At 70.7% G+C, this 114944-nt stretch carries 98 protein-coding genes (1 of these 98 running past the window's edge); 56 read left to right on the top strand and 42 right to left on the bottom strand.

Annotation, left to right across the window (positions count from 1 at the left end; translation table 11 throughout):
- A protein-coding gene (locus JR065_RS13455) for an outer membrane protein transport protein (protein ID WP_206234758.1) crosses the window boundary here: on the top strand, positions 1–1066 show its 3' portion. 275 nt of this gene lie to the left of the window's left edge; the window shows 1066 of its 1341 coding nt (coding positions 276–1341); its start codon lies off the left edge, out of view; the stop codon is at positions 1064–1066.
- A gap of 331 nt (positions 1067–1397) precedes the next feature.
- Here the strand turns inward: JR065_RS13455 and putA are convergent, their stop codons facing one another.
- Positions 1398–4583, bottom strand: a complete 3186-nt coding sequence (putA, locus tag JR065_RS13450; protein ID WP_429001869.1) for a bifunctional proline dehydrogenase/L-glutamate gamma-semialdehyde dehydrogenase PutA — start codon at positions 4581–4583, stop codon at positions 1398–1400.
- Positions 4584–4872: 289 nt separating this feature from the next.
- Between putA and JR065_RS13445 the strand changes: the two genes are divergently transcribed.
- The 6 genes from JR065_RS13445 to JR065_RS13425 are packed head-to-tail and all read left to right on the top strand — an operon-like array spanning position 4873 to position 9633.
- Positions 4873–5349 (top strand): DUF2244 domain-containing protein, encoded by a 477-nt coding sequence (locus JR065_RS13445; RefSeq protein WP_206234756.1) that lies wholly within the window; start codon positions 4873–4875, stop codon positions 5347–5349.
- Positions 5350–5408: 59 nt separating this feature from the next.
- Positions 5409–6377, top strand: a complete 969-nt coding sequence (coxB, locus tag JR065_RS13440; protein WP_241093611.1) for a cytochrome c oxidase subunit II — start codon at positions 5409–5411, stop codon at positions 6375–6377.
- Positions 6378–6408: 31 nt separating this feature from the next.
- Positions 6409–8019, top strand: a complete 1611-nt coding sequence (gene ctaD / locus JR065_RS13435; protein ID WP_206234754.1) for a cytochrome c oxidase subunit I — start codon at positions 6409–6411, stop codon at positions 8017–8019.
- Positions 8019–8150 carry a hypothetical protein gene (locus JR065_RS21745; RefSeq protein WP_277420149.1) on the top strand — a complete coding sequence of 44 codons (132 nt, stop codon included), beginning with the start codon at positions 8019–8021 and terminating at the stop codon, positions 8148–8150. The genes ctaD and JR065_RS21745 overlap by 1 nt, the downstream gene beginning before the upstream one ends.
- On the top strand, positions 8147–8737 hold the full coding sequence (locus tag JR065_RS13430; RefSeq protein ID WP_206234753.1) for a cytochrome c oxidase assembly protein: 591 nt from the start codon (positions 8147–8149) through the stop codon (positions 8735–8737). The genes JR065_RS21745 and JR065_RS13430 overlap by 4 nt, the downstream gene beginning before the upstream one ends.
- Positions 8738–8757: 20 nt before the next feature.
- Positions 8758–9633, top strand: a complete 876-nt coding sequence (locus JR065_RS13425) for a cytochrome c oxidase subunit 3 (protein ID WP_206234752.1) — start codon at positions 8758–8760, stop codon at positions 9631–9633.
- Positions 9634–9956: 323 nt separating this feature from the next.
- Here JR065_RS13425 and JR065_RS13420 read toward each other — a convergent pair whose 3' ends face one another.
- Complete coding sequence (locus tag JR065_RS13420; RefSeq protein ID WP_206234751.1) at positions 9957–10175, bottom strand: twin transmembrane helix small protein; 219 nt, start codon at positions 10173–10175, stop codon at positions 9957–9959.
- A gap of 30 nt (positions 10176–10205) precedes the next feature.
- On the opposite strand from JR065_RS13420, the gene JR065_RS13415 reads away from it, so the two are divergent.
- Genes JR065_RS13415 through JR065_RS13395 form a run of 5 tightly spaced genes read left to right on the top strand, consistent with a single transcriptional unit; the run spans position 10206 to position 14134 of the window.
- Positions 10206–10970, top strand: coding sequence for an SURF1 family protein (locus tag JR065_RS13415; RefSeq protein WP_206234750.1), 765 nt, complete (start codon positions 10206–10208; stop codon positions 10968–10970).
- A 27-nt stretch (positions 10971–10997) separates the two neighbouring features.
- A complete protein-coding gene (locus JR065_RS13410; protein WP_206234749.1) occupies positions 10998–11573 on the top strand; it encodes a hypothetical protein in 576 nt (191 codons plus the stop codon).
- A gap of 10 nt (positions 11574–11583) precedes the next feature.
- Positions 11584–12747, top strand: coding sequence for a COX15/CtaA family protein (locus tag JR065_RS13405; protein ID WP_206234748.1), 1164 nt, complete (start codon positions 11584–11586; stop codon positions 12745–12747).
- Between the two features lie 5 nt (positions 12748–12752).
- On the top strand, positions 12753–13670 hold the full coding sequence (gene cyoE, locus JR065_RS13400) for a heme o synthase (protein WP_241093610.1): 918 nt from the start codon (positions 12753–12755) through the stop codon (positions 13668–13670).
- The gene (locus JR065_RS13395; RefSeq protein WP_206234746.1) at positions 13667–14134 is read left to right on the top strand and encodes a hypothetical protein; all 468 of its coding nucleotides are present in this window, start codon (positions 13667–13669) and stop codon (positions 14132–14134) included. The genes cyoE and JR065_RS13395 overlap by 4 nt, the downstream gene beginning before the upstream one ends.
- 164 nt (positions 14135–14298) lie before the next feature.
- Here JR065_RS13395 and JR065_RS13390 read toward each other — a convergent pair whose 3' ends face one another.
- The 8 genes from JR065_RS13390 to JR065_RS13355 form a co-directional block, all read right to left on the bottom strand.
- Positions 14299–15888 carry a thioredoxin family protein gene (locus tag JR065_RS13390; protein ID WP_206234745.1) on the bottom strand — a complete coding sequence of 530 codons (1590 nt, stop codon included), beginning with the start codon at positions 15886–15888 and terminating at the stop codon, positions 14299–14301.
- A gap of 257 nt (positions 15889–16145) precedes the next feature.
- On the bottom strand, positions 16146–17129 hold the full coding sequence (locus JR065_RS13385) for a bile acid:sodium symporter family protein (protein WP_206234743.1): 984 nt from the start codon (positions 17127–17129) through the stop codon (positions 16146–16148).
- Between the two features lie 4 nt (positions 17130–17133).
- Positions 17134–19113 carry a S9 family peptidase gene (locus JR065_RS13380; protein ID WP_206234742.1) on the bottom strand — a complete coding sequence of 660 codons (1980 nt, stop codon included), beginning with the start codon at positions 19111–19113 and terminating at the stop codon, positions 17134–17136.
- A gap of 51 nt (positions 19114–19164) precedes the next feature.
- Positions 19165–20901 (bottom strand): DNA primase, encoded by a 1737-nt coding sequence (dnaG, locus tag JR065_RS13375; protein WP_206234741.1) that lies wholly within the window; start codon positions 20899–20901, stop codon positions 19165–19167.
- 66 nt (positions 20902–20967) lie between these two features.
- Positions 20968–21882: a YihY/virulence factor BrkB family protein gene (locus JR065_RS13370; RefSeq protein ID WP_206234740.1), complete on the bottom strand. Its 915-nt coding sequence runs from the start codon at positions 21880–21882 to the stop codon at positions 20968–20970.
- Between the two features lie 174 nt (positions 21883–22056).
- On the bottom strand, positions 22057–22503 hold the full coding sequence (locus JR065_RS13365; RefSeq protein ID WP_206234739.1) for a GatB/YqeY domain-containing protein: 447 nt from the start codon (positions 22501–22503) through the stop codon (positions 22057–22059).
- A gap of 357 nt (positions 22504–22860) precedes the next feature.
- Positions 22861–23076 carry a 30S ribosomal protein S21 gene (rpsU, locus tag JR065_RS13360; protein WP_003465342.1) on the bottom strand — a complete coding sequence of 72 codons (216 nt, stop codon included), beginning with the start codon at positions 23074–23076 and terminating at the stop codon, positions 22861–22863.
- 50 nt (positions 23077–23126) lie between these two features.
- The gene (locus JR065_RS13355; RefSeq protein WP_206234738.1) at positions 23127–23783 is read right to left on the bottom strand and encodes a hypothetical protein; all 657 of its coding nucleotides are present in this window, start codon (positions 23781–23783) and stop codon (positions 23127–23129) included.
- 111 nt (positions 23784–23894) lie between these two features.
- On the opposite strand from JR065_RS13355, the gene tsaD reads away from it, so the two are divergent.
- From tsaD to JR065_RS13330, 5 genes are all read left to right on the top strand, one after another.
- Positions 23895–25028: a tRNA (adenosine(37)-N6)-threonylcarbamoyltransferase complex transferase subunit TsaD gene (gene tsaD, locus JR065_RS13350; protein WP_206234737.1), complete on the top strand. Its 1134-nt coding sequence runs from the start codon at positions 23895–23897 to the stop codon at positions 25026–25028.
- Positions 25021–25380: a dihydroneopterin aldolase gene (gene folB, locus JR065_RS13345; protein ID WP_206234736.1), complete on the top strand. Its 360-nt coding sequence runs from the start codon at positions 25021–25023 to the stop codon at positions 25378–25380. Before tsaD ends, folB begins: the two co-directional genes overlap by 8 nt.
- Before the next feature lie 385 nt (positions 25381–25765).
- Complete coding sequence (locus JR065_RS13340; protein ID WP_206234735.1) at positions 25766–27214, top strand: circularly permuted type 2 ATP-grasp protein; 1449 nt, start codon at positions 25766–25768, stop codon at positions 27212–27214.
- The gene (locus JR065_RS13335; RefSeq protein ID WP_206234734.1) at positions 27214–28155 is read left to right on the top strand and encodes an alpha-E domain-containing protein; all 942 of its coding nucleotides are present in this window, start codon (positions 27214–27216) and stop codon (positions 28153–28155) included. Before JR065_RS13340 ends, JR065_RS13335 begins: the two co-directional genes overlap by 1 nt.
- A 350-nt stretch (positions 28156–28505) precedes the next feature.
- On the top strand, positions 28506–30683 hold the full coding sequence (locus JR065_RS13330; protein WP_206234733.1) for a glycoside hydrolase family 3 N-terminal domain-containing protein: 2178 nt from the start codon (positions 28506–28508) through the stop codon (positions 30681–30683).
- Positions 30684–31225: 542 nt separating this feature from the next.
- Here the strand turns inward: JR065_RS13330 and JR065_RS13325 are convergent.
- Positions 31226–32371 carry a PQQ-dependent sugar dehydrogenase gene (locus JR065_RS13325; protein WP_206234731.1) on the bottom strand — a complete coding sequence of 382 codons (1146 nt, stop codon included), beginning with the start codon at positions 32369–32371 and terminating at the stop codon, positions 31226–31228.
- 612 nt (positions 32372–32983) lie between these two features.
- Complete coding sequence (locus JR065_RS13320) at positions 32984–33289, bottom strand: hypothetical protein (protein ID WP_206234730.1); 306 nt, start codon at positions 33287–33289, stop codon at positions 32984–32986.
- 195 nt (positions 33290–33484) lie between these two features.
- On the opposite strand from JR065_RS13320, the gene JR065_RS13315 reads away from it, so the two are divergent.
- Complete coding sequence (locus tag JR065_RS13315) at positions 33485–33991, top strand: hypothetical protein (RefSeq protein WP_206234729.1); 507 nt, start codon at positions 33485–33487, stop codon at positions 33989–33991.
- 6 nt (positions 33992–33997) lie between these two features.
- Here the strand turns inward: JR065_RS13315 and JR065_RS13310 are convergent, their stop codons facing one another.
- The 6 genes from JR065_RS13310 to JR065_RS13285 all read right to left on the bottom strand — a co-directional run bounded on the left by JR065_RS13310 (position 33998) and on the right by JR065_RS13285 (position 40912).
- Positions 33998–34495, bottom strand: coding sequence for a hypothetical protein (locus tag JR065_RS13310; protein WP_206234728.1), 498 nt, complete (start codon positions 34493–34495; stop codon positions 33998–34000).
- A gap of 92 nt (positions 34496–34587) precedes the next feature.
- Positions 34588–35886: an APC family permease gene (locus JR065_RS13305; RefSeq protein WP_206234727.1), complete on the bottom strand. Its 1299-nt coding sequence runs from the start codon at positions 35884–35886 to the stop codon at positions 34588–34590.
- On the bottom strand, positions 35883–36686 hold the full coding sequence (locus tag JR065_RS13300) for a L,D-transpeptidase family protein (protein ID WP_206234775.1): 804 nt from the start codon (positions 36684–36686) through the stop codon (positions 35883–35885). Before JR065_RS13300 ends, JR065_RS13305 begins: the two co-directional genes overlap by 4 nt.
- Positions 36687–36714: 28 nt before the next feature.
- The gene (locus JR065_RS13295) at positions 36715–37569 is read right to left on the bottom strand and encodes a MurR/RpiR family transcriptional regulator (RefSeq protein WP_206234726.1); all 855 of its coding nucleotides are present in this window, start codon (positions 37567–37569) and stop codon (positions 36715–36717) included.
- An 803-nt stretch (positions 37570–38372) separates the two neighbouring features.
- A complete protein-coding gene (locus JR065_RS13290; RefSeq protein ID WP_206234725.1) occupies positions 38373–39476 on the bottom strand; it encodes a dipeptide epimerase in 1104 nt (367 codons plus the stop codon).
- Complete coding sequence (locus tag JR065_RS13285; RefSeq protein ID WP_206234724.1) at positions 39473–40912, bottom strand: SH3 domain-containing protein; 1440 nt, start codon at positions 40910–40912, stop codon at positions 39473–39475. Before JR065_RS13285 ends, JR065_RS13290 begins: the two co-directional genes overlap by 4 nt.
- A 128-nt stretch (positions 40913–41040) precedes the next feature.
- Here JR065_RS13285 and JR065_RS13280 point away from each other — a divergent pair, with 128 nt between their 5' ends.
- The 13 genes from JR065_RS13280 (at position 41041) to JR065_RS13220 (ending at position 55589) form a co-directional block, all read left to right on the top strand.
- Entirely contained in the window at positions 41041–42534 is a 1494-nt protein-coding gene (locus JR065_RS13280) for a transglutaminase domain-containing protein (protein ID WP_206234723.1), read from the top strand.
- Positions 42535–42586: 52 nt separating this feature from the next.
- A complete protein-coding gene (locus JR065_RS13275) occupies positions 42587–45580 on the top strand; it encodes a TonB-dependent receptor (protein ID WP_206234722.1) in 2994 nt (997 codons plus the stop codon).
- Positions 45581–45644: 64 nt separating this feature from the next.
- Entirely contained in the window at positions 45645–47288 is a 1644-nt protein-coding gene (locus JR065_RS13270; RefSeq protein WP_241093609.1) for a serine hydrolase domain-containing protein, read from the top strand.
- A gap of 106 nt (positions 47289–47394) precedes the next feature.
- A complete protein-coding gene (locus JR065_RS13265) occupies positions 47395–48165 on the top strand; it encodes an N-acetylmuramoyl-L-alanine amidase (protein WP_206234721.1) in 771 nt (256 codons plus the stop codon).
- A 193-nt stretch (positions 48166–48358) separates the two neighbouring features.
- Positions 48359–49129 (top strand): M15 family metallopeptidase, encoded by a 771-nt coding sequence (locus tag JR065_RS13260; protein ID WP_241093608.1) that lies wholly within the window; start codon positions 48359–48361, stop codon positions 49127–49129.
- 4 nt (positions 49130–49133) lie between these two features.
- A complete protein-coding gene (locus tag JR065_RS13255) occupies positions 49134–49331 on the top strand; it encodes a CPXCG motif-containing cysteine-rich protein (protein WP_206234719.1) in 198 nt (65 codons plus the stop codon).
- An 83-nt stretch (positions 49332–49414) separates the two neighbouring features.
- Positions 49415–49804, top strand: coding sequence for a hypothetical protein (locus tag JR065_RS13250; RefSeq protein WP_206234718.1), 390 nt, complete (start codon positions 49415–49417; stop codon positions 49802–49804).
- Positions 49805–50036: 232 nt separating this feature from the next.
- Positions 50037–50453 (top strand): EF-hand domain-containing protein, encoded by a 417-nt coding sequence (locus JR065_RS13245; protein WP_206234717.1) that lies wholly within the window; start codon positions 50037–50039, stop codon positions 50451–50453.
- Positions 50454–50909: 456 nt separating this feature from the next.
- Positions 50910–51317 carry an EF-hand domain-containing protein gene (locus JR065_RS13240; RefSeq protein WP_206234715.1) on the top strand — a complete coding sequence of 136 codons (408 nt, stop codon included), beginning with the start codon at positions 50910–50912 and terminating at the stop codon, positions 51315–51317.
- Positions 51318–51367: 50 nt separating this feature from the next.
- The gene (locus JR065_RS13235; RefSeq protein WP_206234714.1) at positions 51368–52135 is read left to right on the top strand and encodes an HAD family hydrolase; all 768 of its coding nucleotides are present in this window, start codon (positions 51368–51370) and stop codon (positions 52133–52135) included.
- An 8-nt stretch (positions 52136–52143) separates the two neighbouring features.
- Positions 52144–52686 (top strand): hypothetical protein, encoded by a 543-nt coding sequence (locus tag JR065_RS13230; RefSeq protein ID WP_206234713.1) that lies wholly within the window; start codon positions 52144–52146, stop codon positions 52684–52686.
- Between the two features lie 546 nt (positions 52687–53232).
- Positions 53233–54606 (top strand): 2-oxoadipate dioxygenase/decarboxylase HglS, encoded by a 1374-nt coding sequence (gene hglS, locus JR065_RS13225; protein ID WP_206234711.1) that lies wholly within the window; start codon positions 53233–53235, stop codon positions 54604–54606.
- A gap of 95 nt (positions 54607–54701) precedes the next feature.
- Positions 54702–55589: a LysR family transcriptional regulator gene (locus JR065_RS13220; protein WP_206234710.1), complete on the top strand. Its 888-nt coding sequence runs from the start codon at positions 54702–54704 to the stop codon at positions 55587–55589.
- Positions 55590–55849: 260 nt separating this feature from the next.
- On the opposite strand, the gene JR065_RS13215 is transcribed toward JR065_RS13220, so the two are convergent.
- The 7 genes from JR065_RS13215 to JR065_RS13185 form a co-directional block, all read right to left on the bottom strand.
- Positions 55850–57154, bottom strand: a complete 1305-nt coding sequence (locus tag JR065_RS13215; RefSeq protein ID WP_241093607.1) for an RNA polymerase sigma factor — start codon at positions 57152–57154, stop codon at positions 55850–55852.
- 89 nt (positions 57155–57243) lie between these two features.
- Positions 57244–57642 carry a VOC family protein gene (locus JR065_RS13210; protein ID WP_343237272.1) on the bottom strand — a complete coding sequence of 133 codons (399 nt, stop codon included), beginning with the start codon at positions 57640–57642 and terminating at the stop codon, positions 57244–57246.
- Between the two features lie 33 nt (positions 57643–57675).
- The gene (locus JR065_RS13205) at positions 57676–58092 is read right to left on the bottom strand and encodes a VOC family protein (protein WP_206234708.1); all 417 of its coding nucleotides are present in this window, start codon (positions 58090–58092) and stop codon (positions 57676–57678) included.
- Between the two features lie 78 nt (positions 58093–58170).
- Positions 58171–58596: a YciI family protein gene (locus JR065_RS13200; protein WP_206234707.1), complete on the bottom strand. Its 426-nt coding sequence runs from the start codon at positions 58594–58596 to the stop codon at positions 58171–58173.
- Between the two features lie 328 nt (positions 58597–58924).
- On the bottom strand, positions 58925–62032 hold the full coding sequence (locus JR065_RS13195) for an efflux RND transporter permease subunit (RefSeq protein ID WP_206234706.1): 3108 nt from the start codon (positions 62030–62032) through the stop codon (positions 58925–58927).
- A 148-nt stretch (positions 62033–62180) separates the two neighbouring features.
- Complete coding sequence (locus tag JR065_RS13190; RefSeq protein WP_206234705.1) at positions 62181–65405, bottom strand: efflux RND transporter permease subunit; 3225 nt, start codon at positions 65403–65405, stop codon at positions 62181–62183.
- Positions 65406–65510: 105 nt separating this feature from the next.
- Positions 65511–66749 carry an efflux RND transporter periplasmic adaptor subunit gene (locus JR065_RS13185; protein ID WP_206234704.1) on the bottom strand — a complete coding sequence of 413 codons (1239 nt, stop codon included), beginning with the start codon at positions 66747–66749 and terminating at the stop codon, positions 65511–65513.
- Between the two features lie 284 nt (positions 66750–67033).
- On the opposite strand from JR065_RS13185, the gene JR065_RS13180 reads away from it, so the two are divergent.
- The 6 genes from JR065_RS13180 (at position 67034) to JR065_RS13155 (ending at position 74078) form a co-directional block, all read left to right on the top strand.
- Positions 67034–68344 carry a M20 family metallopeptidase gene (locus tag JR065_RS13180; RefSeq protein ID WP_206234703.1) on the top strand — a complete coding sequence of 437 codons (1311 nt, stop codon included), beginning with the start codon at positions 67034–67036 and terminating at the stop codon, positions 68342–68344.
- Positions 68345–68540: 196 nt separating this feature from the next.
- On the top strand, positions 68541–69359 hold the full coding sequence (queF, locus tag JR065_RS13175; RefSeq protein ID WP_206234702.1) for an NADPH-dependent 7-cyano-7-deazaguanine reductase QueF: 819 nt from the start codon (positions 68541–68543) through the stop codon (positions 69357–69359).
- A 105-nt stretch (positions 69360–69464) separates the two neighbouring features.
- Positions 69465–69755, top strand: a complete 291-nt coding sequence (locus JR065_RS13170) for a LysM peptidoglycan-binding domain-containing protein (protein WP_206234701.1) — start codon at positions 69465–69467, stop codon at positions 69753–69755.
- Between the two features lie 73 nt (positions 69756–69828).
- Positions 69829–70332: a hypothetical protein gene (locus JR065_RS13165; RefSeq protein ID WP_429001867.1), complete on the top strand. Its 504-nt coding sequence runs from the start codon at positions 69829–69831 to the stop codon at positions 70330–70332.
- A 684-nt stretch (positions 70333–71016) separates the two neighbouring features.
- Positions 71017–73248, top strand: a complete 2232-nt coding sequence (locus JR065_RS13160) for an NADP-dependent isocitrate dehydrogenase (RefSeq protein WP_206234700.1) — start codon at positions 71017–71019, stop codon at positions 73246–73248.
- Between the two features lie 143 nt (positions 73249–73391).
- The gene (locus tag JR065_RS13155) at positions 73392–74078 is read left to right on the top strand and encodes a dihydrofolate reductase family protein (RefSeq protein WP_343237271.1); all 687 of its coding nucleotides are present in this window, start codon (positions 73392–73394) and stop codon (positions 74076–74078) included.
- 115 nt (positions 74079–74193) lie between these two features.
- On the opposite strand, the gene JR065_RS13150 is transcribed toward JR065_RS13155, so the two are convergent.
- Complete coding sequence (locus JR065_RS13150) at positions 74194–74427, bottom strand: hypothetical protein (protein WP_206234699.1); 234 nt, start codon at positions 74425–74427, stop codon at positions 74194–74196.
- A gap of 95 nt (positions 74428–74522) precedes the next feature.
- On the opposite strand from JR065_RS13150, the gene JR065_RS13145 reads away from it, so the two are divergent.
- The 4 genes from JR065_RS13145 to JR065_RS13130 all read left to right on the top strand — a co-directional run bounded on the left by JR065_RS13145 (position 74523) and on the right by JR065_RS13130 (position 78620).
- On the top strand, positions 74523–75461 hold the full coding sequence (locus JR065_RS13145) for a LysR substrate-binding domain-containing protein (protein WP_206234697.1): 939 nt from the start codon (positions 74523–74525) through the stop codon (positions 75459–75461).
- A gap of 39 nt (positions 75462–75500) precedes the next feature.
- Positions 75501–77240: a bifunctional isocitrate dehydrogenase kinase/phosphatase gene (aceK, locus tag JR065_RS13140; RefSeq protein ID WP_206234696.1), complete on the top strand. Its 1740-nt coding sequence runs from the start codon at positions 75501–75503 to the stop codon at positions 77238–77240.
- 65 nt (positions 77241–77305) lie between these two features.
- The gene (locus JR065_RS13135) at positions 77306–78196 is read left to right on the top strand and encodes an energy transducer TonB (RefSeq protein ID WP_241093606.1); all 891 of its coding nucleotides are present in this window, start codon (positions 77306–77308) and stop codon (positions 78194–78196) included.
- Positions 78197–78203: 7 nt separating this feature from the next.
- Positions 78204–78620, top strand: a complete 417-nt coding sequence (locus JR065_RS13130; protein WP_206234695.1) for a VOC family protein — start codon at positions 78204–78206, stop codon at positions 78618–78620.
- Positions 78621–78719: 99 nt separating this feature from the next.
- On the opposite strand, the gene rho is transcribed toward JR065_RS13130, so the two are convergent.
- Both rho and trxA read right to left on the bottom strand, forming a co-directional pair.
- Positions 78720–80573, bottom strand: coding sequence for a transcription termination factor Rho (gene rho / locus JR065_RS13125; protein WP_206234694.1), 1854 nt, complete (start codon positions 80571–80573; stop codon positions 78720–78722).
- Between the two features lie 248 nt (positions 80574–80821).
- Positions 80822–81163, bottom strand: coding sequence for a thioredoxin TrxA (trxA, locus tag JR065_RS13120; protein WP_206234693.1), 342 nt, complete (start codon positions 81161–81163; stop codon positions 80822–80824).
- Between the two features lie 199 nt (positions 81164–81362).
- Between trxA and rhlB the strand changes: the two genes are divergently transcribed.
- The 6 genes from rhlB to rpoH all read left to right on the top strand — a co-directional run bounded on the left by rhlB (position 81363) and on the right by rpoH (position 87566).
- Entirely contained in the window at positions 81363–83162 is a 1800-nt protein-coding gene (gene rhlB / locus JR065_RS13115; RefSeq protein ID WP_206234692.1) for an ATP-dependent RNA helicase RhlB, read from the top strand.
- Between the two features lie 70 nt (positions 83163–83232).
- Positions 83233–83919 carry a cell division ATP-binding protein FtsE gene (ftsE, locus tag JR065_RS13110; protein WP_206234691.1) on the top strand — a complete coding sequence of 229 codons (687 nt, stop codon included), beginning with the start codon at positions 83233–83235 and terminating at the stop codon, positions 83917–83919.
- Complete coding sequence (ftsX, locus tag JR065_RS13105; protein ID WP_206234690.1) at positions 83916–84863, top strand: permease-like cell division protein FtsX; 948 nt, start codon at positions 83916–83918, stop codon at positions 84861–84863. The genes ftsE and ftsX overlap by 4 nt, the downstream gene beginning before the upstream one ends.
- A gap of 7 nt (positions 84864–84870) precedes the next feature.
- On the top strand, positions 84871–85713 hold the full coding sequence (locus JR065_RS13100; protein ID WP_206234689.1) for a response regulator: 843 nt from the start codon (positions 84871–84873) through the stop codon (positions 85711–85713).
- Between the two features lie 21 nt (positions 85714–85734).
- Positions 85735–86466, top strand: coding sequence for a uracil-DNA glycosylase (gene ung, locus JR065_RS13095; RefSeq protein ID WP_206234688.1), 732 nt, complete (start codon positions 85735–85737; stop codon positions 86464–86466).
- A gap of 221 nt (positions 86467–86687) precedes the next feature.
- Positions 86688–87566 (top strand): RNA polymerase sigma factor RpoH, encoded by an 879-nt coding sequence (rpoH, locus tag JR065_RS13090; protein ID WP_206234687.1) that lies wholly within the window; start codon positions 86688–86690, stop codon positions 87564–87566.
- 124 nt (positions 87567–87690) lie between these two features.
- On the opposite strand, the gene JR065_RS13085 is transcribed toward rpoH, so the two are convergent.
- The 3 genes from JR065_RS13085 to JR065_RS13075 all read right to left on the bottom strand — a co-directional run bounded on the left by JR065_RS13085 (position 87691) and on the right by JR065_RS13075 (position 92551).
- Complete coding sequence (locus JR065_RS13085) at positions 87691–88308, bottom strand: trimeric intracellular cation channel family protein (protein ID WP_206234686.1); 618 nt, start codon at positions 88306–88308, stop codon at positions 87691–87693.
- A gap of 52 nt (positions 88309–88360) precedes the next feature.
- Positions 88361–89659: an NAD(P)/FAD-dependent oxidoreductase gene (locus JR065_RS13080; RefSeq protein ID WP_206234685.1), complete on the bottom strand. Its 1299-nt coding sequence runs from the start codon at positions 89657–89659 to the stop codon at positions 88361–88363.
- A 702-nt stretch (positions 89660–90361) separates the two neighbouring features.
- Positions 90362–92551, bottom strand: coding sequence for a primosomal protein N' (locus tag JR065_RS13075; RefSeq protein WP_206234684.1), 2190 nt, complete (start codon positions 92549–92551; stop codon positions 90362–90364).
- Positions 92552–93003: 452 nt separating this feature from the next.
- On the opposite strand from JR065_RS13075, the gene JR065_RS21545 reads away from it, so the two are divergent.
- Positions 93004–94425, top strand: a complete 1422-nt coding sequence (locus JR065_RS21545) for a hypothetical protein (protein WP_241093604.1) — start codon at positions 93004–93006, stop codon at positions 94423–94425.
- Positions 94426–94470: 45 nt separating this feature from the next.
- On the opposite strand, the gene JR065_RS13065 is transcribed toward JR065_RS21545, so the two are convergent.
- Positions 94471–94842 carry a DUF3667 domain-containing protein gene (locus JR065_RS13065; protein WP_206234683.1) on the bottom strand — a complete coding sequence of 124 codons (372 nt, stop codon included), beginning with the start codon at positions 94840–94842 and terminating at the stop codon, positions 94471–94473.
- A 266-nt stretch (positions 94843–95108) separates the two neighbouring features.
- Between JR065_RS13065 and JR065_RS13060 the strand changes: the two genes are divergently transcribed.
- Both JR065_RS13060 and sppA read left to right on the top strand, forming a co-directional pair.
- Complete coding sequence (locus tag JR065_RS13060; RefSeq protein WP_206234682.1) at positions 95109–96476, top strand: MATE family efflux transporter; 1368 nt, start codon at positions 95109–95111, stop codon at positions 96474–96476.
- Positions 96477–96551: 75 nt separating this feature from the next.
- Positions 96552–98450, top strand: a complete 1899-nt coding sequence (sppA, locus tag JR065_RS13055; protein ID WP_206234680.1) for a signal peptide peptidase SppA — start codon at positions 96552–96554, stop codon at positions 98448–98450.
- Between the two features lie 55 nt (positions 98451–98505).
- Here the strand turns inward: sppA and JR065_RS13050 are convergent, their stop codons facing one another.
- A complete protein-coding gene (locus JR065_RS13050; protein ID WP_206234679.1) occupies positions 98506–98727 on the bottom strand; it encodes a hypothetical protein in 222 nt (73 codons plus the stop codon).
- Between the two features lie 63 nt (positions 98728–98790).
- Here JR065_RS13050 and JR065_RS13045 point away from each other — a divergent pair, with 63 nt between their 5' ends.
- Entirely contained in the window at positions 98791–99564 is a 774-nt protein-coding gene (locus JR065_RS13045) for an SDR family oxidoreductase (RefSeq protein ID WP_206234678.1), read from the top strand.
- Here JR065_RS13045 and JR065_RS13040 read toward each other — a convergent pair.
- From JR065_RS13040 to JR065_RS13000, 9 genes are all read right to left on the bottom strand, one after another.
- On the bottom strand, positions 99552–100202 hold the full coding sequence (locus JR065_RS13040) for a DUF4124 domain-containing protein (protein ID WP_206234677.1): 651 nt from the start codon (positions 100200–100202) through the stop codon (positions 99552–99554). The two genes, JR065_RS13045 and JR065_RS13040, sit on opposite strands and share 13 nt — an antisense overlap.
- A gap of 2 nt (positions 100203–100204) precedes the next feature.
- Entirely contained in the window at positions 100205–100936 is a 732-nt protein-coding gene (locus JR065_RS13035; protein WP_206234675.1) for a DUF4124 domain-containing protein, read from the bottom strand.
- 56 nt (positions 100937–100992) lie between these two features.
- Positions 100993–101553 carry an L-threonylcarbamoyladenylate synthase gene (locus tag JR065_RS13030; protein ID WP_206234674.1) on the bottom strand — a complete coding sequence of 187 codons (561 nt, stop codon included), beginning with the start codon at positions 101551–101553 and terminating at the stop codon, positions 100993–100995.
- A 111-nt stretch (positions 101554–101664) separates the two neighbouring features.
- Positions 101665–104148 carry a DNA topoisomerase I gene (locus JR065_RS13025; RefSeq protein WP_206234673.1) on the bottom strand — a complete coding sequence of 828 codons (2484 nt, stop codon included), beginning with the start codon at positions 104146–104148 and terminating at the stop codon, positions 101665–101667.
- A gap of 260 nt (positions 104149–104408) precedes the next feature.
- Entirely contained in the window at positions 104409–105419 is a 1011-nt protein-coding gene (locus JR065_RS13020) for an RDD family protein (protein WP_206234672.1), read from the bottom strand.
- A 41-nt stretch (positions 105420–105460) separates the two neighbouring features.
- Positions 105461–106162, bottom strand: coding sequence for a pilin (locus JR065_RS13015; protein WP_206234670.1), 702 nt, complete (start codon positions 106160–106162; stop codon positions 105461–105463).
- A 35-nt stretch (positions 106163–106197) separates the two neighbouring features.
- On the bottom strand, positions 106198–106671 hold the full coding sequence (locus JR065_RS13010) for a DUF494 family protein (protein ID WP_206234669.1): 474 nt from the start codon (positions 106669–106671) through the stop codon (positions 106198–106200).
- A gap of 43 nt (positions 106672–106714) precedes the next feature.
- On the bottom strand, positions 106715–107857 hold the full coding sequence (gene dprA, locus JR065_RS13005; RefSeq protein WP_206234668.1) for a DNA-processing protein DprA: 1143 nt from the start codon (positions 107855–107857) through the stop codon (positions 106715–106717).
- Positions 107858–107938: 81 nt separating this feature from the next.
- Entirely contained in the window at positions 107939–109075 is a 1137-nt protein-coding gene (locus JR065_RS13000; RefSeq protein WP_206234667.1) for a LysM peptidoglycan-binding domain-containing protein, read from the bottom strand.
- A gap of 128 nt (positions 109076–109203) precedes the next feature.
- Between JR065_RS13000 and def the strand changes: the two genes are divergently transcribed.
- The 5 genes from def to JR065_RS12975 all read left to right on the top strand — a co-directional run bounded on the left by def (position 109204) and on the right by JR065_RS12975 (position 114924).
- On the top strand, positions 109204–109716 hold the full coding sequence (gene def / locus JR065_RS12995; RefSeq protein WP_206234666.1) for a peptide deformylase: 513 nt from the start codon (positions 109204–109206) through the stop codon (positions 109714–109716).
- A gap of 108 nt (positions 109717–109824) precedes the next feature.
- The gene (fmt, locus tag JR065_RS12990) at positions 109825–110748 is read left to right on the top strand and encodes a methionyl-tRNA formyltransferase (RefSeq protein WP_206234664.1); all 924 of its coding nucleotides are present in this window, start codon (positions 109825–109827) and stop codon (positions 110746–110748) included.
- A 19-nt stretch (positions 110749–110767) separates the two neighbouring features.
- A complete protein-coding gene (gene rsmB, locus JR065_RS12985) occupies positions 110768–112087 on the top strand; it encodes a 16S rRNA (cytosine(967)-C(5))-methyltransferase RsmB (RefSeq protein WP_241093612.1) in 1320 nt (439 codons plus the stop codon).
- A gap of 25 nt (positions 112088–112112) precedes the next feature.
- Positions 112113–113825, top strand: coding sequence for an ArnT family glycosyltransferase (locus JR065_RS12980; RefSeq protein ID WP_206234663.1), 1713 nt, complete (start codon positions 112113–112115; stop codon positions 113823–113825).
- Positions 113826–113892: 67 nt separating this feature from the next.
- Positions 113893–114924 carry a glycosyltransferase gene (locus JR065_RS12975; RefSeq protein WP_206234662.1) on the top strand — a complete coding sequence of 344 codons (1032 nt, stop codon included), beginning with the start codon at positions 113893–113895 and terminating at the stop codon, positions 114922–114924.
- The last annotated feature ends 20 nt before the right edge of the window (positions 114925–114944 follow it).

Genomic DNA, 114944 nt, shown 5'->3' with positions numbered 1-114944 from the left:
CTATGCCACCGGCGCGCCGATTTCCGGCGGCGACGGCGGCGACGCCGGCATGATCGCGCCGGTCCCGGCGGCGTATTTCCACCTGCCGTTCGGCGAGAACAACAACATGCACCTCGGCACCTCGCTGACCGTGCCGTTCGGCTTCAAGACCGAATACGACCGCGACTGGGTCGGCCGCTACAACGGCACCAAGACCGAGCTGCAGGCGATCGACTTCAACGTGGCGTTCTCCTACGACGTGAACCCGTACGTGTCCTTCGGCGCGTCGGTGTTCGCCGAGCGCCTGGACATCGAGCTGGCCAACGCGGTCGATTTCGGCACCGTGCTGGCCTCGCGCCGCGTCCCCGGCTTCGCGCCGGGCAGCGCCGACGGCTACTCGAACATCAAGGGCGACAGCACCGAGGTCGGCTTCACCCTGGGCGGCCTGTTCAGCATCGACGAGAACACCCACATCGGCCTGAGCTACCGCTCGCAGGTCGAGCACAAGATCACCGACGGCGATGCCAACTTCACCGTGCCGGGCAATGCGGCCACCGTGCTCGGCGTCGCCGCGCCGGGCACCTTCGTCGACACCAAGGGCCGCGCCACGGTCAAGCTGCCGGCCAGCGCGACGATGAGCTTCACCCACAACGTCAACGAGCGGTGGTCGGTGATGGCCGACGTCACCCGTACCGCCTGGAGCAAGTTCGACCAGGTCACGGTGGACTTCGCCTCCAACCAGCCCGACAGCGTGCTGGACTTCTCCTACCGCGACACCACCTTCGTCTCCATCGGTGCCGACTACCGCATGAGCGATGCGCTGACGCTGCGCGGCGGCCTGGCCTACGACCAGACCCCGACCACCGAAGCGCACCGCGACGTGCGCGTGCCCGACGCGAGCCGCAAGTGGGTCTCGCTGGGTCTGAGCTGGCGTCCGTCCGAGCAGGCCGAGTACAACTTCGGCTACACCCACCTGTTCACCAGCGACCCGAGCATCGCCACCACCAGCGCCACCGGCAACACGCTGGTCGGCGCCTACGATGTGCGCGGCGACGTGCTGGCGGCCTCGATCAACTACAAGTTCTGATCGGGCCGGTGCTGCAGTGAACCGCCGCGGCGCAGGCCGCGGCGGACAGAAAAAAGCCCCGCAGAAGCGGGGCTTTTTTTGTTTACGGCCCGGATCCGGCAGCGTGTGCGATTGATTGCTGGAGAGCCTAGTCAGGCACCTCGGCGACGCTAGCGGATGCCTGTGCCTGTGCCTATGCCTGTGCATCGGCATGGCTGACGTTGTCGCCAAGTCACCCTGTGGGAGCGACTTCAGTCGCGACGGGCTTTACCGGTGATGCCCGTCGCGACTGAAGTCGCTCCCACAAACCATCCAGCACTTCAAAATCCGAAGAAACGCCGGGCGCGGCCGCTCAGTCGCCCAGCGTCAGCAGCGAGGCGTTGCCGCCGGCCGCGGTGGTGTTGACCGTGACCACCTTTTCGGTGGCGAAGCGCAGCAGGTAGTGCGGGCCGCCGGCCTTGGGGCCGGTGCCGGACAGGCCCTGGCCGCCGAACGGCTGCACGCCGACCACCGCGCCGATCTGGTTGCGGTTGACGTAGACGTTGCCCACCTGGACGCGCGCGGCGATGCGGTCGATGGTCTCGTCGATGCGCGAATGCACGCCCAGGGTCAGGCCGTAGCCGGTGGCGTTGATCTGGTCGATCACCGCGTCGAGCTGGTCGGCCTTCCAGCGCAGCACGTGCAGCACCGGGCCGAAGATCTCGCGCTGCAGCTGCGCCAGCGACTGCAGCTCGTAGGCGCGCGGCGCGAAGAAGCTGCCGTGGGCGGTGCCGTCGTCGGTGGCGGCGACGGCGATCAGCCGCGCCTCGCGGTCCATGCGCGCGGCATGCTCGGTGAGGATCTGCAGCGCGTCGGCGTCGATCACCGGGCCGACGTCGGTGGACAGCAGGCCCGGGTCGCCGACCTTCAGTTCGGCCATCGCGCCGGCCAGCATGGTCATCACCTTGTCGGCGATGTCGTCCTGCACGAACAGCACGCGCGCGGCCGAGCAGCGCTGGCCGGCGGAGATGAAGGCGCTGGAGATCGCATCCTTGACCACCGCTTCCGGCAATGACGAGGAGTCTGCGATGAACGCGTTCTGGCCGCCGGTCTCGGCGATCAGCACGCCGATCGCCGCGTCGCGCGCGGCCATGGCGCGGTTGATCGCGCGCGCGGTGTCGGTGGAGCCGGTGAAGGCCACGCCGGCCACGCGCGGGTCGCGGGTCAGCGCGGCGCCGACGGTGGCGCCGTCGCCGGGCAGGAACTGCACCGCCGCTTCCGGCACGCCGGCTTCGTGCAGCAGCTTCACCGCGGCATGGCCGACCAGGTTGGTCTGCTCGGCCGGCTTGGCGATCACGCTGTTGCCGGCGGCCAGCGCCGCGGCGACCTGGCCGAGGAAGATCGCCAGCGGGAAGTTCCACGGGCTGATGCATACGAACACGCCGCGGCCATGCAGCTGCAGTTCGTTGGATTCGCCGGTCGGCCCGGGCAGGCGCTCGGGCGCGCCGAACTGGGCGCGCGCCTGGCCGGCGTAGTAGCGCAGGAAATCCACCGCCTCGCGCACTTCGGCCACGCCGTCGGGCAGGGTCTTGCCGGCCTCCCTGACGCACAGCGCGATGAACTCGGGCAGGCGCGCTTCCAGCAGGTCGGCGGCGTGCTCGAGGATGGTGGCGCGGCTGGCGGCCGGGGTGCGGTCCCAGGCCGGCTGCGCGGCGACCGCATTGGCCAGCGCCTTCTCCACGGCGGCGGCGTCGGCCGGCTGCCAGCGGCCCACCACCTGGCGGCGGTCGGCGGGGTTGGTCACCGGCAGCGGCTCGCTGGCGATCACCGCGCCGGGCACCAGCGGCGCGGCCTGCCAGGGCTTGATCGCGGCGTTGAGCTGGTCGGCCAGCGCGCGCAGGTCGTTGTCGTTGGCGAGGTTGGCGCCCATGGAATTCTTCCTGTTGTGGTTCTGGCTGCGCAGCAGGTCGGCCGGCAGCGGAATCTTCGGATGCGGGATGGAGGCGAACGAGGACACGGCCTCGACCGGATCGCGGATCAGGTCCTCGATGGCCACGTCCTCGTCGGTGATGCGGTTGACGAAGCTGGAATTGGCGCCGTTCTCGAGCAGGCGCCGCACCAGGTACGGCAGCAGGTCCTCGTGCGAGCCGACCGGCGCGTACACGCGGCACGGCACGCCCAGGCGGTCGGCGGGGATGACCTCGGCGTACAGGTCGTCGCCCATGCCGTGCAGCTTCTGGTGCTCGTAGTCCTTGCCGGCGGCGATGGCGCGCACCGCGGCGATGGTCTGCGCGTTGTGGGTGGCGAACATCGGGTACAGCGCGTCGCTGTGCGCGAACATGCGCCGCGCGCAGGCCAAGTAGGACACGTCGGTGTTCTGCTTGCGGGTGAACACCGGGTAGCCCGGATGGCCTTCGACCTGGGCGCGCTTGATCTCCGCGTCCCAATACGCGCCCTTGACCAGGCGCACCGGGATGCGGCGGCCGACGCGGCGCGCCAGGTCGGCGAGGAAGTCGATCGTGTACGGGGTGCGCTTCTGGTAGGCCTGCACTGCCAGGCCGTAGCCTTCCCAGCCGTCCAGCGACGGGTCGGAGTAGGTGGCCTCGATGATGTCCAGCGACAGCTCCAGGCGGTCGGCTTCCTCGGCGTCCACCGTGTAGCCGATGCCGTAGGACTTGGCCAGCTGCGCCAGTTCCAGCACGCCCGGCACCAGCTCGGCCATCACCCGCGCGCGCTTGGCGTGCTCGTAGCGCGGATACAGCGCCGACAGCTTGATCGAGATGCTGGGCGCGGCGAACACGTCGCTGCCCTGGTACGAGCCGTTCGGCCCGCTGCGGCCGATGGCGTGGATCGCCTGGCGGTACGCGTCGAGGTAGCGATGCGCGTCCTTCATGGTCAGCGCGCCTTCGCCGAGCATGTCGAACGAGTAGCGGTAGTGCGCGTTGTCGCCCTTCTTCGAGCGCGACAGCGCCTCGCCGATGGTGCGGCCCATCACGAACTGGTGGCCCATGATCTTCATCGCCTGGCGCACCGCCAGGCGGATCACCGGCTCGCCGACGCGGCCGATCAGGCGCTTGAACGCGCCGGCGACGTCGGCGCGGGTCAGGTCGTTGATCTGCACCAGCTTGCCGGTGAGCATCAGGCCCCAGGTGGAGGCGTTGACCAGCACCGAGTCGCTTTCGCCCATGTGCTTCTTCCAGTCGGCGTCGCCGAGCTTGTCGCGGATCAGCTTGTCGGCGGTGTCCTGGTCGGGGATGCGCAGCAGCGCCTCGGCCACGCACATCAGCAGCACGCCTTCCTCGCTGCCCAGGTCGTACTGGCGCATGAAGGCCTCGATCGCGCCCTGGTCCTGGGCGCGGGCGCGCACGCGGGTGACCAGGTCGGCGGCCAGCGCCTGCACCTTGGCCTGCTCGGCGGCGGGCAGGCGCGCCTGCTCGATCAGTTCGCGCACATGTTCGGTTTCGTCCTTGAGCCACGCGGCGGTGATCGCGGCGCGCAGGGCGTGGGGAGCGGGGGGGAGTTCGGGGCTGAGCAGCGGCGAGGGTGTCGCGGACGGCATCGCCGGTGAGGTGCCGGCGCCAGACAATGCGTTCATGCGGAAGAGGTCAGGAAAGACCGGCATATGGTATGCCAGCGCCTGCCCGCGCAGCGCGCCCCGGCTTTGCCCTGATGCCCGTCGCCACACGCGACAGGCGACGGCGGGGCGCGCGTCGGCGCCTGTCCGCACGCGTCAGGTTGCAATGCAGCATTTTTTATGATGAACCCGCGCTTGCCCGCGCGCAGGCCGGGGGCTACCATCGAAGCGTGCTCTCGGCTCGAAGCCAGGCGGCTCGGAAGCGCGGTTCGACATGATCGAAATGTTTCCGTTTTCTTCGGAGGGGTCGGGTACGCAGCTGCGGCTGCGACCGCCGCGGGCGCTCAACGCCCGGCAGTTCGTCCTGTTGTTCGCCGCGCTGGCCGGCGCGATGTGGGCGGGGGCAGGGTTGGGGTGGCTCGCCGGCAACGTGTTCGCGCCTGCGTTCGCCCTGCTTCATAGCGTCATGGTGGCGCTTGCGTTGCGCTGGGTATGGCGCAGCGGCGAGCGAGAAGAGGATATCCGGGTGGGTCCGGGCTGCGTGGAAGTGACCCGCACGAATGCAGTAACGCCGGCGTTCCGCGCCCATCCACACTGGGTGCGGCTGCGGATCGAAGGCGACGACAGGGTGGTGCTGGCGTCAAGCGGCAGGCAGGTCCGGGTAGGCGAATTTCTCGGGCCGGGCGAGCGCCGCGAGCTGGCGCAGACCCTGGAAGGCTTGCTGGCGGCCGCGACCGGCCGCAACCGATGACGCTCCAAGGGGTCTAGGCAATGAAGCAATGCGGCAGATGGAAGCAACAGGCGGTCAGGATGGGGATGGCATTGGCCGCGGCGACGGCCGCACCGGTGGCATGGGCGCAATCGGCCGACCCCAAGCCCTGGCAGCTGAACATGGGCAGGGGCGTCACCCAGAGCGCGCGCAATGCGTACGACGCGCACATGATCGCGTTGTGGGTGTGCGTGGTCATCGGCCTGCTGGTGTTCGGGGCGATGGCCTATGCGATGTTCAAGTTCCGCAAGTCCAAGGGCGCGGTCGCCGCGCAATTCAGCCATAACACCAAGGCCGAGATCGTCTGGACCGTGATCCCGGTGCTGATCCTGATCGTGATGGCTTGGCCGGCCACCGCCAAGCTGATCGCGATGTACGACACCCGCGACGCCGAGCTGACGGTCAAGGTCACCGGCTACCAGTGGCTGTGGCACTACGAGTACCTGGGCCAGAACGTGTCGTTCACCAGCCGCCTGGAGCGCGGTTCGGACCGCATGCGCCAGAGCGGCAAGGTGCCGACCCTGGAGAGCGATCCGCACTACCTGCTGGACGTGGACAACCGGCTGGTGCTGCCGGTGAACACCAAGGTGCGCTTCGTGATCACCGCCAACGACGTGATCCACGCATGGTGGGTGCCGGCGCTGGGTTGGAAGCAGGACGCGATTCCCGGCATCATCAACGAGGCCTGGACCAGCATCGAGACCCCGGGCGTGTACCGCGGGCAGTGCGCCGAGCTGTGCGGCAAGGACCATGCGTTCATGCCGATCGTGGTCGAGGCGGTGTCCAAGCAGGAATTCCAGAAGTGGCTGGCGGCACGCAAGCCGGCCGCCGCGCCGGCCGCGCCCGCGCCTGCCGCGGCGCCCGCGCCGGCGGCTCCGGCGCAGACCCCGGCTCCGGCTCCCGCTGCGCCGGACGCCGCGGCGCCCGAAACGGCCGCGCCCGCGGCGCCGCCGCAAGCCTCGTTGCTCCGCCTTCGTTTCGACTCGCACCTGACCGTGCGCGCCGCCTGACCTTCTGCATCCTTTTTCTGAGGTAGCCGCCATGGCCCATTCCGCAGTCGACCATCACGACGAGCACGGGCACCAGCAGAGCTTCGTCGAGCGTTGGTTCTTCTCCACCAACCACAAGGACATCGGCACGCTCTACCTGCTTTTCAGCTTCACGATGTTCATCATCGGCGCGGCGATGAGCGTGGTGATCCGTGCGGAGCTGGCGCAACCGGGCCTGCAGTTCGTCAAGCCCGAGTTCTTCAACCAGATGACCACCGTGCATGCGCTGGTGATGATCTTCGGCGGAGTGATGCCGGCCTTCGTCGGCCTGGCCAACTGGATGATCCCGCTGCAGATCGGCGCGCCGGACATGGCGCTGCCGCGCATGAACAACTGGTCGTTCTGGCTGCTGCCGGTGGCCTTCACCCTGCTGCTGATGACCCTGTTCATTCCCGGCGGCGCGCCCGCCGGCGGCTGGACGCTGTATCCGCCGCTGTCGCTGCAGGGCGGCTACAACGTGGCCTTCAGCGTGTTCGCGATCCACGTGGCCGGCATCAGCTCGATCATGGGCGCGATCAACATCATCGCCACCGTGCTGAACATGCGCGCGCCGGGCATCGACCTGCTGAAGATGCCGATCTTCTGCTGGGCCTGGCTGATCACCGCGTTCCTGCTGATCGCGGTGATGCCGGTGCTGGCCGGCGCGGTGACCATGCTGCTGACCGACAAGTTCTTCGGCACCAGCTTCTTCAACGCCGCCGGCGGCGGCGACCCGGTGATGTACCAGCACATCTTCTGGTTCTTCGGTCACCCCGAGGTCTACATCATGATCCTGCCGGCCTTCGGCGTGGTCAGCGAGATCATCCCCACCTTCAGCCGCAAGCCGCTGTTCGGCTATCAGGCGATGGTCTACGCGATCGCGGCGATCGCGTTCTTGAGCTTCATCGTCTGGGCCCACCACATGTTCACCGTGGGCATGCCGCTGGGCGGCGAGATCTACTTCATGTTCGCCACGATGCTGATCTCCATCCCCACCGGGGTGAAGGTGTTCAACTGGGTCAGCACGATGTGGAAGGGCTCGCTGACCTTCGAGGCGCCGATGCTGTGGGCGGTGTCGTTCGTCATCCTGTTCAGCATCGGTGGCTTCTCCGGGCTGATGCTGGCGATCGTGCCGGCCGACTTCCAGTACCACGACACCTACTTCGTGGTCGCGCACTTCCACTACGTGCTGGTCACCGGCGCGGTGTTCGCGCTGATCGCCGCGGTGTACTACTGGTGGCCGAAGTGGACCGGGCGCATGTACAGCGAGGCCTGGGCCAAGTTCCATTTCTGGTGGACGATGCTGTTCGTCAACCTGCTGTTCTTCCCGCAGCACTTCCTCGGACTGGCCGGCATGCCGCGGCGCATCCCCGACTACAACGTGGTGTTCGCCGACTGGAACATGGTCAGCTCGATCGGCGCGTTCGGCATGTTCGTCACCCCGTTCCTGATGGCCGGCATCCTGATCGCCTCGCTGCGCAGCGGCGCGCGCGCCGAGGCGCGGTCGTGGGAAGGCGCGCGCGGGCTGGAATGGACGGTGCCGTCGCCGGCGCCGGCGCATACCTTCACCCTGCCGCCGGTGCTCAAGCCCGGCGACCTGGCCCACGACGACATCAGCCACTGATGACGCCGCATCCGCCCCTCGACGACCTGGCCGTGCGCCGCAAGCGCGCGGTGCGCACCGCGCTGCTGGTGGGCGCGGTCGCGGTGCTGATCTATGCCGGCTTCATCCTGTCCGGAGTGCTTGGCCGATGAACGCGCCGGCCGGTCCCGTGCACAGCAACGCCGGCGTGTTCAAGCTGGTCGGCGTGGCACTGGCGGTGTTCGTGCTGACGTTCTCGCTGGTGCCGCTGTACCGCATCGCCTGCGAGAAGGTCTTCGGCGTGCGCCTGGAGCGCGGTCCCGGCGACGGTGCGCAGGCCGGCAAGGCGCTGGTCGGCAAGCGCACGGTGAAGGTGGAGTTCGATGGCGGCGTGAATTCCAAGCTGCCGTGGTCGTTCCATCCCGAGCAACTGACCATGGTCGTGGTGCCGGGCGAACTGAACGAAGCGCTGTACTACGCGCGCAACGACAGCGACCGCGCCATCGTCGGCAGCGCGGTGCCGTCGGTGGCGCCGGCGCGCGCGTCGGGCTATTTCACCAAGACCGAGTGCTTCTGCTTCACCGCGCAGACGCTGCAGGCCGGCGAGAAGCGCGACATGCCGGTGCGCTTCATCGTCGATCCGGACCTGCCGCCCGATGTCACCACCATCACCTTGTCGTATACGTTCTTCAAGAACGATGCGCTGAGCGCCGAACTGGGCTCGCCGAAGCTGTCCGGTTCCACGCACGCAGCCCCCTGACCCGATCCGGAAAACCCGCCATGGCCCAGCCCACCACCGACGCCACCGCCTATTACGTACCCAGCCACAGCCGCTGGCCGTTCATCGGTTCGATCGCGATGTTCGTGACCATGATCGGCGTGGCCAGCTGGCTCAACGACGCGTCGTGGGGCAAGTGGACGTTCTTCACCGGCATCGCGATGCTGGTGGCGACCTTGTTCATGTGGTTCGGCGACGTGATCCGCGAGTCGATCGCCGGGCACTACAACCGCCAGGTCGACGTGTCGTTCCGCATGGGCATGGTGTGGTTCATCTTTTCCGAGGTGATGTTCTTCGGCGCGTTCTTCGGCGCGCTGTTCTACACCCGCGCCTTCACCCTGCCGTGGCTGGGCGGCAGCGGCGACGGCGTGATGACCAATGCGTTGTTGTGGGACGGCTATTCGGCCGCGTGGCCGACCAATGGCCCGGGCGCGATCGGCGGCCAGTTCCAGACGATCCCGGCGTGGGGCCTGCCGCTGATCAACACGCTGATCCTGCTCAGCTCCGGCGTGACGCTGACCATCGCCCACCACGCGCTGAAGGCCGGTCGCCGCGGCCAGCTGATGGTGTGGCTGGGGCTGACCGTGCTGCTGGGCATCGTCTTCCTGTTCCTGCAGGCCGAGGAATACATCCATGCCTACAAGGAATTGAACCTGACCCTGGGCTCGGGCATCTACGGGTCCACGTTCTTCATGCTCACCGGCTTCCACGGCGCGCACGTGGCGCTGGGCACGATCATGCTGCTGGTGATGTGGCTGCGCTCTTCGCGCGGGCATTTCAGCCGCGACAACCATTTCGCGTTCGAAGCGGCCGCGTGGTACTGGCACTTCGTCGACGTGGTGTGGCTGGCGTTGTTCCTGTTCGTTTATGTGTTGTGAGGCCGGGACTCGGGACTCGGGACCGGGGACTCGGAGCATTGCGCGGGTGCGCTGCATTTGTGCTTTTCTGTAGGAGGGGCTTCAGCCCCGACGCTTTGCCGGTAAGGCGTCGGGGCTGAGCCCCTCCTACAGAAAAGCGGTTGCGCCGGAGCGCATAAGAAAGGCCGCTTTTTCTGAAAAAAAAGCGGCCTCTTTTTGCATCAAATCGCTTGACATCGATTTGCCCCGGGGCATCATCCTGCCGTCCCGAGTCCCGAGTCCCGAGTCCCGAGTCCCGAGTCCCGAGTCCCGAGTCCCGAGTCCCGAGTCCCGAGTCCCGAGTCCTATCCCGCGATCCCATGCGGCTTGATCACCCCGGTATAGATGCCCAGGATCACCAGCAGGATCAGTCCCACCGATAGCGCGATGCGGCGCGTCAGCGCGTTCACCGTGCGCTTGCTCTGGCCGCGGTCCACCAACAGGTAGTACAGGCCGGCGCCGAGATTCCAGACGATGACGATCAGGAACGCGACTATCAGCAACGTCTTCAACGAGTCGTTCATACGCATCTCGGCGAGCGGTGTGTGCGCATTATGACCCTGGCCGCCGCTCCGCGTATCGCTTCGCGCGCGCGCGGCCCGCTGCTGTTCGGCTGGGCCGCGGCGCTGGTCGTGGCGCTGCTGTTCTGCGCGCTGGGCGTCTGGCAGCTGCAGCGCATGCAGCACAAACAGGCGCTGCTCGACCAGGCCGCGCATGTGCGCCAGCGCACGGTGGCGCTGGCCGATGCGCTGCGCGCGGACGATCCGGCACGGCTGGCCTGGGTGCAGGGCGCCGGCCGCTTCCTGCCGGGACAGGTCCTGCTGGACAACCAGCTGCGCCAGGGCCGCGGCGGCGTAAAGCTGTACCAGCCGTTCCTGGCCGATGGCAGCGCGCGGCCGCTGCTGGTGGAACTGGGCTGGCTGCCGCTGCCGCCGGACCGCACCTTGCCTGCGCCGCCACCGCTGCAGGGCCGCTACGCGCTGCGCGGGCTGCTCGCCCCGCCGCCGTCGCACGGCTTGGCGCTGGGCCCGGCGCTGGTACCGGCGCCGGCGCCGCCCGCGCAGCGTTGGCTGGCGATGCGCATGGAGCCGCAGGCGATCGGCCAGGCGCTGGGCCGCCGCGACATTTTGTCGCAGGTGCTGCGCCTGGATCCGGCGTTGCCGATGGGCTACACCCGCGACCTGGAACTGCTGCCGAACACGCTGCCGCCCGAGCGCCACTTGGGTTACGCGGTGCAGTGGTTCGGGCTGGCGCTGGCGGTCCTGTTCACCGCCGCGGTGCTGACTTGGCGTTCGCGCAAGGATCGGCGCAGGCGCTGAGCGCGCGCGCATGAGAAAATCGCCGGCATGAATGCCTCTCCCCCGGTCCAACGCCAGGCGGTCCGTCGCGGCCGCTGGATGCTGATCGCGCTGTTCGCGCTGTTCTTCGGCTCGATGCTGGTGGCCGGCGCGCTGCGCTTCTCCGGCTGGCAGCCGGCCGGCAACCGCAACCATGGCGAACTGCTGTCGCCGCCCGCCGACCTGCGCGCGCTGCAACCGCGCCTGCACGACGGCAGCGCGTATCCCTGGGCGCCGTCGCAGCGCCTGTGGCGGATCGTGCTGGCGCCGCCGGCCGACTGCCGCGAGGCCTGCCTCGCGCTGGCGCGCGACCTGGACAAGGTCTGGCAACTGTTCGGGCACAACGCCGATCACGTGCAGATCCTGTGGATCGGCACGCCGCCGCCGGGCCTGCCGGCGATGCCCGAACTGCGCGCGCTGCGGCCGGATCCGGCGCTGCGCGCGGCGCTGCCGCGGGTGGACGATCCGGCCGGGGTGCCGGTCTACGTGATCGATCCGAACGGCTTCGTGGTGCTGCGCTATGCGCCGGGGTTCGACCCGGCGGACCTGCGTGCGGACCTGTCGAAGCTGCTGAAACTCCTGTGAGCCACGTCCTATGAACTTGTTCGCGCCACCGGCGCTGTTTCGGCACTTCCACCGCATGGCCTGGCTGGCGGCGCTGTTCACCGCCAGCACGATCATGTTCGGCTCGTTCGTGCGCCTGTCCGATGCGGGCATGAGCTGTCCGGACTGGCCGACCTGCTATGGCCGGGTGACCTGGCCGCAGAGCAGCGACGAGGCCAATGCGCATGCGGCCAGCAAGATCCGGCCGCTGGAGACGCACAAGGCCTGGCGCGAGCAGGTGCACCGCTTCCTGGCCGGGGCGCTGGGCGTGGAAGTGCTGGTGCTGTCGCTGCTGGCCGCGCGCCGGCGGCGCCTGGGCATCGCCCAGATCGTCGGTGCCGCGACGCTGGTGGCGCTGTCGATCCCGCTGTACATGTCCGGCTGGCCATCGCTGGCGATGGCGCTGGCCGGCGCGGGCGAGGCGATCCTGCTGCTGGCGGCGCTGCGCTGGTCCAACGCCGACCTGGCGCGCGCGGCGGCGCTGACCCTGGCGGTGGTGATCTTCCAGGCGCTGCTGGGCATGTGGACGGTGACCCTGCTGCTCAAGCCGATCGTGGTGATGGGGCACCTGCTCGGCGGCCTGCTGATGTTCGCGCTGCTGGTGTGGATGGCCTGGCGGGCGACCCACCTGCCGATCACCCTGGCCGACGCGTCGCGGCTGAAATGGCTGCTGCGCATCGGCGTGGCGGTGCTGGCGCTGCAGATCGCGCTCGGCGGCTGGGTCAGCGCCAACTACGCGGCGCTGGCCTGCGGCGGCGGCAGCTGGTCGGCGGACAACTTTCCCAAGTGCGTCAGCCAGTGGTGGCCGCCGCACGATTTCCGCGAAGGCTTCACCCTGTGGCGCGGCATCGGCGTGGACTACGAAGGCGGCGTGCTCGATGGCGCGTCGCGCATCGCGATCCAGATGGCGCACCGGATGATGGCGGTGGTGGTGGCCGCCTACCTGCTGTGGCTGGGATGGCGGCTGGGCCGCTCGCCGGGCATGCGCGGCTGGGCGACGGCGCTGGCGGTACTGCTGCTGGCGCAGGTGAGCCTGGGCGTGCTCAACGTCAAGCTGGCGCTGCCGTTGCCGGTGGCGGTGCTGCACAACGCCGGCGCGGTGGCGCTGCTGTTCGTGCTGGTGTCGCTGCTGGCGCGGCTGCGCGCGCCGGAATGACGACGATGCGTATCCACTGGCGCGACTATTGGGACCTGACCAAGCCCAAGGTGGTGGCGTTGATCGTGTTCACCGCGCTGGTCGGCATGTGCCTGGCGATTCCCGGGGTGCCGAGCTGGGCGCAGGTGCGCACCGGCCTGATCGGCTTCTTCGGCATCTGGCTGGCCGCCTCGGCGGCGGCGGCGATCAACCAGCTGCTGGACGCGCGCATCGACGCGCAGATGGCGCGCACCTCGTGGCGGCCGCTGGTGGTGGGCAAGGTACGGCCGTGGCAGGTGCTGCTGTTCGCCACGCTGCTGACCGCGCTGTCGATGGCGATCCTGGTGATCTGGGTCAACACGATCACTGCGGTGCTGACCTTCGCCTCGCTGATCGGCTATGCAGTGATCTACACCGTGTTCCTCAAGCGCACCACGCCGCAGAACATCGTCATCGGCGGCCTGGCCGGCGCCGCGCCGCCGCTGCTGGGCTGGGCCGCGATCACCGGCATGCAGGGGCAGTGGGACTGGGCGTACGCGTCGCTGCTGGTGCTGATCATCTTCGTATGGACGCCGCCGCACTTCTGGGCGCTGGCGATCTTCCGCCGCGCCGACTACGCCAAGGCATCGGTGCCGATGCTGCCGGTGACCCACGGCGTGGCGCACACCCGCAGGCAGATCCTGGTGTACACGCTGCTGCTGGTGGTGGTGACGCTGCTGCCGGTGGCGGTGGGCATGAGCGGGGTGTTCTACCTCGGCGGCACGCTGGTGCTCGATGCGGTGTTCGTGTGGTTCGCCTGGCGCATGCTCGACCCGCCGGACGAGATGTTCTCGATGCGCATGTTCGGCTACTCGATCGTGTACCTGATGGCGCTGTTCGCGTTCCTGCTGGTGGACCACTGGCTGATGCCGGCACTGGCGATGCCGATGCCGGCCGGCGCGTGAGCGGCAGACGCCTGCGCGGCGCCGCGCTGCTGGCGCTGGCGGCGCTGCCGCTGCCGGCATGGGCGTGGGACACGCCCGAGCAGGCGATCGATGCCTACCTGGCGTTCGAACTGGGCGGCGGCCGGCTGCAGGCCTGGCCGTTCGCGCGCTACATCGTGGCGCCGCGCGGCTACGACGAACCGGGCTGGGACGTGCTGCACGCGGTGCGCGGCTGGCAGCGCGGCGCGGTGCGCTGCAGCGCCGTCGCGCGCTGCGAGGTGGTGGTGCTGTTCGAATATGCCGACACCCTGGCCTTGCCCGCGTCCTGGCAGCTGATGCCGCATCCGCACGGCGGCAGCGAGCGGCTGCGCTACACGCTGCAGCGCCAGCCCGCGCACGGCTGGCGCGTGGCCGCCACGCTCGGCCCGCCGCGGGTGAAGATGGCGGTGGTGGCGACGCTGTGGCCGGCCACGGCCGCCGACTGAGCTGCGTGGTGACCCGCGGCGTGGGCGCTGGCGCCGCCGCTGCCGCGGATCGGAGCGGCGTTCGAGGCCGTCGATGGCGCTCGGCGCGGTGCACGAACGCGCAGGCGCACGCACGGCCTGGCATGCGCTCCCGCAAGAACCGGAGCGTTGCGCGATGGGCAGGCTCAGCCGAGCCAGTGCTGGCAGCCGTCGCGGTCCTGGCTGGCGCAGCTGCGCTGCATCCGCTGCTGCAGGCGCTGCAGCACCGGGCCGCCGCCATGCTGCCTGCTCCAGGCCTGCAGCGCCTTGGCCAGGGTGTCGAAGCGTTGCCGGGTGCGCTGGTGGTAGCCGCCGGGCTGTCCCGCCAGCTCGCCGATGACCTGCCCGGCAGCGGCCTCGATCCCGGCGCTGTCGTCGGGCTTCAGCCGGATCAGGCCATCGACGTAGAGCACGCCCCACTGCACCCGGGTGGCCGGGCCCTCGGCGCTCTCGTAGGCCTTCTTCAGCCAGTACAGCGCGGTCTGCCGGTCGCTGCGCGCCTCGGCCAAGTCGGCCAGTTCCGGCATGTAGTAGTACGGGGTCTTGCTGCGTCCCAGCTCGGCCAGCAGCAGCTGTTCGGCGCCGGCGCTGTCGCCGGCGGCATCGAGCAGGCCGGCGGCGTTGCTGATCGTGGACTGGCGTTCGTAGTCGGTCTTGGCGGCCTGCTCGGCCCAGCGCACGCGCTGCTGCACCTTGTCGGCCACCGCGGCCGGCAGCGGCGGAGGCGGCGCGTCGCCCGGATCGGCCGGCTGGCCCTGCGCCAGCCGCGCCAGCTGGATGTCGGCATAGGCGGTGTCGAGGCGATCGCTGATCGGCAGGCTCGCGTCGGCGTAGACCTGGTCCAGCGCCCGGGTCAATGCGCTCGACAAGGCGCTGCGTTCGGCGGCGTCGGCGGCCGCGGCTTGCACCAGCTCGCGCGCCGCGTAGGTGAGCGTGCTGCGGTTGGCGCGCACCTGCGCCGGATCGGCGAGCACCGCCTGCAGCAGGTCGCGGTGCGCGGCACGGTGGGGGGCGTCGGCGGCGCCGGCGCTACCCGGCGGCTGCGCGGCCAGCGCCAGCAGGGCGAAGCGCCGCTGCAGGGCCGGTTGCGGCGCCGCGGCCGCCAGTTGCGCGAGCACGCCGGCGGCCTGGTCCGGCTTGAGCAACTGGCTGGCATCCACCGCCCAGCCGTACTCGCCGAGCAGGGTCCAGTCGTCGGCACTGAGCGTGGCGGGCGCCTGCAGCGCCTGCTGCAGCAGTTGCGCCGAGGTGGTGGTGCGGGTCGCCGCCACGCGCAACGCCTCGGCCAGCCGGTCGCTGTCGCTGTCGCCGGCCAGGCGGGTGACCTCGCTGCGATCCGGGCGCAGCACGATGATGGTCGGGTAGCCCTTGATGCCGAAGCGTTCGCCCCAGGCCTGCGCGCCTTCCGAATCGCCATCCAGGTGCACGGCGACGAACGCGCGGGTGCGGGCGATGAAGGCAGGGTCCTTGAACAGGGTAGCCTTGAGCCGGTTGCAGGGCGGGCACCAGGCCGCGCCCCAGTACAGCAGCACCGGCTTGTGGTGTTCGCGCGCTTCGGCGAAGGCATCGTCCACGTCGCCCTCGCGCCAGGCGATGCCGGCCGTGTCCGGCGCCTTGGCTGGCACGGCCGCCGCCTTGGGCGGGTCCGCAACGGGGGGCTTGTCGCAGGCACCCAGCGTCAGCAGCGCGGCCAGGCCGGCGGAGGTCATCGCGGAACGGCGGAACGTACGACGCATGCGGCGGACACCAGGCGAGGGAAGGGTGGCGCGCGTGCCGTGCACGCCAGCGCGTCAATCGCGCACTCTACCGAGCGGGCCGCGTCGCAGACATTCCGCTTGCGCATCTGCATATGCCGCGGCTCGGCGGCAGCGGCCGCCATGTCCGCCGGTGCAGTGCCGCGGCGCGCCGGCAAGAACCCGGCGGCGGGGTGTCGCGCAGGTTCCAGTTGCATCGTGGAGATCCGGCCGATAGCCGCCTCCGCGTACCGCTGCGGCTAGTCTCGCCGGCCCGCCGCCGCGCCGCGCGCATAGCGCTGCGCGATGAAGGCGCAGACGATCAGCTGGATCTGGTGATAGATCATCACCGGCAGCACGATCGCGCCGAGGCTGCCGCTGGCGAACATCACCTTGGCCATCGGCACGCCGGTGGCCAGGCTCTTCTTCGAGCCGCAGAACACGATCGGGATCTCGTCGCGACGGTCGAAGCCCAGCCGCCGCGCGCCGTAGGTGATCAGGATCATCGCCACCGCGAGCAGCAGCGCCGCCACCGCCGCCACGCCGAGCAGCGCCGGCGCCGGGGTCTTGCGCCACAGGCCCTCGATCACCGCGGCGCTGAAGGCGGTGTAGACCACCAGCAGGATCACCCCCTGGTCGGTGTAGCGCAGCACCGCGCGGCGGCGCTCGACCCAGCCGCCGATCCAGCGCCGCAGCAGGTGGCCGGCCACGAACGGCACCAGCAGCTGCAGCATGATCCTGCCCATCGCCTCCAGCGGATGGGCCATCGCGCTCTGCGCGCCGGCCAGCAGGCCCATCAGCAGCGGCGTCAGGAACACGCCGAGCAGGCTGGACAGCGACGCGCTGCATACCGCCGCCGGCACGTTGCCACCGGCCATCGAGGTGAACGCGATCGACGACTGCACCGTGGACGGCAGCGCGCACAGGAACAGCACGCCGATGTACAGCTCCGGGGTCAGCAGCCAGTGCGACAGCGGCTTGAGCAGCAGCCCGAGCAGCGGGAACAGCACGAACGTCGCGGCCAGGATGGTCAGGTGCAGGCGCCAGTGCAGCGCGCCGGCGACGATCGCCTCGCGCGACAGGCGCGCGCCGTGCAGGAAGAACAGCGCGGCGATCGCCACGTCGGTGGCGGTGTCCATCGCCGCCGCGGCGCGGCCGTGCACCGGCAGCAGCGAGGCCAGCAGCACGGTGCCGAGCAAGGCCAGGGTGAACGGCTCGATGCGCAGCTTCTTCAACCAGGCCATCGGCTCACGGCTCCAGCAGGTGCTGTTGCCAGAACAGGATGCTGGCGGCGCCGAAGTAGTCGACATTGGCCTTCTTGCGGAAGCCGTGGCCTTCGTCGGCGAACTCCAGGTACCACACCGGCCGGCCGTTGCCGCGCACCGCCTCCACGATCTGCCGCGCTTCGGTGTACGGCACGCGCGGGTCGTTGCGGCCCTGCGCGACGAACAGCGGCGAGCGGATGCGCTGGGCGTGCTCCAGCGGCGCGATGCGCTGGAAGAACGCGGCCATCGCCGGATCGCGCTCGTCGCCGTACTCGGCGCGGCGCAGGTCGCGGCGGTAGTCCTCGGTGTTCTTCAGGAAGGTGCGGAAATCGGAGATGCCGACCACGTCGATGCCGGCGCGCAGGCGTTCCCCATAGTGCATCAGCGAGGCCAGCACCATGTAGCCGCCGTAGCTGCCGCCGACCACGCCCACGCGCTTGGCGTCCAGCTCCGGCTGGCGCTCGATCCAGTCCAGCAGCGCGCCGATGTCCTTGACCGAGTCCTCGCGCTTGTCGCCGTTGTCCAGCAGCAAGTAGGACTTGCCGTAGCCCGACGAGCCGCGCACGTTCGGCACCACGACCGCCACGCCCAGCTCGTTGGCCAGGAACTGGGTGCTGGGGGTGAACACCGGCTGCGCCTGGCCTTCGGGACCGCCGTGGATGCTGATCACCACCGGATAGCGGCCGTGCCGGGGCGGCTGCTGCGGCTTGTAGTAGAACGCCGGGATCGTGCGCGGCCGGCCGTCGACCTGGTCGAAGCTGGGGAAGCGCACCAGCGTCGGGGCGACGAACTGCGCCGTGTCCAGGCCGCCGACTTCGCTGCGGGTCCAGGCGGTCGCGCGTTGCGTGCGCAGGTCGATCACCTGCACGTCGCTGGGCGAGGTCGCGGTGTTCAGGCTCAGCGCCAGGCGCTGGCTGTCCGGCGCGAACGCCAGCGCGCCGATCACGCCCACCGGCAGCGCCGGCAGCGGCAGTTCGCGCAACGACGGCAGCTCGCGCAGGTGCAGGCGGCCGATGCCGTCCTCGTTGCTGACGAAGGCCAGGCGCTTGCCGTCCGGGGACAGTTCGAACAGTTCCACGTCCCAGTCGATGCCGGCGCTGATCAGCTGCGGCGCGCCGCGTCCAGGCGCGTGCAGGCGCAGTCGCCGGAAATCGCTGGGGCGCCCGTCCACCGGCTCGTCGGAAACGAAGAACACGCGCTTGCCGTCGTGCGCGTACTTGAAGCCGCCGAACGCGGCCTTGCCGCCGTCGACCGGAAACAGCGTCAGCCGGCCGCTGGCCAGGTCCACTTCGCCCGGGTAGGCCTCGTTGGCGGACACGTATTTCTGCACCAGCAGGCGGGTGCCGTCCGGCGCGAAGTCCAGCGCGCTCCAGCTGCCGCCCTCGGTGACCAGCGCGCGCTTGGCGCCGGTCTTCAGGTCCAGCAGCCACACGTCGGTATCGGTACCGTTGCGCGCGGTGCTGGACCAGGCGAACCAGCGCCCGTCGGGCGAGAACAGCGGCGCCTGGTTGCGTGACTTTCCGTCGCTCCACAGCGTGGTCTGGCGCGTGTCCAGGTCGTACCAGTACAGCTGGAAGAACTCGTCGCCGCCGCGGTCCTTGCTCAGCACGAAGCCGTTGCGGCCGCTGCTGGCCGGCGCGGCCTCGGCCTTCACCGGCTCGGGATAGAAGGTCAGCTGTTCGCGCATGCCCAGCGGCTGGCAGACCCGGTGCACCTGCGCGGTCTCGGCGAAGCGGGTGCCGACCAGCAGGCAGCCGTCGCGGGTCCAGCCGGCCAGTTCGGCGCCGCGCGTGTTCTGGTAGCGCGCCAGCTGTTCGACCAGCGCCGGCGGCAGCGCCGGAATGTTCTCGCTGGTGCGCACGCCGACCGTCTCGCGCGCCACCGCGGCCGGTTCGTGCTGGGCGAGGGCGGGCAGCGGCAGGGCCAGCGCCAGGCTGGCGAGCAACGGGAATGTACGACGCATGCAGGCGCACTCCGAACGGGGAGCCGCCATCTTAGCCACCACGGCGGGCGATCAGCGCGCGCCGGGTCGCAGCCGCAGCAATTCGCGCAGTTCGTACTTGTCGGTGTCGTCCAGGCCCTGCGCGCGCTGCTTGGCCTGCAGTTCCTCCAGCCGCTGCTGCAGGGTCTGGGTTTCCAGCTGCACCACCACGTCGTGCAGTTCCTGGCGCCAGCTGGCGGTGTCGCCGGGAATGTCCTGCACGGCCAGCTTCTGCAGCGCGGGCAGCTCTTCGCGCTCGTGGAATTGCTCCAGCAGCGCGCCGGTGGTGATCTCCGGGCGCGCGTGCACGATCTGCAGCAGTTCGATCATCAGCTCGATGCCGGGCAGGCGCAGGCCGGCGAACGGATAGGGCGGGCGCAGGTCCAGCGCCAGCGACGGGGTATGCAGCAGGCGCACGATCGCCTCGCGCACCAGGCTGCGTTTTTGCGCCGGGCGCACCGCGCGCGGCGGCGGCTTGGCCGGTTGCGCGGCGGCGGGCGCGGGGCCGCCGATGCCGGTGATCTCGGCCAGGCGCTGGCGCATCAGGTCGCCGAAGGCGCCGTCGGGGATCTGCGCCAGCATCGGCCGCGCGCGCTCGGCCAGCCGCGCCTTGCCGTCGAGCGTAGCCAGGTTCACTTCGCGCGACAGCTCGTCGAAGAAGAACTGCGACAGCGGCGTGGCCTGGCGCAGGCGCTCGCCGAAACCGTCCGCGCCCTCCTTGCGCACGATGCTGTCCGGATCCTCGCCGTCGGGCAGGAACAGGAAGAACGCCTGGCGTCCGTCCTTCATCCGCGGCAGCACCGATTCCAGCGCCTTCCAGCCGGCGCGGCGTCCGGCGGCGTCGCCGTCGAAGCAGAAGAACACGTCCGGCGCGTTGCGGAACAACAGTTCGGCATGGTCCGGCGTGGTCGCCGTGCCCAGCGTGGCCACCGCCTGGGTCACGCCGAACTGGAACAGCGAGACCACGTCCATGTAGCCCTCGACCACGACCAGCCGCTCGATCTTCTGGTTGGCCTGGCGCACCTGCCACAGGCCGTACAGTTCGCGGCCCTTGTGGAACAGCGCGGTCTCCGGCGAGTTCAGGTACTTGGGGCCGTCGTCCTTGTCCATCACCCGGCCGCCGAAGGCGATCACCCGGCCGCGGCGGTCGAAGATCGGGAACATCACCCGGTCGCGGAACTTGTCGTAGACGTGGCCGCGTTCGTTCTTGGAGAACAGCCCGGCGCGATCGAGCAGCTTGCTGCGGCGCTCGTCGGTGCCCAGCGCGTCCTTCAGCGCGCTGTAGCCGTCCGGCGCGTAGCCGATGGCGAAGCGCGCGCGGTTCTCGGCGTCGACGCCGCGCCCATCCAGGTACTGGCGCGCCTTGTCGCTGCCCTCGAGCTGGCGCTGGAAGAACTTCGCCGCCGCGTCCAGCGCCGAATACAGGTCGCGGTGGTCGTCGCCTGCGGCCTGCGCGGCGCCGCGCTGCTGCGCGTCGCGCGGCACTTCCATGCCGGCGCGCTTGGCCAGTTCGTCGACCGCGTCGAGGAACTCGAGGCGGTCGTAGTTCATCAGGAAGCTGATCGCGGTGCCGTGCGCGCCGCAGCCGAAGCAGTGGTAGAACTGCTTGGTCGGCGACACCGTGAACGAAGCCGAGCGCTCGTCGTGGAACGGGCAGCGCGCCGCGTATTCCTTGCCCTGGCGCTTCAGCGGCACGCGCGTGCCCACCACCTCGACGATGTCGGTGCGGGCAAGCAGGTCGTCGATGAACGCGTCGGGGATGCGGGCCATCGCAATAGGATGCCATGCGCCCGGCCGTCGCCGCGGATCAATCCGCCGCGCGGGCGCCGGCAGGGCCTATGGCGGTGGCGGCACCGGGTCGGCCGCGGCGGCATCGATGCCGGCCGCGGCCAGTTTGCGCTTGGAGCGCAGGCGCTCGTCGATCACCGCGGTGATCAGCGCGCCGACGAAGAACACCACGCTGGCGTAGTAGATCCACACCAGCAGGATCACCAGCGCGCCCATTGAGCCGTAGGCGCTGCCCGGCGCGGCGGTGGCGATGTACAGGCCGATCGCGTAGCGGCCGATCACGAACAGGCAGGCGGTGATCGCGCCGCCGAGCAGGGCCTGGCGCCATTCCACGCGGCGGTCGGGCAGGTAGTGGTAGAGCACCGCGAAGGCGAGCATGTAGATCACCAGCGTCGACACGTAGCCCACCGCCGGCAGCAGCGACGGCAGCCGCGCGAAGGCCACCTGCAGCACCGTGGTGAGGATCATCGAGATCAGCAGCAGGAAGCCCAGCGCGAACACCACGCCGAAGGAGAACACGCGCTTCTTGAACCAGGCGACGATGCCCTCCAGCCGCTGCGCGTCGGTGCGGAAGATCAGGTTCAGCGCGTTCTGCAGCTGCGCGAACACCGCGGTGGCGCCGACGAACAGCAGCAGCGTGCTCCACAGCCCGGCCAGCGAGCCGATGCTGGGCTGGTCCTTGGCGTTGTTGATGATGGTCTGTGCGACCTCGCGCGCACCGTGCCCGGCCAGCTGCCCGATCTGTTCGATGAAGGCCTGCTGCGCTTGCGGGTACAGCGAGGCGGTCAGCCACAGCAGCAGCACCAGTAGCGGCGCCAGCGACAGCAGCGCGTAGAACGACAGCGACGCCGACTGGGTCATCACGTCGATCTCGACGAAGCGCCGCAACAGCGCCGCGGGCAGGCTCTGCTGCAGGCGCGCGAGATGCTTGTGCAGGCGTTCGGGCGACAGGGAGATGGACATGCCTTCGGACGTGGCGGCGCGCGGGATCGGCGGGCCGGCGGCGGCGCGGAAGGTCCGCAGGCCCGGGGGCGTTGTAGCAGCCCCGGGCCGAAAGGCGGGTGAAGCCAGGCCTGTTGCGATGGCGTTGGGCGGGCGCTACGGCTTGGCGCGTAGCGCCAACAGGCGCTGCGCGGCTCAGCCGGCCAGTTGCTGCTTGACCAGCGTCGAGACCAGGCCCATGTCGGCCTGGCCGGCGAGCTTGGGCTTGAGCACGCCCATCAGCTTGCCCATGTCGGCCGGGCCGCTGGCGCCGGTCTGCGCGATCGCGTCGCGGATCGCCGCGACGATCTCGGCTTCGCCGAGCTTGGCCGGCAGGTAGCGCTCGATCACTGTGATCTCCTCGCGCTCGATCGCCGCCAGGTCCTCGCGCCCGGCGGCCTCGTACTGGTTCACCGAGTCCTTGCGCTGCTTGACCATCTTGTCCATCACCGCGAGCACGGCGGCATCGTCCATCTCCACGCGCTCGTCCACTTCCTTCTGCTTGATCGCGGCGTTGATCAGCCGGATCACGCCCAGGCTGTGCTTGTCGCCGGACTTCATCGCGGCCTTCATGTCGTCGGTGAGCTGCTGCTTGAGGGTCATGAGGGGCTCTAGGGGGAAAAGGGAAAGAACGGGGGTTGCTTATTCTAGGAGGCGAGCCGCGGCACGATGCGGGCGATGTCGTCCCGACGGGCTGCCGATGAACCGGCCTGCGGCACTGTGGGCCATCCGCAGGATCCCGCGGTGGACGACGACGGCCCGGTCGGTGCGGCAGGTCGCCGGCTCCGGCGCGTGGCGCGCGAATGCGCGGCGCATCAGGCCGCGCATGGGCCCTGGACGTATCGCCGCGCGGATCGGCCGAGCACACAAAAAGCCGGCGACGCTTGCGCGTGCCGGCTTCGGTGGCTTGCCGTAGCGGATGCCGAAACCGGCACATTCCGCTACCGCAAACCGCGATCCTCAGTACAGACGCTGACGCTTGGTGACGTCGCGAGACGTCCGGCGCAGCTGGCGCTTCACCGCGGCTGCGGCCTTGCGCTTGCGTTCCTGGGTCGGCTTTTCGTAGAACTCGCGCTTGCGGGTTTCGGCCAGCACGCCGGCCTTTTCGCAGGTGCGCTTGAAGCGACGGAGCGCAAACTCGAAGGGCTCGTTCTCGCGGACTTTGACGCTGGGCATGGAATCTCCGGGACACAATGATGACCGGGTCACGCCCGGCGAGCCGCACATTATAGCGACTGATTTGAGCCGTGCAAGTCGGCCGTCGCGGCGGCGGACGGGGCCTGCGATTCGACCCGCCGCTGCGCTTCGCGCGCCCGGTAGTGGAGCCAGGCGGCCATGATCTGCCGCACCAGCGGCAACAGCAGCAGCGAGCCGGGCGCGTGCAGCAGCAGCCCCGGCGCGCCGAGCAACAGCAGCCAGCGGCCGCGCAGCCGCAGGCTGCCATGCGCCAGCGCCACGCCCAGTCCCAGCGCCAGCAGGCTCAGCAGCAGGCTGATCAGCGAGATGGCCCCGAACAGCGGGCCGATCCGGCTCGACGCCGGCAGCACCAGCAGCAGGTACAGCAGCAGGTACGCCGCCGCGCAGGCCACGCCCAGCGCGTAGCGCGGCGGTGCGCTCAGCCCGTGCCGATGCACCACCGCGAGCAGGGCCTGGGCCTGCGCGGCGGGCAGCCGCTGCGGATGGACCGTGCCGCGGGCGCCGCGCTGCTGCAGGAACGGCTTGCCGGCCTGGACCAGCACCAGGCGGTTGGCCTGTTCCGGCGCGCAGCGCCGGCTGCCCCGGTACCACTGCGCCTCAGCCTGGACGCCGGCCCCGGCGACGGCGCGGACCAGGCCCTGCAGTTGCGCCAGATCCCAGCGCTCGACCTTGTAAACTCCCAGCATCGCGTCCACGTCCTTGCGTGTGATGTGCGGCTTTCCGGCCACCAGCCTAATCGGCCTGCTTCCTCGACGGAACCGTTCTGTGACTTCTTGCTCTTCTTTGCGGATACCGCGATGCGCGTCCTAGGCATCGAATCCAGTTGCGACGAAACCGGCGTGGCCGTCTACGACACCGGCCTGTCCGGCGCGGCGGCGTTGCGCGCGCATGCGCTGTACAGCCAGATCGCGCTGCACGCCGAGTACGGCGGGGTGGTACCGGAACTGGCCAGCCGCGACCATGTGCGCAAGCTGCTGCCGCTGATCCGGCAGACCCTGGACGAGGCCGGGCTGGGCGTGCGCGACATCGACGGCGTGGCCTACACCGCCGGCCCGGGCCTGGTCGGCGCGCTGCTGGTCGGCGCCGGCGTGGCGCGGTCGCTGGCCTGGGCGCTGGAGGTGCCGGCGATCGGCGTCCACCACATGGAAGGCCACCTGCTGGCGCCGCTGATGGAGGACGATCCGCCGGCGGCGCCGTTCGTCGCGCTGCTGGTGTCCGGCGGCCATACCCAGCTGGTCGCGGTCGAGGCGATCGGCCGCTACCGCCTGCTCGGCGAGACCCTGGACGACGCCGCCGGCGAAGCCTTCGACAAGACCGCCAAGATGATGGGCCTGCCGTACCCGGGCGGACCGCAGCTGGCGGCGCTGGCCGCGCAGGGCACGCCGGGCCGGTTCCGCTTCGCGCGGCCGATGACCGACCGCCCGGGCCTGGACTTCAGCTTCTCCGGGCTCAAGACCCAGGTGCTGCTGGCCTGGCGCGACAGCGACCAGAGCGAGGCGACCCGTGCCGACATCGCACGCGGTTTCGAGGACGCGGTGGTCGATACGCTGGCGATCAAGTGCGAGCGCGCGCTGGACGCGGCCGGCAGCGACGTGATCGTGGTGGCCGGCGGCGTCGGCGCCAACCAGCGCCTGCGCGCCAAGCTGCAGGCGATGGCGCTCAAGCGCGGCGGACGCGCCTGTTTCCCGCGCCCGGCGCTGTGCACCGACAACGGCGCGATGATCGCCTTCGCCGGCGCGCTGCGCCTGCAGGCCGGCCAGTACAGCGACGCGGCGGTGCAGGTGACGCCGCGGTGGGACATGGCATCGCTGCCGCCGTTGGCGGCAGCGAGGCCGCGGGACCCGGGACTCGGGACCCGGGACCCGGTAGAGCCTCAGACTCCCGCTTTTCCGGGTCCCGAGTCCCCGGTCCCGAGTCCCGAGCATGGATAAGGTTTTCATCGAAGGCCTGGAAATCGACGCGCTGATCGGCATCTACGATTGGGAGCGGCGGATCCGCCAGACGCTGCGCTTCGACCTGGAAATGGGTTTCGACAACCGCAAGCCCGCGGCCAGCGACGACATCGCCGATACGCTCAACTACAAGGCGGTCAGCAAGCGCCTGGTGGAGGTCGTGGAGCAATCGGATTTCGGCCTGGTCGAGACGCTGGCCGAGCGCTGCGCGGCGATCGTGCTGGCCGAGTTCGACGTGCGCTGGCTGCGGCTCAAGCTCAGCAAGCCCGGCGCGGTGCGCGGCACGCAGGCGGTGGGCGTGATCATCGAGCGCAGCCGCCAGGAAGATTGATCCGCGGGCGGCGGCGGCCACGGCCCCCGGCGGCGCTGCGGCGCGATCCGCTGTCCCGCGCCGTTGCCCCTCTGTAGGAGCGGCTTCAGCCGCGACCGATCTGCCGGTATGCCGCTGACGTTTGGGTTTCTGTCGCGGCTGAAGCCGCTCCTACAGAAAAAAAGCGGCATGTCGAGCGTCCCGTGGCGCCGCGTACATCGCGTGGCGCGCAGCGGCTGTGTTGCGCCGCCGGCGTGGCTGGCACCGCATGCAGCTTGTTCGCCCGCCGCCGCCGGCATGGCGCGCTCGGCCGCCCTGCTTGACGCTCATCACGGTAACGGGCATGTTGCTGTGCAACGCAACATCCGGCCGATCGCGCCGGGATGGCGTACACCGCAGGGGCACGATGGACTGGAGCAAGTACCGCACGGCCACCTACGACGAGCTGATCCAGGCCGACGGCCGGCCGCGCCCCGCCGCCCGCCGGGTCATCGAATACCTGTCCAGCCTGTCCGGGCGCGAGTTGTCCGAGCGCCAGCTCGCCGCCGATGTCGCCGCGCGGGTCATGGGCATCACCTTCACCGTGTATTCGGACGGCCGCAACGTCGACCGCACGCTGCCGTTCGACCTGATCCCGCGGGTGATCCCGCTCAGCGAGTGGCAGCGCACCGAAGCCGGGCTGAAGCAGCGCATGCGCGCGCTCAACCTGTTCATCGGCGATGTCTACGGCGAACAGCGGATCATCCAGGACAAGGTGTTCCCGGGAATGCTGCTCGAGCACTCGGTGAACTTCCGCCCGCAGTGCGTGGGCATCAACCCGGCGCTCGGCGTATGGGCGCACGTGTGCGGTTCGGACCTGGTGCGCGACGCCGACGGCACGCTGTACGCGCTGGAAGACAACCTGCGCATTCCCAGCGGCGTGTCGTACATGCTCGAGAACCGCATGGTCGCCAAGCGGGTGTTCCCGGAACTGTTCGACACCAGTGCGATCCTGCCGGTGGACGAATACCCGTCGCAGCTGTACGACACGCTGGCGGCGCTGTCGCCGCGTCCCGGCGACCAGCCGGTGATCGCGCTGCTGACCCCGGGCATGTTCAACAGCGCCTACTTCGAGCACGCCTACCTGGCGCAGGCGATGGGCATCGAGCTGGTCGAGGGCGACGACCTGTTCGTCGCCGACGACGACTGCACCTACATGCGCACCGTGTACGGTCCGCGCCGCGTGGACGTGATCTACCGCCGCGTGGACGACCTGTTCCTGGACCCGGAGGTGTTCCACCCCGATTCGGTGCTCGGCGTGCCGGGGCTGATCCGCAGCTGGCGCGCCGGCAGGGTGGCGCTGGCCAATGCGCCGGGCGCCGGCGTGGCCGACGACAAGGTGGTGTTCGCCTACGTGCCGAAGATGATCCGCTACTACCTGGACGAGGAGCCGATCCTGCCCAACGTGCCCAGCTACCTGTGCCATGACGACAAGGACCGGCAATACGTGCTCGAGCACCTCGAACAGCTGGTGGTGAAGCCGGCCAACGAATCCGGCGGCTACGGCATGCTGATCGGGCCGCGCTCGACCAAGCGCCAGCGCGACAAGTTCCGCAAGCTGATCCAGGCCGACCCGCGCAACTACATGGCGCAGCCGACGCTGGGCCTGTCCACCGCGCCGATCGTCACCGAGGCCGGCCCGGCGGCGCGGCACCTGGACCTGCGGCCGTTCATCCTCTCGCGCGAGGACGTCTACGTCACCACCGGCGGGTTGACCCGGGTGGCGATGGAGGAGGGGTCGCTGGTGGTGAACTCCTCGCAAGGCGGTGGCGCCAAGGACACCTGGGTGGTGGACCTGGACGAGGAGCTGGACTGATGCTTTCGCGCGTCGCCGACAGCCTCTACTGGTTCAGCCGCTACGTGCGCCGCGCCGAGACCACCGCGCGGCTGGTCGGCGTGGGCAGCCTGCTGCAGCTGGACCTGCCGCGCTCGGTGCGGTTCGCCTGGCGGCCGATGATCGACACGGTCGGCGCCGGCGAGAACTTCAACCTGTGGTTTCCCAACGCCGGCGACGACGTCGGCGACACCGACGTGGTGCGCTTCCTGCTGCTGGACGAGCGCAATCCCTCCTCGCTGCGCAGTTCCGCGCAGCAGGCGCGCGAACTGCTGCGCAGCATCCGCGACACGCTGCCGCAGGAGGTGTGGGAAGCGGTCAACGACCTGCACCTGTACATCGACGCCAACGGCGAGCGCAGCATCGGCCGCCGCTACCGGATGGATTTCCTCAACCGGGTCACCGACGCCTGCCTGAAGGTCTCCGGGCTGCTTACCGCCAACGTCAGCCGCGACATCGGCTTCCAGTTCCTGCGCCTGGGCACGGCGATCGAACAGGCCGACATGACCACGCGCATCATCGACGCCGGCGCCTCCGGCCTGATCACGCCGCGCAAGGCCGACGACCTGGAGGCCTACCAGAACATGCAGTGGATGAGCGTGCTGCGCTCGCTGGCGGCCTACCAGATGTACCGGCGGCACATGCGCCAGCGCGTCACCGGCGAGCACGCGCTGCGCTTCCTGCTGCAGAACAACGATTTCCCGCGCAGCGTGCACTTCTGCCTGACCCGCGCCCAGCACATCCTGCCGACGATGCCGCCGCGCCCGGCGGTGGAGCGCGCGCTGATGCGGATCAACGGGCTGGTGCGCAACGCCGACCCGGCCTACCTGGCCCGGCACAACCCGGCCGCGTTCATGGACGAGATCCAGACCCACCTGGGCCACCTGCACGCCGCGATCGCCGACGCCTACTTCAGCGCGTAGGGACGATGGCGACCGACGCCGCGCAGAAGATTGGCGGCTTGGTTGTCGCGGCTGAAGCCGCTCCTACAGACGGCAGCGGACAGGCGGCGCTGTGGATGCACTGCGACGCGGTACCGGACGGTGCCGCGGGGGGCGATGGCCGGCGCCGGTGTCGGCGGCAAACGGGTAGGCTTGCGCAGGCCGCGCGGGGCCGCCGCGCCGCTGCCGGCACCAGTGATCGCGGGGCTGACGCCCGCCGCGGCGCGGTAGACAGTTCCTGAATAGGGGCCGGAAATGGCCGCCGACTTGCCCGCTCGCCAGGCCGGAGAGCTAGAATTGACGGCTATGTAAACGTTTTCTCAAAGGACCCCATGGCTTCGGATCGTATCGAATCGCTCATCGCCCGCATGACCCTCGAAGAGAAGGTCGGCCAGCTCGGCGTTTTCGCTGACATGGTGCGCCCGTTCGCCCCGGACGTGAATCCGGAGGCCAATGTCAGCAATGCCGACGAGGTGCTGCAGCAGGTGCGCGCCGGCAAGGTGGGCTCGCTGTTCAACGGGGTGGGCGCGGCGCTCGGCCGCCAGATCCAGACCGTGGCGCTGCAGGAGAGCCGGCTCGGCATCCCGGTGGTGCTGGCCGCCGACGTGATTCACGGCATGCGCACGGTGTTCCCGATCCCGCTGGGCGAGGCCGCCAGCTTCGAGCCGGAACTGGCCGCGCGCACCGCGCGCGCCACCGCGATCGAGGCCACCGCCGCCGGCATCCACTGGACCTATGCGCCGGCGGTGGACATCGCCCGCGACCAGCGCTGGGGCCGCGGCGCCGAAGGCGCCGGCGAGGACGTGGTGCTGGGCTGCGCGTTCGCCGCCGCGCGCGTGCGCGGCTTCCAGGGCGAGGACCTGCGCGCGCACGACTCGCTGCTGGCCACGCCCAAGCACTTCGCGGCCTACGGCGCGGTCGCCGCGGGCATGGACTACAACGCGGTGGACATCGCGCCGCAGACCCTGCGCGACGTGCACCTGCCGCCGTTCCAGGCCGCGTTCGCCGCCGGCGCGCTCAGCGTGATGACCTCGTTCAACGACATCAACGGCGTGCCGGCCAGCGCCAACCACGAATTGCTGACCGAGATCCTGCGCGGGGAATGGAAGTTCCCGGGCGTGGTGATCTCCGACTACACCGCCGACATGGAGCTGATCGCGCACGGCTATGCCAGCGATGAGCGCGACGCCACCAGGAAGGCGTTCCTGGCCGGCATGGACATGAGCATGCAGAGCGGCTTCTATGCCGCGCACCTGCCGTCGCTGGTGGAAGACGGGGAGGTGCCGATGGCGGCGCTGGACGAGGCGGTGCGGCGGGTGCTGGCGCTGAAGGAGGCCATCGGCCTGTTCGACGATCCCTACCGTTCGCTGGATCCGGCGCGCGAAGCCGACCAGGCGCACATCCCCGCGCACGATGCGCTGGCGCGCGACGCGGCGCGGCGTTCGATCGTGCTGCTGAAGAACGACGGCCCGGTGCTGCCGCTGCGCAAGAGCGGGCAGACCATCGCCCTGATCGGCCCGTTCGCGCAGGACCGCGAGAACATCGAAGGCTGCTGGACCCTGTTCGGCGACAAGGACCGCTACGTGACCCTGGAAGACGGCATGCGCGCAGCGCTGGCCGATCCGGCGGCGCTGGTGGTGGTGCCGGGCTGCGAACTGGAAGCGCCGCTGGACGGCGGCATCGACGCGGCGCTGGCCGCCGCGCAGGTGGCCGACGTGGTGGTGCTGGCGCTGGGCGAGCCGCAGCGCTACAGCGGCGAGGCGCAGTCGCGCACGCAGATCGTGCTGCCGGCGGCGCAGCAGGCGCTGGCCGAGGCGGTGGCGGCCAGCGGCAAGCCGCTGGTGGTGCTGCTGCGCAACGGCCGCGCGCTGGCGCTGCACGGCGCGGTGCGCGACGCGGCGGCGATCGCGGTGACTTGGTACCTGGGCACGCAGACCGGCCCGGCGGTGGCCGACGTGCTGTTCGGCGACTACAACCCGTCGGCGCGGCTGCCGGTGAGTTTCCCGCTCGATGCCGGCCAGCAGCCGTACTTCTACAACCACCCGCGCACCGGCCGCCCGGAGCTGCCGACGATGAGCGAGTACAAGGCGCGCTGGCGGGAGATCCCCAACGAGGCGCTGTATTCGTTCGGCCACGGCCTGAGCTATACGCGCTTCGTCTATGGCCCGCCGCAGCTGGATCGCGCGCAGCTGCGCTGGGACGACACGCTGACCGTGACCACGCGGCTGGACAACGTCGGCGAGGTCGCCGGCGAGGAAGTGGTGCAGCTGTACGTGCACGACCGCGTCGCCAGCCGGGTGCGCCCGGTGCGCGAACTGAAGGGCTTCCGCAAGGTGCTGCTGCAACCGGGGCAGGGCGTGGACGTGGTGTTCACGCTGGATCGCCGCGCGCTGGCGTTCACCGATCGCCACGGCCGCTTCGAAGCCGAGCCGGGCCTGTTCGACCTGTGGGTCTGCGCATCGTCGACCAGCGGCGAGCCGGTGAGCTTCGAACTGCTGCCGAAGGCGTAACGCGAGCGCGCCATTGAGCGGCCCTGAAGGCGGGGCTGCCAGTGGCGTCAGGGCTGGTCAGCTGCGCGTCGCCGAAGCGAACCGTGGGCGACGTTGGGGGCTCGCGGTCGCGTTGGCCGGCGCGGGCCGAACCTGCGCCTCCACAAAGGCCGGTGCCTGGCTGGGAGCAGCCCTGCAGCTGTCCGCAGCGACACGGATGCGGCCGTTCCAGGTAGCGGTTGGACCGCCCACGCCAGCGGCGACAGGCACGGAGCGTTGGTGTGATCCACCCGCTTGGACGAAACCAGGCCCAAGCAGACGCGCGGCGCCGCTTGCCGCGCCGTGGTCACGAAGCCGGCCAGCTGGCGCGCCGACTTCGCGCGCAAGCCGGCATGGGCTCGCGCCCGCAGTCGGCCTTCGACCGTCAGCATGGAGGCGCTCGGGTCCCGGCGCCTTCCAGCCGATGCGTCGTCGGGACTGAAGCGCTTGCAGAGGCTGCGCTCCGACTGGCCGAACGCGACCGCGAGACTGAGGGGCTGCGGTCGCCTCGGCGCGGCCGCGGCTCAACCGTCCAGCGGCCGCAACTGCAGCAGGCGTCCGCCGCTGCCGTCCTCCAGCAGCCAGATCGCGCCATCCGGTCCCTGCTCCACTTCGCGGATGCGCTTGCCCATGTCGTAGCGCGCCGCTTCGCGCGCTTTCTCGCCATTGAACTCGATCCGCACCAGCGCCTGCGACGACAGCCCGCCGATGAAGCCGTTGCCGCGCCACTGCGGGAACTGGCTGCCGCTGTAGATGATGAAGCCGGCCGGCGAGATCACCGGCGTCCAGCTGACCTTCGGCGCGGCGAACTCCGGGCGCGTGTCGTGGTCGGGAATCGGGCGTCCGTCGTAGTGGTCGCCGTTGGACACGATCGGATAGCCGTAGTTGGCGCCGCGCTGGATCAGGTTCAGTTCGTCGCCGCCGGCCGGCCCCATCTCGTGCTCCCACAGCAGGCCGTTGGCATCGAACGCCAGCCCGAGCACGTTGCGGTGGCCGAGCGACCACACCTGCGCGGCGACGCCGCCCTGCCTGGCGAAGGGATTGTCGGCCGGCACGCTGCCGTCGGCATTCAGGCGCACGATCTTGCCCAGGTTGCCGCTCATGTCCTGCGCCGGATCGAACTTCTGCCGCTCGCTGGAGCTGATCCACAGCTTGCCGTCCGGGCCGAACGCCAGGCGGTGGCCGTAGTGGCCCGAGCCGGTCACCTTCGGCTGCTGGCGCCAGATCACCTTCAGCTCCGACAGCGCGCCGCTGCCGTCGGCATTCAACGTGAGCTTGGCCCGCGCCACCGCGCCGCCGCGGGTATCGCCTTCGCCGGCCTCGGCATAGCTCAGATAGACCCAGCCGTTCTGGGCGAAGCCCGGGTGCGGCAGCACGTCGCCGAAGCCGCCCTGGCCGCCGTAGGCCACCTTGGGCACGCCGCTGATGCTGCCGACCTGGCCGCTGGCCGGATCGAAGCGCTTCAGGGCGCCGCGCTTCTCGGTGACCAGCGCGGTGCCGTCGGGCAGGAAGCTCATCGCCCACGGCTCGTTGAAGGTGGCCTGGGGCGTGGCGGTGAACGGCCAGTCGCCGCGTTTTTCGCTGACTTTCGCCGGTGCCGCGGCCTGCGCCGCGAAGACCGCCAGACCCAAGGCAAGACCGCAAGCCAGACCCAGAGAAGAACGTTGCATGGCGCACCTGTCGGAAGGAGGAGTCGAATACCGGACGCTAGCAAACCCAGCGTTGGCGGCAAGCATGCAGTGTCGAAGACGTGGCGCCGGTCACGGGCGTGGTGCGTGCGCGCACCAACGCGGACGGGACGCGCGCGCGTGGAGGCATCGCATCCTGCGACATGACACGGATGTGACACGACTGCGAGTGTGTTCGCTCGTGGGCGGCCGATCTTGCATTCTCGACCGACACGAATCGCTACGATTGATGACTGCAACGGTGACCTGGACATCGCGATCCTGCGCTGCGAAGAATCCAGATCGACGCGTGTCATTGCTGCGATTGCGAAGCAAGGCGGCTGTGCATGCGCCGGCCAACACCGTTGCCGCGTTCCTGGCTGATCCAACGGTTCGGCACCATCGCACATGTCGACCGCTATCCGCTCCGCTGAGGCTCCCCTGCACAGCGCTGAGCTCCCGTGCATCGCGGCATGGGCAAGCCCGCACGGGAGCTCGCACGGGGGCTCTCGCAGAAGCGCTGGCGACGTGCTGGCGACTTCGTCGGTTTCGCGTGTACTACGGAACGGCGCAGCGTCGGCGCACGCGATGGTACGCCCCGTCCGTCGCGAGAGTTCAGCGCTGGCCCGCACGCTCCCAGGCGCGGCGCACCGCATGCCGGGCCTTGCTCCAGCTCAACGTCGCCGAGCCCTTGTCGGCATCCCATTGCCGGTGCAGGTCGGCTTCCACCTGCTCGTAGGCCTGGGCGAGGTTGCGCACGCGCGCCTCGTGGCCGACATGGTAGGCCGGTTCGTAGTCCTCGAAGCGCTCGCCTTCGGTGTAGTACGGCTCGTCGACGAAGCGCTCGCGCCAGTACTGCGACACGGCGCTGCGTTCGTCGTCGTTGGGTTCGCGTCCGGGGATCTGGTAGGGAACGCTCATCGCCGTCTCCTGTGGTTGCTGTGCAGCCGACGCTAGCGCCGGGGCCGTTAATGCCGTTCCAGCGCTGCGTGACGGGTCCATGAAGCGGGCGTCGTGCGGCGCGGCGGGCGAAAAAAGTGACAAGCGGCAGGTGCGGCGGCGTGCGCCGCTCCGTAGCATCGCCGTGCACCTCCCATCCGCTCCAGGACACCCCGCATGGCCGCCACCGGACTCGCATTGCTGACGCCGTATCTCGCCACCGCGGGCATCGGCTGGATCTACTACCGCCGCCTGCGCCGCTACTTCGGCCGGCAACCGTGGCAACCGCGGCGCACGCTGGCGCGGCTGGCGCTGCTGGGCGTGCTCGGGCTGGGCCTGGCGTACCTGGCGGCGATGCTGCCGGCGGTGCGCCTGGGCATGGCCGGCGGTGCGCTGGCCGGCGTCGCCCTGGGGATATTCGGCTTGCGGCATACGCGCATCGAACTGCACCAGGGCGTACGCACCTATGTCCCCAATCCGTGGATCGGCGCCGGCCTCAGCGCGCTGCTGCTCGGCCGCCTGGCCTGGCGCTGGGCCAGCGGCGGCTTCTCCGGCGGCAGCGCACAGACGCTGCAGCACGCCAGCCCGCTGACGCTGGCGATCGCCTCGGCGCTGATCGCCTATTCGCTGGTGCAGGGGCTGGGCCTGATGCAGCGGATGCGTGCGCTGGCCTCGGCGCCGTAGGCCGCGCTATTGGGCGGCGGCCGCGGCCTCGTAGGGCAGCGCGGTCGCGCCGGCGGACACCATGGCCGGATCGGCCCTTTCCAACTGCGCCGTCTCGCCTTCGATCACCACCAGGATGCGGCCGGCCTCGATCTCCTCCTCGAACGTGCGTCGTACCGGATCGGCGACGGTGGCGCCGACCAGCGCCGAGGACCAGGTGCCGACCAGCGCGCCCGCCAGCGTCATCACCCCGGCGCCGGCCAGGGTGATGCCCAGCGGCGGCACCGCGATCGCGACCAGTCCGGCCAGCAGGCCGGCCGCGCCGCCGCCCAGCGCGCCGCGCGCGGCCGCGGGCACGAAGTCGGTCTTGGCGTCCTTGCGGTCGTCGGGAATGGCCTGCAGTTCGATGTCGCCGCGCGCGATCAGCGACAGGTCGTCGTTGTCCACGCCGGCGCTGCGCGCCGCCTGCAAGACGCGGGTCGCGGTGGCGACATCGGGCGTGCTGTAGACACGGCGTAGTTTCATCGCGGCATTCGTCCGGTCGGCTCGGGCCTACAGGGTCGCCACGGCCTGGTTAGCGGTGCGTGACAACGCCGCAGCGCTGCGTGAAGACCGCCTCAGGGCCGTGCCGGGGTGCGCGGGAACGCGTAGAACACCGCCCCGACCAGCAGCGCCGCACCGGCCGCGGCCAGGTTCTGCCAGCTGGCGCTGAGCAGCAGCGCCAGCGCCAGCAGCAACGCCGCGACCGGGATCAGCGGCCCGCCGGGCAGCTGCAGCGCGCCGGGGCGGTCGCCGTAGCGCCGCGCCAGCACCAGCACCGCCGCGGCGGTGCCGATGTAGGCGAACAGCCGGGTCACCATCGACAGCAGCGCCAGCTTCACGAACGAGCCGGACAGCGCCAGCGCCAGCGACAGCACGCCCTGCAGCACGATCGCCGCGGCCGGGGTGCGGAAGCGCGGATGCACCCGCGCCAGAATCGCCGGCCCGTAGCCGTCCTGCGCCAGCGCGAACAGGAAGCGCGGCCCGAGCATCACCGTGTTGCTGGTGGTGCCGAGGATGGAGATGGTGGCGCCGACGGTGAGGATCAGCGCCAGCGCCTCGCCGCCGAAGCCGCTGGCCGCGTCGGCCAGCGGCGTCGCCGACTGCGCCACGTTGGCCAGCGTGCCCTGCGCCACGACCTGCACCGCCGCGTAGATGAGGGTCACGGTGACGATCATCGTGATCAGCGCGAACGGCACGTCGCGGCGCGGATTGCGGTACTCGCCGGCGGCGGCGGGGATGTTCTCGAAGCCGGCATAGGCGAACAGCAGCAGCAGCGCCGCTTCGCCCATGTTGCCGAAGTCGCGCGGGTCCGGCGCCTGGCCGGAGAACGCCCACGACCAGTCCACGTAGAACAGGCCGATGGCCACGAACAGCAGCAGCGGCACCAGTTTGCCGATCACCAGCGCCACCCCGGTGCGCGCGGCCGACTTCACCCCGATCACGTTGATCGCGGTGAGCAGGCCGAGCGAGCCGACCACGATCGCCAGCCGTGCGCCGCCGCCGGCGGCGGCCGGCCAGAAGCGCACCACCGCGTCGGCCAGGCCGTTGCTGAGCGCGGCGGCCGAGCTGATCCGGGTCAGCCAGATCATCCAGCCGATCTCGAAGCCGGCGAAGCGGCCGAACGCCTCGCGCGCATACAGGTAGCTGCCGCCGGGTTCGTCGAAGTAGCTGGCGGCCTGCGCGTAGCACAGCACCAGCAGCGCCACCGCCAGCCCGGCCAGCAGCACCGCCCACAGGCTCAGCGGCCCGAGCAGCGCGGCGGTGGCGGCGGGCAGCAGGTAGATGCCGCTGCCGATCACGTCGTTGATCGACAACCCGACGATCTGCCAGCGGCTGACCGCGCGGACCAGCCCGGGACGTTCGGGCTCGCTCATGGCGCCGGCTCCACGGCCGGCAGCGACCATGCCTCGCGCAGGCGCCGGTACTCGTGCGCCGGCAGCAGCACGAACAGCGGCCTGGCCGACGGCTGCAGCCAGGCCAGCAGGCCGCGCATGTGCTCGGGCGTCATCGCCGTGCAGCCGGCGGTGGCTTCGCCGGGCGCGCGCCACAGGTGGGCGAAGATGCAGCTGCCGGCGCCGGGCCGCGCGCGCGGATTGTGTTCGATCACGAAGCCCTCGCGGTAGCGGCCGTCGCCCTCCTTGTGCAGGTCCAGGCGCATCGGTTCGGTGGAGCCTGCGACGGCCTCGGCGCCGACCGCCTCGGCATCGACGATACGGTTGTACAGCGGCGAGTCGGGCACGTCGATGCAGTAGCTGCTGGCGCGCATCGCGCGGTACGGCAGCGCGGTGTCGGCGCGCTCGGCATAGCCGAACGCTTCGCCGATCGCGAACGCCCCGGCCGGGCTGCGGCCGTCGCCTTCGCGCTTCTGCGGCGCGGCCGCCTGCGCCGGATGCAGGCCTTCGCCCCAGGCGCTGCCGTTGCGTCCCAGCGCCACGGCGAAGCCCTCGCCGTGCGCGCGCCAGCCGTCGCCGTCGCGTTCGAACGCCTGCAGCCGCCCGCGCGGGCTGTTCCAGTCCGGCGCGATCACCAGCACCAGCTGCCGCGCCTGCCGCATGGCCTGCGGCGCGGCGGCGTGGGCGCTGCCGATGGCGGCCACGGCGAGCGCGAGCGCCGCCAGGCAGGCCAGCGCGCGGCCCGGGACGGCGCGGCGCGCGGCGGTGAAGGACGGGAACATCGGCATGCGATTCTCCGGTAGCGGCCGGTCAGGCGTCGAGCAGGTGCTGGACCCGCTCCAGGTTGATCGCCAGCTGGCGGTGGCGGTCGGGGTTGGTCTGGCACAGCAGCACGAACACGAAGTCGAGCAGGTGCTGCAACGAGGCACGGTACAACAGTTGCTGGATATGCGGCGCAGGATCGTGCGCCGACACCGCCAGCGCGGCGTCGGCATGCGCGCGCAGCGGGTTGGCGGTGTGCCGGGTGATCGCCACCACGCGGCCGGCGCCGGCCTGGAACTGGCGCGTGATCTGCGACAGCGCCGGCAGCTTGCCGAACTCGGAGAACATCAGCAGCACGTCGTCCGGGCGCGCGGCCGACAGGTTGGCCATCATCAGGATCGGATCGGCGTGGTGCACGGTGAGCACGCCGAGCAGCGACAGGCGCATCGCGAACTCGCGCGCGAATAGGCCGTCGTCGCCGAGGCCGCAGACGAACACCTTGGGCGCCTGGTCGATCAGCGCGACCACCCGCTCGATCTCCGCGCGCGGGTTGAGCAGGCGGGTCTCCTCCTCGGCGGCGGCCTTGCTGCGGCGCAGGGCCTGGTCCAGGCGCAGGTAGTCGTCGTTGTCCAGGTCGGCCGCCGGCGGCTGCGCGCTGTCCTGCCCGCCGCCGCTGCGCGCGACGGCCTGGCCGATGGAGTACTTCAGGTCCGGGTAGCCCTTGAAGCCTAGCTTCTGGCTGAACTTGACCACGCTGGACTGGCTGATGCCCAGCGCGCTGGCGAGCTGTTGCGAGGAGTAGTCGCGCAGCAGGTGGGCGTTGTCGACGATGAAGTCGGCGATGCGGCGTTCGATGGCCGACATGCGTGCGCGCTCGGAGCGGATTTTGACCAGGGGTGGCATGGGGCGATATGGAGTCCGCAGTTCTGTCGGTACGGGTGAGTGTCGATGAGGTTGTAAAGGAATCCGCGGCCCGAGGCTACGCAAAATAGCCTTGTTCTTGCTCTTGCTCTTGCTCTGCTTTGCTCCTGCTGTTGCTGTTGCTTGTGCCTTTGACTTACTGGGTCCCTTACGTAGCGGCGAACAGGCCGGGAAAAACCCCGAAGGGGCGGCGCACATGGATGTGCGCCGTTCGCGAAAGGGGCAGGATGCCCCCTACGCGAATCCCGGTCTGTTCGCGGACCCGGAGCGCGCAGCGCGGAGGGCGCGGAGTAGGGTGTGCTTTCTTTTGGTTACTTTTCTTTGCACAAGCAAAGAAAAGTAACTCGCCGCAAGGCGAAAGCTTTGCTGTTGCTTGTGCTTGGGTTTTGCTTGTGGGAGCACAGCAACAGCAACAGCAACAGCTTCCGCTAACGCGGGTCACTTTTCTTTGCTCGTGCAAAGAAAAGTAACCAAAAGAAAGCACGCCCGTCCTCGCGCCTTCCGCGCTGCGCGCTCCAGGTCCGCGTCTACGCCGGGGATTCGCGGAAGGGGCATCCTGCCCCTGCCGCGAACGGCGCACATCCCTGTGCGCCGCCCCTGCGGGGTTTTTCCCCGACGTAGCCGCCGCTGCGGATGGGACCCGGTAAGTCAAAAGCAACAGCAGAAAAGCAACAGCAACAGCAACAGCCAAAGCAAGAGCAACAGCGGTGGAACCGGTGAGGCGGGTCTAACGGCGGCGACGGAAACGACCTCGCGTGATGCACCGTGCCGCGCGCAGCGTTGCATCACCCGCGCGGCGGCAGCAGTTCCAGGCCGCGGATCTCGCGGATGCCCAGCCCCGGCGCGTCGGTGATCGTGATCTCCGACTCGTTGAACATCACCCCGCCCTCGACCGGGTTGAACAGGCCCAGCGACGGGCCGTCCAGGTCCACCTTGGTGATGATGTCCGCCTTGGCCACCGCCAGGTGCACCGCCGCCGCCACGCTGATGCTCGACTCGATCATGCAGCCGATCATGCACTGCACCCCGTTCAACGCCGCGATGTCGGCGATGCGGATCGCGTTGGACAGCCCGCCGGTCTTCATCAGCTTGATGTTGATGATGTCCGCGGCGCGGCGCTGGATCAGGTCGATCACCTGCGCCGGCCCGAACACGCTCTCGTCGGCCATCACCGGCGTGTTGACCCGGTCGGTGACGTACTTGAGCCCGTCGATGTCCGCGGCCTTCACCGGCTGCTCCAGCAACTCGAGCAGCACGCCGGCATCCTCCAGCGCGCGCATCGCCTGCACCGCCTGCTTGGCGGTCCAGCCCTGGTTGGCGTCCAGACGCAGCAGCGCGCGGCCTTCGACCGCGGCATGGATCGCCTTGACCCGCTCGATGTCCAGGCCGATGTCCTTGCCGACCTTGATCTTCAGCGACTCGAAGCCGCGCTCGATCGCCGACAGCGAGTCGGCCACCATCTTGTCGATGTAGTCCACGCTGATGGTGATGTCGGTGGTGATGACCGGGTCGCCGCCGCCGAGCAGCTTGTACAGCGGCGCGTCGTAGAGCTGGCCCCACAGGTCGTAGACCGCGATCTCCACCGCGGCCTTGGCGCTGGTGTTGCGCTCCAGCGCGGACTGGATCAGGCCGGTGATGCGGTTGAGGTCGGCGATGTCCTGGCCAAGCAGGCGCGGCTTGATGTAGCGGTCGATGGCCTCCACGATCGAGCCGTGGGTATCGCCGGTGATCGGCGCGGTGGCCGGCGCCTCGCCGTAGCCGGTGTGGCCGCTGTCGGTGCGGACCAGCACCACCACGTCCTCGACCGTCTCCACGGTGCGCAGCGCGGTCTTGAACGGGGTCTTCAGCGGCACGCGCAGCATGCCGAGCTGGATATCGGTGATCTTCATTCGGGGCTCTTGGCGCGAAGGCGCTGGATGTTGGTGATGCGGTCGACGTAGGTGACGGTGTCGCTGGCCAGCATCGGCTCCAGCGGCGTCACCGATACGCCGTTCAGATGCGCCGACGCGCGCCGGCCGTCGGCGCCGAGCCAGCCGCCGCCAGCGGTGTCGTGGATCATGTAGGCCAGCCCGTCGGCGTGCCCGAGCGCGAGCATGACGTGGCCGGGGATGTAGACCAGGTCGCCGACCTGCAGGCGCCGCACCGCGTCCATGCGCTCGCGCGGGCCGTCGCGCTTGTCGAAGGCGATGCGGTCCAGTGCCGGGCTGATCGCCTGCGCGCTGGTGTTGCGCGGCATCAGCACGCCGAAGCTGCGGTAGATCTCCGAGACGAAGCCGCTGCAGTCGCGGGTGCCGTAGTCGTGGCCCCAGCCATAGCGCTCGCCGAGGAACTTGAACGCCTGCGCGATCAGGTTGCGCGGGGTCAGCGGCAGGTAGTCGGCGGCGGTGTCCTCGCTGCGCGGCAGCAGCGCCGGCGCCAGCGCCAGGCTGCCGTCGGCGTTGCGTACGGGCAGTTCGATCACGTGCGAGGTGGCCGGATGCTGGCCGTTGACCGGCCGCTGCGCCGGCCAGTCGGCCAGCACCGGCACGCGCACGCCCATGTCCAGCTGCAGCCGCGACAGCTCGGGCCGCTCCGGGGTGTAGGCGGTGAATGCGGTGGCGCCGGTGACGATGCGGTAGGGCGCGCGCCGTGCATAGCCGAGCACCTGCGCGGCATCGCCGATGGCCACGGCGGTGCGGTCGATCCAGGCGCTGTAGCGCTCGCTGGCCACGAACAGCCACTGCCCGTCGCGGCTGACGTGCAGCACCGCCACCGCATCGCCCGGGAACAGCGCCGATTCCTGGAAACGGTCGATGTCGGTGTCGCCGGGCGTGGAGAACACGCGTTCGCGGGTCGGGAAGGTGCGCAGCGCCGCGCGCTTGACCACCAGCCCGTAGCGCAGCTCGCGCGTGGCGGGGATGGCGTCCAGCGCCAGGCCGGCGACGAAGCCGTCGATGCGCGCCGCATCCAGCGCCGCGCCGCGCGCGTCGTAGAGCGTGCGGGTGGGACGCGAGGACAGCGCCTGGATCCGCTCTTGCACCAGCGCCGCAGGCAGCGGCGACGGCAGCCCGGCGATGTCCTCGATCGCCGGGTCGCTGGCACGCATGCGCGCGTTCTGCGCGTCGATGCCGGCGCGGTCGAGGATGCTGCGGTCGGGATCGGGCTGGCGCGCGATCCAGTACGCCGGTTCGAGTTGCTGCGGCTGCAGCGCCACGATCCCGGTCCGCGCATCGACCGGCACGCGCGGCAACTCGCGCGCCGCCAGCGTGGCGGTGGCCGCCAGCGCCACGCCGAGCGTGGCCGACAGCCAGAAGGCGCGCGTCGTGCGCCGGCGGGGGATGGTCATGGAACGGCTCCCGAGGAATGGCAAAGAATATTTATTCCTTTCTCGCTTGATTGCAAGAATAAATTATTGACCCGCTACCAGGGGCGTGCTACACAGCGGTTACCGCCCTGTTCCGGTGAAGTGTCGTCGTGGAACCCCGCCTCCGCCAGCATTCTTCGCGCTATGCCGCGTCCTGGGGCGCATGGGCGGTGCTGCTGCTGGCGTGCCTGTGCGCGCGGCCGGCGGGCGCCGGCGAGCCGCCGCCGCTGCCGCAGGTGATCGCCGACATCGACGCCGGCCGTTTCGGCCAGGCCGAACGGCGTATCGCCGCGGCGCTGGCGAACGCGTCCACGACCGCGCAACAGCGCGGCGAGTACGCATTCCAGCGCGAGCGCATGCGCCGCATCCGGCTGGATTTCGGCCTGGACGAGGCCGCCGCCAAGCGCCGGCTGCGGCAGTGGATCCCGGACCTGCGCGAGGCCGAGTTCGCCGCCTGGGACGCCGCCGGCCTGCTCGAGCGCATGGACATCGACGGCGAGCGCCGCTATTTCAATCGCGCGCCGTCCAACCTGTTGCGCCTCAGCGCCGAGGCCGCGGCGCGGCGCGCGCCGGATGTGCCGCCGCCGCGCGACGGCCCCTACGAACGCCTGCACCCGCATCACCGCGAAGTGCTCGCGGCCGCCGCGTCCAGCGGCGCCAGCAGCGTCGCGCCGCGGCGCCTGCGCGTCACCCAGTCGCTGACGGTGAAGGCCGATGCGGTGCCGGCTGGCGAGACCGTGCGCGCCTGGATCCCGTATCCGCGCGATATCGCCGGGCAGCAGCAGGACATCCGCCTGCTCGGCAGCGTCCCCGCCGGCGTGCGCGTGGCGCCGCAGGACGCGCTGCAGCGCACCGCCTACCTGGAACGCATCGCGCAGGCGGGCACGCCGACCGAGTTCTCGGTGAGCTACGAGCTGACCGTCCATGCGCGGCATTTCGATCTCGATCCGGCGCGGGTGCGGCCGGCGCCGGCCGATCCGGCGCTGGCGCCGTACCTGGAGCAGCGCCCGCCGCACGTGGTGTTCACCCCGGCGCTGCGCGAGTTCTCGCGCAAGGCGGTGGGCCAGGAGAAGAACCCCTACCGCATCGCCCAGCGCCTGTTCGCCGCGGTGGACCGCATTCCCTGGGCCGGCGCGCGCGAGTACTCGACCCTGTCCAACATCAGCGACTACGCGCTGCACGCCGGCCATGCCGACTGCGGCCAGCAGACCCTGCTGCTGATCGCGCTGCTGCGCCTGAACGGCATTCCCGCGCGCTGGCAGTCGGGCTGGACCTTCTCCGACGAGGCGATGGGCTACGACAACATGCACGACTGGGGCTGGCTGTACCTGGCGCCGTACGGCTGGGTGCCGATGGACGTGACCACCGGCGCGCTGGACAGCGACGACCCGAAGCTGCGCGGCTTCTACCTGGGCAGCCTGGACGCCTACCGCATCGCGTTCAACGACGACTGGGCGCGGCCGCTGCTGCCGGTCAAGCGCCACTTCCGCTCCGAGACCGTGGACTCGCAACGCGGCGAGGCCGAATGGCGCGGCGGCAACCTGTACTTCGACCAATGGGACTACCGCTTCGACTGGAAGATGCTGCCGCCCGACGGCACGTGAGGCAGGGACGGGGACCTACCACCACTTCAACGACTGCAGGAGAGAGCAGGGGATGAACGGCAAGAATTTTCGCAAGGCGGCGCTGTGCGTCGCATTGGGCGCGTGTCTGGGAGCGATCGCGCCGGCGGCGCTGGCGCAGGACGGCGCGGTGGTGGGGCGGGTGCTGGCCGACGACGGCCAGGTGGAAGGCGTTACCGTGACCGTGCGCAACCCGCAGACCGGCTTCACCCGCTCGGTCGGCGTGGACCGCAACGGCGGCTACCGGATTCCGCTGCTGCCGGTGGGCAGCTACGTGGTGGAGGTCGCGCGCGGGGACGGGGCGCCCGCGCACGTCGCCGACGTGACCGTCACGCTGGGCAACGCGACCACGGTGAACGTGCCGATCAGCGGGGTGAGCACGCTGGGCGCGGTGCAGGTGCGCGCGCCGCAGGTGGTGTCGATGGTCGACGTGCGCTCGACCGAGTCGGCCACCAACATCAGCCGCGAGGACCTGCAGCGCCTGCCGGTGGACCGCGACCTCACCGCGGTGGCGCTGCTCGCGCCCGGCGTGGTCAAGGGCAAGGGCTCGCTGGGCGGGCAGGGGCTTTCGTTCGGCGGTTCCTCGGTGGCCGAGAACACGGTCTACATCAACGGCCTGAACGTCACCGACTTCTACAACCGGGTCGGCTTCTCCTCGGTGCCGTTCTCGTTCTACGACCAGTTCCAGGTCAAGACCGGCGGCTACTCGGTGGAGTTCGGCCGCAGCACCGGCGGCGTCATCAACGCGGTCACCCGCTCCGGCAGCAACGAGTTCAAGGCCGGCGCGGAGCTGGTGGTGGAACCGCGCGCGCTGCAGTCCAGGGCACGCGACCGCTACTTCGAAGGCCAGCGCTACATCACCTCCAGCCAGGACGACTACGCGCGCAGCGCCTTCAACGTCTTCGCCTCCGGCCCGCTGGTCAAGGACCGGCTGTTCTTCTTCGGCATGTACGAGGCGCGCGACTACCAGCCCAGGAACACCGACGACGCCGGCACCTCGTTGAACCGCGGCAAGGCCGACGACCCGTTCTGGGGCGGCAAGATCGACTGGCAGATCACCGACAACCAGATGCTCTCGCTGTTCGGCTTTTCCGACGAGAACGAGACCACCACCGACGTCTACGACTACGACTACGACACCGGCCGCACCGTCGGCCCGCGCAGCAACCAGATCTACAACAAGGTCGGCGGCAGGAACTGGTCGGCGACCTACAGCTGGCAGTTCAACGACGACCTGTCGATGCGCCTGATGTACGGCGAGAACAAGCGCAACCGCGCCACCAGCAGCCTGCGCGACGAGAACTGCAACCGCGTCTACGACAACCGCACCAGCGCCGACGGCGTGCCCACCGCGCTGCAGGGCGACCGCGGCTGCACCACCAGTTCGCTGGTCGAGACCGCGCTGGACACGCGCAAGGCCGCGCGCGCGGACTTCGAGTGGATGCTCGGCGACCACCTGCTGCGCTTCGGCCTGGACCGCGAGGAGAACACCTCCGACTACAGCCGCGCCTATCCCGGGCCCGGCGGCTACCGCTACGACATCTACCGGCGCACCCCAGGCGCGGCGCTCAACGGCGGCGTGGTCCCCGCCAGCGGCCTGGTGGTGCGCACGCGCCGCTACGAAGTGGACGGCTCGTTCGAGACCATCAACTCGGCCTACTACGTGGAAGACAACTGGTCGGTCACGCCGAACCTGCTGCTCAACCTGGGCCTGCGCCTGGAGGCGTTCGACAACAAGGGCGGCGACGGCGAGAGCTACATCAAGATCGACGACATGCTCGCGCCGCGCCTGGGCTTCTCGTGGGACGTCAAGGGCGACGGCACCACCAAGGTGTTCGGCAACCTGGGCCGCTATTTCCTGCCGGTGGCCAACGTCATCAACATCAAGCAGGCCGGCGGGTTCCTCGACGAGCGCACCTGGTACGAGTTCCTCGGCTACAGCGGCGCGGAGAACAACATCCCCGCGCTCGGCGGGCAGATCGGCCCGGTGGACAATTCGCAGGGCGACGGCTCGGTCCCGGACCTGCGCGCCGAGGTCAACCGCGACATGGATCCGGTGTACCAGGACGAGGCCATCCTCGGCTTCCAGCAAATGCTCAACCCCGCGTGGTCAATCGGCGCCAGCGTCACCTACCGCCGCCTGCACGACGCCATCGACGACATGAACATCACCGCCACCGCGCAGTGCGGGCCGATCGACAGCGTGTGGATCATGGGCAACCCCGGGCGTTCCAACACGGTGTGGGGCGACACCGACTGCGATGGCGCCAACGACGGCTGGCTGTCCATCGATACCGGCAAGGAGGGCTGGGCGCTGTACGACGACGACGGCAACTACCTCGGCCAGACCGGCTGGGTCAAACCCAAGCGCGACTACAAGGCGCTGGAACTGCAGGTGGACCGCGGCTGGGACGGGGTATGGGCGTTCAATGCGTCCTACACGCTGGCCTACGGGCGCGGCAATGCCGAAGGCCCGGTCAACTCCGATACCGATTTCGCCGACAGCGGGCGCACCGAGAACTTCGACAATCCGTGGGTCAACTACCGCGGCTACGGCTACCTGGCGAACGATCGCCGTCACCAGTTCAAGTTCAGGGGCAGCTATGCGCTGACCGAGAACCTGACCGCGGCGGCCACGCTCAGCGTGCAGTCCGGCAGCCCCGTCACCGCCTTCGGCGCCGGCAATCCGTTCGACGACACCGACTTCCACAGCTACTACATCTGCATGGCCAACTGCACCTCCGACGTGGCGTCCGAGCGGCAGTACGTGCATTCGCCGCGCGGCGGCCGCGGCCGCACGCCGTGGACCTACGACATGGACGTCAGCCTGACCTACAAGGTGCCGATCCCGTCCGACCTGCGGCTGAAGCTGGCGGTGTACAACGTGCTCAACCAGCAGCGCATCCTGGCGGTGGACCAGGATCTGGAGCCGCAGGACAGCATCGGCACCTACAATCCGTTGTTCGGCTATGGCACCAGCTTCCAGTCGCCGCGCTACGCGCAGTTCACCGCGACGTGGAGCTACTGACCGGGCCGATGGCATGCCGGCGGCACCGTCGCCGGCCACGGGCGGCGCCTGCAAGGGAGGCGGCATGAAGCGATTGGCAGCGGCCGTGTTCGCATGGGCGATGTGCGGCCTGCCGGCATCCGGCGCCTTGGCGGCCGCGCCGGCCCATGCCGCCGACCGGGCCGCGTTCGACCGGTTGTTCGAGCAGGCGATGGCGCGCTACCGCCTGCCCGGCCTGGCGGTGGGCGTGATCGAGGACGGACGCGTGGCGTACGTGCGCGCCGAAGGCGAACTGCGCGCCGGCGGCGGCGAGAAGATCGATGCCGACACGCTGTTCAAGATCGCCTCCAACACCAAGGCGATGACCGCCGCGGTGCTGGCGCGGCTGGTCGATGCCGGCAAGCTGCGCTGGGACGATCCGGTGACCAGGTACCTGCCGCAGTTCCGCATGCACGACCCGTGGGTGACGCGCAACCTGCAGGTGCGCGACCTGCTGATCCACAACAGCGGCCTGGGCCTGGGCGCCGGTGACCTGATGCTGTGGCCGGAGCCGAACCGGTTCGAGCGCGCCGACATCATCGCCGGGCTGGCGCATCTCAAGCCCACCCACAGCTTCCGTTCGCACTACGCCTACGACAACCTGCTGTACGTGGTCGCCGGCGAGGTGGCCGCGCGCGCCGGCGGCAAGCCTTACGCGCAGCTGGTACGCGAGGAGGTGTTCGCGCCGCTGGGCATGCGCGGCTGCCAGGTGGGCGCCTGGGACCGCGACGCGGTCGGCAACGTCGCCCAGCCGCACATGCGCCAGGGCGAGCGCAACGTGGTGGTGCGCGCCGACGCGGCGCGCATCCCGGACACGCCATCGATGGCCGCCGGCGGGGTCCGCTGCGGATTGAACGACATGCTGGCGTGGATGCGCGCGTGGCTGGCGCCGCCGCCGGAACAGGCCGCATGGCTGTCGCCCGCGCAGCGCCAGGCGGTGTGGACGCTGCACACGCCGATGCCGATCCCGGCGCAGATGCGCCAGTGGGAGGGCACGCGCATGTACGGCTATGGCTACGGCTGGCGCATCTCCGACGCCGACGGACAATGGAAGGTGGCGCACACCGGCACGCTGATGGGCATGTATTCCTCGCTGGTGCTGTTGCCGGACCGACGCAGCGGCTTCGTGATCCTCAGCAACGGGGAGGGCGGCGAGATGCGCACCACGCTGGGCGCGGCGTTGACCAAGCGCTTCACCCGCCCGGACCAGCGCGCGCTGGACGTGGAGCACTACGCCGCGCTGCTCGCGCGCGAGCGCGCGCACGCCGCCAGGCCGGACCCGGCGCGAAGCGCCGCGGCGGCGCGCGCGCCGGCCACGGCGGCGGCGCTGCGCGACCGGCAAGGCCTGTGGCGCGATCCGTGGTTCGGCGAGGTGGCGCTGTGCCCGCAGCGCGGGACGCTGCAGTTCGCCGCGCGCATGTCGCCGCTGCTGCGCGGGCAGGTCATGCAGGCCGGCGGGCGCTGGCTGGTGGACTGGGACGATGCCAGCGTCGACGCCGAGCCCTGGCTGGACTTCGCCACCGCCGCCGATGGCACGCAGCATATGCAGCTGTCGCATGTGGATCCCGACGCCGATTTCAGCTACGACTATGCCGACCTGGACTTCGTGCGGGCAGGGCCTTGCCCGGCGGATCCGGTGGATCCGGTGGATCCTGCAGGAGGGGCTTCAGCGCCGGCGCCTGGCCACTGAGGCGTCGGGCCCGCCGCCGGCATGGGCCGGGCGCCGTCGCTGGCGTTGTCCGGATGCCGGTCCTGCGCGATCGTTGCCTGCTGTTCCGATGTCCAGGATGCCGTTCATGCCCCGAATCGTCCGCGCCTTCCCCTCGCCCCCGGCTCGCTGGCTGTGGCCGCTGCCGCTGCTCGTCCTGCTCGGCGGCTGCGCGCATGCGCCGCCGCGCAATCCGCTAGCCGAGTGGGTGCCGTCGCCGAACCAGGACCTGCGCCGGCCGGTCCTGATCGTGATCCACTACACCGACCAGGACTCGGTGCAGCGCAGCCTGGACACGCTGCGTTCGCACAACGGCAAGGGCAAGGTCAGCGCGCACTACCTGATCGGACGCGACGGCAAGCGCTACCAGCTGGTCAGCGACGAACGCCGCGCCTGGCACGGCGGCGCCGGGCGCTGGGGCACGATCACCGACATCAACTCCGCTTCGATCGGCATCGAGCTGGACAACGACGGCAACAGCCCGTTCGCGCCGGCGCAGATCGACAGCCTGCTGGTGCTGCTCGAGGACCTGTGCGCGCGCCTGCGCATCCCGCGCACGCAGGTGATCGGGCACCAGGATTTCGCGCCCACGCGCAAGGTCGATCCCGGCCCGTTGTTTCCGTGGAAACGGCTGGCCGATGCCGGGTTCGGGCGCTGGCCCGCGGCCGACGCGCCGCCGGCGCCGCCCGGGTTCGATCCGTGGCAGGCGCTGGCGCTGCTCGGCTATCCGCTCGAGGACCGCGCCGCGACGCTGCGCGCCTTCCACCATCGCTACCGCGGCCGCGACGCCGCCGGCATCGATGCCGAGGACCTGCGCATCCTGCATGCGCTGACCCGGCCGCCGCTGGCGCCGCCGTAGCCGGCGGCCGAGCCCGAGTCGCCATAGGCGCGGCATCACGCGCAGCGACGCCGTCGCCACGCAACGCGTTTCATCGCGCGCGGCCACCGCATCGCATTGCGCTGCAGGCATGGCGGGCGCGCCCGCTCCGCACGCAGCGCATGCCGTCACGGCGATCGCCTATGCTTTGCGCGAACGCCGCCCGGACCATGGCATGCCGACCATCCGCTACGACACGCCGCATCCCGCCGATCCACCCGCCCGCCCAGCGCCACGCCGCCGGCATGCCTGCGCGGGAATCGCCCTGGCGTCGGCGCTGGCGCTGGCCGCACCGGCGGCGTCTGCGGTGCGGCTGTCGGCCGCGACCACGCCGGCGCAGGCGGGCCTGGTCGACGTGCGCGAACATGCGCCGGACATCGCGCTGGATATCCGCTACGCGTCGGCCGACAACTTCACCGCCCGCCCGGTGCCCGGCTACGACGCGCCGAAGTGCCTGTTGCTCGAGCCTGCCGCGCGCGCGCTGGCGGACGTGCAGCGCGCGCTGCACGCGCAGGGCTATGCGTTGCAGGTCTTCGACTGCTACCGGCCGGTGCGCGCGGTGCGTGCGTTCGTCGCCTGGGCGGCGGACCTGTCCGACCAGGTCGCCAAGCCGCGCTACTACCCGAACCTGGACAAGCGCGTGCTGCTCGGCGGCTACATCGCCGAACGCTCCGGCCACAGCCGGGGCGCGACCGTGGACCTGACCCTGCTCGACTGCCGGCGGGGCGCCTGCCGCCCGCTGGACATGGGCACGGGCTTCGACTTCTTCGATCCGCGCGCGCATACCGACGCACCCGGCCTCAGCGCGGCGCAACGCGCGCACCGGCAGCGCCTGCGCCAGGCGATGACCGCCGCCGGCTTCGCCAACTACCCGCTGGAATGGTGGCACTACACGCTGCAGCCCGAGCCGACGCCGGACACGGCCTACGATGTGCCGGTACAGTAGCCGCATGTCCGCCATGCAGCCCTTCGTCGACATCCAGTGCCCGTATTGCGGCGAATGGATCGATCTGGCGCTGGATCCGTCGGCCGGGGCGCAGCAGTACGTGGAGGATTGCCAGGTGTGCTGCAAGCCGATGCTGATCGCGGTGAGCTGGGACGAAGACGGCGAGCCCAGCGTGCGCGCCAGCGCCGAGAACGACGGCTAAAGGCCGGCCCTATACCGGCGCGGCCGCGCGGACGGCGCCTCAGGCCCTAGACTGGCGGCCCTGTCCGCTCCGGAACCTTCGCGATGAATCTGCCGCTGCACTTCGGCCTGCTGGGCTCGCTCGAGGCCGGCCTGATCGCCCTGGCGGTCGGCTTCCTGGTCTACGCGCTGTGGCACCGGCTGTGCCGCTGGCTGCGCTGGAGCGAAGGCCATGCGCTGGGCTGGTCGTGCCTGCTCGCGGTGGCGGCCTCGGCCGGCGTGGACGCCTGGAACCTGTTCTACACCGGCATCGTGCGCCTGGAGTCGCCGTTGTACGCGCGGCTGGCGCTGGCCAGCATCCACGATCCCAACGAACTGGGGACGCGGGTGGTGCTGGAAGTGGCCGGCGCGCTCGCCGGGGTCGCGTTGGCATGGGTCGCGTTCAGTTCGCGTTCAAGCGCAAATTCCGCCGACCGCGATCACGAACGCGCCTGAAACACACGCTTTCTTTCCGTAATGAAAACACCCTGAACGACTCGCTTACCCATCGCTCACCGGGCGCTAACCAAGCCGGTAGCGCCTGCGCGCGCCGCTGTGGTTAAGAAGCCGTTGCCGCGGATTTTCCACAGCGGAATCGATTCAGCGTCGCGGCGGCACGGTGTGGCCATGCAACGGAATCACCGTGCATGCCACACAACCGAGCTGTCGAATCGAAAGGAGACCACCCATGAACATCCGCAACCGCAAGCCCCTGATCGGTATCGTCGCCGCCCTGAGCGCCGCGCTGGCGCTGCCCGCCTTCGCCCAGGATGCACAGGCCGATGCCGCCGCGCAGGCCCCGACCACCCAGGCCGGCACGCAGTCGGCCACCGGCGCTTCGGGCCAGTCGGCGACGGGCGCCTCGGGCCAGTCGGCGACCCAGTCCAGCGCCTCCGGTGGCGGCGGCCAGACCTGGGCCGACGTGGATACCGATAGCGATGGCGCGATCAGCAAGCAGGAGGCCCAGGTCAACGCCGGCCTCACCCAGATCTTCGCCCAGGCCGACGGCGATGCCGACGGCAAGCTGACCCCGGACGAGTACAAGGCGTTCGTAGCCAAGCAGCAGGGCGGCGGCGCGGCCGGCGCCGACGGCCAGCAGCAGTAAGCGCTGGCCCAGCCCGCCCGGCGCGGTACAGGCGCACCGGGCCGCTCGATCCAGCCCGCAAGCAGGCAGTGCGGCTACACATGCAGGGATGGCGCAGGCCATTCCTGCTTTTTTGTGGAGTGCAGGACACCGCGAACGGCGGCGGTGGCCGGCTGCGATGTACAGCGGGGCCGGAACCTCGCGCAGTGGAGCCGCCAGCCAGGGCGATGCCCCCCACCGTAAAGACTCCTCCGTAAAAAGTCCTGCCCGTCACCGGCTCCGGCATCGCCGATCCTTTCGACTCTGCCGAGTCCGCACCACGGACCTGGATGCGCTCGCTGCCGGTATCGCGACCGCCGCTGCCGGTCTCGGTGCCCTCGCGAAGTCGCGTTGCCGGTATTGGCGGATAACGAACCCGAGTCGGCGCAGGGTGTACGGTAAGACACGTCCAGTTCCGCGTGCCAGACGAGGCCGTCCATGCCTATCGCCCGTAGTTTCCAGCGCCGGCTGCTGCCCGCAGCGCTGACCGTGTGCGCCGCGACCGCCATCGCCGCGCCACCGAGCGTGGCGCCGGCACCCGCGCCGGCCGCCTCGCCGCCCACCGAACCCCTGCCGGCGCCGGTGCCGGCACCGCTGCCGGCATTGCCGGCGCCCGCGTTGCCGGTGCCGCCGCCGCCGTCCAGCGATGCCGGCGCCAGCGCCGGCGCGAAGAGCTTCGCCGCGCTCGACCGCGACCGCGACGGCCGCATCGGCCGCGCCGAGGCCGCCGCCGATCCGGTGCTCACCGAGACCTTCGACAGCTTCGACAGCGACGGCGACGGGCTGCTGTCGCGCGAGGAATACGGCCACTACCAGCCCGGTCCCGGCGACCCCGCCGCCGGCTAGCGTCGCCCGGCCGCGTTAACAGCCGCAGGACGGCTTGCTATGCTGCGCCGATGACTACCGCGACCGCGTCACGCAGCTCCGCCATCGCCCTGGTCGGCTTCGACGGCGACGACACCTTGTGGAAGAGCGAGGACTACTACCGCGACGCCGAAGCCGCGTTCGAGGCGATCCTCGGCCAGTACCTGGACCTGCACGACAGCGGCACCCTGCAGCACCTGCTTGCGGTGGAGCGGCGCAACCTGGCGGTGTTCGGCTACGGCGTCAAGGGCATGACCCTGTCGATGATCGAGGCGGCGATCGAGCTGACCGACGCGCGCATCAGCGCGCGCGACCTGCAGCGCGTGGTCGAGATCGGCCGCGCCACGCTGCAGCATCCGGTCGAGGTGATCGACGGCGTGCGCGAGGCGGTGGCGGCCATCGCGCGCGATTTCGACGTGGTGCTGATCACCAAGGGCGACCTGTTCCACCAGGAGGCGAAGATCGAGCAGTCCGGACTGGGCGCGCTGTTCCCGCGCATCGAGGTGGTGTCGGAGAAGGACCCGAAGACCTATGCCAAGGTGCTGGCCGAATTCGGCATCCCGGCCGAGCGCTTCGTGATGATCGGCAACTCGCTGCGCTCGGACGTGGAGCCGGTGATCGCGCTGGGCGGCTGGGGCATCCATACGCCATACACGGTGACCTGGGCGCACGAGGCCGAACACGGCCTGGCCGCCGACGAACCACGGCTGCGCGAGGTCCCGAGCGCCGCCGGCTGGCCGCAGGCGGTGGCGGCGCTGGACGCGCTGGCCGCCGCGCAGGCCGGCGCGCCGCCGGCCTGAGCGGGCGCATGCGGATCCGCTGCGCCTGCCTGGTGCTGCTGTGGCTGTCGGCGGCCAGCGCATGGGCGCAGCCGGCGCCTGCGGCGGCACCCGCCGCGACACCGGCGCCGGACGAGTACGCGCCCGGCACCGGCGATGCCTGGGTGGACCGGCAACTGCAGGACATCGGGCTGTACGCGGCGCGCTATCCGGACAGCTTCCTCGACGAGGTCGCGCGCTATGCGCAGGTCCCGCGCGGCTATGCCGAAGCCTTGCTGCGCGAGCGCGGCTGGCGGCCGGGCGATATCTATTTCGCCTGCTTCATGGCCAAGGCCGCGGCGGTGTCCTGCCGCACGCTGGTGCGCGCGCGCGCCGGCGCCGGCGATGCGGAATGGGAGCAGGCGCTGGCGCCGTTGCAGATCGAACCCGGTTCGCTGCACTACCGCGCGCTGCGCCATGCCATCGTCGCCAGCTACGACCACTGGGACCGGCCGATCGCGCTCGACGCGCTGCTGCGCCGCCAGCTGGGCGACCGCGCGCAGCGCGACAAGGCCGCCGCCGCGCGGCCGTAGCGGCGGCGCGCGTCCGCATTGCGAAGCAGCGAGCCGCACCGGCCGCCAGTTGCTGCGGAGCCACGGGGACTGAAGCGTGCCGGTGTGAGTGTCCCGGTGCCGTGTTGCCAGAGGAAGGCGCCGCGACCGAGGGAGCAAGGGCCGCCTGAAGCCCCGACGCACCCCAGTAGGAGCGGCTTCAGCCGCGACCTTCCATGCGCGGCGGCCCGCATCGCGCACGCCCGCGACCGCGGACACGGGCGCGTTGGCGCGGCAGGCGCGTGGATGTTCCGAAATGGCGCAACGCGGATCATGTCGCGGCTGAAGCCGCTCCTACCGTGCATGCGTGCCGAAGCGCCCGCTCGCAAGAGAGGCTCCGGCCGCGATGTCCAGGGCTGGATCGCTGCCTGGCCGCCTCCCAGGCGCCCACTCGCCGCTTCGATGCCATTCCTTCCCGCGCCCGGATCGCCGCCGCGACACGGCCGCTGGCCGCGCCGCGGCGCTGGCGCGAGAATAGGCGCATCTGCCGGATGCGATGCCGGCGCCGCCTTCGCCACGGATCCGCCGATGACCACCGCCTTCGTTTCGCCCGACGCCATTCGCCAGCAGTTCGCGCAGGCCATGTCCGACATGTACCGCACCGAGGTGCCGCTGTACGGCACGCTGATGGAACTGGTGGCGCAGGTCAACGCCGACACGCTGGCGGCGGACCCGCCACTGGCCGAGCAGCTGCAGCGCAACGACGAGCGCGCGCGGCTGGACCAGGAGCGCCATGGCGCGATCCGCGTCGGCACCGCCGAGGAACTGGCGACGCTGCGGCGCCTGTTCGCGGTGATGGGCATGCACCCGGTCGGCTACTACGACCTGTCGGTGGCCGGCGTGCCGGTGCATTCCACCGCGTTCCGCCCGATCGACGCGGCGGCGCTGGCGCGCAATCCGTTCCGGGTGTTCACCTCGCTGCTGCGGCTGGAGCTGATCGAGGACGCGGCGCTGCGCGAGCGCGCGGCGGCGATCCTGGCCCGGCGCCGGATCTTCACCGACGGCGCCTTGCAGCTGATCGAGCGCTGCGAGCGCGCCGGCGGCCTGGACCAGGCCGACGCGCAGCGCTTCGTCGCCGAGGCGCTGGAGACCTTCCGCTGGCACGGCGAGGCCACCGTCTCGCTGGACAGCTACCACGCGCTCAACGCCGCGCACCGGCTGATCGCCGACGTGGTCAGCTTCCGCGGTCCGCACATCAACCACCTGACCCCGCGCACGCTGGACATCGACGCGGCGCAACTGCTGATGCAGCAGCGCGGGCTCGACGCCAAGGCGGTGATCGAAGGCCCGCCGCGCCGGCGCTGCCCGATCCTGCTGCGCCAGACCAGCTTCAAGGCGCTGGAGGAAACGGTGCGCTTCCCGGCCGACGACGGCGGCGCGGCGCAGGGCCGCCACACCGCGCGCTTCGGCGAGATCGAACAGCGCGGCCTGGCGCTGACCCCGAAGGGCCGCGCGCTGTACGACGCGCTGCTGGCGCGCGCGCGCGACAGCGACAGCGACGGCGCCGGCAGCACCGGCGGCGACTACGCGCAGCGCCTGGCGCAGGCGTTCGCCGATTTCCCGGACGATCACCCCACGCTGCGCCGCGAAGGCCTGGGCTACTACCGCTACGCGCTGACCGACGCCGGCCGCGCCGCCGGCGCGGCCGCGCGCGCCGGCAAGCCCGCCGAGGCGCTGATCGCCGGCGGCCTGGCCAGCGCCGATCCGATCGTCTACGAGGATTTCCTGCCGGTCAGCGCCGCGGGCATCTTCCAGTCCAACCTGGGCGGCGGCGAACAGCGCGCGTATGCCGCGCACGCCAACCGCGAGGCGTTCGAGCAGGCGCTGGGCGCGCCGGTGCACGACGAGTTCGCGATCTACGCCGACATCGAGCGCGACAGCCTGGCGGCGCTGCACGGCTGAGCATGCCGCCGCGCGCGGTCCGCCGCGGGCGCCGCGCCGGCCGGCGGCAGCCATCCGCGCCTGCGTAGCCGGCGCCCAACCATCCAAGGACCGACATGCTCGATGGGGTCACGCTCGACCAGATACGCACCTTCATCGCCGCCGCCGACGAGGGCAGCTTCTCGGCCGCCGGCCGCAAGCTGCGCCGCGCCCAGTCGGTGGTCAGCCACACCCTGGCCAACCTGGAGGCGCAGTTGGGGGTGGTCCTGTTCGACCGCAGCAGCCGCTATCCGCGGCTGACCGAGGAAGGCCGGTCGCTGCTGCGCGACGCGCGCGCGGTGGTCGACGACATGGACGGATTCAAGGCGCGCGCGCGTTCGATACGCGAGGGCCTGGAGCCGGAGCTGGCGGTCGTCATCGACGTGATGTACCCGATGGACGCGATCACCCGTGCGGTCGGCCAGTGCCGCGCGCAGTTCCCCCATACGCCGCTGCGGCTGTACGTCGAGGCGCTGGGCGGGGTGATCCAGCCGGTGCTCGACGGCTCCTGCCGGATCGGGGTGATCGGCTCGCTGCCGACCATTCCCGACGAATTGAGCTCCGAGCCGCTGGTCGAGGTGCCGTTCGTCACCGTGGTGGCGCCGCAGCATCCGCTGGCGGGCTCGGCCAAGGCGGTGTCCCACGCCGCGCTGGGCAAGCAGGTGCAGCTGGTGCTGACCGACCGCACCACGCTGTCGGCCGGGCGCAGCTTCGGCGTGCTGTCCCCGCTGACCTGGCGCCTGGCCGACCTGGGCGCCAAGCATGCCTTCCTGCGCGCCGGATTCGGCTGGGGCCACATGCCGCTGCACATGGTGCAGGCCGACCTGCAGCAGGGCCTGCTGGTGGAGATCCGGACCCAGGCCACCGCGTCCGCGCGCGCGGGCCTGTCGATGCACGCGGTGTACCGCAAGGACGCGCCGCCCGGGCCGGTGGGGCGCGCGTTCATCGCCGCGCTGCGGGAATAGCCGGCGCCTGCGACCGCGGGGGCGTCGAGGCTGCGGCCCGTCCGCGGGGCAGGCGCCGCCGCGTGCGCCGGTATCGCCCCGCGGCGCACGCCCGGAGCGAGGCGCCTGATTCACCGATTGGCTGTTTGCCGGTGCGGTACGGCGCAGGCGTGGATCCACGTTCCCCCGCTGCATTGATCCCGATCCGGCTGCCTGCGGCGTGGCGCCTGGCGTCCAGCACCCGCGTGCGGCGCGCCGGGCCGGGCACGCCGCACGCGGGTTCATTCGGACGCTGCGGCCGTACCGGTCGCAGGCTCGGCGCAGGCCGCGGCGCGCGCCTGCAGCAGCGCGCGCTCGCGCACGTTGCGCACCAGCGCCGCGGCGCGTTCGAACTCCTGCCGCGCCTCGTCGCGGCGGCCCAGCTTCTCCAGCAGGTCGCCGCGCACGCACGGCAGCAGGTGGTAGCGCTGCAATGCCGGCGCCTCGCGCAAGGCGTCGACCAGCGTCAGCCCGGCCTGGGCGCCGTCGGCCATCGCCACCGCCACCGCGCGGTTGAGTTCGATCACCGGCGACGGCGCCAGCCGCGCCAGCTGCGCATACAGCGCGGCGATGCGCGACCAGTCGGTGTCCTCGGCGCGCTGCGCGCGCGCGTGGCAGGCGGCGATCGCCGCCTGCAGCGTGTACAGGCCGCCGCTGCCGCCGAGTTTCCAGGCGCGTCCCAGGCTGTCCAGGCCGCGGCCGATCAGCAGCCGGTCCCAGCGGTGCCGGTCCTGCTCCAGCAGCAGCACCGGTTCGCCCTGCGCGGTGGTGCGCGCGCGGGTGCGCGAGGCCTGCAGCTCCATCAACGCCAGCAACCCGTGCACTTCGGCCACGCGCGGCTCCAGCCCCGCCAGCACGCGGCCCAGGCGCAGGGCTTCCTCGCACAGCGCCGGGCGCATCCAGTCGTCGCCGGCGGTGGCCGCGTAGCCTTCGTTGAAGACCAGGTAGATCACCTCCAGCACCGACTCCAGGCGCTCGCCGCGCTCGGCGCCGAGCGGCACCTCGAACACCGCCTGGCGGTCGGCCAGGGTGCGCTTGGCGCGCACGATGCGCTGGGCGATGGTCGGCTCGGGCACCAGGAAGGCGCGCGCGATCTCGTCGGTGCTGAGCCCGCCGAGCAGGCGCAAGGTCAGCGCGATCCGCGCCTCGGTGCCGAGCACGGGGTGGCAGGCGACGAACATCAGCCGCAGCAGGTCGTCGCCGATGTCGTCGTCCAGGCCCTCGTCCATCGGCGCCACGCTGTCCTGCTGCCAGTCCAGCTCGTGCTCCAGCTGCGCCTGCTTGCGCTGGTGCAGCTGCCGCTGGCGCAGCCGGTCGATCGCGCGGCGCTTGGCGGTGGTCATCAGCCAGGCGCCGGGGTTGTCGGGGATGCCGTCGCGCGGCCAGTGCTCCAGCGCGGCGACCAGCGCGTCCTGCGCCAGCTCCTCGGCCAGGTCCAGATCGCGCAGCATGCGCGCCAGCCCGGCGATGATCCGGGCCGATTCGATACGCCAGACGGCGTCGATGGTGCGGTGCGGGTCGGTGGCCATCGGCGTGGATGACAGCATCGCCGGCGCGCGGACGCAAGCGGCGCCGCGGCAATGGGCCGCGGCGACCGGATCGGCGGGCAGGCGCTGCGCGACATGGCCGGCCATGCTCAGGACGGATCGCCGTCGCCGTGGAACAGTTCCCACAGGTGGCCGTCGAGGTCGCGGAAGCCGTGCTGGTACATGAAACCGTAGTCCTTGGGCTCGGCGATGATCTGCGCGCCGGCGGCGCGCGCCGCGGCGACCAACGTGTCCACTTCCTCGCGGCTGTCCAGCGCCAGCGCGGTGATCGACTCGGTGCAGGCGAAGGCGTCGCAGATCTCGCCGGGGATGAAGGTCTTGAAGAACGGCTTCACCAGCAGCATCGCGAACAGGTTCTCGCCGAGGATCATGCAGGTGGCGTTCTCGTCGGTGTAAGTGGGGTTGAAGGTGAAGCCCAGCGCGGTGAAGAACTCCACCGAGCGCGGCAGCGACTCGACCGGCAGGTTGACGAAGATTTGCTTGGCCATGGAAGGTTTCCTTTGTTGGCGTGGTGGGGGGAATCAGCAGTTGCGAAGCGCGCCGTTGACCAGCCACGGCGTGCCGAAGCGGTCCACGACCATGCCGAAGCGTTCGGCCCAGAAGGTCTCGCCGATCGGCATGCGCACCTGGCCGCCGTCGGCCAGCGCGGCGAACGCGGTGTCGGCCTCGGCGGCGCCATCGAAGTTCAGCGTCACCGCCATGCCGTGCGCGGCTGCGCCGGCGCCAGGTTCGGGCGGCATGTCCGAACCCATCAACACCTGATCGTCGACGCACAGCGCCGCGTGCATGACCCGGTCGTGCCAGTCGGCGGGGATCTGTTCGCAGGCCGGCGCCTGGCCGTGGGTCATCACCTGCAGCTGGCCGCCGAGGATCTGCTGGTAGCGTTCGAACGCTTCGCGGCAGTTGCCGTTGAAATTGAGATACGGGTTGAGCTTCATCCTGGGGTCTCCGGTCGAGGGATCTGTGGCGACAGGCCGGCGCGCGTGCCGAGGCCTGTGCAGCGGTGAACGGCGCGCCTAGGCCGGCTGGTCCAGCCGCGCGCGCAACTGGTTTTCCTGCTCGCGCAGCTCCGGGGTCATCGCCTGGCCGAAATCCTCCATCTCGAACACCTGGCGGATCTCGACCTCGAACTGCGCGCGGTCGGGATTGGGAATGCGCTCGGCCCAGGCCAGCGCTTCGTCGAGCGAGCGCACCTGCAGCAGCCAGAAGCCGGCCACCAGTTCGCCGGTGGCGGCGAACGGCCCGGCGCTCACCGTATGCCCGTGCGCGTCGTAGCGCACGCGCAGGCCGCGCGCGCTGGGATGCAGGCCCTCGCCGGCCAGCAGCACGCCGGCATCGACCAGTTGCTCGTTGAACGCGCCCATCGCCTGCAGCAGGCGCGTGCTCGGCATCACGCCGGCTTCGGACTCGGGGGTGGCTTTCATCAATACCATGCAGCGCATGTCGCTCTCCTGTCGGGTCACGCGCCCCTCGCCGGCAGGCGGCGGGGCGCTCTCACCGGGAACGACGAGCGGGCGCGGCCGGGATCGACATGCGCGGCAGAATTTTTTTGCCGGATGGCGCCCGGCGTCGCGCAGCGCGGTCTGCGCTTGGCGTGGGCGATGCCTGGTGGCTGTGCGCGATCGGCCGGCGCAAGCCGTTGGCCGCGGGGGCCGATCAGCGCGCCAGCGTCCTGCCCGTGCGGCAGCGGGTCCGCCGGGCGCCGGCCGGCCATCGCCGGTTGCTGGATCCGGATCCAAGCGGACCGGTACCGCGAATCCCGATCCCGGACTACCCGGCCGCGCGCGCCAGCGCCAGCCGCCGCTCGCGCCAGCTGCGCTGGCGTTCGCGCAGGCACGAGAAGATCACGTACAGCGCCGGCGTGCTGAGCAGGGTCAGGCTCTGCGAGATCAGCAGCCCGCCGATCATCGCGATGCCCAGCGGGCGGCGCAGTTCCGAGCCTTCGCCCAGGCCCACCGCCAGCGGCACCGCGGCCAGGATCGCCACCATCGTGGTCATCATGATCGGGCGGAAGCGCACCACGCAGGCCTCGCGCACCGCCTCCAGCGGCGACTTGCCGTGCTCGCGCTCGGCGACCAGGGCGAAGTCGATCATCATGATCGCGTTCTTCTTGACGATGCCGATCAGCAGCACCAGCGCGATCATCGAGATCACCGACAGCTCGGTGCCGGTCGCCCACAGCGCCAGCAGCGCGCCCATGCCGGCGGCCGGCAGCGTGGACAGGATGGTCACCGGATGCACCAGGCTCTCGTAGAGCATGCCCAGCACGATGTAGACCACCACGATCGCGGCGATCACCAGGATCAGCATCGAGTTCGGCTGCAACTGCACGTTGAAGCCGCCGCCGTCGGAGATGCGGATGTCGCCGGGCATGCGCAGGCCGGCGATGGTCGCGGCGATGATCGCATCGCCTTCGCCGGTGCTCACGCCGGGGGCCAGGTTGTAGCTCAGGTCCATCGTCGTGTACTGGTTCTGGTGCTGGATCTGCGGCGGCGCCAGCCCGGGGACCTGGCGCGCGACCGCGGTGATCGGCACCATCGTGCCGTTGCGGGTGGGCACGTAGATGCGGTCCAGCGCCGCCGGGGTGGCGGTCTGTTCCGGCAACGCGTTGACCACCACGCTGTACTGGTTGAGGTCGGCGTAGATCGTGGAGATCTGGCGCTGGCCGAACGCGCCGTACAGCGCGCCGTCGATCGCGCCGATCGAGATGCCCAGGCGCGAGGCCTTGGCGCGGTCGATGACGATGTTCTGGCGCAGTCCGGAGGTGTCCACGTCGGTGCCGACGTCGCGCAGCTTCGGGTTCTGCTTCAGCGCCGCCTGCACCTTCGGCAGCCATTCCTGCAGCTGCGCGGCGTCGTTGCCCTGCAGCGACACCCGGTACTGCGCGCCCTGGCTGGTGCCGCCGCCGCCGTCGCTGGGCAGGTCCTGGATCGCGCGCAGGCGCAGCTGCAGGTCCGGGTAGCGGTCGGCCTTGGCGCTCAGCCGCGCCAGCACCTGCGCGGTGGTCTCGCGGCGGCCCTCGTCGCGGCTCTTCAGCTCGATGTTGAAACTGGCGCTGGAGCCCTGGCGGCTGCTGCCCAGGCGCACGCCGACGATCTTCACCGCCGGGTCGGCCATCAGCATGTCGGTGATGCGGCGCTGGCGGTTGACCATGTCGGCGAAGGACACCGTGGCGCTGGAGCTGGCGCGGCCCCAGATCAGGCCGGTGTCCTGCGCCGGGAACGAGCCCTTCTTCACCGCGCCGGCGAGCATCACCGTGGCGACGATCAACAGCAGCGGGGTCAGCGCCAGCAGCAGCGCGTGGCGCAGCGAGAAATCCAGCGCGTAGGTGTAGGCGCGCAGCATGCCGGCGTGCATCGCGTCGAGCTTGCGGCCGAGCCACGAGGGCCGGTCCGGCTCGCGGTGCGCGGACAGGAAGCGGCTGCACAGCGCCGGGGTCAGGGTCAGCGAGACCACCGCCGACACGCAGATCGCCGCGACCAGGGTCACGGTGAACTCGCGGAAGAACGCGCCGATCATGCCGCTGGCGAACAGGATCGGGATGAACACCGCCACCAGCGAGGCGGTGATCGAGACGATGGTGAAGCCGATCTCGCGCGCGCCGGCCAGCGCCGCATCCAGCCGCGACATGCCTTCGTCCAGGTGGCGCATGATGTTCTCGATCACCACGATCGCGTCGTCGACGACGAAGCCGATCGCGATCACCAGCGCCAGCAGGCTCAGGTTGTTGAGGGTGAAGCCCATCACGTACATGGCCAGCGCCGCGCCGGCCAGCGACAGCGGCACGGTGGCCGCGGCGATCAGCGTCGGCGCCAGCCGGCGCAGGAACAGCGCCATCGTCAGCACCACCATCGCCAGGCTGATCAGCAGCGTCACCTGCACCTCGTTGAGCGAGGCGCGGATGGTCGGGGTGCGGTCGAAGTACGCGGTCATCCGCGTGCCCGGCTGCAGGTAGCCGCGCAGCATCGGGATCTGCGCCTTGACCCGGTCCACCGTCTCCACGATGTTGGCGCCGGCGCGGGTGAACACGTACATCACCACCGCCGGCTTGCCGCCGAACCACGCCGCCTGGTAGGCGTCCTGCTGGCCGTCGTAGACGTTGGCCACGTCGCGCAGGCGCACCGTGCGCCCGTCCTGCACCGAGATCACCAGCTGGCCGAAGTCGGCGGCCTTGGCCACCGCGTCGTTGGCGACGATCGCCACCGTGGTGTCGCCGTCGCTGAGGAAGCCGGTGGGCGAGGTCACGTTGGCCGCGCGCACCGCATTGCGCAGGTCGTCCGGGGTCAGTCCCATCGCGTTGAGCGCGCGCAGGTTCACGTCCACGCGCACCGCCGGGGTGGACGCGCCGGCGATGTCGACCGAGGCCACGCCGCTGATCTGGCGGATGCGTTGGGCCAGCAGCGAATCGGCGACGTTGTACAGGTCGTCGGCCGACTGCGTATCGGAGGTCAGCGCGATGGCGATGACCGGATCGTCGTTGGGGTTGGCCTTCTGGTAGCGCGGCGTGCCCAGGCCAGACGGCAGGTCGGCCTGCGCGGAATTGATCGCGGTCTGCACGTCCTGCGCGGCCGAATCGATGTCGCGGTCGCTCTGGAAGATCATGAACACCATGCTGCTGCCTTCCGAGCTGGAGGAGCGCATGTTGTCGATGCCGGGCAGCTGGCCCAGGTGCCGTTCCAGCGGGGCGGTGACCGTGGCGGCCATGGTCGTGGCATCGGCGCCGGCCTGGCTGGCCTGCACGAAGATCACCGGGATCGAGATGTTCGGCAGCGCCGCCACGCCCAGGCGCAGGTAGCAGATCATGCCGACCACGAACAGGCCGATCGCCAGCAGCGTGGTGCCGATCGGGCGGCGGATGAAGGGGCCGGAGATGTTCATTGTGCCGGGACTCGGGACTCGGGACTCGGGACTCGCGAAGCAATGGCGATTCGTGCTCCCAGGGAAATCCCGGCGTCACGTTCTGGCAAATGCCGCACGTGGGCGGCGCTTTTCGAGTCCCGAGTCCCGAGTCCCGAGTCCCGGCACTTCATGCCCGCCCCTCCGCCGCCGTCGCATGCCGCGCCGCCCGCCGCTCGCGCAGCCGCTCGGAGAAGCGCTCCATGTACAGGTAGATCACCGGCGTGGTGTACAGCGTGACCAGCTGCGACAGCAGCAGGCCGCCGACGATGGCGATGCCCAGCGGCCGGCGCAGTTCAGAGCCGATGCCGTCGCCCAGCGCCAGCGGCAGCGCGCCGAGCATCGCCGCGGCGGTGGTCATCATGATCGGGCGGAAGCGCAGCAGGCAGGCGCGGCGGATCGCATCGTGCGCGTTGGCGCCTTCGCGGCGCGCGTCGATGGCGAAGTCGATCATCATGATCGCGTTCTTCTTGACGATGCCGATCAGCAGCACGATGCCGACGATGCCGTCCACCGACAGGCTCAGCCCGCACAGCATCAGCGCCAGCAGCGCGCCGACGCCGGCCGGCGGCAGCGTGGAGATGATCGTCAGCGGATGGATGTAGCTCTCGTAGAGCACGCCGAGCACGATGTAGATCAGCACCACCGAGGCCAGCAGCAGCCACACCACGTCGGTCTGGCTGCCGGTGAACTCGGCCGCCTTGCCGATGAACTCGGCATGCAGCTGCGGCGGCAGCTGCAGCTGCTCGCTGGTTTCCTCGATCGCCGCCACCGCCTGCGACAGCGAATAGCCCGGCGCCAGGTTGAACGACACCGTCACCGCCGGCAGCTGCTGCTGGTGGCTGACCACCAGCGGCGTGGTCGAGATCTTCGCCTCGGCCAGCGCCGACAACGGGATCGTGCCGCCGCTGCCGACGGCGATGCCGGTGTTCTGGTTGCCGATGCCGGTGGCGGTGGACGAGTTGCTCGAGGTGGTCTGGCCGAACGTGGTGGCGTTGCTGGCGGTCAGCGCGCCGCTGCCGTTGCTGGCCACCGCCAGCTGGTGCAGCAAGGCGGTGCTGGTGCGGAACTGCGGCGCCACTTCCAGCACCACGCGGTACTGGTTGAGCTGGGTGAAGATGGTGGAGATCTGGCGCTGGCCGAAGGCGTCGTACAGCGTGTCGTCGATGGTCTGCATCGGCACGCCGAGCGCGCTGGCCTTGTCGCGGTCCACGGTCAATTCGAGCGCGCGGCCCTGGTTGGCCAGGTTGTTGTCCACGTCGGCCAGCTCCGGACGCTGGCGCAGCGCCTCGGTCAGGCGCGCGGCCTGGGTCGCCAGCTCGGCGCTGTCCACGTCCGACAGCGAGTACTGGTATTCGGTGGCGGCCACGCGCGTGTCCAGGGTCACGTCCTGCACCGGCTTGAGGTACAGCGCCACGCCGGGAATGCCGGCCACCGCCTTCTGCAGGCGCGGCAGCACCTCGTCCAGGCCGTCGCGATCGCCGCGGGTCTTCAGCACGATGCTCAGCTGGCCCTGGTTGAGGGTCGGGTTCATCGAGCCGGCGCCGATGAACGCGGCCACGCCGGTCACCGCCGGATCCTCGCGCAGCGCCTGCGCCACCGCCTCGGTGCGCTGCTGCATCTGCGGGAACGCCACGTTCTGGTCGGCCTGGACCACGCCGGTGATCAGCCCGGTGTCCTGCTCGGGCAGCAGGCCCTTGGGGATCACCACGTACAGCACCACGGTCAGCACCATCGTCGCCAGCGCGACCAGCAGGGTCAGCCGCTGGTGGCCGAGCACCCAGTCCAGGGTGCGCTCGTACAGCGAAACGGTGCGGGTCCACAGCGTGGTCTTGCCGGCCGCGGCCGCGCGCTCGTGCGCGTCCTCGCCCTCGGGCAGCGCGTCGGGCTTGAGCAGGTAGGCGCACATCATCGGCGTCAGCGTCAGCGACACCAGCATCGAGATCACCACCGCGATCGACAGCACCCAGGCGAACTCGTGGAACAGGCGTCCGGTGACGCCCGGCATCAGCAGCAGCGGCAGGAACACCGCCACCAGCGACACGGTCAGCGACAGCACAGTGAAGCCGATCTGCTTGGCGCCGATCTCCGCCGCCTCCGGCCCGCTCTTGCCCTGCTCGATGTAGCGCACGATGTTCTCGATCATCACGATCGCGTCGTCGACCACGAAGCCGGTGGCCACCACCAGCGCCATCAGCGACAGGTTGTCCAGCGACATGCCGGCGAAGGCCATCACCGCGAAGGTGCCGGCCAGCGACAGCGGCACCGCCACCGACGGGATGATCGTGGCCCACAACCGGCGCAGGAACACGAAGATCACCGCCACCACCAGGCCGATGGTCAGGATCAGGGTGAACTTGACCTCGTGCACCGAGGCGCGGATGGTTTCGGTGCGGTCGGAGAACACATCCAGGTGCACGCCGCTGGGCAGCACCGCCTGCAGCTGCGGCAGGATCGCGCGGATCTGCTCCACCGTCTGCACGATGTTGGCGCCGGGCTGGCGGCGCACTTCCAGCAGCACCGCCGGCTTGCCGTCGGCCCAGGCGGCGAGCTGGTCGTTCTCCACCCCGTCCACCACCTGCGCCACGTCCGACAGGCGCACCGGCGCGCCGTTGCTGTAGCTGATGATGGTGTCGCGGTATTCGGCCGCGCTGGACAGCTGGTCGTTGGTGCCGATGCTGTAGGACTGGGTCTTGCCGTTGAGCGAGCCCTTCGGCGCGTTGACGTTGGTCTCGGTCAGCGCGCTGCGCAGCGCCTCCATGGTCAGGCCCATGTTCGACAGCTGCGCCGGGTTGACCTGGATGCGCACCGCCGGGCGCACGTTGCCGGCGATCGACACCAGGCCCACGCCCGGCACCTGCGACAGGCGCTGGGCCAGGATCGAGTCGGCGTAGTTGTTGACCTCGCGCAGCGGCAGCGTGTCGGAGCTGAGCTTGAGGGTGAGGATTGCCGCGTCGGCCGGGTTCACCCGGTTGTAGACCGGCTGGTAGGGCAGCGACGAGGGCAGGGTGGACTGGCGGATCGCCGCCTGCACGTCCTGCGCGGCGATGTCGATGTCGCGGTCCATCGCGAACTGCAGGATGATCGTGGACAGTCCCGCCGAGGAGTCGGAGGTCATCATCTGCAGGCCGGAGATCTGCCCCAGCTGCCGCTCCAGCGGCGTGGTCACCAGCGAGGCCATCGTCGAGGCGTTGGCGCCGGGGTACTGGGTGGTCACCACCAGGCTGGGCGCGTCGATCTCCGGCAGCGCCGACACCGGCAGCTGCCGGTAGCCGAGGATGCCGAGCAGCAGCACGCCGGCCATCAACAAGGTGGTGGCGATCGGGCGGCGGATGAAGATCGTCGAAAAGCCCACGTGGCGTGTCCTTGCAAAGGTCGAACGGAAACTCAGGGAGCCGAACGCCGCTGCGCACCGTGGCGGGCGGCAAGCGGATGCGGGGCCCGCGCCCCGCGGCGGGCGTCAGCGCGGACCGCCGCCGCGGCGGCCGCCGCCTTCCTTGCCGCGCTTGCTCTCGGCCGCCTTCAGCTCGGCCTCGGTCGGTTCCGGCGGGGTCTGGCCCGGCTTCAGCGCGGTGACCTTGGTGCCCGGCTTGAGCCGGAACTGGCCTTCGGTCACCACCCGCTCGCCGGCCTTCAGGCCCTGCACCAGCTGCACGTGGCTGTCGCCGACCTCCACGCCCTGCTTGACGGTCCGCATCTGCACCGTGCTGTCGCCCTGCACCACGTACACGTAGTCGCCGTCGGGGCCGCGCTGCACCGCCTGCGCCGGCACCACCACGCCCTCGGCCAGGGTGCGCAGGGTCAGCCGCACGTTGACGAACTGGCCCGGCCACAGCGCGTTGTTGGTGTTGGGAAACTCGGCGCGCACGCGGAAGGTGCCGGTGTCGCTGGCGATCTGGTTGTCGATCACGTCGACGCGGCCATCGCCGGCGATCACGTGCGAATCGCTGCGGTCCAGCGCCGCGACCACCAGCGGGCCGGCCGCCTGCGCCTCGCGCACGCCCTGCAGCTCGCGCTCGGCCAGGTTGAACACCACGTAGATCGGATGCACCTGGGTGATGGTGACGATGCTGCTGGTGGCGCTGACGATGTTGCCTGCGTCCACGCCGCGGATACCGGTGATGCCGTCGATCGGCGCCACGATGCGGGTGTACTGCAGCTGCACCTGCGCCTCGCGCATCGCCGCCTCGTTGGCGGCCACCGCCCCTTCGTACTGCGCCACCTGGTTGCGCTGCGTGTCCAGGTCGGTCTTGGCCACGTACTGGCGGTATTCGGGGGCGTTGGAACGCTGGAAGGTGGAGCGCGCGGTCGCCAGCAGCGCCTCGTTCTGGCGCTTGCTCGCCGCGGCCTGGTCGTAGCTGGCCTGCAGCGAACGCGGGTCGATCTGCGCCAGCAGGTCGCCCTTCTTCACTTCCTGGCCCTCGCGGAAGTTGAGGCTCATCAGCTGGCCGCCGACCTGTGGGTTGACGGTGACGGTGTTGAGCGCGGCCACGGTGCCGGTGGCGGTGGCGTAGATCGGCACCGCCTGGCCGGTGGCGGCGACCACGGTGACCGGGACCGGAGCCTTGTCGGCGTCTTCGCCTCCCATCGCGCCTCGCTCCTGCCCGGCGCCGCCGCCGCCGCGCATGAAGCGCATGCCCAGGGCCACGACGACGACTGCTGCGACGACCAGCAGCGCAACTTTCCAGAAACGCGACATCCGGCAACTCCTGTGGCGAGGCGGGGTAGGGGACCCTCCCGCGATGGCTGGTGCGACAAGCGTGGAAGCATATCGTCGGCGCCGCGCGATTGGACCATGACTGAAGGGACAGACCGCATCGGCGCCGATGCGTTCCATCGGCACCGGCAACGCGCCAGCGCCGCATCGGTTGACACGGATTCGTAAGGGTTTTTCGCCCCGCGCGGCGCGGCGGACCGGTGCCTGGCCGGCGCGGATGCACTACATTGGCTGAACGCCCTCATCCAAACCCACCGGAGATCGCCATGCCGCGTCCGTCCTGCCTGCTTCCCGCGCTCCTGCTCGCCGTCCCCCTGCTGGCCTCGGCGCAATCGGCCGAACGCCCCGAGGTGGCGGCCGCCGCGGCCAGGCTGCAGCCCAAGGTGGTCGAGTGGCGGCGCGACTTCCACCAGCACCCGGAACTGTCCAACCGCGAGGAGCGCACCGCGGCCAAGGTCGCCGAGCGGCTGCGCGCGCTGGGCCTGAAGCCGCAGACCGGGATCGCCCACCACGGCGTGGTGGCGATCATCAAGGGCGGCCTGCCCGGCCCGCGCATCGCGCTGCGCGCGGACATGGACGCGCTGCCGGTGACCGAGCAGACCGGCCTGCCGTTCGCCTCCAAGGCCACCAGCCAGTACCGCGGCGAGACCGTGGGGGTGATGCACGCCTGCGGCCACGACGCGCACACCAGCATCCTGCTCGGCGTGGCCGAGGCGCTGGTGGCGATGCGCGCGCAGCTGCCGGGCGAGGTGATGCTGGTGTTCCAGCCCTCGGAGGAAGGCGCGCCGGGCAACGAGGAAGGCGGCGCGTCGCTGATGCTCAAGGAAGGCCTGTTCCGCGACTTCAAGCCGCAGGCGATGTTCGGCCTGCACGTGTTCTCCAGCGTGCAGGCGGGCAAGATCGCGGTGCGCGGCGGCCCGCTGATGGCCGCCTCGGACCGCTTCAGCATCAAGGTGCTCGGGCGCCAGACCCACGGCTCGGCGCCGTGGAACGGCATCGACCCGATCGTGGCCAGCGCCGACCTGATCGGCACCGCGCAGACCGTGGTCAGCCGCCGCGCCAACCTCAGCAAGCAGCCGGCGGTGGTCAGCTTCGGCGCGATCAAGGGCGGCATCCGCTACAACATCATTCCCGACGACGTGGAGATGGTCGGCACCATCCGCACCTTCGACGAAGGCATGCGCCAGCAGATCTTCGCCGACCTGAAGAACGTCGCCGAGCACACCGCCGCCGCGCACGGCGCCAAGGTCGACGCGCGGGTGCCGGACCAGGACGGCAACCCGGCCACGGTCAACGACCCGGCGCTGACCGCGAAGATGCTGCCCAGCCTGCAGGCGGTGGTCGGCGCCGGCAACGTCTACGAGCCGCCGCTGCAGATGGGCGCCGAAGACTTCTCGTTCTACGCACAGCAGGTGCCGTCGATGTTCTTCTTCGTCGGCGCCACCGCCAAGGGCACCGACCCGGCGACCGCGCCCAGCAACCACTCGCCGCAGTTCCTGCTCGACGAATCGTCGCTGGACGTGGGCTTGCGCGCGCTGCTGCAGGTGTCGTTGGACTATCTGCACATGAAGCGGTGATTCGGGAGTCGGGATGGTGGATTCGTAAAACTGGCGGTACTTGCGTGCCGGCGGCTCCGTCGATCCACGGTCCCGGCCTTGGGTGATTGGTGTTGGCTCGGCCGTACTCACTTCGGCCCGGCTTCGCCAATCCCCAATCCCGAATTGCCGCCTCCCATATATCTGCCAGCAAGACCGCGCCCGTTAGACTTGCGCCATGAACACCCCCCAGGATTCCAGTCTCGGCCGCGAGGTCGCGTACCCGTCGCAGTACGACCCGTCGCTGCTGTTCCCCATCCCGCGCGCCGCCGGCCGCGCCGACATCGGCCTGGACACCGGCGCGCTGCCGTTCTTCGGCCTCGACCGCTGGCACGCCTACGAGCTGAGCTGGCTGGACGCGCAGGGCAAGCCCTGCGTGGCCACGGCCACCTTGCAGGTGCCGTGCACCTCGCCGCAGCTGATCGAATCCAAGTCGCTCAAGCTGTACCTCAACTCGCTCAACGCCACGCGCTTCAACAGCGCCGAGGCGGTGCGCGCCTGCATCGTCACCGACCTGTCGGCGCGCGCCGGCGCCGACGTGGCGGTGGAGTTCGGCCTGCCGCCGGCCGACCCGCTGGGCGAGGGCGAATCGCTGGACGCGCTGGACATCGCCATCGACCACTACGGTCCGCCGCATCCGCCGTTCCTGCTGGCGCAGGACGAGGACGTGGTGGAGGAAACCTTGTTCAGCGAGCTGCTCAAGTCCAACTGCCCGGTCACCGGGCAACCGGACTGGGCCACGCTGAGCATCCGCTACCGCGGCGGGCGCATCGATCGCGAAGGCCTGCTGCGCTACGTGGTCAGCTACCGCGAGCACGCCGGCTTCCACGAGCAGTGCGTGGAGCAGATCTTCCACGACCTGATGACGCGCTGCCGGCCGCAGTCGCTGCAGGTGGAGGCGCGCTATACCCGCCGCGGCGGCCTGGACATCAATCCCTGGCGCGCCACCGCGGACGTGGCCGAGCCGATCGCCTTCCACCGCGACCCGCGGCAGTAGCCTGCCGGACTGAACGCCGGGGACGGTGTTCACGATTGCGCGATCCGCTTTTAACAAACGCTATGCAACGGTGAGCGCCGTCGACCCAGGTACGGAGCTACCGCGATGAGCAGCGATAAGAAAGCCGATTTCTCGGCGGTGACCGCCAAGGTGGACAGCACCGCGGAGGAAGCGCCGAAGGCGGACTTCTCCGCTGTCAGCGTCCGTGTGGACAGCACTGCCGATATCGTCGAGCAGATCTACGTGGTCAAGGCCGGCGATTCGCTGTCCAAGATCGCCAAGCTGCACTACGGCGACGGCAATGCCTGGACGCGCATCTTCGAAGCCAACCGGGACGTGCTCGTCGACCCGGACAAGATCTACCCCGGCCAGACCCTCAAGCTTCCGCCGCATTGAATGCGCGTACGCGGCCCTTTTCCTCTAGCCGGTATTCCGGGCTAGTCACCGTATCCAAGGAGTGTCACTGCGCATGAAGATCCATTCGAAATCGATGCTGTTGCTGCTGGCGGTGACCGCCGGCCTGTCCGCGTGCAAGAAGCAGGACCAGGAGCAGAACGTGTCCCAGGATCCGACGTCGTCGGCGCCGACCGAACAGCTGCCCGGCCCCGCCGACGTTGCGCAGCCGCCGGCCGCCGCGACCGCGGGCCAGGTGACCGTGGCGTCGGTGACGGTAGGCAACGCCGCCGGCGCGGACAAGGCGGTCGCGCCCATGACCACCCTGAGCAGCAAGGACAAAATCCTGGTCTCGGTCAAGACCGAAGGCTCGTCCACTAGTACCTCGGTCGGCGCCAGGCTGCTGTTCCAGGACGGGCAGACCGCCGGCGAGCACAACCAGACCCTGACCACGGCCGGCGCGGAAACCACCAATTTCGAATTCACCAACGCCAACGGTTGGCCGGCCGGCAAGTACAAGGCCGAAGTCACCGTCAACGGCCAGCCGGCGGGCACGCCGCAGGAATTCGAAGTCAAGTAAACCGTCTCGAATCCGCCGCGGCCGTCTCTCTCCCGGCCGCTGCGGAGACGCTGGGCGCAACCGCAAGGTTGCGCCCTTTTTTATGCGCGGCCTTCTGCCATGCGATCGACTGGGCGGCCATGTCTGGCATGGATGCGCCGCGCCGCCGCCGAAGCGTGGCGCCTCGCCTCCGTCGGTGCCAAGCGCGCGGCGCAAGCCGGTTCGATCGGCATTTGCGCAGATCGGCACGGCGGCACCACCGCAAGCGCCACGCGGTGCGTACCGAGCGGTGCGCGCGGCCATCGATGCGCGCGAACGCCCGCGGTGTCCCAGCATCGGCACGCACGCGACCTCGCTCGTTTCCATACGCTTGCGAAGGGTGCGGCCGACGCCTGCGGCACAACGCGTTGTCGTGTTCTGTCCAGTGGGCATGGCGGGGGACATGCGTTGCCCGCGTGCGCTCGGTGGCGCAGTTTTTCCGCCGTTTGCGCGGGTTTCCTGCGGCGCACGTCGCATCGTTCCATCCGCCGGCTTTCTCCGGCGCGGAGAAAACGCGACAATCCAGGGCCGTACATGCTGTCGCCGTCGCGGGAACGCCCGTCGCCGAAAAACTGCAGCGAAGTTGGCGCAGTCCGCCCGCTCGCGTGCAGGCATTTTTCCCGGCCCGCTCCCATTCTCGAATCCGCAAGAGAGTCCACGTCACCAATGTCGAATACGCCCAAGATCCTCTACACCCTTACCGACGAAGCGCCGTACCTGGCCACGCAGTCGCTGCTGCCGATCGTCGCCGCCTTCGCCGGCACCGCCGGCGTCGCCGTGGAGACCCGCGACATCTCGCTGGCCGGCCGGCTGATCTCGCAGTTCCCCGAATACCTGCGCGAAGACCAGCGCATCGCCGACGACCTGGCCGAACTGGGTCAACTGGCGACCACGCCGGAAGCCAACATCATCAAGCTGCCGAACATCAGCGCCTCGGTGCCGCAGCTCAAGGCCGCGATCAAGGAACTGCAGCAGCAGGGCTACGCGCTGCCGGACTACCTGGACGAGCCGAAGACCGAGCAGGAAAAGGAAGCCAAGGCGCGCTACGACCGGGTCAAGGGCAGCGCGGTGAATCCGGTGCTGCGCGAAGGCAATTCCGACCGCCGCGCGCCGCTGTCGGTGAAGAACTACGCGCGCAAGCACCCGCACCGCATGGGCGCATGGAGCGCGGACTCCAAGTCGCACGTGGCGCACATGGAATCCGGCGATTTCTACGGCAGCGAGCGCTCGGTGCTGATCGAGCAGGCGGGCAGCGTCAGGATCGAGCTGGTCGGCAGCGACGGCGCGACCACCGTGCTGAAGGAAAAGACCGCGGTGCAGGCCGGCGAGATCATCGACGCGGCGGTGATGAGCAAGCGCGCGCTGGGCAGCTTCGTGCAGGCGCAGATCGACGACGCCAGGCAGCAGGGCGTGCTGTTCTCGCTGCACCTGAAGGCGACGATGATGAAGGTCTCCGACCCGATCATGTTCGGCGTGGTGGTCGGCGCGTTCTACCGGGAGGTGCTGGACAAGCACGCGGAGGCGCTGAAGCAGGTCGGTTTCGATCCGAACAACGGCATCGGCGACCTGTACGCGCGCATCGCCACGCTGCCGGAGGCGCAGCGCGCGCAGATCGAGGCCGACCTGCAGGCGGTGTACGCGCAGCGCCCGGCGCTGGCGATGGTCAACTCGGACAAGGGCATCACCAACCTGCACGTGCCCAGCGACGTGATCGTCGATGCGTCGATGCCGGCGATGATCCGCGACTCGGGCAAGATGTGGAACGCCGAGGGCAAGCTGCAGGACACCAAGGCGCTGATCCCGGACCGCAGCTACGCCGGCGTGTACCAGGCGGTGATCGAGGACTGCAAGCGGCACGGCGCGTTCGATCCGGCGACGATGGGCAGCGTGCCCAACGTCGGCCTGATGGCGCAGAAGGCCGAGGAATACGGTTCGCACGACAAGACCTTCCAGATCGCCGCCGCCGGCGTGGTGCGGGTCACCGATGCCGGCGGCAACGTGCTGCTCGAGCATCCGGTCGAGCCCGGCGACATCTGGCGCATGTGCCAGGTCAAGGACGCGCCGATCCAGGACTGGGTCAAGCTGGCGGTCAGCCGCGCGCGGCTGAGCGACACCCCGGCGGTGTTCTGGCTGGACCCGCAGCGCGCGCACGATGCGCTGATGATCCAGAAGGTGGAGCGCTACCTGCAGGACCACGACCTGTCGGGCCTGGACATCCGCATCCTGTCGCCGGTGGAGGCGACCCGGTTCTCGCTCGAGCGCATCCGCAAGGGCCAGGACACCATCTCGGTCACCGGTAACGTGCTGCGCGACTACCTCACCGACCTGTTCCCGATCATGGAGCTGGGCACCAGCGCCAAGATGCTGTCGGTGGTGCCGCTGATGGCCGGCGGCGGCCTGTTCGAGACCGGCGCCGGCGGCTCGGCGCCCAAGCACGTGCAGCAGTTCGTCGAGGAGAACTACCTGCGCTGGGATTCGTTGGGCGAGTTCCTGGCCCTGGCCGCGTCGCTGGAGCACCTGGGCCAGCGCCACGGCAACGCGGCGATCGGCGTGCTGGCGCGCACCCTGGACCAGGCCAACGGCCAGTTCCTGGACAACGACAAGTCGCCGTCGCGCAAGGTCGGCGAGCTGGACAACCGCGGCAGCCACTTCTACCTGGCGATGTACTGGGCGCAGGCCCTGGCCGCGCAGGACGACGATGCCGCGCTGAAGGCACGCTTCGCGCCGCTGGCCCGGCAGCTGACCGAGAACGAGGCGATGATCGTCGCCGAGCTCAACGGCGTGCAGGGCAAGCCGGTCGACATCCAGGGCTACTACCGCCCCAACCTCGACCGGGTCAGCCAGGCGATGCGCCCCAGCGCGACGTTCAATGCCGCGCTGGCCACGCTGTCCGCCTGATCCAGGCGCAGCGGCGGGGGACAGGCCGAGGCGTCGGCCTGTCCTCGCCACGCGGTGCCGCAGCACGCGCTGCGGCTCCGATACCATTCTCCTTGTCGAAACCGGCCATCCCGGAACGTCGTGTGGGGTAGCGTTGGCCGATCGTGGCCGCCGCGCCTCAGGAGAACGGAATGAGAAAGATCATCGTGGGTGCGTTCGTGAGTCTCGACGGCGTCATGCAGGCGCCGGGCGGGCCGGACGAAGATCCGGTCGGCGGCTTCGGGCACGGCGGCTGGGCCGCGCCCTATTTCGACAGCACGCTGGAAGCGTCGGTGGGCGAGATGTTCGCCAAGCCGTTCGACCTCCTGCTCGGGCGCAAGACCTACGACATCTTCGCGGCGCATTGGCCCTACGTCGGCGCGGACGATCCGATCGGCCCGATGTTCGACCGGATCAACAAGTACGTCGCGACCCGCAACCCCTCGCTCAGGCTCGCCTGGCAGAACAGTCATGCGCTGCATCCCGACGCGATGGCCGCGGTCAGAAAGCTGAAAGGCGAGGACGGGCCGGACCTGCTCACCCAGGGCTCGACCGACCTGCTGAAGACGCTGTTCGAACACGACCTCGTCGACGAGCTGAACGTGTCGATCTTCCCGCTGGTGCTCGGCAAGGGCAAGAAGCTGTTCGGCGACGGCGCTTTCGCCGGCGCGCTGAAGCTGGTCGGTTCGAAGACCTCCGGCTCCGGCGTCACCGTCAACCGCTATGTCCGCAACGGCGATATCGTCACCGGCTCGTTCGAGTTCGAGCAGCCGACCGAAGCGGAGCTGGAGCGGCGCAGGCATCTGACCTGAAGCGCTGGTTCAAGCATCGATACGCTGCCTGATACCGTATCGCGCCTGCCGGCGAACGCGGCAGGCACCGATGGCCGCAGGCGAACGCATGCCTGCGGGTAGCGGCGCCGCCGTTTCAACGAAACGGCGACAGCGCGGTCATCGCTTGCAGCAGCGCCGAATGGCGGCGCGCCCGCGCCGCCGCGCGCTTTGCCTCGGGCGCGGCCTGCGCCGCGTTGGCGTCGCTGTCCTGAGGCTGCGGCGCCGGTCCTGGCGCCGGCGCCGGGTCCTTCGGCGCAGCCAGCGAACGCGCCAGCTCGGCGTTGGCGACATGCCCGTGGTGGAACAGCAGGTCGTTGAAGATGCTCATGGCGCGTCTCCTCACTTGAGTAGGATCGACGATAGGCGCAAGCTCGACGCCGAAAAAGCGATGGTTTTGCAAGTCAGCCTTGAATGGGATTCAACATGGCGCGTCCGCCGCTGCACACCTTGCAAGGTTTCGCCACCGTCGCCCGGCTCGGCAACCTGTCGCGCGCCGCGGCGGCGATGAACCTCACCGTCAGTGCGTTGAGCCACCAGATGCGCACGCTGGAGGAGCGGCTCGGCTACCGGCTGCTGACCCGGCACGCGCGCGGCGTGGCGTTGACCGCGGACGGGCAGCGCCTGATCGAGCGCATCGCGCCGCACCTGGACGCGATCACCGAAGCGCTGCAGCCGTTCGCCGCGCGCCGCGACGACGTGCTGACGATCAGCCTCACCCCGTCGATGGCCTCGGCGTGGCTGGTACCGCGGCTGGCCGGCTTCCTCACTGCGCATCCGACCATCGAGATCAACCTGCTGTCGGACCAGCGGCTGGTGGATTTCGAGCGGCAGCCGCAGATCGACGCGGCGCTGCGGATCGGCACCGGGCAGTGGAGCGGGGTCACCGCTGAGCCGCTGTTCGACGAATGGCTGGTGCCGATGGCCAGCCCGGCGCTGATCGCGCGGATGCGCGCGCGCAAGCCCGTGCCGCTGGCGCAGTGGCCGTTGCTCGGCGATCCGGACGGCGAATGGGACCGCTGGTTCGCGGCCACCGGCGAATCGCCGCCGGCACGCTACGTGGCGGTGTTCGACGACTCCGAATCGCATCACCGCGCCGCGCTGGACGGCGTCGGCGTGGCCCTGGGCCGGATCACCCGCGCGCGGCTGCTGATCGACTCCGGCCAGCTGGTGCCGCTGTCGCCGCATCGGCTCAAGACCGCCTGGTCGCATTACCTGGTGTATCCGCCGCGCTCGGCCGGCCACCTGGGGTTCGTCGCGTTTCGCGGCTGGCTGCGGCGGCAGGCCGACGAGCACCTCGAGCACATGCAGGCGGCGGCCTCGGCGCAGGCGCCGCGCCGCAGCGGTTCGCGGCGCAAGCGGTAGGACTGTTGCAGCGGCGCGGACAGGGCCTAGACTGCGGCCATGTCCACCGCGCCCGCGCCGCCACCGCCCGAGCCCCGTGCCGACGCCGTCGCGCGGCTGATCCACGACGCGTTCGAGGACTACCACGCGCGGTTCGCGCAGATCAGCCGCCGCGCGCGGCGCCGCTTCGAACTGCGCGACTGGAACGGCGCGCGCCGCGACGCGGTCGAGCGCATCGCGCTGTACGACCAGTGCATCGAGGAATGCATGCTGCGGCTGCGCACGCTGCTGCTCGGCCGCACCCACGACCGCGGCCTGTGGGCGCAGGTGCGCATCCGCTTCGCCGCGCAGCTGCAGGGCCTGATCGACCAGGAGCTGTACAAGACCTTCTACAACACGCTGACCCGGCGCTTCTTCCGCACCCAGGGCGTGGATGCGCAGATCGAGTTCGTCGCGCTGGACATCGAGCCGACCGACGCGATCACCCATCCGGTCGCCCGGCACAGCTATGCGGTGTCCGAGACGCGGCCGGTGGATACCTTCGTGCGCGTGCTCGGCGACTACCCGTTCGATGCGCCGTACGCGCACCGCACGCGCTGCGCGGCGGCCATCGCGGTGCGCCTGCAGGACGACCTGGCGCACTGGGGCGAGCATCCGGTGCGCGGCATCGAACTGCTGGAGACGGTGTTCTACCGCGAGCGCCGCGCCTACCTGGTGGGGCGCGTGTTCGGCGAGCAGCGCTTCTCGCCGTGCGTGATCGCGCTGGTCAACGACGAACGCGGCCTGCGTGCCGAGGCGGTGCTGACCCGGCGCAGCGACGTGGCGCAGCTGTTCGGCATCTCGCGCAGCTACTTCCAGGCCGACCTGGCCACCGTCGGCGACGCGGTGGTGTTCCTGCGCAGCCTGCTGCCGCACAAGCCCATCGACGAGCTGTACACCACGCTCGGGCGCGCCAAGCAGGGCAAGACCGAGCGCTTCCGCACCTTCTTCCGCCACTTCCAGGCCCATCCGCACGAGCAGCTGACCCATGCCGACGGCACCCCGGGCATGGTCATGGCGGTGTTCACGCTGCCCAGCTATCCGCTGGTGTTCAAGCTGATACGCGACCGCTTCGCCTATCCGAAGGCGATGAGCCGCCAGGACGTGGAGAACAAGTACGCGCTGGTGTTCAGCCTGGACCGGGTCGGGCGCCTGCTCGACGCGCAGCCGTACCGTTCGCTGCGCTTCCCGCGCGCGCGCTTCGCCCCGGCGCTGCTCAAGGAACTGCTCGAAGGCTGCGCGCGCAACCTGCGCGAAGACGGCGAGGACGTGATCGTGGAGCTGTGCTACGTGCAGCGCCGGCTGCGTCCGCTCAACCTGTACCTGCGCGAGCAAGGCGCCGAGGCCGCGCGCGAGGCCGCGCTCGACTACGCGCAGGCGATCAAGGACATGGCCTGCAACAACATCTTTCCCGGCGACATGCTGCTGAAGAACTTCGGCATCTCGCGCCAGGGTCGCGCCGTGTTCTACGACTACGACGAGTTGTGCCTGGTCACCGACTGCACGTTCCGCGACTGGCCGCAGCCGCGCAACGAGGAGGAGGCGATGTCGGCCGAGCCGTGGTTCCATGTCGGCCCGCGCGACGTGTTTCCCGAGCGCTTCGCGCTGTTCATGGGCCTGCCGGCGGCGGTGTTGGACGCGGTCAGGCATGCGCACGCCGAGCTGTTCGATCCGCAGTGGTGGCGCAGCCTGCAGGCCCGGTTGCGCGAGGACGACTATCCGGACACGCCGCCGTACCCGCCGTCGCTGCGCCTGGCCTGACTTGCGCTGCGGCGCGCCGCTGCGCTGTAATCGGCGCCTACCAACCTCTCGCGAAGGAATGACGGATGCAAGGGAACATGCAGGGTATGGCGCTGCGCGGATGGCTGTTGCTGGCGCTGGCGTTGTTCGCCGGCAGCGCGTTTGCCGCAGGACCGGGCGCGGTGCGCAAGCAGATCGAAAGCAGCCTGCTGCTGCAGGGCAAGGTCGATATCGAGGCGGACGGCTCGGTCAGCCGTGTGGTCCTGGACAAGGAGGACAGGCTGCCGTCCGGCGTCGTGGATTTCGTGCGCAGCTCGGCGCTGCAATGGACGTTCGAGCCGGCCACCCGCGATGGCAAGCCGGTGGCCGCGCGTGCGCCGATGAGCGTGCGCGTGGTGGCCAAGCGCCAGGAGGGCGACAGCTACCAGATCGCCATCCGCAACGTCAGCTTCGACACCTACGACGAACGCGACCCGGCCGCGGTGGGCATGCTGCAGATGCGCCCGCCGGCCTACCCCGAAGCGGCGTTCCGCGCCGGCGCCGGCGGCATGGTCTACCTGGTCGTCAAGGTCGGACGCGACGGCAAGCCCGAGCAGGCCTTCGCCGAGCAGGTCAACCTGCAGGTGGTGGCGTCGGAGAACGACATGAGGCGGCTGCGCGACATCTTCGCCAAGAGCGCGTTGGCGGCGGCCCGGAAGTGGACGTTCCGCCCGCCCACGCAAGGCGAGGCGGCCGCCGAGCCGTATTGGATCGTGCGCGTGCCGGTGAGCTACACGCTTCAGGGCAATCCCAACGAAGGCAATCCCGACGACTACGGCCGCTGGGTCAGCTACGTGCCCGGGCCGCGGCAACCGGCGCCGTGGCCCATCCCGCAGGACCGCGCGCAGTTCTCGCCCGATGCGCTGCCCGGCGGCGGCGTGTACATGGCCGGGCGCAAGGCCGGCCCGCGGCTGCTGACTGCGCTGGAAGGCGGCTAGTCGCCCGGTGCTTGCCGGCCTGAGCCATCTGACGCTGGCGGTCGCCGACCTGGAGCGGAGCCTGGGCTTCTACCGCGACCTGCTGGAAATGCGCCTGGCCGCGCGCTGGGACAACGGCGCCTACCTGGAATGCGGGCCGTTGTGGCTGTGCCTGGCCGTGGCGGCTGCGCCAGAACGGCCGCGCCCGGCGGCCGGCTACACCCACTATGCGTTCTCCATCGCGCAGCACGCGTTCGCCGGCTTCGTCGAGCGGCTGCGCGCGCAGGCGGTGGTGGAATGGCAGCGCAACCGCAGCGAAGGCGATTCGTTCTACTTCCTCGACCCCGACGGCCACCGGCTGGAAGCGCATGTCGGCGATCTGGCCTCGCGCCTGGCGCAATGCCGGCTTCAGCCCTATGCGGGCATGCGCTTGTATCCGGATTGAGCCTCGCGCGGGCATGCCGCCACGGCGTCGCCCGCCAGGGCGCGCAAACGAAAACGCCCCGCCGAAGCGGGGCGTTTCGCGTTCGAGGCCGCGCCGGACTCAGCGCTTCATCGAACCGAAGAACTCGTCGTTGGACTTGGTGTTCTTCATCTTGTCCAGCAGGAATTCCATCGCCGCGATCTCGTCCATCGGATGCAGCAGCTTGCGCAGGATCCAGATCTTCTGCAGCAGCTCCGGCTCGATCAGCAGGTCTTCGCGGCGGGTGCCGGAACGGTTGATGTCGATCGCCGGGTACACGCGCTTTTCGGCGATACGGCGGTTCAGGTGCACTTCGCTGTTGCCGGTGCCCTTGAACTCCTCGTAGATCACCTCGTCCATCTTGCTGCCGGTCTCCACCAGCGCGGTGGCGATGATGGTCAGCGAGCCGCCTTCCTCGACGTTGCGCGCCGCGCCGAAGAAGCGCTTCGGGCGGTGCAGCGCGTTGGCGTCGACGCCGCCGCTGAGCACCTTGCCGGAGGACGGCACCACGTTGTTGTAGGCGCGGGCCAGGCGGGTGATCGAGTCGAGCAGGATCACCACGTCCTTCTTGTGTTCCACCAGGCGCTTGGCGCGCTCGATCACCATCTCGGCGACCTGCACGTGGCGCGCGGCCGGCTCGTCGAACGTGGAGGAGATGACCTCGCCGCGCACGGTGCGCTGCATTTCGGTCACTTCTTCCGGCCGCTCGTCGATCAGCAGCACGATCATGTGCACGTCGGGGTGGTTGGTGGTGATCGCGGTGGCCACCTGCTGCATCAGCATGGTCTTGCCGGCCTTGGGCGGGGACACGATCAGCGCGCGCTGGCCCTTGCCCTGCGGCGCCATCAGGTCGAGGATGCGGCCGGAGATGTCTTCCGACGAGCCGTTGCCGCGCTCCAGGGTGAAGCGCTTGCGCGGGAACAGCGCGGTCAGGTTCTCGAACAGCACCTTGTTCTTGCTCGCTTCCAGCGGCTCGCCGTTGATCGTGTCGACGATCGACAGCGCGAAGTAGCGTTCGCCGTCCTTCGGGAAGCGGATGCGGCCGGACAGGTGGTCGCCGGTGCGCAGGTTGAAGCGGCGGATCTGGCTGGGCGAGATGTAGGTGTCGTCCGGGCCGGCCAGGTAGCTGGCCTCGGCCGCGCGCAGGAAGCCGAAGCCGTCGGGCAGGATCTCCAGCACGCCGTCGGCGGCGACGCCTTCGCCGTGGCGGGTCAGCACCTTCAGCAGCGCGAAGATCACGTCCTGCTTGCGTGCGCGGGCCACGCCGTCCTGGATGTTGAGCTGCTCGGCGATGTCCAGCAGCTTCTGCGCCGGCATCCGCTTCAGGTCGCTCAGCGAGTAGATCGGGAAGCCTTCGGGCACGTTGGCGTGCGGGCGCGGCACGAACACTTCGTTGGCGCCGGTGTCGTTGGGCAGGCCGTTGTCCGGGTAGCGCTCGCGGCCACCGCCATTGCCACCGCCACCGCCACCACCACCACCGCCGCGATCGCGGCGATTGCGGAAGCGGTCGCGGCGATTGCCCTGCTGATTGTTCTGGTTGTTCTGCGGATTGTTCTGGTTCTGCGGATTCTGGTTGTTGAAGCGCGCATTGCCGCCTTCGCGCGATTCGCCGCCGTCGTTCTGGTTGCCGTTGCCGCCGCCCTGGCCCTGGGCATCGCCGCCGGAGGCGGGAGCGGACTGGGGCTGCTGGGACGAGGACGAGGCCTGCGCGTGTTCCTGTGGCGCGGCGTGTTCCTGGCGTTCCTGCGGAGCGGGACGGGGCGCCTCGGCTTGGTGGGCGGGCGCCGGGTTCAGCGGCAGGTTCGGCTGCGCGGGCGCGCCGTGGTCGGCACCGCCTTCGGCGCCGGACGCGGCTTTGCTGACGCGCGGCTTGCGCGCGCGCTTCTCGGCGGGGGCGTCGACGCTCCCGGGTTCGGTAGTGGTGTTATCGGACAAGTGGTGATTCCTCGCTATGAGTGCGAGCGCCCAGCGTGGGGGCAAACGGGTTGGGAAGGGGTCTAGAAGAGAATCTTCCAGAGGGGGTGCGGTGCGCGAATGCCACCGGATGGGCTGACACTATCACCGCCGCGTGGCGACGGCAAGCGCCGCCGCCGCAGGCGATTCAGCCGCCAGCGCCATGCCTGGCGCCGGTCGGCGCCCGCCACGGCGACGGCCGCCGGCGGGCGAAGGCGGTAGGCGCCGCCTCAGGCGGCGGCACCGCCCAGGGTCTTGTCGATCATCTGGGTCAGCTGGCCCTTGCCGACCGCGCCGATCTGGGTGGCCTGGACCTGGCCGTCCTTGAACAGCAGCAGCATCGGGATCGAGCGCACGTGGTACTTGATCGCGGTGGCGCGGTTCTCGTCGACGTTGACCTTGGCGACCTTCAGCTTGCCGTCGTAGGTGTCGGCCAGATCGTCCAGCACCGGGGCGATCATCTTGCACGGGACGCACCATTCCGCCCAGAAGTCCACCAGTACCGGCTCGCCGGACTGCAGCACGGCGGTATCGAAATCGGCGTCGCCGACGTGTACAACCTTATCGTTCACTTGGAGATCTCCTGGGGCAATGCGACCAGCCGGACCGGGTGGCCGCCGCATTGCGGTAAACTGGGGCATTGCGCGGCGAAATCAAGGGATTCCCCCTGTCGCGCGACCCGGCATAGAAGTTGTCAGTGTGCGACGCTGCCGGGGACGATGCAAGCCGCGACCTACGCTTCGGGCGAGGTGGCCTCACGAAGATGGAATGATGAGCGACAAACCGCTGACCGATGTGACTTTTTCCGCGTTCGACCTGCAACCGGCGCTGCTGTCCGGGCTGGAGAGCGCCGGCTTCACCCGCTGCACCCCGATCCAGGCGCTGACCCTGCCGGTGGCCCTGCCGGGCCGCGACGTGGCCGGCCAGGCCCAGACCGGTACCGGCAAGACCCTGGCGTTCCTGGTGACGGTGATGAACCGCCTGCTCAGCCGCCCGGCGCTGGCCGACCGCAAGGCCGAGGACCCGCGCGCGCTGATCCTGGCGCCGACCCGCGAACTGGCGATCCAGATCCACAAGGACGCGGTCAAGTTCGGCGCCGACCTGGGCCTGCGCTTCGCGCTGGTCTACGGCGGCGTGGACTACGACAAGCAGCGCGAGCTGCTGCAGCAGGGCGTGGACGTGATCATCGCCACCCCGGGCCGGCTGATCGACTACGTCAAGCAGCACAAGGTCGTCTCGCTGCACGCCTGCGAGATCTGCGTGCTCGACGAAGCCGACCGCATGTTCGACCTGGGCTTCATCAAGGACATCCGCTTCCTGCTGCGGCGCATGCCCGAACGCGGTACCCGCCAGACCCTGCTGTTTTCGGCCACGCTCAGCCACCGCGTGCTGGAGCTGGCCTACGAGCACATGAACGAGCCGGAAAAGCTCGTGGTCGAAACCGAGAGCATCACCGCCGCGCGCGTGCGCCAGCGCATCTACTTCCCCTCCGACGAGGAGAAGCTGACCCTGCTGCTGGGCCTGCTGTCGCGCAGCGAGGGCGCGCGCACGATGGTGTTCGTCAACACCAAGGCCTTCGTCGAGCGCGTGGCGCGCTCGCTCGAGCGCCACGGCTACCGCGTGGGCGTGCTGTCCGGCGACGTGCCGCAGAAGAAGCGCGAGACCCTGCTCAACCGCTTCCAGAAGGGCCAGCTGGAGATCCTGGTGGCCACCGACGTGGCCGCGCGCGGCCTGCACATCGACGGGGTCAAGTACGTCTACAACTACGACCTGCCGTTCGACGCCGAGGACTATGTGCACCGCATCGGCCGCACCGCGCGGCTGGGCGAGGAAGGCGACGCGATCAGCTTCGCCTGCGAGCGCTACGCGATGAGCCTGCCGGACATCGAGGCCTACATCGAGCAGAAGATCCCGGTCGAGCCGGTCACCGCCGAACTGCTGACCGCGCTGCCGCGCGCGCCGCGCGCCGTGGTCGAAGGCCAGGCCGAGGCGGACGTGGATGCCGACGCCGACGAGAGCATCGGCGACATCTTCCGCGAGGCGCGCGCGCAGCGCGAGGCCGACGAGCAGCGTCGCGGCGGCGGCCGCGGCAAGCCCGGCGGCCCGGCAGGCGCGCGCAGCGGCGCCGGCCCGCGCGGCGAACGCCGCAGCGACGAACCGCGGCGCGCGCGCAAGCCGCGTCCGGAAGGCGACCCGGCCGCGGTCGCGGCGGTGCCCGCCGATGCGGTCGCGGCCAGCTCCGCACCGGAGCCGAAGGCGCAGGCGCCGAAGCCGGCGCGCGTGGCCGCCGAGGCTTCGCCGGCGGCCGAAGGCGAGCGTCCGCCGCGCAAGCGCCGGCGCCGTCGCGCCGGTCGCCCGCTGGAAGGCGCCGAGGGCGCGAACGCGAACGGCACGGCCGGCCCGAGCGGCGCCAATGGCGCCGCCGGCGCCGCTGCGCAGGCCAAGCCGGTGCAGGTGCCGGCCACGCCGATCAAGGCGCGCCAGGCCGAGCGGTCGGCGTCGCAGGGCGGCAACGATTCGTTCCTGACCCGCCTGGGCCGCAAGCTGCGTTCGCTGGTCTCCAGCTCCTGAACCGCTCGTCCACCGCCCGCGGGCCGCGCACGGTGGACGAAAACCCGGGGCGCTCCGGCATAATCGCCGGATGAGCGTCCTGCGGTTCGACAATGTCAGCAAACAGTACGCCGGCGGCCACGAGGCGCTGGTGGACGTCAGCTTCCAGGTGGAGGAGGGCGAGATGCTGTTCGTCACCGGCCACTCCGGGGCGGGCAAGAGCACCTTGCTCAAGCTGATCCATCTCAGCGAGCGGCCCAGCCGCGGCGCGGTGCTGTTCGCCGACCGCAACCTGCTGAAGGTGCGCGGGCGCCGCGTGCCGCTGCACCGGCGCGAGGTCGGCGCGGTGCACCAGGAGCACCGCCTGCTGATGGACCGCAGCATCGCCGAGAACGTGGCGCTGCCGCTGATCCTGCGCGGCACCCGCCGCGCCGAGATCGGCAAGCGGGTGCGCTCGGTGCTCGAACGCATGGGCCTGGGCCATCGCGAGAAGGCGCTGCCGTCGCAGCTGTCGGCCGGCGAGCAGCAGCGCGTGGGCATCGCCCGGGCGATGGTCGGCGAGCCGCGGCTGCTGGTGGCCGACGAACCCACCGGCAACCTCGATCCGACCCTGGCCGCGGAGATCATGCAACTGTTCGCGGAGATGCCCGCGCGCGGCACCAGCGTGCTGGTGGTCAGCCACGATCTGGCGCTGCTCAAGCAGATGCGCAAGCGCGTGCTGGTGCTGGACCACGGCCGCCTGGTCGACGACATCTCGCCGCAGGACCTGGCCGAATGAGCGCACGCAACGCCGCCGGCGCGACCGCGCCCTCGCGCCTGGCCGTGTGGTGGGACCATCACCTGCACAGCATCGTCTACAGCCTCGGCCGGGCGATGCGCAAGCCGTGGGCGACGCTGCTGACGATGGCGGTGATGGCGCTGGCCCTGGCGCTTCCGCTGGGCCTGTCGATCGCGCTGGACAACCTCAAGCATTTCGCCGGCAACGTGCAGCAGTCGCGCGACATCAACGTGTTCCTGAAGACCGATATCGACGCCGCCGGCGCCGCCGCGCTGGCGCAGAGCCTGCGCGGCCGCGCCGACGTGGCCGCGGTGGCGCTGCGTACGCCCGAGCAGGGCATGGCCGAACTGCGCGACAGCGCCTGGCTGGGCGAGGCGCTGGGCGCGCTCGAGGACAACCCGCTGCCGACGCTGCTGATCGTCACCCCGGCCGCGGCCGACGACGCGCCGCTGGCGGCGTCGCTGAGCGCGCTGCCGCAGGCCGACCTGGTGCAGCACGACGCGCTGTGGCGCAAGCGCCTGGACGGCTGGCTGCGCTTCGGCGAGCGCCTGGTGCAGGTGCTGTCGGCGCTGCTCGGCGCCGGCGCGGTGCTGGTGGTCGGCAACACCGTGCGCCTGGACATCCAGTCGCGGCGCGAGGAGATCGGCGTGCTGCAGCTGCTCGGCGCCAGCGACGGCTTCATCCGCCGCCCGTTCCTGTACCTGGGCGCGTGGTACGGGTTCGGCGCCGGCGCGCTGGCGCTGGGCCTGATCGCGGTGTCCGGGCTGGCGCTGGGGCCGCCGCTGGCGGCGCTGGCCGACAGCTACGGCAGCCGTTTCGCGCTGCACGGGCTGGATGCCCTGCACGCCTCGTTCGTGCTGCTCGGCACCTTGCTGCTCGGCTGGCTGGGGGCATGGCTGGTGACCGGCCACTTCCTGCGCCAGACCCGCCCGACCGACACCTGAGGCGCGCATGTCCCGGCACGAGCTCAAGCATCTGATCAGCGACGCCCCGCGGGTGATGGTCGTGGACGGGTCCAAGCTGGTGCGCAAGCTGATCGCCGACGTGCTGCGGCGCGAACTGCCGGACGTGGAGGTGGTCGGCTGTTCCAGCATCGCCGAGGCGCGCGCGGCGCTGGAGGCCGGGCCGGTGCACCTGGTCACCACCTCGCTGGCGCTGCCCGACGGCGACGGGCTGACCCTGGCGCGCAGCGTGCGCGAGGCGGCCGGGCAGGCCTACGTGCCGGTGATCGTGGTGTCCGGCGACGCGCAGCAGCACCTGGTCGAGCGCCGCTTCACCGAATACGTCACCGACTATTTCGACAAGGCGCTGGGCCACGAGGCGCTGGCGACCTTCATCCGCGGCTACGTGCAGCCGCAGCCGGTGGCCGGCGCGACCATCCTCTACGTCGAGGACAGCCGCGTGGTGGCTGAGGCGACCAAGCGCATGCTCGAGCGCCAGGAACTGCAGGTGGTGCACGTGCTGACCGCCGAGGACGCGTTCGCGCTGCTCACCGCCGAATCGCTCGGGCGCACCACCCGCCGCATCGACCTGGTGCTGACCGACGTCACCCTGAAGGGCGAGCTCAACGGCCGCGACGTGGTGCAGCGCATCCGCATCGACTTCGCCTACGGCAAGCGGCGCATGCCGGTGCTGGTGATGACCGGCGACAGCAACCCGCACAACCAGTCCGAGCTGCTGCGCGCCGGCGCCAACGACCTGGTGCAAAAGCCGATCGAAGAGCGGCTGCTGGTGACCAAGGTGCTGTTCCAGCTGCGCCTGGCCAAGCTCGCCGACAACGCCGTGACCTTCTGACTGATCCGACCGCCTAACCGTATGAGTAGCGAAGAAGAAGAAACCCGGGTGCAGCTGGAACCTTCGTGGAAGGCGCGGGTGGGCGACTGGCTGCTGCGCCCGGAGATGCGCGAGCTGGCCGGCTTCCTGCGCCAGCGCAAGGCCGCCGGCGCGCGCGTGTTCCCGCCGGGGCGGCAGATCTTCGCCGCGTTCGACGCCACCCCGTTCGAGCAGGTCAAGGTGGTGGTCCTGGGCCAGGACCCCTACCACGGCTACGGTCAGGCCCACGGGCTGTGCTTCTCGGTGCTGCCGGGAGTGCCGGTGCCGCCGTCGCTGCTGAACATCTACAAGGAAATCGAGGACGACCTGGGCATCCGCCGTCCCGACCATGGCTGCCTGCTGCCGTGGGCGCAGCGCGGCGTGCTGCTGCTCAACGCGGTGCTGACGGTCGAGGAAGGCCGCGCCGGCGCGCACCAGGGCAAGGGCTGGGAAGGCTTCACCGACCACGTGGTCGATACCCTGAACCGCGAGCGCGAAGGCTTGGTGTTCCTGCTGTGGGGCAGCTACGCCCAGGCCAAGGGCAAGGTCATCGACACCCGCCGCCACCGCGTGCTGAAGGCGCCGCACCCCTCGCCGCTGTCCGCGCATCGCGGCTTCCTGGGCTGCAAGCATTTCTCCTCGGCCAACGACTACCTGCACCGTCGCGGGGCGGCACCGATCGACTGGAGCCTGCCGCCGCGCGCGGAACTGGACGCGATGCTGGCCGCCGGCTGAACCCCGCCCGCCGGCGCGGCCCGGTGCGCGCCGCATGCACGGAAATTTCGCGGTACCGGTGCTAGCGTTGCGGCTGCAAAGCCTTTCCTGCGCGCCCTTCCCGTCGTTCCACGTCATCGCTGCTGTGCGCTTCATTCCAGCACGAACGTTCTATCAATGGAACGCAGGAACTTTTTACTGTACCCGGCAGTCCAATTACTTGACTGCTAAGATGAGCCCCTATGAACCAGACCATGCCTGCCACCGCGCTGGTGGCCAATAACCTCCCGATCCCCAGTCCGCTCGGTTCGCTGGATGCCTACATCGGCGCCGTGCACCAGATCCCGGTGCTGACGTCCGAAGAGGAACGCGAGCTGGCGGTGCGTTATCGCGACCATGAAGACCTGGACGCGGCGCGCGAACTGGTCCATTCCCACCTGCGCTTCGTGGTCCACGTGGCCCGCGGCTACAACGGCTACGGCCTGCCGCTCGGCGACCTGATCCAGGAAGGCAACATCGGCCTGATGAAGGCGGTCAAGCGCTTCGACCCGGAAATGGGCGTGCGCCTGGTCAGCTTCGCGGTGCACTGGATCCGTGCCGAGATGCACGAGTACATCCTGAAGAACTGGCGCATCGTCAAGGTCGCCACGACCAAGGCGCAGCGCAAGCTGTTCTTCAACCTGCGCAAGTCCAAGACCCGCCTGGGCTGGATGAACGCGGCGGAAGTGACCGCGGTCGCCAAGGACCTGAACGTGTCCGAGCGCGAGGTGCTGGAGATGGAGTCGCGCCTGTCCGGACGCGACATCGGCTTCGACGCGCCGTCCGACGACGACGACGACCACGCGCCGCCGTCGCCGGCCGCCTACCTGATGGCCGCCGAGGAAGACCCCTCGCAGGCCTACGAGCGCGCCGACAGCGAGGACAACCAGCTGCAGTTGCTGCGCGAGGGCCTGGCCGAACTGGATGCGCGTTCGCGCGACATCATCAAGCGCCGCTGGCTGGACGCCGACAGCAAGATCACGCTGCAGGAGCTGGCCGACGAGTACGGCGTGTCGGCCGAGCGCATCCGCCAGATCGAGGCGAACGCGCTGAAGAAGATGAAGGCGCTGTTCGTGGCCTGATCGCTGCCCCTGGCCCGGCTCCTCGCAAGCACGGCGAGCCGACGACAGTACGAAAAGGCCCGGTTTTCCGGGCCTTTTTCGTTGCCGTTGTGCCGGTCGGTCGCCCGAGCCGGCAGCGCCGCGCTCACGCCTCCGGCGGACGCGCCACCGGCAGGTGCCAGCCGTAGCGGATGGCCATGAAGCGCAGGCCGAAGCAGAGCGTGGCGCCGATCGCCAGCCCCCACGGCTGCGGCAGGTGCAGCACGTGCGCCACGGCCACCACGCCGCCGCCGAGCAGCGCCGCCACCGCGTACAGTTCGGCCTGCAGCACCACCGGCGTGCGCGCCACCAGCAGGTCGCGGACGATGCCGCCGCCGATGCCGCTGAGCATGCCCAGCAGCGTGGCGCTGAGCGGGGTCAGGCCGAACGCCAGCGCCTTGCTGGTGCCATACACCGCGAACAGCGCCAGGCCCACCGCGTCGAAGATCTGCACCGGGTTGCGCAGGCGTTCGACGGTGCCGTGGCTGTAGAAGGTCAGCAGCCCGGCCAGGCACGCCGCGCCGAGGTAGCGCGCGTCGCCGAGCGCGGCCGGCGGGGTGGCGCCGATCAACACGTCGCGGGCGATGCCGCCGGAGACCGCGGCCGCGCACGACAGCACCAGCACGCCGAACAGGTCCAGCCGGTGGCGCACGCCGACGGTCGCGCCGCTGATCGCGAAGACGAAGGTGCCGAGCAGGTCGAGCAGCAGCAGGAAGGTAGCCAAGGCGCGGCGGGCGGCGGAAGGGCCGCTAGGATCGCAGCCCGCCCGCGAGGTGTCACGCTTGCGGCGGCGGCGCGCCGGGGTCCTCGTCCTGGCGCGTGTCGTCGCCGAGGATGATCCGCGCCCCGCGCTGGTAGCTCCAGTACGCCCAGGCCCAGTTGAGCAGCACCACCAGGCGGTTGCGGAAGCCGATCAGGAAGAACACGTGCGCGGCCAGCCAGAACCACCAGGCCAGCAGCCCCGACAGCTGCAGGCGGCCGACATGCACGATCGCCGCCATGCGCCCGATCGTGGCCAGGTTACCGTAGTCGGCGTAGCGGAACGGCGCATTGCCGGCCTGGCCGCGCAGCCGCTGCTGCAGGTTGCGCGCGACGTGCCGGCCCATCTGCTTGGCCGCCGGCGCCACCCCGGGCACCGGCTTGCCGTCGGCCTGGGCCAGCGAGGCCAGGTCGCCGGCGACGAAGATCTCCGGATGGCCGGGCACGCTCAGGTCGGCCTCGACCTGGACCCGGCCGCTGCGGTCCAGCGGCACCTCCAGCGTGCGTGCCAGCGGCGAGGCGGCCACGCCGGCCGCCCACACCACCGTGCGCGCGGCGACGAAGGTGCTGCCCAGGCGGTAGCCGCTGCCGTCGATGCCGGCCACCGGCACGCCGGTGAGCACCTCCACGCCGAGCTTTTCCAGCTGCCTTTGCGCCTTGGCCGACAGCGATTCGGGAAACGAGGACAGCACCCGCGGCCCGGCTTCGATCAGCCGCACCTTGGCTTCGGCCGGATCGATGCGGCGGAACTCGTTCTTCAGCGTGTGCCGCGCGATCTCGGCCAGGGTGCCGGCCAGTTCCACCCCGGTCGGGCCGCCGCCGACGATGGCGAAGCTCAGCCATGCCGCGCGCGCGGCCGGGTCGGTCTCCGCCTCGGCGCGCTCGAACGCCAGCAGCAGATGCCGGCGCAGGTGCAGCGCATCGTCCAGGGTCTTCAGCCCCGGCGCGTGCGCGGCCCATTCGTCGTGGCCGAAATAGGCGTGGGTGGCGCCGGTGGCGACCAGCAGGTAGTCGTAGCCGAGCGTTTCGCCGTTGCCCAGGCGCACCTGCCGGGCGTGCTTGTCGAGCTGCGCGACTTCGCCCAGGCGCACTTCCACGTTGCGCTGCCGGCGCAGGATGTGGCGCAGCGGCGCGGCGATGTCGGGCGAGGACAGGCCGGCGGTGGCGACCTGGTACAGCAGCGGCTGGAACAGGTGGTGGTTGCGGCGATCGATCAGGGTGATGCGCAGCGGCGCGTCGGCCAGGGCGCGGGTGGCCCACAGGCCGGCGAAACCACCGCCGACGACGATCAGGTGAGGGACGGGCGTGGCAGCCATGGGCGACTCCGGGGATGCAGGATCTGGGGATGCGCGCCGGCGCCTGACGCGCGCGCGGGATGGCCATCGCAGCGCGCGGCGGCTGTCGCCGGCATCGGCGCGGCGCGGTCGCGGCGGTGCCGCGCGTGCCATGCGCCGGGCGCGGCGGCCGCGCACGTGGGTGCCGCGTGCGGCATCGAACGGGTGCACGCACCGCGTGGCCGCGGCGGCGTGACCGGCGGCCGAAGGACGCTAGCGGCGGCGCGGCGCAGGGGCATTCGCGCTGGCGGTCGCCGCCGGCGCCGACGGCAGCGCGAAGGTGGCGCGCTGCCGTGGCCGGGGGCGGAGCGGGGAAAGGCTCATGCCGGCGATTGTGGCGTAAAACGCCTGCGCGTATGTGTGTGCAGCATGTACGGCGCGCGCCGTCCGGGCTTTGCGGTGCGCAGCGTCCCGGTTGCCGAGCCTTGATGCTGGCGATCGGCGTCACCGTTCAGTGGATTTTTCTGCAATGACATCGAATCGGCAGCCCGGTTGCGATCGCGAACGCAGCTGCGCGCCGTCGCACGGAAAGATCGAATGCAGCCGATGCTGCGAGGCCAAGCGAAGCGCATGCCGCCGCAGCACGTTTCGCGGGCGTGCGATCGCTGCGTGCGAACCGGCCGATTCCTCGGCCGCACAGACGCGAACGGCGCCGTGTCGCGACCGCAGCGCCGCGCGTGCGGATCAGTACAGATCCTGCGGATCCACGTCCAGCGACCAGCGTACCCGGCGCGCCTGCGGCAGCGCGTGGATCGCCGGCACCGCGGCGTCGAGCGCCGCGTGCAGCGCGCGCCGCGCCGGCGCCGACAGCAGCAGCTGCGCGCGCTGGAAACCGGCCCGGCGCGGCATCGGTGCCGGCATCGGCCCGAAACGCTGCACCTCGGTGTGCTCGGGCAGCAGCGCGCGCACCGCGCTCAGGAAGGCGTTGGCCTGTTCGACTTGGCGGGCTTCGGCGCGCAGCAGCGCCAGGTGCGCGTATGGCGGGAAGCCGGCCGCTTCGCGCTGCGCCAGTTCGGCGTCGGCGAAGGCGTGGTAGCCGCCGTGCACCAGCGTCTCCAGCAGCGGATGGCCGGGGTGGTGGGTCTGCAGCCAGACCTCGCCCGGCTTGGCGGCGCGGCCGGCGCGCCCGGCGACCTGGATCAGCTGCTGGGCCAGTTTCTCGCTGGCGCGGAAATCGGCCGAGAACAGGCCCTCGTCGATGCCGACCACCACCACCAGGGTCAGCTGCGGCAGGTCGTGGCCCTTGGCCAGGATCTGCGTGCCGACCAGGATCCCCGGCGCGCTGCCGAGCGTGGCCAGCTGCGTCTCCAGCGCGTCGCGCCGCTGCGTGGTGCCGCGGTCGATGCGCAGCACCGGCACGTCGGGAAAGGCCTGCAGCAGACGCTCTTCCAGCCGCTCGGTGCCGATGCCCTGCGGCTGCAGCGCCAGGCTGGCGCAGTCGGGGCAGGCCAGCGGCGCCGGCTGGCGCGCGCCGCAGTGATGGCATTGCAGGCGCCGGCCGCCGGCGTGCACGGTCATCGGCGTGGCGTGCAGCGGCGTGCTGCAGCGCTGGCACGGCGCGGTCCAGCCGCAGTCGTGGCACAACAGCACCGGCGCGTAGCCGCGGCGGTTCTTGAACACCAGCACCTGGCCGCCGGCGGCCAGCGCCTGGCCGATGCCGGCCAGCACGTCCGGCGACAGGCCGTCCTGCAGCGGGCGCTTGCGCACGTCGAGCACGCGCACCGCCGGCGGCCGCGCGTCGCCGGCGCGGCGGGTCAGGCGCAGGTGCGCGTAGCGGCCGCTGCCGGCGTTGTGCAGGCTCTCCAGCGACGGGGTGGCGCTGCCCAGCAGCACCGGCACGTCCAGCGCCTTGCCGCGGACCAGGGCGAAGTCGCGCGCGTGGTAGCGGATGCCGTCCTGCTGCTTGTAGCTGCCGTCGTGTTCCTCGTCGATCACGATCAGTCCCGGCTGCGGCAGCGGCACGAACACCGCCGAGCGGGTGCCGACCACCACCCGCGCCTCGCCGCGCCAGGCCGCGGCCCACACCCGCGCGCGCTCGTTGTCGTTGAGCCCGGAGTGCAGCGCGTGCACCGGCACGCCCAGGCGCGCGCGGAACCGCGCCAGGGTCTGCGGGGTCAGGCCGATCTCCGGCACCAGCACCAGCGCCTGGCGCCCGCGCGCCAGGCAGGCGGCGATGGCCTGCAGGTAGACCTCGGTCTTGCCGCTGCCGGTGACCCCGTCGAGCAGGAACGGGGCGAATCCCGGTGCGGCGACGATCGCGTCGATCGCCGCCTGCTGTTCGGCGTTGGGGACCGGACCGGGCTGCGGCTGCGGCGCGGCGGCGCTGGCCGGCACCGCGATGCGCTCGGCGTAGGCGCGCTTGGCCAGGCTGCGCGCGGCGCTGCGCCAGTCGTCCATCGCCTGGTCCAGCCGGTCTTCGTCCAGCGGCCCGGCCGCCAGCAACTCGGCGAAGCGGTGCGGACGGGTCCCGGGCCGGGCGCGGTGGCCGGCGCCGGCCTCGGTCAGGCGCCAGGCCCAGGCATGGGTGTCGGGCAGCGCCTCGCCGCGGCGCAACGCCACCGGCAGCGCCGTCGCCAGCACCTCGCCCAGCGGTGCGTGGCTGTAGCGCGCCAGCCAGTGCAGCGAGTCGGCCAGTTCGCCGTGCAGCAGCGGGGCGGTGTCGAGCCAGGCCAGCGCCTCGCGCAGCGGCGCCGGGTCCTCCACGCTGCCGAGCGCGGCGACCACCCCGGTCAGCTCGCGACTGCCGAACGGCACCCGCACCCGGCGTCCGACGTCGCCGGCCGCGACGGCGCCGCCGGACGGGGGCAGGTAGTCGAACAGGTGCGGCAACGGCACCGGCAGGGCGATGCGGAGCGTGGCGACGGGGACGGACATCGGCGCCAGTTTACCGGGCGCGTTGGGAGCCCGCGCACTGCGCGATCGGCGGCGGCCAGTTGCCGCTCATTGCTGCCCCCAAAGTGATAAATGGGTCGTAAATCACTGCTGGGCTTGGAGAATTGCGTTTATCCACATCTCCTGTGGATAAGACTGTGCATGAATGGCTTGCTCCACGCCGTGAAGATGGATTCACAAGCCTCTGCCACGACTTGGACAAAAAAACGCCACTCCGATAAACCCTTATAAAACCATGTACTTAGCCGTGAAACACGATTGCAACATGATTCCGGGAGGGCTTGACAGACGCCGCAGGGCGCTTCGCATCGTGCTGTGCACAACCCGCGCCTGCGGCGACGCCCCGGCCGCTTTGGGAGAGCGGATTTGGCCCGGCTGTCAAGCGCGCGGCGCAGCGGTGTCGTCGCTATCATCGCGTCGATGATGGAGTCCCGATGACCGCCGCGCCTTCCTCCGCCGGTGCGGCCACGCCGCCCGCCCTGGCCGCTTTCCTGCGCGGTACGGAACGTCGTGCCGCCGTGGTGGCGGAACTGCAACTCGGCGATGCCGATCACGGTCTGCGCGCGCTGGCCGCGGCGATGCGGGCGTTCCGCACCCACGCCGCGGCGTTGCCGATGGCTGAATGGCCGTTGCGCTTCTGGAAGCTGCTGGCGGCGGTGCCGACGCTGCGCACGCCGGCGGGCGCAGCGGCGAGCTGGCCGCCGGGGCTGTCGCACCTGCAACGGCTCGACCCGGCCGACCGCTTGGCGCTGCTGCTGCGGATCGTCGCCGGCCTCGACGAGGCCACGGCGGCGCGGGTGCTCGATCAGACCCAGACCCAGTACCAGCAGGCGCTGGCGCGCGCCTGCCCGCGCGCGGCCGACGGCCAGCCCGACGCCGGCGGCTGGCGCGCGCTGGCCGACGCGGCGCAACAGCATCTTCGCGAACTGCCGCCGGCGCGCCTGCAGGCGTTGGCGGCGCTGGGCGAGGCGGCGCTCGGCGGTGGCGCGCCCCCGCGCCCGGTCACGCCGCCGGCCGCGGATCCGCCGCCGCCACGCCGTGGCTGGGTCACCCGGCCGCGGCTGGCGCTGGCGGTCGCGCTGGTCGTGGCCAGCCTGCTCGTGGCGTCGCTGTGGTGGGGCGCGCCACGGCAGGCGCCGTCCGACGACGCCAACCTGGCGCTGGGCGATACCGGTCCGGTGCAGGTGGAGGCGCTGCCGGCCGAGTCCGGCCCGGCCCCGCCGCCGCCGTTGCCCGCCGCGCCGCCGGCGCCGCTGCCCGAGGCGGCGATCTACGACCTGGATTTCTACGCCTGGTACGCCGCCGGCGCGCCGGCGGCGCGGATCGAGCGCGAGGCGCCGGGCGCCGAGGACGCCGCGCCGGCCGCCGGCGATGCCGCGGCGGCCACGGCCGCGGTGAGCACCGCGACGGTGTCCGCCGCCTCCGCGGCGCCGCCGCCGGCGCTGACCCCTGCGCAGCTGCACGAGCGCGAGGCGGCGTGGAACGCGCTGGATGCGGCGGTACAGGCCCGCCTGCGCCAGGTGGCGACGGCGTTCGGCGCCTTGCCGGGCGAGCAGCAGCACAAGCTGCGCGACGAATTCGCCGCGCTCGACCAGCTGGAGCGCCACGGCTGGCTGCTCGGCCCCGAACTGGGCGCCGAGTACTGGGCGCTGCAGCCCCTGGTCGGCTACGTGCCCGAGCCGCAGCGCGCGGGGCTACTGGCGCTGCTGCGCGCGTTGCCGGCCGACCAGCGCGAGCAGCTGGCGCTGTTGTCGCAGCGCACGCCGCCGCAGGAACGCGCGGCGCTGCGCAGCGAGCTGCTGGCGCAAAGCGCCGAGACCCGTGCGGCGTGGCTGCGCCAGCGCGCCACGCGCTGATCGGCGCGGTGGCGTGTCCGCCTCGCAGCCGCACCAGGCTGTCGATCAGCCGCCATAGCGCGGCGATGCCCACCAGGCTGGCGTACAGGCCGCCGACCAGCAGGTAGTGCCGGCATCGATGCCGATCCGCGCATCGGCCAGCGATACCGGCACCGCTTCGCGCGCCGACCGCAGTGCGTTCAACAATGCAGCGCGCACCGCCTCCACGTCCTCGGCGCTGGCCGTGCGCGCGAACGGATCGCGCGGGGCCTGCGCCTGGGCCGGCTGCGCCTGCGCCCGGCCGCTGCCGAAATGGATCACGTACTGGGCGAGGAAGAAGGTCAGCACCGACAGCGCCACGTAGCGCACCCGGTGGCCGCCGATGTAGTTGCGCGCGACCCGGCCGGGCAACAGTAGGTCGGCAAGGGTTCTGAACACACACCCGTCCAGGTGCCGGAACGATCGAACACGTCCTCGATCGCGTGGCGCACGTCGCGCAGCGGGTTGTGCGTCGACTGCCCGCAGTGGTGGCAGTAGTGGCCGTGCAACGTCGTCGCGCAGTTCGCGCACGCTGCCGGCGCCGCGCGCGTGTCGTTGCCCATCGCGCCTGCATCCCCGGGTGCGAGCAGGTAAGATACCGGCCCTCCGCCACCCGGCGCCAGCGCTCCCGCGCGGCCGTAGTGGCGAGATCGCCAGAGTCCGTCATGTCTTCCTCTTCCACCCCGGCCTCGGTCCGGGGCCGCGAACTGCGCACCACCGCGCAGCTCGCCTTGCCGCTGGTGCTGGGGCACGTGTCCGCCGGCCTGATCAGCTTCGTCGACAACGTGATCGCCGGGCATCACGGCACCCGCACGCTGGCCTCGGTGACCGTGGGCACGGCGCTGCTGTGGCTGCCGATGATGATCCCGATCGGCACGCTGATCGCGCTGACCGCGTCGGTGTCGCAGCTCGACGGCGGCCGCCGCCATGCGCAGATCGGACCGATGTTCCGCCAGGCGCTGTGGCTGTCGCTGGGCCTGGGCGTGGTGATGTTCGCGTTCCTGAGCGTGATGCCGCTGGCGCTGCCGCAGCTGGGCATCGCCGCGGAGATCGTGCCGGGCGCGCGCGACTTCCTGCATGCGATCCGCTGGGGCGTGCCGGCGATGGTGCTGTACTTCTGCATGCGCTACCTCAGCGAAGGCATGCACTGGACGCTGCCGACGATGTTGCTGGGGTTCGGCGGGCTGCTGGTGCTGGGGCCGCTGGGCTACGTGCTGACGTTCGGCCTGTTCGGGCTGCGCGAGCGCGGCGCCGGCGGGCTGGGCATGGCCTCGGCGATCATGATGTGGATGCAGGCGATCGTGTTCGCCGTGTACCTGATGCGCTCCAAACGCTTCGCGCCGCTGCGCCTGTTCGCCACGTTCGAGCCGCCGGACCTGCGCGCGATCGGCGGACTGCTCAAGACCGGCCTGCCGATCGGCATCACCATCCTGATGGAGGGCGGCCTGTTCATCACCACCGCGCTGCTGATCGCGCGGCTGGGCGAGGTGCCGGCCGCCGCGCACCAGATCGCGATCAACGTGGCCCAGCTGTGCTTCATGGTGCCGATGGGCGTGGCCGAGGCGACCACGGTGCGGGTCGGGCGCGCGGCCGGCGCCGGCGACGCGGTCGGCGTGCGCGGCGCGGCCTGGGCCGGCTATGCGATCGTGCTCGGCACGCAGGCGCTGTCGGCGCTGGTGCTGCTGTTCGGCCACGACGCCATCGTCGGCATCTATACCCGCGACATCGCCGTCGCCGGGCTGGCCTCGACCTTGCTGCTGTACGCGGCCGCGTTCCAGTTCCCCGACGGGCTGCAGGTGCTGTCCGGCGGCGCGCTGCGCGGGCTCAAGGACACCCGGGTGCCGATGCTGCTGGCGCTGTGCTCCTACTGGGGGCTGGGCATGCCGCTGGGCGCCGGGCTGGGCCTGTGGCTGGGCTGGGGACCGCAGGGCATGTGGATCGGGCTGATCCTGGGCCTGACCGCCGCGGCGGTGATGATGGGCTGGCGGTTCCGGATCAGCAGCCGGCGCCTGCTGGCCGCCTCGGCCCCCTGACTTCAGGCGCATGCCTTCGACCTGGGCAGCCGGTATGCTGCGCCTCAGCAAGACGCCTTTTCCCCGGAGTTTTCCATGAACCAACCCGTGCGTCGCAACCCCATCGTCGGCTTCTTCGTTGGCCTGTGGGATGTGATGAACTTCACCCGCCGGCTGATCCTGAACCTCGCGTTCTTCGGGTTGCTGTTCCTGATCCTGCTGCTGTTCGTGTTCGCGATGGCGCGCGGCAGCGGCGCCAAGCCGCTGCAGGACCGCACCACGCTGCTGATCGCGCCGGAAGGCAAGCTGGTCGAACAGTTCAGCGCCGACCCGGTGAGCCGCGCGCTGACCAAGGCGATGGGCGACAAGGGCGCCGAGGAGATCCAGCTGCGCGACCTGGTGCGCGCGCTGGAGGCGGCCAAGGACGACAAGAAGATCGAGCGCGTCGCGCTGCGCCTGGACAAGCTGCAGCCCAGCGGCTTCGCGTCGATGCGCGAGGTGGCCGCCGCGCTGCAGGACCTGCGCGCGTCGGGCAAGCAGGTCGTCGCCTACAGCGACAGCATGAGCCAGTGGCAGTACCTGCTGGCGGCGCAGGCCGACGAGGTCTATCTGGATCCGATGGGCGCGGTGGTGCTGGAGGGCCTGGGGCGCTACCGGCAGTACTTCCGCGAGGGCCTGCAGGACAAGCTCGGCGTGGACGTGCACCTGTTCCGCGTCGGCGAATACAAGTCCGCCGCCGAGCCGTACATCCTCGATGCGGCCTCGGCCGATGCGAAGGAAGCGGACCTGTTCTGGATGAACGACGTGTGGCAGCGCTACCTGGCCGACATCGCCAAGGCGCGCAAGCTGAGCCCGCAGCAGATCGGCGCCGGCATCGACACCATGCCCGAGGGCATCGCCGCGGCCGGCGGCGACCTGGCCAAGTTCGCGCTGCAGCAGAAGCTGGTCGACGGCCTGAAGACGCGCGAGGAGGTCGAGCAGCTGCTGGCCGAGCGCGGCGTCGCCGACGACGATGCCGACAGCGGCTTCCGCAACGTCGGCCTGGACGGCTACCTGCAGCAGGTGGACATGCGCCAGTCGCCGGTGGACGCGCGGCCGCAGGTGGCGGTGGTGGTCGCCGCCGGCGAGATCAGCGGCGGCGAGCAGCCGGCCGGGCGCGTGGGCGGCGAATCGACCGCGGCGCTGCTGCGCGAGGCGCGCGACGACGACGACGTGAAGGCGGTGGTGCTGCGCGTGGATTCGCCGGGCGGCGAAGTGTTCGCCTCCGAGCAGATCCGCCGCGAGGTGGTGGCGCTGAAGGCCGCCGGCAAGCCGGTGGTGGTGTCGATGGGCGACCTGGCCGCGTCCGGCGGCTACTGGATCAGCATGAACGCCGACCGCATCTACGCCGATCCGTCGACGATCACCGGCTCGATCGGCATCTTCGGCATGATCCCCAACATCGCCCGCAGCCTGGACAAGATCGGCGTGCACACCGATGGCGTGGGCACCACCCGTTTCGCCGGCGCGTTCGACATCTCGCGGCCGATGGATCCGGCGGTGGGGCAGGTGATCCAGTCGGTGATCAACAAGGGCTACGCCGACTTCACCGGGCGCGTGGCGCAGGCGCGGCACAAGCCGGTCGAGGCGATCGACCAGATCGCGCGCGGCCGCGTGTGGAGCGGCGCGCAGGCCAAGGAGCGCGGCCTGGTCGACGCCTTCGGCGGGTTCAAGGACGCGGTGGCCGATGCCGCCGCGCGCGCCAAGCTGGGCGAGCGCGACAAGTACCGCGTGCGCTACATCGAGAAGCCGGCCACGCCGTTCTCGCAGTTCGTCAGCGGTTTCGCCGGCAGTCGCATGGGCGCGTGGATGCTGGGCGATTCGGCGCTGGCGCACGCGCTGCTGGCGCGCAACCTGCCGGAGCTGGATACGCAGTTGCGCTTCGTGCAGGACGCCACCCAGGACCGCAACGGCGCGCCGGTGAAGGCGCTGGCGTACTGCTTCTGCGGCTTCTGACCGCGAGCGCGGCCGAGCCAACGTCACCCGAACGCCGGCCTCGCGCCGGCGTTTTTCATTGTCCGGTGGCGGCGTCGATCGCCGCGTCCTGCTGCGCCGCGGCCCGTTCCACGCCGGCCTGCGCCTGCTTGGCGCGATCCAGCGGCTGCGCGATCGCATCGCGCAGCGCGGTGGCCTGCGGCTCGACCGGCTTGTCCGGCGGCTCGGGAGTGGGCTTGCATGCCGCCAGCGCGGCCGGCAGCGACAACGACAGGACCAGACTCAGCGCGGTTTTCATCGGGGCGACCTGGTTGAGCGTGGGGGTTATCCTACGCCCAACCCGACGCACACAGGCAAGGCGATGCAGCAACGTTGGCGGCTGGACGGACAGACCGCACTGATCACCGGCGCCAGCGCCGGCATCGGCCTGGCGATCGCGCGCGAGCTGCTCGGCTTCGGTGCCGAACTGATGCTGGTGGCGCGCGACATCGACGCGCTGGAAGCGGCGCGCGACGAGCTGGCCGACGCGTTTCCCGGGCAGCGCATCCTGGCGCTGGCCGCCGACGTGGCCGACGACGAGGACCGGCGCGAGATCCTGGACTGGGTCGAGGACCATGCCGACGGCCTGCACCTGCTGGTCAACAACGCCGGCGGCAACATCAGCAAGGCCGCGGTGGACTACACCGAGGACGAGTGGCGCGGCATCTTCGAGACCAACCTGTTCTCGGCGTTCGAGCTGTCGCGCTATGCGCATCCGCTGCTGGCCCAGCACGCGGCCTCGGCGATCGTCAACGTCGGCAGCGTCTCCGGCCTGACCCACGTGCGCAGCGGCGCGCCCTACGGCATGACCAAGGCCGCGCTGCACCAGCTGACCCGCAACCTGGCCGCCGAGTGGGCCGAGGACGGGATCCGGGTCAATGCGGTGGCGCCGTGGTACATCCGCACCCGCCGCACCTCCGGGCCGTTGTCGGACCCGGACTACTACGAGCAGGTGATCGAGCGCACGCCGATGCGCCGGATCGGCGAACCGGAGGAGGTGGCGGCCGCGGTCGGCTTCCTGTGCCTGCCGGCGGCCAGCTACATCACCGGCGAATGCATCGCGGTGGACGGCGGGTTCCTGCGCTACGGCTTCTGAGCCGGCGCGCCGCAGCTGCTTTCCTCGACCACGCGCTGGCGGCGCTGGTATTCCTGCCGGCGCTGCTCGACGTGCTCGGGCACGGCGAAGCGCCAGTGCGATTCGGCCTCGGCCGCGTACTTCTTCCATGCCTCGCAGGCGGCGCCGTCGGGCACCCGCGCGCAGCTGTCGCGGACCACTTCGCAGGCGCTGCCGGCGGCCTTGGCGGCGCTGCCGTCCAGGCCGACGGTCTTCAGCGGCAGGCAGCGCGAGGCCGGTTCGGCGTCCTCGCTGACGTAGCTGTCGCGGTCGCGGGTGCTGCACTGGTACAGCGGCGGCGGCGGCAGCCGCGGGGCGTCGGCGGATGCTGGAGGCGGCGCGACCGGCGCGGGCACCGGAGCGCCGGCCGCCGCGGCGGATGCCGCGGGCGCAGCTGGCGTCGCTGGCGCCACGTAGGCCGGCGCGTAGGCCGGGGCGCTGTTGACGCCCTGCATGATCTTCTTTTCCTGGCGCATGCCTTTGGCGCACGGCATGTTCTGCAGGGTCAGCGCGCCCTGCGCGTCGGTGCAGCGGTAGAACACCACTTCTTCGGCATGCGCGGCGCCGGTGCCGGCGCCGAGCAGCGCAAGCAGCAGGAACGTGCCGATGTCCAGGCGCATGCTCAGCTGCCGCCGCAATCGCGGTCCAGCCGCGCGTCGATGCCGCGCTGCTCGGTTTCCAGCGCGCGGCGTTCGCTTTGCAGCGCGCTGTTGTAGCGGCGGATCAGCTCCCAGCGGCGGTCGGCCAGGCGCGCGCAGACCTCCTGCGGCGGCAGCGCGTTGCAGACGTCGCGCACCAGGGTGCTGCCGGCCGGCACCACCACGCCGGCGCCCGGATGGACCGGCACCGGCCGCGGGCGTTCGCCGCCGCCGTGGCCACGGCCGGGGCGATGCCCCGGACCGTAGCCGCCGACATAGCCCACGGTCCAGATCGGCACCCAGCGCGGGTTGCCCTCGTTGCTTTCGCTGGTGTAGCGCTCGCCGTCTTCGGTGACGCATTCGTACATCGGCTGCGGCGGCTGCACGGTGACGATGCGGATCTCGCGCTGCGGCAGCGGCGCGGGCGCGGCGGCGTCGCGCGCCGGGTCGGTGCTGAGCGTGGTGGTCGCGCGCGGCGGCGGGTCGCGCGGGCGCTGCATGTCGCGTACCTGCTGCGGCCGCCCGTTCTCGCACGGGACGTTCTGCAGGCTCACCGCGCCGCCGGAACCGGCGCAGCGGTAGATGCGCACCGAACCTTGCCCGTCGCCGCCGGCGGTGGTGCTGGTGGTGCTCGCGCTCTGCGCCCAGGCGGCGCCGGCCAGCGGCAGCAGCAGTACGGACAGCGAAAGGCGGCGGAGGCGGGCGATGGACGGCATGCGCGCATCTTGCGCGCGTTGCCGCGCCAGGGAAAGTGAGCGCGCGCGGCCGCGATTCAGCCGCGCAGCACCTGCCCGCTGCAGGCGTCGCGGATCGGGGTGGGTTGCGCCAGCGCGCCGGTCTGGCCGTCGAGCACGCCGTCGATCGCGTCCAGCAGCCGCGGATCCAACGCGTCGCGGCGGTACGCCGGCGGCTCGCCGGCGAGATTGGCGCTGGTCGACACCAGCGCGCCGCCCCAGGCGCGGCACAGCGCCACGACCTGCGGATGGGCGCTGACCCGCACCGCGATGCCGCGGTGCTGGCCGGTGATCCAGCGCGGCGCCAGGTCCGAGGCCGGCAGCACCCAGGTATGCGCGCCGGGCCAGCTCGACAGCACCTCGGCCAGGCGCGGGTGCGGGACCGCGGACAGGTCGAGCAGCGGGCGCAGCGCGTCCAGGTCGGCGGCGATCAGGATCAGGCCCTTGTCCACCGGGCGCTGCTTGATCCGCAGCAGGCGGGTCACCGCGGCCTCGTCGAACGGGTCGCAGCCCAGCCCCCAGACCGCTTCGGTGGGGTAGGCGATCACCCCGCCGCGCTGCAACGCGGCGACGGCTTGGCTCGGCGACAGATCGGTCATGGGCCAATGATGCGGCACGCCGCCGGGGCCGGCAATGCGCAAGGCGGTCGGAAATCCGCCGGCGGCCGCGCGTACGGCAGGCGGCCGCACGCGGGTGGAGCGGATGCCCGGTCAGGCGGTCTTGGCGACCGCCTTCTTGGCGACCTTCTTGACCGCCTTCTTCGCGGTCTTCTTGGTCGCCTTCTTGGCGGTCTTCTTGGCCGCGGTCTTCGCCGGCGCGTCGGCGGCGGCCTTCTTGGCCGCGGCCTTCTTCGGCGCGGCTTCCTTCTTGGCGGTCTTCTTGGCGCCGAAGCCGCGGCGCGCCGGCTTGCCGGTCTCTTCCAGCAGCTTCTGCACTTCTTCCAGGGTCAGCGTGGCCGGCTCGCGGTCCTTGGGGATCTTGCCGTTGAGCTTGCCGTCGCTGATGTACGGGCCGAAGCGGCCGTTGAGCACCTGGATGTCGCTGCCTTCGAATTGCTTGATGATGCGGTTGCGCGCGATCTCTTCCTTCTCTTCGATCAGGAACACCGCGCGCGCCAGGTCGATGGTGTACGGGTCGTCTTCCTTCTTCAGCGAGGCATAGACGCTGCCGCGCTTGGCGAACGGACCGAAGCGGCCGATGCCGACGCTGACGTCCTCGCCCTTGTCCTCACCGAGCGCGCGCGGCATCAGGAACAGCTCCAGCGCGTCCTCCAGGGTGATGGTGTGCATGCTCTGCCCGGGGCGCAGCGACGCGAACTTGGGCTTGTCCTCGGCGTCCTCGGCGGTGCTGCCGATCGCCGCGTACGGCCCGAAGCGGCCCAGGCGCACGCTGACCGGCTTGCCGGTCTTGGGGTCGGTGCCGAGCTCGCGCGCGCCGGTGGCCTCGGAGCGGTCCACCGATTCCTTCTTCTCCTCGACCAGTTCCTTGAACGGGCCCCAGAACTTCTCCATCAGCGGCCGCCATTCCTCCTCGCCGCGCGACACCGCGTCCAGCTCGTCCTCGAGCTTGGCGGTGAAGTCGTAGTCGACGTAGCGGGTGAAGTGGCCGGACAGGAACTTGCTGACCGCGCGGCCGACGTCCGACGGGCGGAAACGGCGCGCATCCAGCTCCACGTACTTGCGGAACAGCAGGGTCTGGATGATCGAGGCGTAGGTCGACGGACGGCCGATGCCGTATTCCTCGAGCGTCTTGACCAGCGAGGCTTCCGAGTAGCGCGGCGGCGGCTCGGTGAAATGCTGGTCGGCGTGGATGCGGTCGAGCGGGATGCGGTCGCCGGGCTTCATCGCCGGCAGCTTGCGGCCCTCGTCCTCGTCCTCGGCGGCCTTCTGGTCCTTGCCTTCCTCGTACACGGCCAGGAAGCCCGGGTCGATCACCGTGGTGCCGCTGGCGCGGAAGCTATGCTCGCTGCCGGCGGCCAGTTCCACGGTCACCGTGTTCATCGTCGCCGGCACCATCTGGCAGGCCACCGCGCGCTTCCAGATCAGCTCGTACAGGCGGCGGCCGTCGTCGTCCAGGTATTTGGCCATCTGCGTCGGCGTGCGCAGCGCGGCGGTCGGACGGATCGCCTCGTGCGCTTCCTGCGCGTTCTTGGACTTGGTCTGGTACATGTTCGGCTTGTCCGGCAGCGCGCCGGTGCCGAAGTCGCGCGCGATCACGTCGCGGATCTCGGCCAGTGCGTCCTGCGACAGGTTCACCGAGTCGGTACGCATGTAGCTGATCAGGCCGACCGTGCCTTCGTCGCCCAGGGTCACGCCTTCGTACAGCTTCTGCGCCACGCGCATGGTGCGGCTGGTGGTGAAACCGAGCTTGCGCGAGGCCTCCTGCTGCAGCGTGGAGGTGGTGAACGGCGGCGCCGGGCGCCGCTTGCGCTCCTTGCTGGCCACGTCGGTGACGTGCAGCGCGCCCTGCGCGGCCTTCTGCAGGCGCATCCGCGCGTCTTCGGCGGTGTCGCCGTCGGTGATGGTGAACTGCTCGAACTTCTGCCCGTCGAGCTTGACCAGCTTGGCCGCGAACGGCTGCGACGGGTGCAGGCAGTCGGCGCCGATGCTCCAGTACTCGCGGGCGACGAAGGCTTCGATCTCCTCCTCGCGCTCGACGATCATGCGCAGCGCCGGCGACTGCACGCGGCCGGCGGACAGGCCGCGCTGCACCTTGCGCCACAGCACCGGCGAGAGGTTGAAGCCGACCAGGTAGTCCAGCGCGCGCCGCGCCTGCTGCGCATCGACCAGGTCCACGGCGATCTGCCGCGGGTTGGCCATCGCCTCCTTGATCGCGCGCGGAGTGATTTCGGTGAACACCACCCGGTGCAGCGGCTTGTCCTTGAGCAGCCCGCGCTCTTTCAGGATCTCGGCGATGTGCCAGCTGATCGCCTCGCCCTCGCGGTCCGGGTCGGTCGCCAGATAGATGTCGTCGGCGATCTTGGCGGCCTTGGCGATGGCTTCGACGTGCTTTTCGTTCTTCTCGATCAGCGCGTAGCGCATCGCGAAGCCATCGTCCGGATCCACCGCGCCCTCTTTTGGGATCAGGTCGCGCACGTGCCCATACGAGGCCAGGACGTGGAAGTCCTTGCCGAGGTATTTGTTGATCGTCTTGGCCTTGGCAGGCGATTCGACGATGAGCAGGTGCTTGGACATGATGAGGTGGGCTTCGAATGGGCGGGGCGGGCGCCCTGGGGGCGGTAGGGTGGCGCAATTGCTCCGGTTAGTGAAGCGTTGCGGTGGTTCAGCGCGGCCGACGCCCGGGGCAGGTACCCCGGGCGTTCAGCTGCGTCTCTTTTTTATTAGTGGACATGTCCGGCAGCGGCTGTCAAGCGCCCCGGCCCCGCGATGCCTGAAATGCCCAGGCCCGCGGGGGCTCCACCGGCTTCGGTTCTTCGGGTCCCGAGTCCCGGCCGTCAGTGCCAGTTGCCGCTGGCGGCCACGCCGATCAACACGATCAGCAGCAACACGATCCCGACCATCAGCACGCCGAACAGCGACAGGATCACGATGGTGACCGTGCCCAGCTGGCGCTGCTGCCACTCCGGATGGTTGGTGAACGCCCACTTGTCTACCACCAGGGTGTCGCAGAGCATGTCGTGCAGGGCCTGCTTGCGCTCGGTGAAGGCCGCCATCAGGAAGCCGATGCCCAGGGTGATGCTGCTGAGCATGAAGCCGAAGTAGCGGCCGATGCCGCGGCCCAGGGTGATGCGGCTGCCGTCGCTGCGCACCACCTTGATGCCGATCGCCATCTTGCCCAGGGTGGCTTGGCTGGCCGAGGCGTGGAAGGCGCCGAAGTACAGCGCCGAGATCGCCAGCGGCAACAGATAGACCAGCAGCAGCATGATGATGCCGCTGGCGGTGCCGAAATCCGGCGCCGAGCCGGCGCCGGCGAGGCCGCTGAAGCCGAAGAAGCCGATCATCACGATCACCTGCACCACCTGCGCGACGATGCCGATCAGCATGCCGTCGATCAGGTAGGCCGCGGTGCGCTTCCAGAAGCCGGCCTGGACCACCTCGCCGCCGGCGACGAAATTGGTCTCCGGGGCCAGTGCCGCGGCGGGGGCGGCGTAGGGCGAATAGGCGCTGTCGGCGGCGGGAGTGGGGCTGGTCCAGGCGCTGGGCAACGGCTGCGTGGCAGCGGCGGCCCCGGGCTCGACGCCCGGCTCGGTGCCTGCGGCTGCGGCCGGCGTGGCCGTGTCCAAGCCCATGTCTTCGGCGACCGGCACGGCCGGCAGCGGCGACGGCGCCTGGCCCAGCCCCAGCTCGTCGACGAAGTCGCCCAGCGCGCGCCATTCGCTCAGGCCGTCGCGCCACACCAGCGTGGTCAGCCCCAGTTCGCCGCGTTCGAAGCGCTGCTTCACCGCGTCGGCCGGCATCGGTCCATGACGCTGCTGCGCAGCGTCGGCGTAGTACCACTCAGTCATTGTCCATTTCCCCGGTTGCTGTCCATCGTCCCGCTATCGTGTCAGCCGCGGCAGTGCACGGGCAGATAGCGGTCGTCCACTTCGGCGCTGCAGGTCCAGGCGGCGCTTTGTTCATCGTAGTCCAGCCACAGCGCTTTGCCATCCAGCGCATCGCGGCCGGGCTCGCGCAAGGTGGCTTCCAGGCCGCAATGGCCGTTGTCGAAACGGCCGACCCGGACCTGCGCGATCTGCGCGTCGGCGTAGCTTTCCGGCGTGCCGAAGCCGTCGTCGCCGTTGACCGGGCAGCGCTGCTGCTCGGCGATGTAGGCCTCGATCTGCGGCTTCAGCGCCTCCATCTGGCCGATCGCCGCCGTGCTCTTGGCGCGCAGCGTGTACTCCTGGTACGCCGGTACCGCGATCGCGGCGAGCACGCCGATCACCGCGAGCCCCACCACCCCGACCGCCGCGGCGATGATGCCGCCGATCGCGCAGCCGGACAGCCCGGATTTGGGCGCGGCAGCAGTGGCGACGGCGGCGGCAGGCGCAGCGGCCGGCGCAGGCAGCGGCGGGGGCAGCGCGGCCGCGGCGGCAGGCAGGCCGAGTTCCTCGGCGAACGAGCGCAGTGGCGCCCAGGCCGGCAGGCCCTCGCGCCAGACCAGGGTGTCGGGGTGCAGCTGTCCGCCCTGCAGCAGCTCCAGCAGGGCCGCGCTGCTCAGCGGCCCGTGCCGTTGGCGCGCGGCATCGGCGTAGTACCAGTGGCTCAAGGTTCTCTCCTGCGTCCGTGCACGGGCCCTTCAGCTCAGTGCAGCGGCTCCGGTTCGTCGACGAACATCTGGGTTTCCATCCAGGCGTAGGCCGCCTCGGCGCCGGGCTGGTTGAACAGCACCATCAGCACCACCCATTTCAGGTCGTCCAGGTCCAGTTCGTCCTGGTCCAGCGCCATCGCCCGGTCCAGCACCAGCTCGCGCTGGTCGCTGTCGAGGATGCCGTGCTGTTCCAGGAACAGCAGGAAGCCGCGGCATTCCACGTCCAGCTTGTCCAGCTCGGGGCCGTGGAAGATGCGGATCGGGCCGTCCACGCGCGGCTGCGCCACCGCCGGCCGCTGATCGGCCAGGGCATCGAGCCAGTCGAACGCTTTGCTGATCTCGGTGGGGCTGAAACCGGCCTGGATCAGGCCATTCTGGAGGGAGTCGCGGTCGCGGACCGGGTCCGCGTCTTCGCTGAAATAGTGTTCGAACAGGTACAGCAGGACATCCAGAATGCTCTCTTTCATTGCCCCTCGGCCTGCGTCGCTAGACGCTGTGGAGGTGAAGAAACTAGGGTTTGCGGGTGTAACGACCGCGTTCGACCGCCACTTTGCCGTCCAGTTCCATGAGCAGCAGCATGGAGGACAGCGCGGCGGGCGTCAATCCGGTGCGCTCGATCAATGAATCCATAGGGGTAGGGTCATGACCGAGCGCCTGCCACAAGCGCTGGTAGTCGGGATCGGAAGGCGGCGGCGCGGCGCCGACCATCTCGGCGCTCCTGTGTGTGGGGGCGTTCAGGCGCCCACGCAAGGCATCGGCCAGTTCGGCGGCCAGCGGCGCGACCCCGGCCAGCACTTCCTCGGCGCTTTCCACCAGCCCGGCGCCGTCGCGGATCAGGCGGTGGCAGCCGCGCGCCAGCGGGTTGTGGATCGAGCCGGGCAGCGCGAACACCTCGCGCCCGGCCTCGGCCGCCAGGCGCGCGGTGATCAGCGCGCCGGAGCGCTCGGCCGCCTCGACCACCAGCGTGCCCAGCGCCAGCCCGGCGATGATCCGGTTGCGCGCCGGGAAATGGCTGGGCCGGGCGCCGGTGCCGGGCGGGTGCTCGCTGACCACCGCGCCGCGCTCGGCGATGCGCGCGCGCAGCGCGGCGTGCTGGCGCGGGTAGGCCAGGTCCGCGCCGGTGCCGACCACGGCCACGGTCAGGCCGCCGCGCGCCAGCGCCGCCTCGTGGGCGGCCGCGTCCACGCCGGCGGCCATGCCGCTGACCACCGCCATGCCGGCCTCGGCCAGCGCGCGCGCGAAGCGGTAGGCGTTGTCGCGGCCGCCGGCGCTGGGCGCACGGCTGCCGACCACGGCCAGCGCCGGGTGCCACAGCGCGGCCGGGTCGCCGTCCACGTACAAGGCCAGCGGCGGCGCGGCGATGCGCCGCAGCAGCGCCGGATAGTCGGGGTCGTGGCAGCCGAGCAGGTGGTGCCGCGGCTGCGCCAGCCAGGCGCGCGCGGCGTCCAGCGCGGCGGGATCCGGCTCGCGCAGCGCCTGGGCCTGGGCCTCGCTCAGCCCGGCCGCGCGCCAGGCCGCGGGGCCGGCGGCCAGGGCGGCGCCGGCCCCGCCGCAGCGCTCGAGCAGCAGGCGCCGCGGCGCGCTGGCGCCGCCGGCCAGCGACAGGACCAGCAGCGCGTCGGCGGCGCAACGGTGGGCGGGACGAGCGGCCATGCGCGCAGGCTAGGCCGCAAACGCCGACGGCGCCCTCGGGCGCCGTCGGTGGTGGATGTAGGACTAGTCCGCGTGCGCGGGTCAGCGTGCGTCGGGGTGCTTGACGTCGTAGCCGATCCGGGTCGGCTTGATCCCGTCCATCACCAGCGCGTAGCTGACCTTGTCGAAGGTGCGGAACACCATCGCGTGGGCGGCGTACTCGTCCGGCAGGGCCACGGTGCTGCCCGCGCCGCCGGTGAAGCCGTCGTCGGCACGCGAGGTCTCGGGCCTGCGCACGCGGTCGTTGACGCGGTTGCCGTGGCGCCACAGCGAGAACACGGTGCCGTTGTCGATGCCCTCGCGGCTGCCGCCGGAGATCGCGATCACGTCGCGCGGGCCGGCCGCGGTGAAGGCGTCGGCCACCGCGAGCACGCGCAGCCCGGCCTCGACCGCCTGCGGCGCCGGCGGGTGCGGGACGAACTGCAGGTCGTACGGCTGCGCCTCGACCGCGATCAGGCGGTCGCCGGAGCGCACTTCGCGGTCGCTGTCGTGCAGCAGCAGGGTGGTGACCTGGTCGCTGCCGGCGGCGGTGCGGGTGACGGTGCCGACGTTGACCTGGGCCAGTTCGTAGCCGAGGGTCTCGCGGCGCTTGTCCGGCGGCACGAAGGTCTGCCACAGGTTGCCGGTGCCGGGGGTGACGCGGCCGTCGGCATTGAGGTCGTCGCTGAGCTTGGGCAGCACGTAGCGCACGGTCGGGCGCACCACGGCATAGCGCTGGCCGGCCTGCGCGTCGGCCAGGCCGGCGGCGTAGACCAGCTGCCCGGCGGTGGCGCGCATGCGGTTTTCTTCCAGGCCGACCACGTAGGGCAGGCCGTCGATGCTGTCGGTCACCCGCAGGTTCTTCAGGAACGGCTCGACGTCCGACAGCGGGATCGCGTTGATCGGCGCTTCCTGGCGCGGGCCGGGACGCACGCCGGCGCGGGCCACGCGGTCCAGGTAGGCCAGGCTGAGCACGTCGCCCGGATAGATCAGGTGCGGATTGTGGACCTGCGGATTGGCCTGCCAGATTTCCGGCCACAGCCAGGGCTTGCCCAGGAAACGCCCGGCGATGTCCCACAGGGTGTCGCCCTTGCGCACCACGTAGGTGTCCGGGTGTTCGGCGGCCATGCTCGTGGAAGCGGCATAGGTCGCAACGGTGAGCATCGCCACGGCGACGACCGTACGGAGTCGATTGAACATGAGTGCGGAGCCTGATTCCCCAACAGGTCCGCGCACTATAGTCCAGAACCCAGGGCGCAGCGCAAGGGTTCGCGGTAGAATTGTCCGGCCTTGCCGAATTGTCCGGCGCCCCCACATTGGGTACCGCTATGGCCCTGCTACCTATTCTCGAGTTCCCCGATCCCCGCCTGCGCACCAAGGCGGTCCCGGTCGACGCCGCCGACGTGGCGACGCCCGCGTTCCAGCGCCTGCTCGACGACATGTTCGAGACCATGTACGAGGCCCCGGGCATCGGCCTGGCCGCCAGCCAGGTAGACGTGCACAAGCGCTTCATGGTGATCGACGTCAGCGAGGAGAAGAACGCGCCGCAGGTGTTCATCAACCCGCAGATCCTCAGCCGCGACGGCGAGCAGGTCTACCAGGAAGGCTGCCTGTCGGTGCCGGGCATCTACGCCGACGTGACCCGCGCCAACGCCATCACCGTGCGTTACCTGGACCGCCACGGCCAGGCGCAGGAACTGGCCGCCGACGGCCTGCTGGCGGTATGCGTGCAGCACGAGATGGACCACCTGGACGGCAAGCTGTTCGTCGACTACCTCTCGCCGCTCAAGCGCGAGATGGTGCGCAAGAAGCTGGCCAAGGCGCGCAAGCACGTAGCTTGAAGCGGGAAACCGGGAATGGAGAAACGGGAATCGTAAGTGCGGTACCCGTGACCTTTCCGGGTTCGCGCCTTGCCCATTCTCCATTCCTCATTCCGGTTCCCAGCCTCCATGAAAATCGTCTTCGCCGGTACGCCGGACTTCGCCGTGCCGTCGTTGCGCGCGGCCGCGCAGCGCCATGAGGTGGTCGCGGTCTATACCCAGCCGGACCGGCCTGCCGGCCGTGGCCGCGGGCTGACGCCGTCGCCGGTCAAGCTGGAGGCGGTGGCGCGCGGCCTCCCGGTGCTGCAGCCGCAGACGCTGCGTTCGCCGGACGCGCTGCAGACCCTGCGCGCGCTGCAGCCGGACCTGCTGGTGGTGGTGGCCTACGGCCTGATCCTGCCCAAGGCGGTGCTGGCGATCCCGACCCATGGCTGCTGGAACGTGCACGCCTCGCTGCTGCCGCGCTGGCGCGGCGCCGCGCCGATCCAGCGCGCGATCGAGGCCGGCGATACCGAGACCGGGGTATGCCTGATGCAGATGGAGGCCGGCCTGGATACCGGCCCGGTGCTGCTGTCGCAGCGCACCCCGATCGGCGAGACCGATACCGGCGGGCAGCTGCACGACCGCCTGGCCGCGCTCGGCGCGCAGGTGCTGTCCGACGGCCTGGGCCTGCTGCGCGCCGGCATCCGCCCGGTGCCGCAACCGCAGCCGCAGGCCGGCGTCACCTATGCGCACAAGCTGGACAAGGCCGAAGCGCGGCTGGACTGGCAGCAGCCGGCCGAGCTGCTGGCGCGGCGGGTGCGCGCGTTCAATCCCTGGCCGATCGCCGAGGCGGTGCTGGCCGGCGAGCGGGTGCGCGTGCACGGCGCGGTCGCGCTGGAGCTGGCGCACGCGCACGCGCCGGGCACGGTGCTGGCCGCGTCCAGGCAGGGCATCGACATCGCCTGCGGCCAGGGCGCGCTGCGCCTGCGCGTGCTGCAGCGCGAGGGCGGCAAGGCGATCACCGCCGCCGACTACCTCAACGCCCGGCGCGACCTGCCGGTGCTGGCCTGAGCCGGCGCGCTTGCCCGCGATGAACCCGCCGGACGACGCGGCGATGCTGCCCGGGGTGGCGCCGCGGGTGACGGCGGCGCGGGTGCTGGTGGCGGTGATCGAGCGCGGGCGTTCGTTGAAGGCGGAGCTGGCCGCGGCATTGCCGACGCTGCCCGACCCGCGCGACCGCGCCCTGGTCGAGGCGATCTGCTTTGCGGTGCTGCGCCGCCGTCCCGCCTACGAGGCGGCGCTGCGGCTGTGGCTGCAGAAGCAGCTGCCGCAGCGCGACGCCGAACTGCGCGCGCTGCTGCTGGTGGGATTCGCGCAGATCGATGCGCTGCAGCTGGCGCCGCATGCGGCGCTGTCGGCCACGGTCGAGGCGGCGCGCGCGCTGGACCGGCCGCGCCAGGCCGGCATGGTCAACGCGCTGTTGCGCCGCGCGTTGCGCGAGGGCATGCCGGCCGCCGAGCCGGCCGCGGACTGGCCGCTGTGGCTGCGCGAGGCGGTGCGCGCCGACTGGCCCGGGCAGGCCGAGGCGATCTTCGCCGCCAGCCAGCAGGCGGCGCCGCTGTGGCTGCGGGTCAACCGCCGCCGCAGCGACCGCGACGGCTACCTGCGCCGCCTGGCCGAGGCCGGCATCGCAGCCGAGACCGTGCCGTGGCTGGCCGACGCGATCCGGCTCGGCGACTCGGTGGCGATGAGCGCGCTGCCCGGTTTCGCCGACGGCTCGGTGTCGGTGCAGGACGCCTCGGCGCAGCAGGTCGCCGACGCGCTGGCACCGGCGCCCGGCGCGCGCGTGCTCGACGCCTGCGCCGCGCCGGGCGGCAAGGCCGCGCACCTGCTCGAACGCGACCCGACGCTGCGCCTGACCGCGCTTGACGTGGACGCGCGGCGGCTGGCGCGGGTGCGCGAGACCTTCGCCCGCACCGGCGCCGGCGAACACGCCGTGCTGCAGGCCGCCGACGCCGCCGACGTGGCGAGCTGGTGGGACGGCACGCCGTTCGATGCGGTGCTGCTGGATGCGCCCTGCTCGGCCACCGGCATCGTGCGCCGCCAGCCGGACGTGCTGCTGCACCGCCGGCAGCAGGACATCGCCGCGTTGCGCGGCATTCAGGCGCGCCTGCTCGATGCGGCGTGGCAGGTGCTGCGCCCGGGCGGCGTGCTGGTGTACGCGACCTGTTCGTTGCTGAAGGACGAAAACGAGCGCCAACTGCTGGCGTTCCTGGCGCGCCATGCGGATGCGGCGCCGGAGGACCCGGGCGCCGCCTACGGCCATGCCGCCGGCGGCGGCCGCCAGCGCCTGCCCGGCGAGCAGGACGGCGACGGGTTTTTCTACGCGCGTGCGCGCAAGACGGCGTGATTCGGCCCCGGTATCATCCCGTCCCATGCTGAAGACCCGCGCGTCCCGAGAATTCTGGTTGTTGGCCATCCTCGCGGTGCTGGTACTCGGCGCCGGGCTGGGGCTGCGCGATCCGCATCCGGCCGACGAACCGCGCTTCGCGCTGGTCGCCAAGCAGATGGTGGACAGCGGCAACTGGCTGTTCCCGCACCGCGGCACCGAACTGTATTCGGACAAGCCGCCGATGCTGATGTGGCTGCAGGCCTCGTTCTACAGCGTGTTCGGCAACTGGCGGGTGGCGTTCCTGCTGCCGTCGCTGCTGGCCGGGCTGGGCACGCTGGCCTGCGTCTACGACCTCGGCCGGCGCCTGTGGACGCGCCGGGTCGGCATGTATGCGGCGTATCTGCTGCTGTTCGCATTCCACTTCACCTACCAGGCGAAGAAGGCGCAGATCGATCCGCTGGTGGTGTTCTTCATCACCCTGGCCAACTACGGCCTGATCCGCCATCTGCTGCGCGGCCCGGACTGGCGCATGTGGACGCTGGGCTGGTTCGCCGCCGGGCTGGGCACGATCACCAAGGGCGTGGGCGGCATCGCGCTGCTGATGCTGCTGCCGGCGGCGCTGGCGTCGCTGGCGCGCTGGCCGCAGGTGAAGGTGGCCGTGCGCGATGCGCGCTTCTGGCTCGGTCCGCTGGCGTTCGTGGGCGCGGTGTCGATCTGGCTGGTGCCGATGGTGGCCACGGCGCTGTCGGCGCAGGAGCCCGAATACCGCGCCTATCTCAACGACATCCTGTTCCGGCAGACCGCCGGGCGCTACACCAAGTCCTGGGACCACCCGCACGGCCCGTTCTATTTCTTCGGGGTGATGCCGAGCATGTGGCTGCCGGCGCTGCTGGCCCTGCCGTGGGCGGTCCCGGCATGGGCGCGGCGCCTGCGCCGGCGCGATGCGCGCTACCTGCTGCCGCTGGCGTGGTGGGCGCTGATCATCCTGTTCTTCTCCATCCCCAGCGGCAAGCGCGACGTCTATGTGCTGCCGGCGCTGCCGATGGTGTGCCTGGCGCTGGCGCCGCTGCTGCCGGGCCTGCTGCGCAAGCTGGCGTTCAAGCGGCTGTTGCTGGCGTTCACCGCGCTGCTGACCGTCGCGCTGCTCGCGGTCGGCGTGGCGGTGCTGGTCGGCCACGGGTTCCGCGCGCAGATGATGGAGGCGCGCGGCGTCGATCTGCCGACGGTCCGCGCGCTGGCCTGGACCGTGCTGGCGATCGGCCTGTGGGGCGTCGGCAGCCTGGCGGTGTTCGCGCGCCGTCCGCAGGCGGCGCTGGCTTCGTTGCTGGCCGCGGTCTGGGTGCTGGCCGGGCTGATGGTGTATCCGCTGATCAACAAGTCCAGTTCCGCGCGCGGGGTGATGGAGGCGGCCGGCCGCCGCATCGGCCCGGACGCCGAGCTGGGGCTGGTGGCATGGAAGGAGCAGAACCTGTTGATGGCCGACCGCGCCGCGACCACCTTCGGCTTCGTGGTGTCCTGGGACGAGCAGCTGCGCCGCGGCGTCGCCTGGCAGGCGCAGGCCCCGCAGCGCCGCTGGCTGCTGGTGCAGGAGGCGGCGATGCTGGGCTGCGTGGACCGCAACGCCAGCCAGCTGGCCGGGGTCTCCAACCGCCGCAACTGGTGGCTGGTGCCCGCATCGGCGGTGCATGGCGCCTGCGTGGTCACCAAGGGCGACCGCGACCGGCTGCGCGAACAGGACAAGGACCGCTTCGAATGAGCGGCGCCCGCACGCCGGCGCGGTTCCCGGTCCGGCGTGGCCGGCCAGCGCTGCGGCGTGGCGTGTCATGCGCCTGATCCGGGTCATCAGCCGCGACAACGGCGGCGGCCTGAGCCGCGACCTGCATCTGGTCGCCGACACGTTGCGCAGCACCGGCCGCTACCGGGTCGAGGTGTTCGGCTTCGGCACCGTGCGCGCGGTCAACCGCCTGCGCGAGCTCGCGCTGTGGCTGCGCGGCCTGGTGCGCGGGCCCGCCGACCTGCAGATCTTCCTGGAGCGGGTCTATCCGCGCTGCCTGGGCGGCGGCCGGCGCAACGTGCTGGTGCCCAACCCGGAGTGGTTCCTGGACAAGTGGCTGGCGTGGCTGCCGCGCTTCGACCGCGTGCTGTGCAAGACCCGGCACGCCGAGCAGCGCTTCGGCGAGCTGGGCTGCGCGACCGGCTTCGTCAGTTTCTGCAGCGACGATTGCTATCGCCCGGAGGTGCCGCGCGAACGCGCGTTCCTGCATGTGGCCGGGCGCAGCTCGGCCAAGGGCACCGCGGTGCTGCTGCAGACCTGGGCGCGGCACCCGGAATGGCCGCGGCTGAGCGTGGTGCAGAACGCGAAGAAGTCGCGGCCGATCGAGGCGGGCAACATCGACTACCTGACCGGCTACCTCGACCAGCGCGAACTGCGGCGCCTGCAGAACGCCCACCGCTTCCACCTGTGCCCGTCGGAGGCCGAGGGCTTCGGCCACTACATCATGGAGGCGCTGAGCGTGGGCGCGGTGGTGGTGACCACCGACGGCGCGCCGATGAACGAGCTGGTGACCGGCGAGCGCGGCGTGCTGATCGCACCGCTCGGAGCGCGCGCCGACAACCTCGGCGTGCGCTACCAGCTCGATGTCGCCGCGATCGAGGCGGCGGTGGAGCGCGCGCTGGCGCTGTCGCCGACCCAGTGCGACGCGCTGGGTACCGCGGCCAGGAACTACTTCGAGGCGCAGCGGCGCGAGTTCGCGGAGCGTTTTACTTCAATGGTAGCCGAATTGCTGGGGGATGCGGCGCCGCCCGCCGCCCGGTCGGAAACCCGTTCCGATCGCATGCGGGTCAGGTCGGGTTAGGCGTGGTCCCCGGATCATTC

The organism is Xanthomonas sp. (assembly GCF_017163755.1).
GTDB lineage: Bacteria > Pseudomonadota > Gammaproteobacteria > Xanthomonadales > Xanthomonadaceae > Xanthomonas_A.
Note: the sequence above shows the minus strand (reverse complement) of the source record. Positions and strands in the feature narration are given on the sequence as shown.

Coding starts and splice junctions, on each gene's coding strand:
- putA (WP_429001869.1), bottom strand. CDS start 4,583: ATGCCGTCCGCGACACCCTCGCCGCTGCTCAGCCCCGAACTCCCCCCC.
- JR065_RS13445 (WP_206234756.1), top strand. CDS start 4,873: ATGATCGAAATGTTTCCGTTTTCTTCGGAGGGGTCGGGTACGCAGCTG.
- coxB (WP_241093611.1), top strand. CDS start 5,409: ATGGGGATGGCATTGGCCGCGGCGACGGCCGCACCGGTGGCATGGGCG.
- ctaD (WP_206234754.1), top strand. CDS start 6,409: ATGGCCCATTCCGCAGTCGACCATCACGACGAGCACGGGCACCAGCAG.
- JR065_RS21745 (WP_277420149.1), top strand. CDS start 8,019: ATGACGCCGCATCCGCCCCTCGACGACCTGGCCGTGCGCCGCAAGCGC.
- JR065_RS13430 (WP_206234753.1), top strand. CDS start 8,147: ATGAACGCGCCGGCCGGTCCCGTGCACAGCAACGCCGGCGTGTTCAAG.
- JR065_RS13425 (WP_206234752.1), top strand. CDS start 8,758: ATGGCCCAGCCCACCACCGACGCCACCGCCTATTACGTACCCAGCCAC.
- JR065_RS13420 (WP_206234751.1), bottom strand. CDS start 10,175: ATGAACGACTCGTTGAAGACGTTGCTGATAGTCGCGTTCCTGATCGTC.
- JR065_RS13415 (WP_206234750.1), top strand. CDS start 10,206: ATGACCCTGGCCGCCGCTCCGCGTATCGCTTCGCGCGCGCGCGGCCCG.
- JR065_RS13410 (WP_206234749.1), top strand. CDS start 10,998: ATGAATGCCTCTCCCCCGGTCCAACGCCAGGCGGTCCGTCGCGGCCGC.
- JR065_RS13405 (WP_206234748.1), top strand. CDS start 11,584: ATGAACTTGTTCGCGCCACCGGCGCTGTTTCGGCACTTCCACCGCATG.
- cyoE (WP_241093610.1), top strand. CDS start 12,753: ATGCGTATCCACTGGCGCGACTATTGGGACCTGACCAAGCCCAAGGTG.
- JR065_RS13390 (WP_206234745.1), bottom strand. CDS start 15,888: ATGCGTCGTACGTTCCGCCGTTCCGCGATGACCTCCGCCGGCCTGGCC.
- JR065_RS13385 (WP_206234743.1), bottom strand. CDS start 17,129: ATGGCCTGGTTGAAGAAGCTGCGCATCGAGCCGTTCACCCTGGCCTTG.
- JR065_RS13380 (WP_206234742.1), bottom strand. CDS start 19,113: ATGCGTCGTACATTCCCGTTGCTCGCCAGCCTGGCGCTGGCCCTGCCG.
- dnaG (WP_206234741.1), bottom strand. CDS start 20,901: ATGGCCCGCATCCCCGACGCGTTCATCGACGACCTGCTTGCCCGCACC.
- JR065_RS13370 (WP_206234740.1), bottom strand. CDS start 21,882: ATGTCCATCTCCCTGTCGCCCGAACGCCTGCACAAGCATCTCGCGCGC.
- JR065_RS13365 (WP_206234739.1), bottom strand. CDS start 22,503: ATGACCCTCAAGCAGCAGCTCACCGACGACATGAAGGCCGCGATGAAG.
- rpsU (WP_003465342.1), bottom strand. CDS start 23,076: ATGCCCAGCGTCAAAGTCCGCGAGAACGAGCCCTTCGAGTTTGCGCTC.
- JR065_RS13355 (WP_206234738.1), bottom strand. CDS start 23,783: ATGCTGGGAGTTTACAAGGTCGAGCGCTGGGATCTGGCGCAACTGCAG.
- tsaD (WP_206234737.1), top strand. CDS start 23,895: ATGCGCGTCCTAGGCATCGAATCCAGTTGCGACGAAACCGGCGTGGCC.
- folB (WP_206234736.1), top strand. CDS start 25,021: ATGGATAAGGTTTTCATCGAAGGCCTGGAAATCGACGCGCTGATCGGC.
- JR065_RS13340 (WP_206234735.1), top strand. CDS start 25,766: ATGGACTGGAGCAAGTACCGCACGGCCACCTACGACGAGCTGATCCAG.
- JR065_RS13335 (WP_206234734.1), top strand. CDS start 27,214: ATGCTTTCGCGCGTCGCCGACAGCCTCTACTGGTTCAGCCGCTACGTG.
- JR065_RS13330 (WP_206234733.1), top strand. CDS start 28,506: ATGGCTTCGGATCGTATCGAATCGCTCATCGCCCGCATGACCCTCGAA.
- JR065_RS13325 (WP_206234731.1), bottom strand. CDS start 32,371: ATGCAACGTTCTTCTCTGGGTCTGGCTTGCGGTCTTGCCTTGGGTCTG.
- JR065_RS13320 (WP_206234730.1), bottom strand. CDS start 33,289: ATGAGCGTTCCCTACCAGATCCCCGGACGCGAACCCAACGACGACGAA.
- JR065_RS13315 (WP_206234729.1), top strand. CDS start 33,485: ATGGCCGCCACCGGACTCGCATTGCTGACGCCGTATCTCGCCACCGCG.
- JR065_RS13310 (WP_206234728.1), bottom strand. CDS start 34,495: ATGAAACTACGCCGTGTCTACAGCACGCCCGATGTCGCCACCGCGACC.
- JR065_RS13305 (WP_206234727.1), bottom strand. CDS start 35,886: ATGAGCGAGCCCGAACGTCCCGGGCTGGTCCGCGCGGTCAGCCGCTGG.
- JR065_RS13300 (WP_206234775.1), bottom strand. CDS start 36,686: ATGTTCCCGTCCTTCACCGCCGCGCGCCGCGCCGTCCCGGGCCGCGCG.
- JR065_RS13295 (WP_206234726.1), bottom strand. CDS start 37,569: ATGCCACCCCTGGTCAAAATCCGCTCCGAGCGCGCACGCATGTCGGCC.
- JR065_RS13290 (WP_206234725.1), bottom strand. CDS start 39,476: ATGAAGATCACCGATATCCAGCTCGGCATGCTGCGCGTGCCGCTGAAG.
- JR065_RS13285 (WP_206234724.1), bottom strand. CDS start 40,912: ATGACCATCCCCCGCCGGCGCACGACGCGCGCCTTCTGGCTGTCGGCC.
- JR065_RS13275 (WP_206234722.1), top strand. CDS start 42,587: ATGAACGGCAAGAATTTTCGCAAGGCGGCGCTGTGCGTCGCATTGGGC.
- JR065_RS13270 (WP_241093609.1), top strand. CDS start 45,645: ATGAAGCGATTGGCAGCGGCCGTGTTCGCATGGGCGATGTGCGGCCTG.
- JR065_RS13265 (WP_206234721.1), top strand. CDS start 47,395: ATGCCCCGAATCGTCCGCGCCTTCCCCTCGCCCCCGGCTCGCTGGCTG.
- JR065_RS13260 (WP_241093608.1), top strand. CDS start 48,359: ATGCCGACCATCCGCTACGACACGCCGCATCCCGCCGATCCACCCGCC.
- JR065_RS13255 (WP_206234719.1), top strand. CDS start 49,134: ATGTCCGCCATGCAGCCCTTCGTCGACATCCAGTGCCCGTATTGCGGC.
- JR065_RS13250 (WP_206234718.1), top strand. CDS start 49,415: ATGAATCTGCCGCTGCACTTCGGCCTGCTGGGCTCGCTCGAGGCCGGC.
- JR065_RS13245 (WP_206234717.1), top strand. CDS start 50,037: ATGAACATCCGCAACCGCAAGCCCCTGATCGGTATCGTCGCCGCCCTG.
- JR065_RS13240 (WP_206234715.1), top strand. CDS start 50,910: ATGCCTATCGCCCGTAGTTTCCAGCGCCGGCTGCTGCCCGCAGCGCTG.
- JR065_RS13235 (WP_206234714.1), top strand. CDS start 51,368: ATGACTACCGCGACCGCGTCACGCAGCTCCGCCATCGCCCTGGTCGGC.
- JR065_RS13230 (WP_206234713.1), top strand. CDS start 52,144: ATGCGGATCCGCTGCGCCTGCCTGGTGCTGCTGTGGCTGTCGGCGGCC.
- hglS (WP_206234711.1), top strand. CDS start 53,233: ATGACCACCGCCTTCGTTTCGCCCGACGCCATTCGCCAGCAGTTCGCG.
- JR065_RS13220 (WP_206234710.1), top strand. CDS start 54,702: ATGCTCGATGGGGTCACGCTCGACCAGATACGCACCTTCATCGCCGCC.
- JR065_RS13215 (WP_241093607.1), bottom strand. CDS start 57,154: ATGCTGTCATCCACGCCGATGGCCACCGACCCGCACCGCACCATCGAC.
- JR065_RS13210 (WP_343237272.1), bottom strand. CDS start 57,642: ATGGCCAAGCAAATCTTCGTCAACCTGCCGGTCGAGTCGCTGCCGCGC.
- JR065_RS13205 (WP_206234708.1), bottom strand. CDS start 58,092: ATGAAGCTCAACCCGTATCTCAATTTCAACGGCAACTGCCGCGAAGCG.
- JR065_RS13200 (WP_206234707.1), bottom strand. CDS start 58,596: ATGCGCTGCATGGTATTGATGAAAGCCACCCCCGAGTCCGAAGCCGGC.
- JR065_RS13195 (WP_206234706.1), bottom strand. CDS start 62,032: ATGAACATCTCCGGCCCCTTCATCCGCCGCCCGATCGGCACCACGCTG.
- JR065_RS13185 (WP_206234704.1), bottom strand. CDS start 66,749: ATGTCGCGTTTCTGGAAAGTTGCGCTGCTGGTCGTCGCAGCAGTCGTC.
- JR065_RS13180 (WP_206234703.1), top strand. CDS start 67,034: ATGCCGCGTCCGTCCTGCCTGCTTCCCGCGCTCCTGCTCGCCGTCCCC.
- queF (WP_206234702.1), top strand. CDS start 68,541: ATGAACACCCCCCAGGATTCCAGTCTCGGCCGCGAGGTCGCGTACCCG.
- JR065_RS13170 (WP_206234701.1), top strand. CDS start 69,465: ATGAGCAGCGATAAGAAAGCCGATTTCTCGGCGGTGACCGCCAAGGTG.
- JR065_RS13165 (WP_429001867.1), top strand. CDS start 69,829: ATGAAGATCCATTCGAAATCGATGCTGTTGCTGCTGGCGGTGACCGCC.
- JR065_RS13160 (WP_206234700.1), top strand. CDS start 71,017: ATGTCGAATACGCCCAAGATCCTCTACACCCTTACCGACGAAGCGCCG.
- JR065_RS13150 (WP_206234699.1), bottom strand. CDS start 74,427: ATGAGCATCTTCAACGACCTGCTGTTCCACCACGGGCATGTCGCCAAC.
- JR065_RS13145 (WP_206234697.1), top strand. CDS start 74,523: ATGGCGCGTCCGCCGCTGCACACCTTGCAAGGTTTCGCCACCGTCGCC.
- aceK (WP_206234696.1), top strand. CDS start 75,501: ATGTCCACCGCGCCCGCGCCGCCACCGCCCGAGCCCCGTGCCGACGCC.
- JR065_RS13135 (WP_241093606.1), top strand. CDS start 77,306: ATGCAAGGGAACATGCAGGGTATGGCGCTGCGCGGATGGCTGTTGCTG.
- rhlB (WP_206234692.1), top strand. CDS start 81,363: ATGAGCGACAAACCGCTGACCGATGTGACTTTTTCCGCGTTCGACCTG.
- ftsE (WP_206234691.1), top strand. CDS start 83,233: ATGAGCGTCCTGCGGTTCGACAATGTCAGCAAACAGTACGCCGGCGGC.
- ftsX (WP_206234690.1), top strand. CDS start 83,916: ATGAGCGCACGCAACGCCGCCGGCGCGACCGCGCCCTCGCGCCTGGCC.
- JR065_RS13100 (WP_206234689.1), top strand. CDS start 84,871: ATGTCCCGGCACGAGCTCAAGCATCTGATCAGCGACGCCCCGCGGGTG.
- ung (WP_206234688.1), top strand. CDS start 85,735: ATGAGTAGCGAAGAAGAAGAAACCCGGGTGCAGCTGGAACCTTCGTGG.
- rpoH (WP_206234687.1), top strand. CDS start 86,688: ATGAACCAGACCATGCCTGCCACCGCGCTGGTGGCCAATAACCTCCCG.
- JR065_RS13080 (WP_206234685.1), bottom strand. CDS start 89,659: ATGGCTGCCACGCCCGTCCCTCACCTGATCGTCGTCGGCGGTGGTTTC.
- JR065_RS13075 (WP_206234684.1), bottom strand. CDS start 92,551: ATGTCCGTCCCCGTCGCCACGCTCCGCATCGCCCTGCCGGTGCCGTTG.
- JR065_RS21545 (WP_241093604.1), top strand. CDS start 93,004: ATGACCGCCGCGCCTTCCTCCGCCGGTGCGGCCACGCCGCCCGCCCTG.
- JR065_RS13060 (WP_206234682.1), top strand. CDS start 95,109: ATGTCTTCCTCTTCCACCCCGGCCTCGGTCCGGGGCCGCGAACTGCGC.
- sppA (WP_206234680.1), top strand. CDS start 96,552: ATGAACCAACCCGTGCGTCGCAACCCCATCGTCGGCTTCTTCGTTGGC.
- JR065_RS13050 (WP_206234679.1), bottom strand. CDS start 98,727: ATGAAAACCGCGCTGAGTCTGGTCCTGTCGTTGTCGCTGCCGGCCGCG.
- JR065_RS13045 (WP_206234678.1), top strand. CDS start 98,791: ATGCAGCAACGTTGGCGGCTGGACGGACAGACCGCACTGATCACCGGC.
- JR065_RS13040 (WP_206234677.1), bottom strand. CDS start 100,202: ATGCGCCTGGACATCGGCACGTTCCTGCTGCTTGCGCTGCTCGGCGCC.
- JR065_RS13035 (WP_206234675.1), bottom strand. CDS start 100,936: ATGCCGTCCATCGCCCGCCTCCGCCGCCTTTCGCTGTCCGTACTGCTG.
- JR065_RS13030 (WP_206234674.1), bottom strand. CDS start 101,553: ATGACCGATCTGTCGCCGAGCCAAGCCGTCGCCGCGTTGCAGCGCGGC.
- JR065_RS13025 (WP_206234673.1), bottom strand. CDS start 104,148: ATGTCCAAGCACCTGCTCATCGTCGAATCGCCTGCCAAGGCCAAGACG.
- JR065_RS13020 (WP_206234672.1), bottom strand. CDS start 105,419: ATGACTGAGTGGTACTACGCCGACGCTGCGCAGCAGCGTCATGGACCG.
- JR065_RS13010 (WP_206234669.1), bottom strand. CDS start 106,671: ATGAAAGAGAGCATTCTGGATGTCCTGCTGTACCTGTTCGAACACTAT.
- dprA (WP_206234668.1), bottom strand. CDS start 107,857: ATGGCCGCTCGTCCCGCCCACCGTTGCGCCGCCGACGCGCTGCTGGTC.
- JR065_RS13000 (WP_206234667.1), bottom strand. CDS start 109,075: ATGTTCAATCGACTCCGTACGGTCGTCGCCGTGGCGATGCTCACCGTT.
- def (WP_206234666.1), top strand. CDS start 109,204: ATGGCCCTGCTACCTATTCTCGAGTTCCCCGATCCCCGCCTGCGCACC.
- fmt (WP_206234664.1), top strand. CDS start 109,825: ATGAAAATCGTCTTCGCCGGTACGCCGGACTTCGCCGTGCCGTCGTTG.
- rsmB (WP_241093612.1), top strand. CDS start 110,768: ATGAACCCGCCGGACGACGCGGCGATGCTGCCCGGGGTGGCGCCGCGG.
- JR065_RS12980 (WP_206234663.1), top strand. CDS start 112,113: ATGCTGAAGACCCGCGCGTCCCGAGAATTCTGGTTGTTGGCCATCCTC.
- JR065_RS12975 (WP_206234662.1), top strand. CDS start 113,893: ATGCGCCTGATCCGGGTCATCAGCCGCGACAACGGCGGCGGCCTGAGC.